At 71.8% G+C, this 115,343-nt stretch carries 84 protein-coding genes and 4 tRNA genes (1 of these 88 running past the window's edge); 55 read left to right on the forward strand and 33 right to left on the reverse strand.

Going from position 1 to position 115,343, the window contains the following annotated elements; translation table 11 throughout:
* Positions 1-146: 146 nt before the first annotated feature.
* A complete protein-coding gene (locus D581_RS0126100) occupies positions 147-578 on the forward strand; it encodes a hypothetical protein (RefSeq protein ID WP_018960134.1) in 432 nt (143 codons plus the stop codon).
* Here D581_RS0126100 and D581_RS1000000141715 read toward each other — a convergent pair.
* The gene (locus D581_RS1000000141715) at positions 575-712 is read right to left on the reverse strand and encodes a hypothetical protein (protein WP_018960135.1); all 138 of its coding nucleotides are present in this window, start codon (positions 710-712) and stop codon (positions 575-577) included. The genes D581_RS0126100 and D581_RS1000000141715 overlap by 4 nt on opposite strands.
* A 188-nt stretch (positions 713-900) precedes the next feature.
* Here D581_RS1000000141715 and D581_RS0126110 point away from each other — a divergent pair, with 188 nt between their 5' ends.
* Positions 901-2,010: a hypothetical protein gene (locus D581_RS0126110; RefSeq protein WP_018960136.1), complete on the forward strand. Its 1,110-nt coding sequence runs from the start codon at positions 901-903 to the stop codon at positions 2,008-2,010.
* A 26-nt stretch (positions 2,011-2,036) separates the two neighbouring features.
* On the opposite strand, the gene D581_RS0126115 is transcribed toward D581_RS0126110, so the two are convergent.
* The gene (locus tag D581_RS0126115; protein WP_018960137.1) at positions 2,037-2,492 is read right to left on the reverse strand and encodes a VOC family protein; all 456 of its coding nucleotides are present in this window, start codon (positions 2,490-2,492) and stop codon (positions 2,037-2,039) included.
* A gap of 127 nt (positions 2,493-2,619) precedes the next feature.
* Here D581_RS0126115 and D581_RS0126120 point away from each other — a divergent pair, with 127 nt between their 5' ends.
* Positions 2,620-3,243 (forward strand): ABATE domain-containing protein, encoded by a 624-nt coding sequence (locus D581_RS0126120; RefSeq protein WP_018960138.1) that lies wholly within the window; start codon positions 2,620-2,622, stop codon positions 3,241-3,243.
* Positions 3,244-3,860: 617 nt separating this feature from the next.
* Complete coding sequence (locus D581_RS0126125; protein ID WP_018960139.1) at positions 3,861-4,199, forward strand: MerR family transcriptional regulator; 339 nt, start codon at positions 3,861-3,863, stop codon at positions 4,197-4,199.
* 265 nt (positions 4,200-4,464) lie between these two features.
* Here the strand turns inward: D581_RS0126125 and D581_RS0126130 are convergent, their stop codons facing one another.
* The 5 genes from D581_RS0126130 to D581_RS0126150 all read right to left on the reverse strand — a co-directional run bounded on the left by D581_RS0126130 (position 4,465) and on the right by D581_RS0126150 (position 9,260).
* Positions 4,465-4,824 carry a hypothetical protein gene (locus D581_RS0126130; protein ID WP_018960140.1) on the reverse strand — a complete coding sequence of 120 codons (360 nt, stop codon included), beginning with the start codon at positions 4,822-4,824 and terminating at the stop codon, positions 4,465-4,467.
* A gap of 71 nt (positions 4,825-4,895) precedes the next feature.
* Positions 4,896-5,426: a hypothetical protein gene (locus tag D581_RS0126135; RefSeq protein ID WP_032753081.1), complete on the reverse strand. Its 531-nt coding sequence runs from the start codon at positions 5,424-5,426 to the stop codon at positions 4,896-4,898.
* Between the two features lie 19 nt (positions 5,427-5,445).
* Complete coding sequence (locus tag D581_RS0126140; protein WP_018960142.1) at positions 5,446-7,146, reverse strand: FAD-dependent monooxygenase; 1,701 nt, start codon at positions 7,144-7,146, stop codon at positions 5,446-5,448.
* A gap of 65 nt (positions 7,147-7,211) precedes the next feature.
* Entirely contained in the window at positions 7,212-8,249 is a 1,038-nt protein-coding gene (gene rarD, locus D581_RS0126145; RefSeq protein WP_018960143.1) for an EamA family transporter RarD, read from the reverse strand.
* Between the two features lie 150 nt (positions 8,250-8,399).
* Positions 8,400-9,260 (reverse strand): NmrA family NAD(P)-binding protein, encoded by an 861-nt coding sequence (locus tag D581_RS0126150; RefSeq protein WP_018960144.1) that lies wholly within the window; start codon positions 9,258-9,260, stop codon positions 8,400-8,402.
* Positions 9,261-9,521: 261 nt separating this feature from the next.
* On the opposite strand from D581_RS0126150, the gene D581_RS0126155 reads away from it, so the two are divergent.
* On the forward strand, positions 9,522-9,857 hold the full coding sequence (locus tag D581_RS0126155) for a winged helix-turn-helix transcriptional regulator (RefSeq protein ID WP_018960145.1): 336 nt from the start codon (positions 9,522-9,524) through the stop codon (positions 9,855-9,857).
* Positions 9,858-9,914: 57 nt separating this feature from the next.
* Here D581_RS0126155 and D581_RS0126160 read toward each other — a convergent pair whose 3' ends face one another.
* The 5 genes from D581_RS0126160 to D581_RS0126180 all read right to left on the reverse strand — a co-directional run bounded on the left by D581_RS0126160 (position 9,915) and on the right by D581_RS0126180 (position 17,411).
* Positions 9,915-10,988, reverse strand: a complete 1,074-nt coding sequence (locus D581_RS0126160; protein ID WP_018960146.1) for a 2-oxoacid:ferredoxin oxidoreductase subunit beta — start codon at positions 10,986-10,988, stop codon at positions 9,915-9,917.
* The gene (locus D581_RS0126165) at positions 10,981-12,945 is read right to left on the reverse strand and encodes a 2-oxoacid:acceptor oxidoreductase subunit alpha (RefSeq protein ID WP_018960147.1); all 1,965 of its coding nucleotides are present in this window, start codon (positions 12,943-12,945) and stop codon (positions 10,981-10,983) included. The genes D581_RS0126160 and D581_RS0126165 overlap by 8 nt, the downstream gene beginning before the upstream one ends.
* Before the next feature lie 487 nt (positions 12,946-13,432).
* Positions 13,433-14,092 (reverse strand): LuxR C-terminal-related transcriptional regulator, encoded by a 660-nt coding sequence (locus D581_RS0126170; protein WP_026290922.1) that lies wholly within the window; start codon positions 14,090-14,092, stop codon positions 13,433-13,435.
* Positions 14,093-14,609: 517 nt separating this feature from the next.
* Complete coding sequence (locus D581_RS0126175; protein WP_018960149.1) at positions 14,610-15,983, reverse strand: sensor histidine kinase; 1,374 nt, start codon at positions 15,981-15,983, stop codon at positions 14,610-14,612.
* Positions 15,984-16,223: 240 nt separating this feature from the next.
* On the reverse strand, positions 16,224-17,411 hold the full coding sequence (locus D581_RS0126180) for a sensor histidine kinase (RefSeq protein WP_026290923.1): 1,188 nt from the start codon (positions 17,409-17,411) through the stop codon (positions 16,224-16,226).
* Between the two features lie 337 nt (positions 17,412-17,748).
* On the opposite strand from D581_RS0126180, the gene D581_RS0126185 reads away from it, so the two are divergent.
* The 14 genes from D581_RS0126185 (at position 17,749) to D581_RS0126250 (ending at position 30,774) form a co-directional block, all read left to right on the forward strand.
* The gene (locus D581_RS0126185; protein ID WP_018960151.1) at positions 17,749-18,150 is read left to right on the forward strand and encodes an NADH-quinone oxidoreductase subunit A; all 402 of its coding nucleotides are present in this window, start codon (positions 17,749-17,751) and stop codon (positions 18,148-18,150) included.
* Positions 18,141-18,827, forward strand: a complete 687-nt coding sequence (locus D581_RS0126190; protein WP_018960152.1) for an NADH-quinone oxidoreductase subunit B — start codon at positions 18,141-18,143, stop codon at positions 18,825-18,827. Before D581_RS0126185 ends, D581_RS0126190 begins: the two co-directional genes overlap by 10 nt.
* Positions 18,824-20,134: an NADH-quinone oxidoreductase subunit C gene (locus tag D581_RS0126195; RefSeq protein WP_018960153.1), complete on the forward strand. Its 1,311-nt coding sequence runs from the start codon at positions 18,824-18,826 to the stop codon at positions 20,132-20,134. Before D581_RS0126190 ends, D581_RS0126195 begins: the two co-directional genes overlap by 4 nt.
* Positions 20,131-21,099: a complex I subunit 1/NuoH family protein gene (locus D581_RS0126200; RefSeq protein WP_018960154.1), complete on the forward strand. Its 969-nt coding sequence runs from the start codon at positions 20,131-20,133 to the stop codon at positions 21,097-21,099. The genes D581_RS0126195 and D581_RS0126200 overlap by 4 nt, the downstream gene beginning before the upstream one ends.
* Positions 21,099-21,707, forward strand: a complete 609-nt coding sequence (locus tag D581_RS0126205) for a NuoI/complex I 23 kDa subunit family protein (protein WP_018960155.1) — start codon at positions 21,099-21,101, stop codon at positions 21,705-21,707. Before D581_RS0126200 ends, D581_RS0126205 begins: the two co-directional genes overlap by 1 nt.
* Complete coding sequence (locus D581_RS0126210) at positions 21,707-22,417, forward strand: NADH-quinone oxidoreductase subunit J family protein (protein ID WP_018960156.1); 711 nt, start codon at positions 21,707-21,709, stop codon at positions 22,415-22,417. Before D581_RS0126205 ends, D581_RS0126210 begins: the two co-directional genes overlap by 1 nt.
* Positions 22,417-22,869 carry an NADH-quinone oxidoreductase subunit NuoK gene (nuoK, locus tag D581_RS0126215; RefSeq protein ID WP_018960157.1) on the forward strand — a complete coding sequence of 151 codons (453 nt, stop codon included), beginning with the start codon at positions 22,417-22,419 and terminating at the stop codon, positions 22,867-22,869. The genes D581_RS0126210 and nuoK overlap by 1 nt, the downstream gene beginning before the upstream one ends.
* A complete protein-coding gene (locus D581_RS0126220) occupies positions 22,866-24,866 on the forward strand; it encodes an NADH-quinone oxidoreductase subunit L (protein ID WP_018960158.1) in 2,001 nt (666 codons plus the stop codon). The genes nuoK and D581_RS0126220 overlap by 4 nt, the downstream gene beginning before the upstream one ends.
* On the forward strand, positions 24,863-26,551 hold the full coding sequence (locus D581_RS0126225) for an NADH-quinone oxidoreductase subunit M (protein WP_026290926.1): 1,689 nt from the start codon (positions 24,863-24,865) through the stop codon (positions 26,549-26,551). The genes D581_RS0126220 and D581_RS0126225 overlap by 4 nt, the downstream gene beginning before the upstream one ends.
* Complete coding sequence (locus D581_RS0126230; RefSeq protein ID WP_018960160.1) at positions 26,548-28,152, forward strand: proton-conducting transporter transmembrane domain-containing protein; 1,605 nt, start codon at positions 26,548-26,550, stop codon at positions 28,150-28,152. Before D581_RS0126225 ends, D581_RS0126230 begins: the two co-directional genes overlap by 4 nt.
* A gap of 117 nt (positions 28,153-28,269) precedes the next feature.
* Positions 28,270-28,737, forward strand: coding sequence for a large conductance mechanosensitive channel protein MscL (gene mscL, locus D581_RS0126235; protein WP_018960161.1), 468 nt, complete (start codon positions 28,270-28,272; stop codon positions 28,735-28,737).
* Between the two features lie 400 nt (positions 28,738-29,137).
* On the forward strand, positions 29,138-30,001 hold the full coding sequence (gene htpX, locus D581_RS0126240; RefSeq protein ID WP_018960162.1) for a zinc metalloprotease HtpX: 864 nt from the start codon (positions 29,138-29,140) through the stop codon (positions 29,999-30,001).
* Complete coding sequence (locus D581_RS0126245; protein ID WP_018960163.1) at positions 29,998-30,390, forward strand: YccF domain-containing protein; 393 nt, start codon at positions 29,998-30,000, stop codon at positions 30,388-30,390. Before htpX ends, D581_RS0126245 begins: the two co-directional genes overlap by 4 nt.
* Before the next feature lie 111 nt (positions 30,391-30,501).
* The gene (locus tag D581_RS0126250) at positions 30,502-30,774 is read left to right on the forward strand and encodes a GlsB/YeaQ/YmgE family stress response membrane protein (RefSeq protein ID WP_018960164.1); all 273 of its coding nucleotides are present in this window, start codon (positions 30,502-30,504) and stop codon (positions 30,772-30,774) included.
* Between the two features lie 45 nt (positions 30,775-30,819).
* On the opposite strand, the gene D581_RS0126255 is transcribed toward D581_RS0126250, so the two are convergent.
* From D581_RS0126255 to D581_RS0126265, 3 genes are all read right to left on the reverse strand, one after another.
* Entirely contained in the window at positions 30,820-31,461 is a 642-nt protein-coding gene (locus D581_RS0126255; protein ID WP_018960165.1) for an alpha-ketoglutarate-dependent dioxygenase AlkB family protein, read from the reverse strand.
* 57 nt (positions 31,462-31,518) lie between these two features.
* Positions 31,519-32,079 carry a methylated-DNA--[protein]-cysteine S-methyltransferase gene (locus tag D581_RS0126260; RefSeq protein ID WP_018960166.1) on the reverse strand — a complete coding sequence of 187 codons (561 nt, stop codon included), beginning with the start codon at positions 32,077-32,079 and terminating at the stop codon, positions 31,519-31,521.
* A 228-nt stretch (positions 32,080-32,307) separates the two neighbouring features.
* Positions 32,308-32,796: a YajQ family cyclic di-GMP-binding protein gene (locus D581_RS0126265; protein WP_018960167.1), complete on the reverse strand. Its 489-nt coding sequence runs from the start codon at positions 32,794-32,796 to the stop codon at positions 32,308-32,310.
* A gap of 162 nt (positions 32,797-32,958) precedes the next feature.
* On the opposite strand from D581_RS0126265, the gene D581_RS0126270 reads away from it, so the two are divergent.
* Positions 32,959-33,040: transfer RNA gene (locus tag D581_RS0126270), tRNA-Tyr, on the forward strand.
* A gap of 87 nt (positions 33,041-33,127) precedes the next feature.
* Here D581_RS0126270 and D581_RS0126275 read toward each other — a convergent pair.
* Both D581_RS0126275 and D581_RS0126280 read right to left on the reverse strand, forming a co-directional pair.
* Complete coding sequence (locus D581_RS0126275; RefSeq protein WP_018960168.1) at positions 33,128-33,784, reverse strand: SDR family oxidoreductase; 657 nt, start codon at positions 33,782-33,784, stop codon at positions 33,128-33,130.
* 34 nt (positions 33,785-33,818) lie between these two features.
* Positions 33,819-35,114 carry an amidohydrolase family protein gene (locus tag D581_RS0126280; protein ID WP_018960169.1) on the reverse strand — a complete coding sequence of 432 codons (1,296 nt, stop codon included), beginning with the start codon at positions 35,112-35,114 and terminating at the stop codon, positions 33,819-33,821.
* A 255-nt stretch (positions 35,115-35,369) separates the two neighbouring features.
* Here D581_RS0126280 and D581_RS0126285 point away from each other — a divergent pair.
* The 6 genes from D581_RS0126285 to D581_RS0126310 all read left to right on the forward strand — a co-directional run bounded on the left by D581_RS0126285 (position 35,370) and on the right by D581_RS0126310 (position 38,040).
* Positions 35,370-35,442, forward strand: a tRNA-Thr gene (locus tag D581_RS0126285).
* A gap of 44 nt (positions 35,443-35,486) precedes the next feature.
* A tRNA-Met gene (locus tag D581_RS0126290) sits at positions 35,487-35,559 on the forward strand.
* An 88-nt stretch (positions 35,560-35,647) separates the two neighbouring features.
* Positions 35,648-35,812, forward strand: coding sequence for a 50S ribosomal protein L33 (rpmG, locus tag D581_RS0126295; RefSeq protein WP_003956487.1), 165 nt, complete (start codon positions 35,648-35,650; stop codon positions 35,810-35,812).
* Positions 35,813-35,934: 122 nt separating this feature from the next.
* Positions 35,935-36,387, forward strand: a complete 453-nt coding sequence (locus D581_RS0126300) for an FAS1-like dehydratase domain-containing protein (protein ID WP_018960170.1) — start codon at positions 35,935-35,937, stop codon at positions 36,385-36,387.
* Entirely contained in the window at positions 36,387-36,815 is a 429-nt protein-coding gene (locus tag D581_RS0126305; protein WP_018960171.1) for a MaoC family dehydratase, read from the forward strand. The genes D581_RS0126300 and D581_RS0126305 overlap by 1 nt, the downstream gene beginning before the upstream one ends.
* 169 nt (positions 36,816-36,984) lie before the next feature.
* Complete coding sequence (locus D581_RS0126310) at positions 36,985-38,040, forward strand: UDP-N-acetylmuramate dehydrogenase (protein WP_018960172.1); 1,056 nt, start codon at positions 36,985-36,987, stop codon at positions 38,038-38,040.
* Positions 38,041-38,090: 50 nt separating this feature from the next.
* On the opposite strand, the gene D581_RS0126315 is transcribed toward D581_RS0126310, so the two are convergent.
* Complete coding sequence (locus tag D581_RS0126315; protein WP_026290928.1) at positions 38,091-38,726, reverse strand: NAD(P)-dependent oxidoreductase; 636 nt, start codon at positions 38,724-38,726, stop codon at positions 38,091-38,093.
* Between the two features lie 97 nt (positions 38,727-38,823).
* Here D581_RS0126315 and D581_RS0126320 point away from each other — a divergent pair, with 97 nt between their 5' ends.
* Entirely contained in the window at positions 38,824-39,438 is a 615-nt protein-coding gene (locus D581_RS0126320; protein WP_018960174.1) for a TetR/AcrR family transcriptional regulator, read from the forward strand.
* On the opposite strand, the gene D581_RS0126325 is transcribed toward D581_RS0126320, so the two are convergent.
* Entirely contained in the window at positions 39,431-40,444 is a 1,014-nt protein-coding gene (locus D581_RS0126325) for an adenosine deaminase (RefSeq protein ID WP_018960175.1), read from the reverse strand. The two genes, D581_RS0126320 and D581_RS0126325, sit on opposite strands and share 8 nt — an antisense overlap.
* Positions 40,445-40,585: 141 nt before the next feature.
* Positions 40,586-41,812, reverse strand: a complete 1,227-nt coding sequence (locus tag D581_RS0126330) for a pyridoxal phosphate-dependent aminotransferase (RefSeq protein WP_018960176.1) — start codon at positions 41,810-41,812, stop codon at positions 40,586-40,588.
* Positions 41,813-42,024: 212 nt separating this feature from the next.
* Between D581_RS0126330 and D581_RS0126335 the strand changes: the two genes are divergently transcribed.
* The 10 genes from D581_RS0126335 (at position 42,025) to D581_RS0126380 (ending at position 55,372) form a co-directional block, all read left to right on the forward strand.
* Positions 42,025-42,097 (forward strand) — tRNA-Trp (locus tag D581_RS0126335).
* Positions 42,098-42,203: 106 nt separating this feature from the next.
* Positions 42,204-42,491, forward strand: coding sequence for a preprotein translocase subunit SecE (secE, locus tag D581_RS0126340; RefSeq protein ID WP_018960177.1), 288 nt, complete (start codon positions 42,204-42,206; stop codon positions 42,489-42,491).
* Positions 42,492-42,564: 73 nt separating this feature from the next.
* Positions 42,565-43,464 carry a transcription termination/antitermination protein NusG gene (gene nusG, locus D581_RS0126345; protein ID WP_018960178.1) on the forward strand — a complete coding sequence of 300 codons (900 nt, stop codon included), beginning with the start codon at positions 42,565-42,567 and terminating at the stop codon, positions 43,462-43,464.
* A 176-nt stretch (positions 43,465-43,640) separates the two neighbouring features.
* Positions 43,641-44,075, forward strand: coding sequence for a 50S ribosomal protein L11 (rplK, locus tag D581_RS0126350; RefSeq protein ID WP_007445924.1), 435 nt, complete (start codon positions 43,641-43,643; stop codon positions 44,073-44,075).
* Between the two features lie 80 nt (positions 44,076-44,155).
* The gene (gene rplA, locus D581_RS0126355) at positions 44,156-44,878 is read left to right on the forward strand and encodes a 50S ribosomal protein L1 (protein WP_018960179.1); all 723 of its coding nucleotides are present in this window, start codon (positions 44,156-44,158) and stop codon (positions 44,876-44,878) included.
* 170 nt (positions 44,879-45,048) lie between these two features.
* Entirely contained in the window at positions 45,049-45,966 is a 918-nt protein-coding gene (locus D581_RS0126360) for an SCO4651 family lipoprotein (RefSeq protein WP_026290929.1), read from the forward strand.
* 273 nt (positions 45,967-46,239) lie between these two features.
* Positions 46,240-46,797 carry a 50S ribosomal protein L10 gene (gene rplJ / locus D581_RS0126365; RefSeq protein ID WP_018960181.1) on the forward strand — a complete coding sequence of 186 codons (558 nt, stop codon included), beginning with the start codon at positions 46,240-46,242 and terminating at the stop codon, positions 46,795-46,797.
* Positions 46,798-46,881: 84 nt separating this feature from the next.
* Positions 46,882-47,265: a 50S ribosomal protein L7/L12 gene (gene rplL, locus D581_RS0126370; RefSeq protein ID WP_018960182.1), complete on the forward strand. Its 384-nt coding sequence runs from the start codon at positions 46,882-46,884 to the stop codon at positions 47,263-47,265.
* 624 nt (positions 47,266-47,889) lie between these two features.
* On the forward strand, positions 47,890-51,375 hold the full coding sequence (gene rpoB / locus D581_RS0126375; RefSeq protein WP_018960183.1) for a DNA-directed RNA polymerase subunit beta: 3,486 nt from the start codon (positions 47,890-47,892) through the stop codon (positions 51,373-51,375).
* Positions 51,376-51,472: 97 nt separating this feature from the next.
* Positions 51,473-55,372 carry a DNA-directed RNA polymerase subunit beta' gene (locus D581_RS0126380; RefSeq protein ID WP_018960184.1) on the forward strand — a complete coding sequence of 1,300 codons (3,900 nt, stop codon included), beginning with the start codon at positions 51,473-51,475 and terminating at the stop codon, positions 55,370-55,372.
* 73 nt (positions 55,373-55,445) lie between these two features.
* On the opposite strand, the gene D581_RS0126385 is transcribed toward D581_RS0126380, so the two are convergent.
* Genes D581_RS0126385 through D581_RS01000000137770 form a run of 9 tightly spaced genes read right to left on the reverse strand, consistent with a single transcriptional unit; the run spans position 55,446 to position 85,061 of the window.
* Positions 55,446-56,765, reverse strand: coding sequence for an aminotransferase-like domain-containing protein (locus tag D581_RS0126385; RefSeq protein ID WP_018960185.1), 1,320 nt, complete (start codon positions 56,763-56,765; stop codon positions 55,446-55,448).
* Positions 56,765-57,868 (reverse strand): alpha-hydroxy acid oxidase, encoded by a 1,104-nt coding sequence (locus D581_RS0126390; RefSeq protein WP_018960186.1) that lies wholly within the window; start codon positions 57,866-57,868, stop codon positions 56,765-56,767. Before D581_RS0126390 ends, D581_RS0126385 begins: the two co-directional genes overlap by 1 nt.
* Positions 57,865-58,947 (reverse strand): 4-hydroxyphenylpyruvate dioxygenase, encoded by a 1,083-nt coding sequence (gene hppD, locus D581_RS0126395; RefSeq protein WP_018960187.1) that lies wholly within the window; start codon positions 58,945-58,947, stop codon positions 57,865-57,867. The genes D581_RS0126390 and hppD overlap by 4 nt, the downstream gene beginning before the upstream one ends.
* Positions 58,948-58,982: 35 nt before the next feature.
* On the reverse strand, positions 58,983-60,017 hold the full coding sequence (locus D581_RS0126400) for a methyltransferase (RefSeq protein WP_018960188.1): 1,035 nt from the start codon (positions 60,015-60,017) through the stop codon (positions 58,983-58,985).
* Positions 60,014-60,232 (reverse strand): MbtH family protein, encoded by a 219-nt coding sequence (locus tag D581_RS0126405; RefSeq protein WP_018960189.1) that lies wholly within the window; start codon positions 60,230-60,232, stop codon positions 60,014-60,016. The genes D581_RS0126400 and D581_RS0126405 overlap by 4 nt, the downstream gene beginning before the upstream one ends.
* Positions 60,233-60,272: 40 nt before the next feature.
* The gene (locus D581_RS0126410) at positions 60,273-64,268 is read right to left on the reverse strand and encodes a non-ribosomal peptide synthetase (RefSeq protein ID WP_018960190.1); all 3,996 of its coding nucleotides are present in this window, start codon (positions 64,266-64,268) and stop codon (positions 60,273-60,275) included.
* Positions 64,265-76,447, reverse strand: coding sequence for a non-ribosomal peptide synthetase (locus tag D581_RS01000000137760; protein WP_051114643.1), 12,183 nt, complete (start codon positions 76,445-76,447; stop codon positions 64,265-64,267). Before D581_RS01000000137760 ends, D581_RS0126410 begins: the two co-directional genes overlap by 4 nt.
* The gene (locus D581_RS1000000141375) at positions 76,444-81,108 is read right to left on the reverse strand and encodes a non-ribosomal peptide synthetase (RefSeq protein WP_018960192.1); all 4,665 of its coding nucleotides are present in this window, start codon (positions 81,106-81,108) and stop codon (positions 76,444-76,446) included. The genes D581_RS01000000137760 and D581_RS1000000141375 overlap by 4 nt, the downstream gene beginning before the upstream one ends.
* Positions 81,105-85,061, reverse strand: coding sequence for a non-ribosomal peptide synthetase (locus tag D581_RS01000000137770; RefSeq protein WP_018960193.1), 3,957 nt, complete (start codon positions 85,059-85,061; stop codon positions 81,105-81,107). The genes D581_RS1000000141375 and D581_RS01000000137770 overlap by 4 nt, the downstream gene beginning before the upstream one ends.
* Before the next feature lie 356 nt (positions 85,062-85,417).
* On the opposite strand from D581_RS01000000137770, the gene D581_RS0126435 reads away from it, so the two are divergent.
* Genes D581_RS0126435 through D581_RS0126445 form a run of 3 tightly spaced genes read left to right on the forward strand, consistent with a single transcriptional unit; the run spans position 85,418 to position 87,817 of the window.
* Positions 85,418-86,626, forward strand: coding sequence for a cytochrome P450 (locus D581_RS0126435; RefSeq protein WP_018960194.1), 1,209 nt, complete (start codon positions 85,418-85,420; stop codon positions 86,624-86,626).
* Complete coding sequence (locus D581_RS0126440; protein ID WP_018960195.1) at positions 86,620-87,564, forward strand: beta-ketoacyl-ACP synthase 3; 945 nt, start codon at positions 86,620-86,622, stop codon at positions 87,562-87,564. Before D581_RS0126435 ends, D581_RS0126440 begins: the two co-directional genes overlap by 7 nt.
* A gap of 10 nt (positions 87,565-87,574) precedes the next feature.
* Entirely contained in the window at positions 87,575-87,817 is a 243-nt protein-coding gene (locus D581_RS0126445; RefSeq protein WP_026290930.1) for an acyl carrier protein, read from the forward strand.
* Between the two features lie 66 nt (positions 87,818-87,883).
* Here the strand turns inward: D581_RS0126445 and D581_RS0126450 are convergent, their stop codons facing one another.
* Positions 87,884-90,601: an ATP-binding protein gene (locus D581_RS0126450; protein WP_018960197.1), complete on the reverse strand. Its 2,718-nt coding sequence runs from the start codon at positions 90,599-90,601 to the stop codon at positions 87,884-87,886.
* A 75-nt stretch (positions 90,602-90,676) separates the two neighbouring features.
* Complete coding sequence (locus D581_RS1000000139055; protein WP_051114644.1) at positions 90,677-100,990, reverse strand: hybrid non-ribosomal peptide synthetase/type I polyketide synthase; 10,314 nt, start codon at positions 100,988-100,990, stop codon at positions 90,677-90,679.
* A 758-nt stretch (positions 100,991-101,748) separates the two neighbouring features.
* On the opposite strand from D581_RS1000000139055, the gene rpsL reads away from it, so the two are divergent.
* The 6 genes from rpsL to D581_RS0126485 all read left to right on the forward strand — a co-directional run bounded on the left by rpsL (position 101,749) and on the right by D581_RS0126485 (position 107,166).
* On the forward strand, positions 101,749-102,120 hold the full coding sequence (gene rpsL, locus D581_RS0126460) for a 30S ribosomal protein S12 (protein WP_003948652.1): 372 nt from the start codon (positions 101,749-101,751) through the stop codon (positions 102,118-102,120).
* 2 nt (positions 102,121-102,122) lie between these two features.
* On the forward strand, positions 102,123-102,593 hold the full coding sequence (gene rpsG, locus D581_RS0126465; RefSeq protein ID WP_007445917.1) for a 30S ribosomal protein S7: 471 nt from the start codon (positions 102,123-102,125) through the stop codon (positions 102,591-102,593).
* 38 nt (positions 102,594-102,631) lie between these two features.
* A complete protein-coding gene (fusA, locus tag D581_RS0126470; protein ID WP_018960198.1) occupies positions 102,632-104,761 on the forward strand; it encodes an elongation factor G in 2,130 nt (709 codons plus the stop codon).
* Positions 104,762-104,918: 157 nt separating this feature from the next.
* Complete coding sequence (gene tuf, locus D581_RS0126475) at positions 104,919-106,112, forward strand: elongation factor Tu (protein ID WP_018960199.1); 1,194 nt, start codon at positions 104,919-104,921, stop codon at positions 106,110-106,112.
* Positions 106,113-106,334: 222 nt separating this feature from the next.
* The gene (locus D581_RS0126480) at positions 106,335-106,760 is read left to right on the forward strand and encodes a hypothetical protein (RefSeq protein ID WP_158688640.1); all 426 of its coding nucleotides are present in this window, start codon (positions 106,335-106,337) and stop codon (positions 106,758-106,760) included.
* A gap of 139 nt (positions 106,761-106,899) precedes the next feature.
* Positions 106,900-107,166 (forward strand): LuxR C-terminal-related transcriptional regulator, encoded by a 267-nt coding sequence (locus D581_RS0126485; RefSeq protein WP_018960201.1) that lies wholly within the window; start codon positions 106,900-106,902, stop codon positions 107,164-107,166.
* Between the two features lie 94 nt (positions 107,167-107,260).
* Here the strand turns inward: D581_RS0126485 and D581_RS0126490 are convergent, their stop codons facing one another.
* Both D581_RS0126490 and D581_RS0126495 read right to left on the reverse strand, forming a co-directional pair.
* Positions 107,261-107,986 carry a S1 family peptidase gene (locus tag D581_RS0126490; RefSeq protein WP_026290931.1) on the reverse strand — a complete coding sequence of 242 codons (726 nt, stop codon included), beginning with the start codon at positions 107,984-107,986 and terminating at the stop codon, positions 107,261-107,263.
* 148 nt (positions 107,987-108,134) lie between these two features.
* Complete coding sequence (locus D581_RS0126495) at positions 108,135-110,156, reverse strand: PIG-L family deacetylase (RefSeq protein ID WP_026290932.1); 2,022 nt, start codon at positions 110,154-110,156, stop codon at positions 108,135-108,137.
* Positions 110,157-110,825: 669 nt separating this feature from the next.
* On the opposite strand from D581_RS0126495, the gene rpsJ reads away from it, so the two are divergent.
* The 9 genes in view from rpsJ to rplP are tightly spaced (at most 42 nt apart) and all read left to right on the forward strand, a layout consistent with a single transcriptional unit that may run on beyond the window.
* Entirely contained in the window at positions 110,826-111,134 is a 309-nt protein-coding gene (gene rpsJ / locus D581_RS0126500) for a 30S ribosomal protein S10 (RefSeq protein WP_003948644.1), read from the forward strand.
* A gap of 14 nt (positions 111,135-111,148) precedes the next feature.
* Positions 111,149-111,793, forward strand: coding sequence for a 50S ribosomal protein L3 (rplC, locus tag D581_RS0126505; RefSeq protein WP_003966960.1), 645 nt, complete (start codon positions 111,149-111,151; stop codon positions 111,791-111,793).
* A gap of 4 nt (positions 111,794-111,797) precedes the next feature.
* The gene (rplD, locus tag D581_RS0126510) at positions 111,798-112,448 is read left to right on the forward strand and encodes a 50S ribosomal protein L4 (RefSeq protein WP_003966959.1); all 651 of its coding nucleotides are present in this window, start codon (positions 111,798-111,800) and stop codon (positions 112,446-112,448) included.
* Positions 112,448-112,771: a 50S ribosomal protein L23 gene (rplW, locus tag D581_RS0126515; protein ID WP_007446738.1), complete on the forward strand. Its 324-nt coding sequence runs from the start codon at positions 112,448-112,450 to the stop codon at positions 112,769-112,771. The genes rplD and rplW overlap by 1 nt, the downstream gene beginning before the upstream one ends.
* A 39-nt stretch (positions 112,772-112,810) precedes the next feature.
* The gene (gene rplB, locus D581_RS0126520) at positions 112,811-113,647 is read left to right on the forward strand and encodes a 50S ribosomal protein L2 (RefSeq protein WP_018510594.1); all 837 of its coding nucleotides are present in this window, start codon (positions 112,811-112,813) and stop codon (positions 113,645-113,647) included.
* A gap of 12 nt (positions 113,648-113,659) precedes the next feature.
* Positions 113,660-113,941 carry a 30S ribosomal protein S19 gene (gene rpsS, locus D581_RS0126525; RefSeq protein WP_003966956.1) on the forward strand — a complete coding sequence of 94 codons (282 nt, stop codon included), beginning with the start codon at positions 113,660-113,662 and terminating at the stop codon, positions 113,939-113,941.
* Positions 113,942-113,983: 42 nt separating this feature from the next.
* A complete protein-coding gene (gene rplV, locus D581_RS0126530) occupies positions 113,984-114,331 on the forward strand; it encodes a 50S ribosomal protein L22 (RefSeq protein WP_026290933.1) in 348 nt (115 codons plus the stop codon).
* On the forward strand, positions 114,331-115,170 hold the full coding sequence (gene rpsC, locus D581_RS0126535) for a 30S ribosomal protein S3 (protein WP_018510593.1): 840 nt from the start codon (positions 114,331-114,333) through the stop codon (positions 115,168-115,170). Before rplV ends, rpsC begins: the two co-directional genes overlap by 1 nt.
* Before the next feature lie 5 nt (positions 115,171-115,175).
* On the forward strand, positions 115,176-115,343 hold the 5' portion of the coding sequence (gene rplP / locus D581_RS0126540) for a 50S ribosomal protein L16 (protein ID WP_003966953.1). 252 nt of this gene lie beyond the right edge of the window; the window shows 168 of its 420 coding nt (coding positions 1-168); it begins with the start codon at positions 115,176-115,178; its stop codon lies off the right edge, out of view.

Genomic DNA, 115,343 nt, shown 5'->3' on the forward strand with positions numbered 1-115,343 from the left:
GCGCTGGGGCGGCTCGCGGAGGGGCTGCCGTACGAGTTCGTCGCCCGGGACACCGCGTCCTGGTACGGGCTCGTCATGCGCCCCCTGGCCCCCGCCCCCGCCCGTGCCTCTGTCCCTCTCTCTTCTCTCCGGCAAGGATGAGCGTCATGTTGCAGTGCACCGCCTTCAGTGAACTCCCCGAGATGGGTGCGCGGGTCGCGCTCATGGGCCTGGCGGACGGCCCCGGCCAGGCGTCGGACGCGCCCGACCTGGACGACTGCCTGCTCTGTGAACTCGGCGAGCACGACGAGGGGGTCGAGCACGCGGCCCAGCTCTGGTCGGCCTCGGCTCCGGCCGGGCGGGATCTGTGGATGTTCTGGACCGATGGCGACGGGCGCCGGAAGTTCCGCTTCGCGGAACTGCTGCCGTGCCCGGCCGCCATCCACCGCCTGTCCGTCAAGGACGGAGACGCCTGCGTGCTGTACGACCGGCACCCCGCCGCGCACTCCTGGGACGTGAGAGACCCGCTCGCCGACCTTATGGCGGAGCGCATCCGGGAGGACGTACGCCGCGACCGCGACGGAGACGACAGGGCCTAGCGGCGCTTGCGGCCGAAGGCGTTCCGCAGGCCGCCGGTCAGCGTGCCGACACCGGTGCGCAGGGCGATGTAGTCGAGGGCGCCGCCCACACCGCGAGCAGCCCACCTGAACGCTCTCACCAGCTGTTCGTCCATCGCGTCTTTCTCTCACTCGGCCGTACGTCGTCTTCCTGTATGACGCATCTACGGTAAGAGGGGTTGCCCCGACCGGGTTCGTCGCAGACATCTGCCGAACGGCAGATGTGCGGGGCCGCCCCGCACGGAAGCCTTGGTTCCCGACAGCAGACGCCGTTCCGCGTGCGAGCGGAGACCAGGGGGCCACCATGCCGAACACCGTCACCGAAACGCCGCCCAGCGGGGAGACCTCCCCGCGGACCGCCGGGGACCGCCGCCGACGCTGGTGGTCCGGCTGGCCGCAGTGGTCCGGGTACCTGGCGATCGTGTGGTCGGCGCTCTACGGGGCGGCGGCGCTCTACTGGGCGCTCGGCGGGGCCGGTTACCCCTTCGAGCGGGTCCACGAGGACCGATCCTCCGGATCGATCCTGGAGCCGAGCCGGGCCGAGGCGGTCGCCCCGGTGCTGGCGGTGTTCTGCGCCCTCGGTGTGGTCGCCGGTCTTCTGATGCTGAAGAACCTCGGGTCCGGCCGGGTCCGCAAGGCCCTGCTCGCCTACGGGTGGGTGGCCGGTATCGCCCTGACGCTCCTGATACCCGACTACTCGCTGCTCGGCCTGCTGGCGTTCTCGCCGGTGCTGCTCGTGTTCGTCTTCACCGGGGTGCCCGGGCCGCAGGACATGGGCGACATCCTGTACTGGCACCGCGGGAACCTGATGATCGTCTTCATCGGCGGGCTGCTGTGGGTCGCCGCGACACTCGCGTACCAGCGGCGCACCAACGGGCAGTGCGTGTACTGCGGCCGGGCCCCGCACGGCCCGGGTTCCTGGGCCGACCCCGTCAGGCTGCGCACGTGGGGCCGCCGGGCGGTCTGGCTGGCCGTGCTCTCGACCCTCCCGTACGACATCACCCGCATCGCCTGGTACTTCGGCCTGCCGCTCGGCATCACCGACCATTTCCTGAAGGAGATGCAGGACACGCCCCACATGCTGGAGATAGGACTCGCGCTGGGAGTGGTGTCGACCTTGGGCAGCCTGCTGATGCACGGGCTGGTCGCCAGGTGGGGTGAGGTGTGGCCGCGCTGGGTGTGGTGGAAGAAGGGCCGGACGATCCATCCGGCGACCGCCGTCATACCGGCCGGGTTCGTCGCGGTCGCGCTCGTTCCGGGTGGCCTGATGGCGGTGCGTGGCTTCGAGTCGGCCTCGTGGGGGATCACCGGTCCCGCGATCCTGTGGGTGGTCTGGGGCGCGGCGCTGGGCGTTGCCACCTACCTGTACCAACTGCGCCGCCGCGGTGCCTGCCGCAGCTGCGGGCAGGGCTGACGGGCAGTCGGTACACGGGCCCCGGGTCAGTTGAGGCAGAACTCGTTGTCCTCGGGGTCCGCCATGAGGACCCAGCTCCCGCCCTGCTCCTCGTACGTGCGCAGCGCCCGCGCACCCAGCCCCACCAGCCGTTCCTCCTCCGCGTCCCGCTGCCCCGGCGCGGAGTGCACATCGATGTGGAGCCGGTTCTTCACCGTCTTCGGCTCCGGTACCCGCTGGAACAGCAGCCGCCGCCCCTGCCCCGTACCGCTGACCTCGTCGTACGGGTCGTCGGGATGCCGGGCCGCCGCTAGGTCGCGCCAGGCGCGGCGGCCGTGGGCGTGGGCCGTGATGGCCTCCGGTACGGCTCCGGCGGCGAGCAGTCGCTCGACCAGCGGGCTGTTGTCCTCGACGAGATAGCCCAAGGCCGCCGCCCAGAATCCGGCCTGTGCGTGCGGGTCGGCGCTGTCGATCACGAGCTTCCAGGACAGTGTCTGTGTCATGGAAACCGTTTATAGTGGTTACATGAGTGAAAGGGCAACGGACGCGCCGGAACAGTCCGAACGGCCGGGGCCGCCCGAAGGGCCTCAACGGTCCGTGCGGGCGGGGCGGCAGGAGCCTTCTGGGCTGTTGCTGCGGCATCCGGACGGCAGTTCGTTCCGGTTCGATCCGGGCGCGCTCTGTCTGGAGCTTCTGCCGACCGGGGGCCCGGGCGCGTTGGCGTACTTCGAGGTGCTGCGCGAGCCGGCCGACCTGGTGCGCTGGGCGGAGGAGAGCCGGCTGCCGGACGGGCTCGGTACGGCCGCCGGGCCCGGCCCGGGGCCGAGTTCGGGCCCGACGCTCGTCGTGAGCGCGGGGGAGGTGGCGGACGCGCGTGCTCTGCGCGATGCGCTGTGGCGGCTGGCGGAGAGGCATGTGGACGGAGGGCCGCCCGGCCCGGACGACCTCGCCACCCTCAACGGCGCGGCGGCGCACCCGCCCCTGGCGGCCCGGCTCACCCCGGGCGGGAACCGCGAGTGGGCTCCCGGGGGCGCCGGGACCGGGTTGCTGTCCACCGTCGCCCGCGACGCGGTCGAGCTGTTCACCGGGGCGTTCGCCCACCGGATCCGTCCGTGCGGTGCGCACGGCTGCCGCCTGCTGTTCGTCGATACCTCCCGGCCCGGCAGGCGCCGCTGGTGCTCCATGGAGCGCTGCGGCAACCGTCACAAGGTCAGGGCCCACCGCGCCCGGCTCGCCACCGCCGCCGACGGGTGAAGAGCGCACCGCGTCCACCCGGGGGCGATGCCCACTCTCTCTGGGCAGTCGACTGTCTCTGTGCATGAGACACGAAAATCTATGGTCGCCAGAGTAGACATTGGGCGGTGCCGTGGTTATGGTTTCTCTTGTAGCCCACAGAGACAGCAGGGCTCGGCAGAGACGAACTGCCGGGCAGCAGTACAGCAGTTGCCGTTCGAAGGACGGTGCGGTGGCGGAGTTTCGAAGCCAGGGTTGTTGCAGGACGGCGACGGGACTGGCGACCGCACCGGGTGGCCCGCAGTGATCAGGGGCCGCCGCCGGCAGTACCGCGATTCTCGCGGGAGCAGTACCAGCAGTGGGCAAGTGATGCATTCCAGAGGAAGAACGGAGGGGCGAGGCGCCATCGGGATCGCCCGGGCGGAGTGATGAGCCCGGGTACCGCAGGACATCGATAGTGAGGTGGTCTCCGGTCAAGCAACCGCGATCCCCGCGACCCCGGCGACTTTCGGACCGGGTCAGCGGAAACAGAAGGCCGGCGCAGTGATCAGGGCCGGCGGATGGTGTTAGCAGTTCCTTCGGGGCCCGAGTGCCGTACGGCACTCGGGCCCCTCCACGCGTTCCACAGAGAGGTGCAAATGACAGCAGGCGACTCGTTCGGACGTCTCGATGACGACGACTTCCCCGCCTACACGATGGGCCGGGCCGCCGAGATGCTCGGTACCACGCAGGGCTTTCTCCGAGCCATCGGAGAAGCCCGCCTCATCACCCCGCTGCGCTCCGAGGGCGGGCACCGCCGCTACTCCCGCTACCAGCTGCGCATTGCCGCACGCGCCCGGGAGCTTGTCGACCAGGGCACCCCCATCGAGGCCGCCTGCCGCATCGTCATCCTTGAGGACCAGCTCGAAGAAGCCCAGCGCATCAACGCCGAATACCGCAAGGCCGCCACATCGGAGAACCCGACGAGCGCAGGCTGAGGCGGCGTCGCCCCTGCCCAGCCCGTGCCAGCCCTGCCCAGCCCTGCCCTGCCAGGCCCTGCCCTGGTCAGTGGCGGGGCGGGCCGCAGGAGGCGTGGACCGGTACCGGCCTGCCGCCCGAGAGGTACCGGCGGGCCGGCTCCCTCAGGAACCCGGCCCGCCGGGCCTCGGTCGGCACCGTGTCGCCCGAAACGACGAGCAGGCCGCCGGTCGGGCCCTCACCGCGAGGCAGAGCTTCCTCGGCGCGCAGCGGTGTGTTCTCCGGCTAGTGGTCGGAGTAGCTGAAGTCGCCCATGGTCCAGGCGCTGACGTCCTCGATCGCCACGCGGTACATCCCGCCCGTGTCCGGGATGCCCACCGTTCCCTGCAGGATCCGCGCCACATGGAAGTGCAGATGCGTGGGCGCCTTCTCCATGGGCGTCGGGGCGGTGAAGACGGCGGAAAATTCGCTCAGGCGGGCCGAGTCGGCCAGGACCTCCGACACCCGCTGCCTCCAGACCGCTTCAGGAGCCAGCCGCCCCGTGATGACAGCACCACCGGCGACCACGGTCAGAGTCATCTGATTGCTGTGCCCGGACTCCACCAGGGCAGCGATATCAACCAGCAGTTCGTCAGGCTTCGACATGGGGCCAATTCTATGCAACGCCGTCCGGCCGGTTCGAGAGGTGTGCCCTCACCGGCTTCGACAGTGACGGGTCAGCGCACCCGGGCCTCGCGCGGAGGGAGACCGGCGCAGGCGGGGCAGGTGTGCCGGTCGATCGCGGCCAGCAGGCGGGCGGCAGCCGCGCGCACGGTCCGCGCCGGGGAAGAGCCCCCGGCGTCGGGCACGCCGGGCGGGCTGGGCGCGCCGGGCGGGCTGGGCGCGGAGCCCAGCAGGGCGGCCGTGGAGCGGCCCGCCGCCACCGCGTCGTGCGCGGCGCGGGTCCATGCGGGGTGCTCGGGGTTCCCGGCCGCCAGGATCGTGGCGAGCAGCTCCAGGACGCCCGCCCGGTCCCTGACCGTGTCCGTCGCCGCCAGCTCCCAGAGGAACGGCACCGCCGCCGCCGTCGAGTCGAAGACGGGCGGGGTGCCGATCCAGCGCTCCAGATCGCTCAGCGCCTCGTCCGAGGTGGGCGCGTCACCCCAGGCGATCCGCGACAGCACCCCGGGAACCTGGGACGCGGAGCCGTACGCGTGTTGCAGCTCGTGCCACCGCACGTTCCTCATGGCCCCCAGGACAGTCCCCATCCGGGCACTCAATCAGCCTTTACCGCACGGCGTCCACCATGCCGGGGAACCGTTCCGCGGACCGGCCCGTTCCGTGGAGCCGACGCAGATACTCCCGTACGGAGCGGGCGTCGTCCGCCGGGGCGACCAGGCCCACGTGGTGGTCGGGGCGGACGACCACGACGGTGCCCGTGCCGGTACGACCGGAGGCTTCCGGTCCGTACGCGGCGGCCGCGTGGCCCGCGTCGTCGACCACCGCTCCCGGCTCCGCCCCCGCCCGGTCCTCGTGCGCCGCGTACACCCGGCAGACCCGCACCTCGGCGTCGCCGTACGCGTCCGCCGTCCCGCGCAGGACCGCCGCGCTCCTGGGGCCGAAACCGAGGACCGTGGTGCGGGGGCCCGCGAAGACGCGGTGCAGCCGGGTCCGTACCCCGGTCGTGGCGTCGGCACAGGGGGCGTCCGGGGCGCGGTCCCCGGCGCGCGGGCCGGGCGTCCCGGCCTCCGGCTCCCGGCCCCCGGCGGCCAGCGAGCTCCAGCGGTAGCCGACGTCCAGGCCGGTGGTGTCGGGGGTGATCGCCGCGTCCAGGCCGCCGCCGGGGCGACGGATCGCCTCCAGCGTGGCCCGCAGCCGTTCCGATGTGAGGTCCAGGGTGCGGGCGGCCACCGGGAGCCGCTCCTCCTCGTAGGTGTCCAGCAGCTGAGCGTCCGCGTGACCGGCGAGCACCAGCCCCAGCTTCCAGCCCAGGTTGAACGCGTCCTGGATGCCGGTGTTCATCCCGAGGCCGCCCGCGATGGCGTGCACGTGCGCCGCGTCGCCCGCGAGGAGGACCCGCCCGGCGCGGAACCGGTCCGCCATCCGTACGTTGACCCGGTACGTCGACAGCAGCTCCGCCCGCGTCAGGGCCGGGCCGGGCAGGGCGGTGTGGTGGGCGAGCAGCCGCCTGAACCCGTCGGCGGTGGGCGCGAGCGGCTCTCCCAGGCCGTCCCGCTCCGGCCCGGCCTGGAACCACCAGCCCGTCCGCGTGCCGGGGATCGGGCAGAGCATCACCGCGCCGTCCTCGTCGAACCACTGGTGCCAGCGGGTGCGGTCCAGGGCGCTCTCGGCCAGGTCGACATCGCCGCAGACCATCACCTGGTCCTCGTCGGTGGTCCCCTCGAACCCGATCCCGAGCAGCTTCCGTACGGAGCTGTGGGCGCCGTCGCAGCCGACGACGTAGCGGGCCCGCCCGGCCGGCCCATCGGCGTACGTGACGTCGACATGGCCCCCGTCGCCCCTGTCGCCCCTGCCGTCCCCGTCGCCCTCGTCGCCACGGCCGTCATCGTGACGTGCCTGCGTCAGCCCCACGACCTCGCGGCCCGGCTCGACGCGGACGCCGTACCCGGCCAGCCGGTCGCGGAGGATTCCCTCCAGCCGCCACTGGGCGATCAGCCACCCCCGGTCGTAGGGCGCGTCGGGCGACGGCGCGGAGTCCGCCCACGGATCGGCCTCCGCCACCGGGAGACGGTCGCGGTACTTGAGCATCGGCAGCGGGGCCGAACCGGCGGCGAGCACCTCCTCGACCACTCCCAGATCGTCCAGGATCTCCAGCGACCGGGGGTTGGGGCCCTTGGCGCGCGAGGTGCGCGGCGGGGCGGGGGACCGGTCCACGATCCGTACGGCCGCGCCGCGCCGGGCCAGGTCGCAGGCCAGCACCAGCCCGGTGGGTCCCGCTCCCACGATGAGTACGTCGGTCATGCCCATGCTTCTCCTTCGGTCACGCTCCGGTCTACCCAGGACAGGAAAACGTAACCGAGTAAGAAAAGCAACTAGGTAACCTTTTGTTGGGTGGGGCTGCCCTGCGGTGTGGGCGTGGCGTCCGGGGGCGGGGCCACGGGGTCCTGGGCCGTGGTCGCGGGGTCCGGGGGCATGGTGGCGGGTGCGGCGGCCGCCGTCGCCAGCAGCTTCAGGGCGAGCGCCCGGTTGCGTCGGGCGGTCCGCAGCGCGTCCCAGGTCAGCAGCGACAGGGCCAGCCAGACCAGGGCGAACCCGGCCCACCGCTCGGGCGGCATCGACTCGTTGAAGTACAGGACGCCCAGCCCGAACTGGAAGACCGGGGCCAGGTACTGGAGCAGCCCCAGCGTGGACAGCGGCACCCGGACCGCCGCCGCACCGAAGCAGATCAGCGGCACCGCCGTGACGATGCCCGTCGCGGCGAGCAGGAACCCGTGCCCCGCGCCCCCGGTCGTGAACGTCGACCCGCCGGTGGCGGCGAGCCAGAGCAGGAAGCCGAGCGCGGGCACGAAGAGCACGGCGGTCTCGGCGGCCAGCGACTCCAGGCCGCCCATGTTGACCTTCTTCTTCACCAGGCCGTACGTGGCGAACGAGAACGCCAGCACCAGCGAGACCCAGGGCGGCTTGCCGTAACCGATCGCCAGGACGAGGACGGCGACCAGCCCTGTGGCGACCGCGGCCCACTGGACCGGCCGCAGCCGTTCGCCCAGCAGCAGGACGCCCATGGCGATGGTGACCAGTGGATTGATGAAGTAGCCGAGCGAGGCCTCGACGACCTGGCCGTTGTTCACGGCCCAGATGTAGAGACCCCAGTTGACGGTGATGGTCGCCGCGGCGACCGATATCAGGCCCAGCTTGCGCCGGTCGCGGACCAGTTCGCCGATCCAGGCCCAGCGGCGTACGACCAGCAGGGCGACGGCGACGACGCCGAGCGACCAGACCATCCGGTGCGCGAGGATCTCGATCGCCCCGGACGGCTTGAGCAGCGGCCAGAACAGCGGGACCAGGCCCCACATCCCGTACGCGCCGATTCCGTACAGCAGGCCTGCCCGCTGTTCGTTCTTCCCCTCCACGTGCCCTCCCGGCCCGGCCGCGTCGGCGGATCCGCCGACGGCACGACGGTAGCGCCGGGAGAGCTTCGTGTCATAGCCGTCTCACGGAAACACTCATGACAGGGCCCTGTGTGACGAGGTGGGGCGGGTGGCGCGGGGGCACGTCGGAGCTCAGGCGGCGGGCAGGGCGGCGCGCACGGTCTCGGCGAGGGGCGTCGTCGGGCGGCCGATGAGCCGGGCGAGGTCGCCGCTCGTCCCCGCGAGCCGCCCCCGTCCGATCGCCTCGTCCACGTCCACGAGGATCGCGGCGAAGGCCTCGGGCAGTCCGGCGCCGACCAGGACCTCCTGGTGCGCGGCGGCCGGCATGTTCTCGTACGTGATCTCCTCGCCGGTCAGCTCGGACAGCAGCGCGGCGTACGAGGCGAGCGACCAGGCGGTGTCGCCGCTCAGCTCGTAGGCGGTGTTCAGGTGGCCGTCGCCGGTCAGCACGGCGGCCGCCGCGGCGGCGTAGTCGGCCCGGGAGGCGGAGGCGACACGGCCCTCGCCCGCGTTGGCGAGCACCGCGCGGTGCTCCAGGACCGGGGCCAGGTTGGCGGTGTAGTTCTCGGTGTACCAGCCGTTGCGCAGGAACGTGTACGGCAGCCCGGAGTCGAGGATCAGCTGCTCGGTGGCCTTGTGCTCGTCGGCCAGTGTGAAGTCCGCGTCCGGCCCGCCGAGCACGCCGGTGTAGGCGAGCTGGGCGACGCCCGCCGCCTTCGCCGCGTCGACGACCGCGGCGTGCTGCGGCACCCGCTTGCCCACCTCGCTGCCGGAGATCAGCAGTACCCGGTCGCCGGACCGGAAGACTCCGGCGAGGGACTCGGGGCGGTCGTAGTCCGCGATGCGCAGCTCCACGCCCCGGGCGGCGAGCGCGGCGGCCTTCTCCTTGTCGCGCACGACCGCGACGACCTCGCCGGCCGGGACCTCGGCCAGCAGGGCGTCGACGACGAGGCGGCCGAGCGCGCCAGTGGCTCCGGTGACAACGATGCTCATGAGGGTCTCCGATTCGGTGGTTCGACGATGCGGTTTCGGTGGTTCGGTCCGTTTCCGCGCTTCGGTTACGACCCTACGGGTAGCGCTAACTGTAAGAAAGTACCCACTTTGAAGTAAGGTACCGGCATGACAGAGAGTGCGGAGATTCCACATCCGGGGCGTCCGGGGCGTTCGGGGCGTCCAGGTCCTCCGGGTCCTCCGGGTAAAGGCCGTGGCGCGGCGGCCCTGCCCTCTCTCCTGGCCTGGGACGTCAACCAGCCCATGTGCCCGTCCCGGCTGATCCTGGAACACGTCACGAGCCGCTGGGGCGTCCTCGTGCTGGCGGCGCTGCTGGAGCGTTCGTACCGCTTCAGTGAACTGCGCCGCACGGTGGGCGGGGTCAGCGAGAAGATGCTGGCCCAGACCCTCCGGACGCTGGAGCGCGACGGCTTCGTGCACCGGGACGCGAAGCCGGTGATCCCGCCGCGGGTCGACTACACGCTCACCCCGCTCGGCATCGAGGCCGCCGAGCAGGTCTGGGCGCTCGCCCGCTGGACCGAACGCCAGGTGGGCGCGGTGGAGGCGGCACGCGAGGCATACGACGGGGCCCGGGCCTGACCCCGTGGGGGATCGGGCCCGGGCCCCGGGCGGTACGCGTACGGTCCTCGCCCGGCCTCAGCCGACGACGGTCCAGGTGTCGTTGCCGGCGAGGAGCGAGCCGAGGTCGCCCTTGCCGTTCTGCTCGACGGCGGCGTCGAGCTGGTCGGACATCAGCGTGTCGTAGACGGGCCGCTCCACGCTGCGCAGCACCCCGATGGGGGTGTGGTGCAGGGTGTCCGCGTCGGCGATCCGGGACAGCGCGAACGCTGTCGTCGGCGATTTTGCGTGGGCGTCGTGGACGAGGACCTGGGAGCGGTTCTCCTCCGTGACGGCCACCACCTTCAGATCGCCGGTGGCCGGATCGCGCACGACGCCCTTGGGCTCCTGGGAGCCGAAGAGGATCGGCTGACCGTGTTCGAGGCGGATGACGGCCTCGGCGGCCTGTTCCTTGTCCTTGAGGACCTCGAAAGCGCCGTCGTTGAAGATGTTGCAGTTCTGGTAGATCTCCACCAGCGCCGTGCCCGAGTGCTCCGCGGCCGCGCGCAGCACGCTGGTGAGGTGCTTGCGGTCGGAGTCGACCGTGCGCGCCACGAACGTCGCCTCCGCGCCGAGGGCGAGGGACACCGGGTTGAACGGTGCGTCGAGCGACCCCATCGGCGTCGATTTGGTGATCTTGCCGAGCTCGGAGGTGGGGCTGTACTGGCCCTTCGTGAGCCCGTAGATCCGGTTGTTGAAGAGCAGGATCTTGAGGTTGACGTTGCGGCGCAGGGCGTGGATGAGGTGGTTGCCGCCGATGGAGAGGGCGTCGCCGTCACCGGTGACGACCCAGACCGACAGGTCGCGGCGGGAGGTGGCGAGCCCGGTGGCGATGGAGGGGGCGCGGCCGTGGATGGAGTGCATCCCGTAGGTGTTCATGTAGTACGGGAAGCGGGAGGAGCAGCCGATGCCGGAGACGAAGGTGATGTTCTCCTTCGCGAGGCCCAGCTCCGGCATGAACCCCTGGACGGCGGCGAGCACCGCGTAGTCGCCGCAGCCGGGGCACCAGCGGACCTCCTGGTCGGACTTGAAGTCCTTCATGGACTGCTTCGCCTCGGCCTTGGGCACCAGCTGCAGCAGGTCGTTGTGGTGCAGTTCCTCGGTGTCAGGCATCGATGGCCTCCTTGAGGGCCGTGGCGAGCTGCTCGGCCTTGAACGGCATTCCGTTGACCTGGTTGTAACTGTGGGCGTCCACCAGATACTTCGCCCTGAGCAGCATGGCGAGCTGGCCGAGGTTCATCTCCGGGACGACGACCTTGTCGTAGCGCTTCAGCACCTCGCCGAGGTTCTTCGGGAAGGGGTTGAGATGGCGGAGGTGGGCCTGGGCGATGGGTTCCCCCGCGGCCCGCAGCCGACGCACCGCCGCGGTGATCGGCCCGTACGTCGATCCCCAGCCGAGCACCAGGGTGCGGGCCCCGGCGGGGTCGTCGACCTGGAGGTCGGGGACCTCGATGCCGTCGATCCTGGCCTGGCGGGTGCGGACCATGAAGTCGTGGTTGGCCGGGTCGTAGGAGATGTTGCCCGTGCCGTCCTGCTTCTCGATCCCGCCGATACGGTGCTCCAGGCCGGCCGTCCCGGGGACCGCCCACGGACGGGCCAGGGTCCCGGGGTCGCGCTTGTAGGGCCAGAACACCTCCGTCCCGTCCGCCAGCGTGTGGTTCGGTCCGGTGGCGAAGGGGGTCTTCAGATCGGGCAGGGCCGACGTCTCCGGGATCCGCCACGGCTCGGAGCCGTTGGCGAGATAGCCGTCGGAGAGCAGGAAGACCGGGGTGCGGTAGACCAGGGCGATCCGGGCCGCTTCGATCGCGGCGTCGAAGCAGTCGGCCGGAGTCCGCGGAGCCACGATCGGAACCGGGGCCTCACCGTTCCTGCCGAACATCGCCTGCAACAGATCGGCCTGCTCGGTCTTGGTCGGCAGCCCGGTCGACGGCCCGCCCCGCTGGATGTCGACGATCAGCAGCGGCAGCTCCAGGGAGACCGCGAGACCGATCGTCTCCGACTTCAGCGCCACCCCCGGGCCGGACGTCGTCGTGACGCCCAGCGCCCCGCCGAAGGCCGCGCCCAGCGCCGCACCGATCCCGGCGATCTCGTCCTCCGCCTGGAACGTCCGCACACCGAAGTTCTTGTGCCGCGACAGCTCATGCAGGATGTCCGAGGCCGGAGTGATCGGATACGAGCCCAGATACAACGGCAGCTCCGCCAGCTGCCCGGCCGCGATCAGCCCGTAGGACAGGGCGAGGTTCCCCGAGATGTTGCGGTAGGTGCCGGTGGGGAAGGCCTGCGAGGCCGGGGCCACCTCGTAGGAGACCGCGAAGTCCTCGGTCGTCTCACCGAAATTCCACCCCGCCCGGAAGGCCGCCACGTTCGCCTCGGCGATCTGCGGCTTCTTCGCGAACTTCTGCCGCAGGAACGTCTCCGTCCCCTCGGTCGGCCGGTGATACATCCACGACAGCAGGCCCAGCGCGAACATGTTCTTCGACCGCTCCGCCTCCTTACGAGGCAGCCCGAATTCCTTCAACGCCTCCAGCGTCAACGTCGTCAACGGCACCGGATGAACGTTGTAGGCCTCCAGCGAACCGTCCTCCAGCGGATTGGTCGCGTACCCCACCTTCGCCATCGGCCGCTTCGTGAACTCATCGGTGTTCACAATGATCTCCGCACCGCGCGGAACGTCGTCGATGTTCGCCTTCAACGCGGCCGGGTTCATCGCGACCAGGACGTTGGGGGCGTCGCCCGGGGTCAGAATGTCATGATCGGCAAAGTGCAGCTGGAACGAAGAAACCCCCGGCAGGGTGCCTGCGGGGGCCCGGATCTCGGCCGGGAAGTTCGGCAGCGTGGAGAGATCGTTGCCGAAGGAAGCGGTCTCCGAGGTGAACCGGTCACCCGTGAGCTGCATACCGTCACCCGAGTCGCCCGCGAAACGGATGATCACCCGGTCCAGGCGACGGATCTCCTTCCCGTCGCCGCCCGTGGTTCCCGTCGTACCTGACAGGGGGGCTCGCTGACCCCCGAGGACGGCGTCGTTGGCCTCTTCGGCCTTCTCTGCCGCGCTACTGACCTGGCTCGTCACTGAACTGGACCTCCCTTGGGCGGCGGTTCGGAACCGTCCGGCCAGCCGGCGATCCCAGAGGCCACCCTACGTCCGCGTAGGTGACCTCCCAGGGACCGATCATATGGTGGACGCTCTTTTGAGACACCCTTTGAATAAGGTTTGTCACGTTTTGCAACCCCCCTGATCGCGAGATGAAGACGGCCGCTCCCTGGGCCTTTTGTCCTAGGCCTCCCTCCTGCCTCCCAGAGTCCCCTCGGCCGCTCGGGCCCCCGTCGACCCCTTCTTGATCAGAGGTGCCCGCCCGGCACCCACCGGACACCCTCGGACCCGCGTGATGCCCGCAATGCGCCCGGGGCGCTCTCGGGGTGCTCCCGGGGCGCTCCGGGCGCGCCCCGGGAGGAGCCTCGGAGTATCGGCCGGTGTGAGGCTGCCTGCGGCTCGCGTTCTGTCCGGCAATACCTGACAGGGCGTCAGGTATTTGGGGTGTCACGAGGGTGTCAGATGTCTAGGAATTCAGGTAGGTCAGCACAGCGAGGACGCGCCGGTGGTCTCCGTCGCTGGGCGAGAGCCCCAGCTTCTGGAAGATGTTGCTGACGTGCTTCTCGACCGCCCCGTCGCTCACCACGAGCTGGCGGGCGACCGCGGAGTTCGTCCGGCCCTCGGCCATCAGCCCCAGGACCTCCCGCTCGCGCGGCGTCAGCCCGGCCAGCACGTCCTGCTTGCGGCTGCGGCCCAGCAGCTGCGCCACCACTTCCGGGTCCAGTGCCGTCCCGCCCTGCGCCACCCGGACGACGGCGTCCACGAACTCGCGGACCTCGGCCACCCGGTCCTTCAGCAGATACCCCACCCCGCGGCTGCTGCCCGCCAGCAGCTCGGTGGCGTACTGCTCCTCCACGTACTGGGAGAGGACCAGCACCCCGATGTCCGGGTAATCCTTCCGCAGCCGCACCGCCGCGCGCACGCCCTCATCGGTGTGCGTCGGCGGCATCCGGACATCGGCGACCACCACATCGGGCAGCGCCCGCTGAGCGTCGAGGTCCGCCACGGTCTTGAGCAGCGCCTCCGCATCCCCGACCCCCGCCACCACGTCGTGCCCGAGATCGGTGAGCAGACGGGTGAGCCCCTCCCGGAGCAGGACCGAATCCTCGGCGATGACCACGCGCACCCTGTTCTCCACGTTCTCCACGACTGCGAGTCCCCCACTGTTCCGAATATGCCGCGCTCCCCGCGACCCCGCACGACCACGCCCGACCACCGCGCACCGCGCCCCGACCGCACAAGCATCCCAGGACCCGGACACGGATGGGGCCCCTGTGGATAACCGGAGGACCAGCAGCACGGCCCCGCACGCCCTGGGCACGGCCCCGCACGCCCTCCTGGGCACGGACGGCCGCATGCCTCGGGCGGTCCCGGCTGTGCGTGCCTGGCGATCAAGGTCATAGCCCTGGCGGTCGCGGGCGTACGCCCCGTCGCCGGACCGGGAGGCTGGGCGACGGGGCGTACGCCCGCGGGGAGGGGGCGAGGGGGGAGGCGAGGGGGCCCGTGGTGGCGGAGCAAGGAGGGGCAGGGAGGTGGCGGAGCAGGGAGGAGCGGGGAGGGGTCGGGAGGAGCGGGGAGGAGCGGGGAGGAGTAGGGAGTGGTGCGGGAGACCGGGGGAGAGGCGCGAGACGCCGCGCTCGGGGTCAGCCGCGCCAGGGCAGCTCGGCCGTGACCGTCGTCGGGCCGCCGGCCGGGGAGTCGACCACGAGGACCCCGTCCACGGCGTCCAGCCGCTCCGTCAGCCCCGCCAGACCGCCGCCCGAGGCCGGTGACGCCCCGCCCCGGCCGTTGTCGGTGACCTGGAGCATCAGCCGGTCGGCCGCCCGCCACACGTCGACCGTGGCCCGGGTCGCACGGGCGTGCTTGCTGATGTTCTGGAGCAGCTCGGAGACGGTGAAGTACGCGATGCCCTCGATCGCCTGCGCGGGCCGCGAGTCCAGGTCCACCTCGACCGTCACGGGCACGGTGCAGCGCGAGGCTATCGCGGAGAGGGCGGCGTCCAGGCCCCGGTCGGTGAGGACGGCGGGGTGGATCCCCCGGGCCAGATCGCGCAGCTCCTGAAGGGCCACCTTCACCTCGCCGTGGGCCTCGTCGACCATGCGGGCCGCGGCCTCGGGGTCGTCGGTGAGCTTCTCCTTCGCCAGACCCAGATCCATGGCGAGGGCGACCAGGCGGGCCTGGGCGCCGTCGTGCAGGTCCCGCTCGATGCGGCGGAGGTCTGCGGCGGCGGTGTCCACGACCACGCCCCGGTCCGACTCCAGCTCGGACACCCGGGTGGCCAGCCGGGACGGCCCCAGCAGGCCGGTGACCATCAGCCGGTCCACCGACAGCAGCCCCCGCACGATCCACGGCGCGGCCAGTACGAGCGCCAGCCCCACCGCCCCGGTCACCGCCAGCTCGCCCGGCGAGTCCAGATACTCCTGGTGGGTGCGGTCCCCGTACAGCTGGAGACCGTCCTGCCCCCCGAACACCGGGAAGAGCCAGAACCACAGCGGGTACGTCAGCGCCGCCAGGCCGTAGGTCCAGAACGTGATCGCGACGACGAAGGTGAACGTCGCCCACGGGAAGTGGAGCAGCGTGTACAGCAGGTGCCGCCAGGACACCCCGCTCTTGAGGACCGCGCCCATCCAGGACAACGGGCCACCGGTCTTCCCCCGCACCCGTTCCGGATCCGCGACCTCCACCCGCAGCAGCCCGCGCGCCCGGTGCCGCTCCAGTGCACCGAAGCCCCGGCAGACGGCGAGACCGGCGGCGAGGACCGGTATCCCGATGAAGGTGACCAGCAGGCCCGCGCTCAGCGACGTCATGGTGACCGCGAAGACGAACGCGGTCGTGGCGAGCGGGAAGCTCAGCAGCGCGTAGAGCAGCTCGCGCCAGGCACGGGCCTCCAGCGGCGCACGCAGCGGCGCCGGGAGGAAAAGCTTCGCCGGGGACTTCGGTGGGGTCTTCGCCCCGAAGCCGGGGCCGGAACCCTGATGCTGCCGGTCCCGCGTGTCCGGTCCGTATGCCGTGGCCATGAGTCCCGTCCGTTCCGTCTCTGTCTGAAGTCTCTCAGTGGGCTGTGCGTGGGGCGGCGCGCTTGTCCGTGGGGCCTGCGCCGTGATGGTGCCGGAGGCGGCCCGTCACCCCGGACCGTTCTCCCTCAAGGGTCCTGGCCGGCGGCCTTCCCCGCCATGAGGTCCCTCTCCGTATCCACCCGGGGGTTTTCCCCACCCCCGGCCGCCCGGGAGTGGGGAAAACCCCGAGCGGCCGGGCTGTCAGGCGGCCGGCCGCGCTGCGGCCCGGTCGCGCCAGGGCAGCTCGGCGGTGACGGTCGTCGGCCCGCCCTCCGGCGAGTCCAGGACGAACACCCCGTCGACGGCGTCGAGCCGCTCGGCGAGCCCCGCGAGACCCGTACCGCCGCCCATCCGGGCCCCGCCACCGCCGTCGTCCGTGACCTGGAGCATCAGCCGGTCCGCCGAACGCCACACGTCGACGGTGGCCGACCGCGCACCGCTGTGCTTGCTGACGTTCTGCAGCAGCTCCGAGACGGTGAAATACGCGATGCCCTCGATCGCCTCCGCCGGCCGCCCCCGTAGCCCCACCGACACCTTGACCGGAACCGTGCACCGGGAAGCGATGGCGGAGAGCGCGGCGTCCAGGCCCCGGTCGGTGAGGACGGCGGGGTGGATCCCGCGAGCCAGGTCGCGCAGCTCCTGGAGGGCGACCTTGATCTCGCCGTGGGCCTCGTCGACCATGCGGGCCGCGGCCTCGGGGTCGTCGGTGAGCTTCTCCTTCGCCAGCCCGAGCCCCATGGCGAGGGCGACCAGGCGGGCCTGGGCGCCGTCGTGCAGGTCGCGCTCGATGCGGCGGAGGTCGGCGGCGGCGGTGTCCACGACCACGCCCCGGTCCGACTCCAGCTCGGCGATGCGCCGCTCCAGCTCGTCCGAGGGCGACAGCAGCCCGCGTGCCATCGCCCGGTCCACCGTCGTCAACCCCCGCGTGATGAACGGCAGCACCGGCCACAGGACGAACAGGCTCGCCAGTGTCACCGCGAAGGTCAGCACCCCCCAGGGCAGTCGGATGAACCCGTACAACAACGCCCGCCAGCCCACCGGGTCCTTGAGCCCCGCCCACAGCCGGACGAAGAATCCCTGCCCCTGGTGGCCGCGCGCCAGCGGACTCGGCTCCTCGACCCGTACGCCGAGCATCCGCCGCGCCCGCCACCGCTCCATCCGGCCCAGCAGGCGCGCCCCCTGGAGCCCGCCGGCCAGCAGTGGCAGCCCGATCACGGTGACGGAGAGCCCGGCGCCGACAGCGATCACGACCACCGTGTAGACGAACCCGACGACGGCCAACGGCAGATTGGCGAGCAGATACGCGACCTCCCGCCAGGTCCACCGGTCGAGGGCGAAGCGGGCGGGCGGCAGCCGGTCGGGATCCGGCACGGAAGGGCTCATGGTCATACACACAGCCTGCCGGGCCGCACCCGCGCACACCATGGGGCTCATGGGTGGGGTGAAGTAGGGATAACCCCACCTGATGCCCGACGCGGCTGCTTACGCTCCGTTTATCAGGCCCTAGACTCCCGTGCGTACAGAACAGAACAGGTACACGGGACAGATGCGGACGACGAGGGAACGAGGGGCGGACGTGACCGACGTTACGGACGTGACCGGCGTGGCGGACGCGGTGGGCATGACCAGCGCGGCTGGGGTATCCGGGGGGCCCGGCGCGTCCGGGGTGCCCGGGGTGTCCGAGGTATCCGGGGTATCCGGGGTATCCGGGGTATCCGGAGTTCCGGTGGACGGACCCGCCGGAACCACCGCACTCGCCTCGGAGTACTTCCAGAGCTATTCGGTCATCGGCCTGCTCGCCCTGGTCGGCGTACTGTTCGTCGCCGTGGCCTTCGGGGCCGGACGGTTGCTGCGCCCCGTCGTCCCCACCCCGGAGAAGCTCCTCACCTACGAATGCGGCGTCGACCCCGTCGGCGAGGGCTGGGCGCACACCCAGGTCCGCTACTACGTCTACGCGTTCCTGTACGTGATCTTCGCCGTCGACTCCATCTTCCTGTTCCCGTGGGCCACGGTGTTCGCGGCGCCCGGATACGGCGCGACGACCCTGGTCGAAATGTTCATCTTCCTCGGCTTCCTGGCCGTGGGACTGCTCTACGCATGGAAGAAGGGCGTCCTCGCATGGGCCTGACGAGCCGGCCGACCCCCGCGTCGCAGCAGCCCGCGCCCCCGACCTCGTCCGACCCGGTCCTCCTCCCCGAGCCGAAGCGCCTCGGCGTGCTCTCCCGGCTCGCACCGGAGCCGATGAAGGTCGTCCTCAACTGGGGCCGCCGCTACAGCCTCTGGGTCTTCAACTTCGGACTCGCCTGCTGCGCCATCGAGTTCATCGCCGCGTCCATGGCGCGCCACGACTTCATCCGGCTCGGCGTGATCCCGTTCGCCCCGGGCCCCCGCCAGGCCGACCTCATGATCGTGTCCGGCACGGTGACGGACAAGATGGCCCCAGCCGTGAAGCGGCTCTACGAGCAGATGCCCGAACCGAAGTACGTCATCTCCTTCGGCGCCTGCTCCAACTGCGGCGGCCCCTACTGGGACTCGTACTCCGTGACCAAGGGCGTCGACCAGATCATCCCCGTCGATGTGTACGTACCTGGCTGCCCGCCCCGGCCAGAGGCGCTGCTCCAGGGCATTCTCAAGCTCCAGGAGAAGATCGCGCGCGAATCCCTCGCCGAGCGGTACGCCACCGGGGCCGCCGGGACCGAGGGCGGGGGGCCGTCCACCGATGCCCTGCGCAGCGGCCTGGTGGCCGCGCCGACGGCACCGGCCCCGACGGCACCGGCCTCGACACAGGAAGAGGAGCGGCGATGAGCGAAAGCGACCAGCACACGGGATCCGCGGCCGACGCCTACGACCGGCTGCCGGACGCGGTCACCGACCTGTTCGGCGACGAGGCCACGGCGGAGTCCGCGTACGACCTGCTGACCGTCGACGTCCCCGCCGCCGCCTGGCTCACCGCGCTGCGGACGGCCCGTGACGAGCTCGGGTGCAGCTACTTCGACTGGCTCAGCGCCGTGGACGAGCCGGGTACGGGCTTCCGTGTCTGCGCCCATGTCGCGGCCCTGGGCACGGGTACGGTGCGGCGGCTGATGGTCCGCACGACCGTGCCGCACGACGCGGCGGCCCTGCCCAGCGCCATCGACGTCTACGCGGGCGCCGCGTGGCACGAGCGCGAGACGCACGAGATGTTCGGCGTCGCGTTCGACGGTCACCCCCACCTCGTACCGCTGCTCCTGCCGGAAGGCTTCGAGGGCCACCCGCTGCGCAAGGACTTCGTCCTGGCCGCGCGCGTCGCCAAGGCATGGCCCGGGGCGAAGGAACCGGGGGAGCCGGCGGAGGGCCACACCGGGCCCAAGCGCCGCGCGATGCTTCCGCCCGGGGTGCCCGACCCGAACGAATGGGGCCCCCTGAAGGGCCAACTCCCCCCGGCCGCCGCCCGCCCGGGCCGAGCGGCCCGCCCCGCGACCGACCGTCCGCCCCGCCGCACCCGCACCGCGGGCGAGGGCTCGGCGGCACAACGCTCCACGGCGAGCGGCCCGGAGGCACCCGCGGTGACTCCCACGGCAACCGGGGCGGAGACTCCCGCGACGCCGGATGCGTCCGCGCCCCCGAAGACGCCCTCGGAGACACCTCCGACGACCCCGCAACCGACGGCGGGCACGCCCCCGCAGGCGCCCCCGACGACCCGCCCGCGCCGCTCCCGGTCGGCGTCCGAGGGCTCGGCAAGCCAGCAACCGCCCCCGGCCGCGCCCGGGGAGGCCCCAGAGCCGCCGCCCCGGGTGCGCAGCACGGACGCACCATGGCACGACGCCCAACCGGCCTTCGGTGAACCGGAGGGCGCGGAGTCCGAGACTCCGGACGCGTCTTCCCAGCCTCTCCGGCGTTTGAGGAGCGGGGGTACGGGGGCGGAGCCCCCGGTTCGGGAAGGGGCGGGCAGGGGAGAAGCCCCGCGCAGCGGCCCCACCGCCGGCGAAACCTCCCCCGGTGAGCCCGCCGAGTCCGCGGGCGAACCCGCACCCGCGGGCGAACCCGCACCCGACGAACGCACCCCCGACAAGCCGGCCCCCGCCCCTGAGCGGCCCGCCCCAGACCACCCCGCCGGAGGCGATCCCGAGTGAACGACGTGTCCGACGTCGCCCTCCGTCTGGCCATCGTCTTCGTCGTGTTCCTGGTCGCCCCCCTCCTCGTGGGCCAGACGGAACACAAGGTGATGGCCCACATGCAGGGCCGGCTGGGCCCCATGTACGCAGGCGGCTTCCACGGCTGGGCCCAGCTCGTCGCGGACGGTGTGAAGTTCGCGCAGAAGGAGGACGTGGTCCCGGCCGCCGCCGACCGCCGTGTCTTCCAGCTCGCCCCCGCCGTCGCCCTCCTCCCGTACCTCCTCGTCCTCGTGGTCATCCCCGTCGGACCCGGCGACGGCGCGGTCGGCCAGGCCGTCGACGCGGGCATCTTCTTCGTGCTCGCCGTGATGGGCATCGGCGTCCTCGGCTCGCTCATGGCGGGCTGGGCCTCCGCCAACAAGTTCTCCCTCCTCGGCGGCCTCCGTACCGCCGCGCAGCTCCTCTCCTACGAGCTGCCGATGCTCCTGACCGCCGCCTCCGTGGCCATGGCGGCCGGGACGGTCTCGCTCACCGGCATCCTCGACGCCTTCGAGTGGTGGTGGCTGCCCTGGCAGATCGTCGGCGCGCTGGTCTTCTTCGTGGCCGGTCTCGCCGAACTCCAGCGCCCGCCGTTCGACATGCCGGTGGCCGACTCCGAGATCATCTTCGGCGCGTACACCGAGTACACCGGTCTGCGCTTCGCCCTGTTCCTCCTCGCCGAGTACGCGGGCATCGTCGTCCTGTGCGCGCTGACCACCGTCCTGTTCCTCGGCGGCTGGCACGGCCCGTTCGGCGCCGACGGATTCGGCTGGATCTGGACCATCCTCAAGACCGCCCTTCTCGCGTTCGTCGTCATCTGGCTGCGCGTCAGCTACCCGCGTCTGCGTGAGGACCAGTTGCAGAAGCTCGCCTGGACGACCCTCGTCCCGCTCGCTCTCGCGCAGATCGCGCTCACCGGCATCGTGAAGGTGGCGATCAACTGATGCCCCCGATCCCCGGATCCGGCCTGGCCAAGGGCCTTGCCGTCACCCTGCGCACGATGACGAGGAAGACCGTCACCGCGCAGTACCCGGACACCCAGCCCGAACTCCCTCCCCGCTCCCGCGGAGTCATCGGGCTGTTCGAGGAGAACTGCACGGTCTGCATGCTCTGCGCCCGTGAGTGCCCCGACTGGTGCATCTACATCGACTCCCACAAAGAGACGTCGCCTCCCGCCGCTCCCGGCGGCCGTGAGCGCAGCCGGAACGTCCTCGACCGCTTCGCCATCGACTTCTCCCTCTGCATGTACTGCGGTATCTGCATCGAGGTGTGTCCCTTCGACGCACTGTTCTGGTCGCCCGAGTTCGAGTACGCGGAGACGGACATCCACGAACTCACCCACGAGCGCGACAAGCTCCGCGAGTGGATGTGGACCGTGCCGGAGCCGCCCGCGCTCGACCCCGGGGCCGAGGAACCGAAGGAGATCGCCGCAGCCCGCAAGGGAGCGGACAAGCTCGCCGCCCAACGCGCACAGGAGCAGCGGGAACAGCAGGACCAGCAGGAGCAGCGGAGCCGGCAGGAACGGGCAGACGAGACGGGAGGAACCCCGTGATGCTGCTCAACGCCACGGCCACCGCCACCGTGGGCACCACCGCCACCACCGCCGGCGACCACCCCGGCTTCCTCTCCCCGTCCGGCGTCGAGATCGCGTTCCTCCTCGTCGGCCTCGCCACCCTCGGCGCCGCCGTCATCACCGTCACGACCAAGCAGTTGGTGCACGCCGCGCTCTGGCTCGTCGTGGCGCTCGGCGGACTGGCCGTCGAATACCTCCTGCTCACCGCAGAGTTCATCGCCTGGGTCCAGGTGCTGATCTACGTCGGTTCCGTCGTCGTCCTCCTCCTCTTCGGCCTGATGCTCACCCGGGCTCCCATCGGCCGCTCCCCGGACGCCGATTCGGGCAATCGGTGGGTCGCCCTCGGGGTGGCCGCCGCGGCGGCGGCGGCCCTCGTCTGGGTGGTGGCCGACGCCTTCCGCACCACCTGGATCGACCTCGACGGGCCGGCCCAGGGCTCCACCGAGGTCACCGGCGCCTTCCTGTTCCGGAACTGGGTGCTGCCCTTCGAGGCGCTCTCCGTCCTGCTGCTCGCCGCCCTCGTCGGCGCGATCGTCCTGTCCCGCAAACGCGACACGGACACCACCGTCCGACCCGGCACCAACGGGACGGCCAAGCCCAGAACCGTGAGGCCGAGCCCACCCACCTCACCCACCTCACCCGGCTCACCCACCTCACCCGGCTCACCCGGCCACGAGGAGCAGAGCTGATGCACCTCGCCTATCCCGCCGTGCTCGCCGCCCTCCTCTTCTGCGTCGGCCTCTACGGCGTCCTCGCCCGCCGCAACGCGATCCTGGTCCTGATGTCCGTCGAGCTGATGCTCAACGCTGTCAACCTCAACCTCGTCGCCTTCGACGTCTGGCTCCGCGACACCCTCCACTCCGGCCAGGCGCTCACGCTCTTCACCATCGCCATCGCCGCCGCCGAGATCGGCATCGGCCTCGCGATCGTCCTGGCCGTCTACCGCAACCGGGGCACCTCCGACATCGACCGGCTCCGCGACACCGCCGAGACGGACGCCGCCGAGACGCTCCCCGACACCGCTGAGGCCGACAGCGCCGAAAACACCGACACCGACACCGATACCGACGGCGCCGAACCGACCTCCGGCCGGGCCGACGGGGGAACAGGGAAGACGAAGAAGGCAGAGGCCACCACGTGACCACCACGACCCTCGCCGCCCTCGTTCCCCTCCTCCCGTTCCTCGGGGCTGTCGCAGGGCTCGCCGTCGGCCGCACCGCCCCCGGATTCGTCCGCCCGCTGGCGATCCTCCCGACCCTCACCGCGGCCGTGCTCGCCGTGCTCGTCGCCGTCCGCCAGGGCGGCGGCCGGGCCATCGACGCCGCGACCCAGCTCACGCCCACCGGCTCGGTCCCGATCGACCTGGCACTGCACCTCGACGGCTTCGCCGTTCTGGTCGCCGTCCTCGTCACCGTCGTCGCCACCTGCGTACAGCTCTACTCCACCGCCTACCTCCGCGACGACGCGCGCTACCCCTCCTACGCGGCCCTTGTCTCCCTCTTCACCTCCGCGATGCTCCTGGTCGTCTACTCCGGCGACCTGATGGTGCTCCTGGTCGGCTGGGAGATCATGGGCATCTGCTCGTACTTCCTCGTCGGCCACTACTGGGAGACCCCCGAGGCCCGAGCCGCCTCCCTCAAGGCCTTCCTGGTCACCAAGCTCGGCGACGTCCCCTTCCTGATCGGTCTGTTCGCGCTCGCCGCCGACACCGGCAGCTTCCGGATCACCAAGATCCTCGCCGCCGTCGGCAACGGCGGACTCGATCACCCCACCGTCATCGCCCTGCTGCTCCTCGCGGGCGTCGCCGGCAAGTCGGCCCAATTCCCCCTGCACACCTGGCTGCCCGACGCGATGGCCGGCCCCACCCCCGTCTCCGCGCTCATCCACGCCGCGACGATGGTCGCGGCCGGCATCTACTTCGTGGCCCGTCTGCTGCCCGTTTTCGCGGCCTCCGGCGCGGCGCTCGTCGTGCTCGCCGTGATGGCCGCCGTCACGATGATCGGGTCCGGGCTCGCCGCCCTCGCCCAGGACGACATCAAACGCGTCCTCGCCTACTCGACCATCGGCCAGCTCGGCTACATGTCGGGCGCCCTGGCCGTCGGCGACCGGGGCGCGGCCGTCTTCCACCTGATCTCGCACGGTGCGTTCAAGGCGGTCCTCTTCCTCGCCGCGGGCGTCGTCATCCACGCCGCGGGCACCAACTCGCTTGCCGCCATGTCCCGGATGGGAGGCCTCGCCCGCCGCATCCCGGACGCCTTCTGGACGATGTCCGTCGCGCTCCTCGCACTGGCCGCCATCCCGCCGTTCGCCGGCTTCTTCTCCAAGGAAGCCGTGCTCGTCGCCGCCGAGCACACCGCCCTCGGGGACCGGAGCGTCGCCCCGGCCGCCGCCGGCTGGACGATCCTGGTCGCCGGGCTCCTCGCCGCCGTCCTCACCGCCGCCTACGCCGTACGCCTCTGGCTCCTCGCCTTCCGCGGGCGCGGCGCGGAACTCCCCGACCACGGCAAGCAGCCCGCCGCCATGACCTCCGTCCTGTGGATCCTGGCCGTACCCACCATCGCCTTCGGCCTCACGGTCGGCATGATCGACGACTGGTTCGACGGGCACGGCCTCACGCCGTCCCTCACCACCGCCGTCCTCTCCACCGGCGTCACGCTCATCGGCGGTCTCGTCACCTATGGCGCGTGGCGACACACCGCCGCCCTCGCCGCCCGTACCCCCATCGGCGCCGTCGCCGCCCACCCCGGTGTCGAACCCGCCCTCGTCGAAGCCGAGGCCATGACGTCCCACACCGCTGTCTACGGCACCATCGCGGACGCCCCCGACCCGGCCGACCCCGGCAGGCTTCTCCTCGGGCGGCTGCACCGCCACGCGGCCACCGGCTTCCACCTCGACGCCCTGTACGCGGTGCTGTTCGTCCGGCCCGTCCAGGGCGCCGCCCGCCTCGTCCGCTTCCTGGACCGCGAGGTCGTCGACACCTACGTCAACGGATCGGGCGCCGTCACGCGCCTCCTCGGCACCGCCGTCCGCCGGGCCCAGACCGGCAACGTGCAGACCTACGCCGGCGCCCTGCTCGCCGGGTCCCTCGTCCTGGCGATCGCCGCCGTCGTCTTCGCCAACGTCAACGCGGGGTCGTGACCGTGATCGATATGAGTGCGTCCGTGATGCAGTTCCTCCTGGCGTTCGTCGTCGTCGCCCCGCTCCTCGGCGCCGTCGCGGCCCTGCTCCCCGCCCCGCCCGGACTCAAGGGGAAGAACCCCGACCAGGCCGTGCTCCGCCATGGCGTGACCATCACCGGCGCCGTCCTCATCGCCGCGATCGTCCTGGCCGTCGGCTTCGACCACGACCACCCCGCCACGATGCAGGCGACCACCGACATCAGCTGGATCCCGGCGCTCGACGTCCGCATCCACCTCGGCATCGACGGCATCTCGCTCCCCCTCCTGCTCCTGACCGCGCTGCTGACCTTCCTCTGCGCGCTGTACAGCTACTTCAAGCTGCCCGCGGGCCCCTCACCGAAGGCCTTCGTCGCCCTCGTCCTCGTCCTGGAGTCCGGCACTCTCGCCACCTTCGCCGTCCTCGACCTGCTGCTCTTCTTCCTCGCCTTCGAGATGGTCCTCATCCCGATGTACTTCCTCATCGCCCGCTGGGGCGGTGGCCAACGGCAGGCGGCCGCCTGGAAGTTCATCCTCTACACCCTGCTCGGCTCGGTCGTCATGCTGCTGGGCATCCTCCTCATCGGGTTGAAGAGCGGCACCTTCGACATGGTGGCACTCGCCACTGACAACGGCCGGGGCCTCACCACATCAGTGCAGGTCATCGCCGTACTCGCGATCGGCCTCGGCCTCGCAGTGAAGACCCCGATGTGGCCCCTGCACAGCTGGCTCCCCGACGCCCACACGGCCGCCCCCACCGCCGGGTCGGTGCTCCTCGCGGGCGTGATGCTGAAGATGGGAACGTACGGATTCGTCCGGATCCTGCTCCCCATCACGCCCGACGGCATGCGGACCTTCGCGCCCTACCTCGCCGCGTTCGCCGTCGTCGGCATCGTCTACGGCTCCCTCGCCTGCCTGGCCCTGGCCCGTACCGGCGCCAAGGGCGACCTCAAGCGGCTCATCGCCTACTCGTCCGTCGGCCACATGGGCTTCGTCCTGCTCGGCATCGCCACCATGACCCCCACCGGAGTCAACGGCGCGCTCTTCGCCAACATCGCCCACGGCCTCATCACCGGCCTGCTGTTCTTCCTGGTCGGCGCCGTCAAGGACCGCTACGGCACCGCCGACCTCGACACCCTCGCCGGAGCGACCGGGGCCGCCCTCTACGGCCGGGCGCCCCGCCTCGGCGCCCTGCTCGCCTTCGCCGCCGTCGCCTCGCTCGGCCTCCCCGGACTGGCCGGATTCTGGGGCGAGATGCTCACCCTGTTCGGCGCGTACAGCCCCGCCGAAGGCCTCAGCCGCCCCGCGTTCCGCACCTTCATGGCCATCGGTGCGTTCGGGACCCTGCTCACCGCGGCGTACATGCTCATCGTCGTCCGCCGCGTCTGCATGGGCGAGCACCCGCCCCACCCCCGACCGTCACCCGACGACCGGGCCCCTCAGGCGGCGGACAGCCCACGAGCCACGGACGGCCCTCGCCCGGCCGAGGCCGCCGGCACCGGGCCCGCAGAATCCACCACCCCGCAGCTCGCCGACATCCAGACGTACGAAGCCGCCACCTGGACCCCGCTCGCCGCGCTCACCGTCCTCGCCGGCCTCTGGCCCGCCGTCCTCCTCGGCCTCACCGACCCGGCCGTGCAGCAGCTCCTCGCAGGAGGCAAGTCGTGACCGCGGCCCTCAGCACCACCCCCGGCCAGACCCCCGGCACGGGCGACGCCGCCGGTATCCTCGTCGCGGCTGATGCCCCCAGCCTCGTCCAGTCCATCGACTGGCTCGCCATCGCGCCCCCCACCCTCACCGCGCTGGCCGCCCTGGTCGTCCTGGTCGCCGACCTGTTCCTGCCCGCACACCGCAAGCGGCTCCTCGGCTACGGCGTCCTCACCGCCCTCGCCGCCGCCCTGGCGCTCCTGATCCCCCTGCGCGCGGGGGACCGGGCCACCTTCTGCGTCACCACCGGCATCCAGGCCTGCAGCTACACCGCCGACCACTTCACCCTCGTCATCCAGGCCCTCGTCCTCGGCGGTGCGTTCCTCACCGTCCTGCTCTCGCTCGACGACACCCGGAAACTGCCGGCGGGGGAGTACTGGTTCCTGCTCCTGGCGTCCGCCGCCGGGGCCGCCCTGCTGCCCGCCTCGCGCGACCTCGCCACGCTCGTCGTCGCCCTCGAAGTCGCCTCGCTGCCCGCGTTCGCCCTCGTCGGCATCGTGCGCGGCGACCGGCGCTCCTCCGAGGCGGCGCTGAAGTTCTTCCTCTCCTCCGTCGTCGCCACCGCCGTCATGCTGCTCGGCGTCAGCTTCGTGTACGCGGCCACCGGCACCCTGCACCTCACCGAGATCGCCACCCGCCTCGACGACGTGCCCCCGGTGCTCGACACCCTCGCCAAGACCGGCGTCGCCCTCACTCTCGTCGGCTTCGCCTTCAAGACCGCCGCCGCGCCCTTCCACTTCTGGGTCCCCGACACCTATGTCGGCGCGCCCCTCCCGATCGCCGCGTATCTCTCCGTCGTGGGGAAGGCCGTCGGGTTCTCGGGGCTCATTCTGGTCACCGTCGTCGCGTTCCCCTCCTACGCCGACGTCTGGGGGCCCGCACTCGCCGTCCTCGCCGCCCTCACCATGACCGTCGGCAACGTCGCGGCCCTCCGTCAGAACGCCGCCCGCGCCCGCAGTGCCGTCCGCCTCCTCGCCTGGTCCTCGGTCGCCCAGGCCGGCTACCTCCTGGTCCCGATCGCCGCCGCCGCGTACTCCAGCGACGACCAGATCGGCTCCACCGTGGCGTACGCCCTCATGTACGCCGTCGTGAACCTGGGCGCGTTCGCGGTCGCCGCCGTCGTCGCCCGTACTCACCCCGGCAACAGGCTCTCCGACTACCGGGGGCTGTACGCCACCCGTCCGCTCGCGGCCCTGGCCCTCGGGTTCTTCCTGCTCTGCCTGGCCGGACTGCCGCCCGGCATCATCGGGCTCTTCGCGAAGGTCACCGTCTTCTCCGCGGCCGTCGACGCGGGCCTCGGCTGGCTCGCCGTCGTCATGGCCGTCAACGTGGTGATCGCTCTCTACTACTACCTTCAGTGGACCGCGATCCTCTTCCGGGATCCCGAGGGCGCCCCGGCAACCACCGGGACCGCCACCGGATCCACGGCCTCCGTTCCGCCTCGCCGCCACCGGACCCCCGCCCCGCTCACCACGGCGATCCTGCTCACCGCCACCGCCGGAATCCTGCTCTCCGGGGTCCCGCAGGCCGTCCTGCGCTTCGCCTCCGTCAGCCTCTTCTGAAGCCCCCCTGCCCCGGAAGATCGGTTTGCCCACGGAACCCGCCGCAGGGCATGGTCTTGGCTGCATACGTCACGTAATCGGCGTGGACGTGTCGGGAGCAAGAGGAAAGAGAGAGCAGTGCTGAACGGGTTCAAGGACTTCATCCTGCGCGGGAACGTCATCTCGATGGCGATCGGTCTCGCTGTCGGGGCCGCCTTCACCGCCGTCGTCACGGGCTTCAGCAACGCCTTCATCACGCCGCTGATCGGCCTCGCCACGCGCGGCACGGGAGACTTCAGCAAGGCCTCCTACGAAATCGACGGCGTCGTGTTCCCGTACGGCCTCTTCATCGCCGCCGCGATCGCCTTCCTGATCACCGCCGCGGTGCTGTACTTCTGCGTCGTGGTCCCCATGGCCAAGGTGCAGAACCGCTTCACCAAGGAAGAAGAGGAGGAGGCCGTCAACATCAAGGCCGCCCTCCGCGACTGCCCGCGCTGCTTCAGCGAGATCCCCGCCGTCGCCTCCCGCTGCGGGCACTGCACCAGCGAGGTCGAGCCCGACCCCGAGGCGCTCTCCCTCGCCAAGCTCCCCGCACAGCAGCACTGACCCGCGCAGCGACAACGACCGCACGGCGATCACCGACCGCACCACGGCGCCGACCTCCGCGCGGCACCGCCGACCGCACGGCGGCCACCGACCGCGCAACGGCGCCGACCTCCCCGCGGCACCACCGACCGCACGGAGGCCACCGACCGCACCACGGTGCACGAACACCCGTAGGACCGTCGCCCCACGAGGGACCCCGCCACCCGTACGGCCCAGCGCCACTCCGTACGGGGCCGGGCGCCCGACCGGCGCGAACACGCGGCGCAGCCCCGCCCTCCGGCCGCACGCACAAGGGAACTAGCTCCTCTCGCCTGGCGTTGACCAGTACAGGAGGCTCCACTGGGGAGTGGAGCACCACCATGCAAAGGGTTCCCCTGCTGCACCACTTGGAGGGCGTACCGTGCACCGCCGGCACAACGGGCTGAAGACCGCCGTACTCCTCGGGGGACTGTCCGCACTCATCATCGTCATCGGCAGTTTCTTCGGACGTACGGGCCTCGTCGTCGCGCTCCTGGTAGCCGTCGGCACCAACGCCTACGCGTACTGGAACAGCGACAAGCTCGCCCTGCGGGCCATGCGCTCCCGACCCGTCAGCGAGTTCGAGGCGCCGCAGCTCTACCGCATCGTCCGCGAGCTCTCCACGGCGGCCCGTCAGCCCATGCCGCGCCTCTACATCTCCCCGACGCAGGCGCCCAACGCGTTCGCCACCGGCCGCAACCCGCGCAACGCCGCCGTCTGCTGCACCGAGGGCATCCTCCAGATCCTTGACGAACGCGAGCTGCGCGGCGTCCTCGGCCACGAGCTGAGCCATGTCTACAACCGGGACATCCTCATCTCGTCCGTCGCCGGAGCCCTCGCCTCCGTCGTGATGTTCCTGGTCAACTTCGCCTGGCTCATCCCGGTGGGCCGCTCCAACGACGACGAGGGGCCCGGTCTCCTCGGCATGCTCCTGATCATGATCCTGGGACCGCTCGCCGCCTCCGTCATCCAGCTCGCCGTCAGCCGCTCCCGGGAGTACGAGGCCGACGCCTCCGGGGCCCAGCTCACCGGCGACCCCCTGGCCCTCGCCAGTGCCCTGCGCAAGCTCGACGCGGGGACGAAACAGCTCCCGCTGCCGCCCGAGCCCAGGATCGAGACCGCGAGCCACATGATGATCGCGAACCCGTTCCGTCCCGGCCAGGGAATGGCGAAGATGTTCTCCACCCACCCGCCGATGGCGGAGCGAATCGCCCGACTAGAACAGATGGCAGGTCATCGCCCGTGAAAACCATCCTGAACGTCATCTGGCTGATCCTCTGCGGATTCTGGATGTTCCTCGGCTACCTGCTCGCGGGCCTCCTGCTCTGCATCACCATCATCGGCATCCCCTTCGGGCTCGCCGCCTTCAGGATCGGCGTCTACGCCCTCTGGCCGTTCGGCTACACCGTCGTCGACCGCCGGGACGCGGGCTCGCCCTCCTGCGTGGGGAACGTTCTCTGGGTGATCCTCGCCGGATGGTGGCTCGCCCTCGGCCACATCGCCACCGGCATCGCTCTGTGCATCACGATCATCGGCATCCCCCTGGGTATCGCCAACTTCAAGCTGATCCCCGTCTCCCTCATGCCCTTCGGCAAGGAGATCGTCCGCACGGACCAGCCCTTCGCCGCCCGGTAGCCCGGCGAGACCCCGGCCGGACCGGCCCGGACCCGGTCGGCCCCGGGGCAACCGAACACCTGCCCGCGGCGTCTTGGATTCCAGGACGAAGCAAGGGGTAGGTGCGGCGACATGGGCATCATCAGTTGGATCATTCTCGGGCTGCTCGCCGGAGTCATAGCGAAAATCCTCCTCCCGGGACGCGACCCGGGCGGCATCATCGGCACCACCCTGATCGGCATCGCCGGGGCCTTCGTCGGAGGCTGGCTCTCCAGCAAGTTCCTCGACCGCCCCATCAGCAACGACTTCTACGACACCGCGACCTGGATCGCCGCCGTCGCCGGCTCGCTGGTCCTGCTCATCGCCTACCGGCTGCTGTTCGGCAACTCCCGCGAACGCCGCTGACCCGGGCCGGACACGGGGACCCGTGAACGGCAGGCGCACCGCGCCCTACCGCACGTCCCGTGACGTCATCCCCGTCTCCCGCAACGTCAGGTTCAACCGGCCGGCCCGCAGCCCCGCTGCCGGGTCGGCCGGTCCCGCGTACACCCTGGGCACCCCGTGGAACGCGAAACGCGACGGCCCGCCGAAGACGAACAGATCCCCGGACGCCAACTCCACATCCGTGTAGGGCTGCCCGCGCCCCTCCGTGTTCCCGAAGCGGAACACACACCTCGCCCCGATACTCAACGACACCACAGGAGCGCTCGACCGCTCCTCCTTGTCCTGATGCATCCCCATCCGCGCGGTGTCGTCGTAGAAGTTGATCAGCGCGGTATCCGGTGCGAACGCCTCCGCCGCATCCTCGTCCCCGTACGCCTCGGCCACCGCCGCCCGCCCCAGGTCGCCCAACCAGTCCGGGAACGCGGCCACCCGGGCGCCGTTCACGTCGTCAGCCGTACGCGCGTACCGGTACGGCTGCCAGTGCCACCCCAGGCACACCGTCCGCACCGACATCACCCCACCGCCCGGCAGCACCGTGTGCCGCAACGGGACCGGCCCCGACGCCCACTGACGGCACGCCGCGACCAGCTCCGCCCGCCGCTCCACCGACAGCCACTCCGGAACATGGACGGCCCCCGGCGCGACCACCCTCCGCTCCCGCCGGAACAGGCCGTCCGAGGACGGCGGAAGCCCTGGCGCCACGGCTCAGCCCGCCCCGCCCTCGATCCCCAGCAGCAGCTTCTTCCGCTCCAGCCCGCCCGCGTACCCCCGCAGCGCCCCGTCCGCCCCGATCACCCGGTGACACGGCCGCACGACCAGCAACGGATTGCGTCCGATCGCCGTGCCCACCGCCCGCACCCCCGCACCCGATGCCCCGACCAGCGCCGCGACCTCCCCGTAAGACACCGTGTTCCCGTACGGGATCGACTCCAGCGCCGACCAGACCCGCCGCTGGAACTCCGTGCCCGTTCCCTCCGCCAGCGGTACGTCGAACCGCGTCGAGCGCCCCGCGAAGTACGCCTCCAACTGCCGGGCGACCTCAGCGAACGCCTCGGGAGCGTGGAGCCAGCCGTCCTGGACGACCGTGCCGCCCTTCTGACCGGGCATCGACAACGAGCGCAGCCGGGCACCGGCCACACCGGCCACCTCCGCCACACCGGCCACCTCGGCTGCCCCAGCCGCATCCGGTCCGTCCGCCACCGTCTCGCCGACCAGCAGCAGCTCGCCCAGCGGGCTCTCCACCCGCGTGTACACCGTCGTCGTCATGTCTTCTCACTTCCCCGGTCGGTACGGCCAGTCTGCGCCCGCTCACCGCACCTCCACCGGCGGTATTCGGACATGGCACCCGCACCCCGGGGCCCGGCACACGAAGAGGCACGCCGTCGAGGTCGGCCTCGGCGGTGTGCCCCCGTTGTGCTCAGCTCAGCTCAGTTCGGCTCAAGCGATCCGGCACCGCCCGTACGGATCGACGCGGTTGCGGATCGAAGCGGTTGATCACCGGTAGTTCACGAACTGCACCGCGAAGTCGAAGTCCTGCCCCTTCAACAGCGCCTGCACGGCCTGGAGGTCGTCCCGGCTCTTCGAGCTGACCCGCAGCTCGTCACCCTGGACCTGCGCCTTGACGCCCTTCGGGCCTTCGTCGCGGATGATCTTCGCCACCTTCTTGGCGTTGTCCTGGGAGATGCCCTCCTCGATCGTGGCGAAGATCTTGTATTCCTTGCCGGAGAGCTGCGGCTCACCGGCGTCCAGCGACTTCAGCGAGATACCGCGCTTGATCAGCTTGGACTGGAAGATGTCGAGGATGGCCTTGACGCGCTCCTCGCCGTTCGCCTCCATCAGAATCTTCTCGTTCGACCACGAGATCGAGGCGCCCGTGCCCTTGAAGTCGTAACGCTGGGAGATCTCCTTGGCGGCCTGGTTGAGGGCGTTGTCGACCTCCTGCCGCTCGACCTTCGAGACGATGTCGAAACTGGAGTCGGCCATGACGTGTGGCTCCTTGCGTCGAATGCTGTGGATACAGCGCAAGCCTAGCCACCGCCGTCCCCTCCGGCCGCTGATCAATCAGGTGGCGGAGCACCCCTGACCATCAGGTATCGTTTACGTCGTCGCCAAGGAACTCACTACGAGATCCAACGCGTCGTTCGAGGCGGTGTGCCCGAGTGGCCAAAGGGAGCAGACTGTAAATCTGCCGGCTCAGCCTACCCAGGTTCGAACCCTGGCGCCGCCACGCGAACGAAGCCCCCGACCGGTTCTTCCGGTCGGGGGCTTTCTCGTTGTCCGGGCGCGGAGTTCCCGCCAGGAGTCCCGCCGCTGATCAGTTGCCCGCGACGTCCTTCACGGCCACCGTCACCGGCACGTTCCCGGAGATCGCTTCGAGGGTGAGGCCCGCCGTCGCCGGGGTGTCCAGCAGCTCCAGCAGCGTCGCCGCCACGTCGTCGCGAGGGATCGGGCCGCGGCCCGTCGAGGCGGCCAGGACGACCTGCCCGGTGCCCGCGTCGTTGGTCAGCATGCCGGGGCGCAGAATCGTCCAGTCCAGTGCGGTGCGGGAGCGTACGTCGGCGTCGGCGGCGCCCTTGGCCCGCAGATACACGTCGAACACCTCGTCGCCGGGGTGGTCCGGGTCGGCGCCCATCGAGGAGACGACGAGATAGCGGCGGACGCCCGCCGCCTCGGCCGCGTCGGCGAACAGCACGGCCGCGTCGCGGTCGACGGTGTCCTTCCGGGCGACACCGCTGTTCGGCCCCGCGCCCGCGGCGAAGACGGCCGCGTCCGCGCCGCGCAGCACCTCCGCGGTCTGCTCCACGGTGGCCGATTCGAGGTCCAGCACGGCGGGTTGGGCGCCGGCTTCGGTCAGGTCCTGACTCTGTTGGGGGTTGCGGATGATCCCTACGGCTTCATCCCCGCGTGCGGCGAGCAGCCGCTCCAGCCGCAGTGCGATCTGTCCGTGTCCACCTGCGATGACAATGCGCATACCACCGACCGTACGCCCGGGGGCCGGGTGGCGCTCAGTTCCTCGGCCCCGTGCCGGAGTCGGGCCTGCCCTGGCGCGGGAGCCCGCCGAGACCCGTGGCGGCGTCCCCGTCGGAGTCGCAGTACTCGCGCACGGCGCTGGTGCGGGCGACGACCCGGCCGCCGTGGACGACGATGCGGCTGTAGGCGAGGGAGAGCACCGCGGAGAGCCGTTCGCCGCGTACGGCGAGGAGTTCGGCGGGGAAGCCCGCCTCGACGCGCACGTCGGGCAGGCCGAGGGCCGCGCGGGCGGCCGTGGAGACGAGGGCGTACGCCTGTTCGGCGCGGAGCCCCGCCTGGGAGGCGAGGAGGTAGGCGGCTTCGAGCGGATCGCCGCGACCGACGGGGTTGGCCGTGTCCCGCAGCGCACCGCTGCCCGCCGCGACGCGCACGCCGGCGGAGCGCAGCAGGCGTACGGGGGCGGTCGTGCGGCGCTCCGCGCCGGCGCAGCCGCCCTGGGGCAGGCAGACCACGGTGATCCCGGCGGCGGCGAGCTGGTCGGCGGCCCGGGCCGCGGCGTCCAGGGGCAGGTGGGCCAGGCCGCCGCAGGGGCCGAGGGTGACGCCGGGGCGCAGGCCGGCGGCCATCGCGGCGAGCCGGGCCAGGCGGGCGGGGTCGTCGCCGTCGGTGTGCAGGTCCACGGGGCAGCCGTGCTCTGCCGCGATCTCCAGGACGGCCTCGGTGTAGCCCGTGGGGTCCGGGTCGAGGTCGGGGCAGCCGCCGACGACGGCCGCGCCCATCTTCACCGCGTCCCGGAGCATCGCCAGGCTGTCCGCCCCGGCGATGCCGGTGAGGAGCCGGGGGACCGCGACGGGCATGACGTCGGCGAGGCCGCGCAGGGCGCGCCGGGTCCCCAGGACGGCTTCGAGCGGGGCGAGGCCCTGGACGTCGCCGACGCGGACGTGGGTGCGCAGGGCGGTGGCGCCGTGGCCGAGCTGGAGGAGGGCGGCCTCGGTGGCGCGGCGCTGGATGTCCTCGGCGCGGTGGGAGGCCGGGCCGGGGCTGTCGGGGCCCGCGACGGCGGCGGTCAGGGCGGTGTCGCTGTGGGTGTGGGGTTCGGCGGGGGCGGGGAGCAGGAGGTAGCCGCGGAGGTCGATGCGGGGGCCGCGGGCGGTGAGGCTGCCCGCGGTGCCGACGGCCTCGATCCGGCTGCCGCTCAGGCGTACGTCGACGGTTCGGCCATCGGCGAGACGGGCGCCGCCGAGGACGAGGGCGGGGCTGTCGGCGGTGGTGGCCGCGTCGACGCTGTCGGGCGCGTTGTCGTCGGGCCGCCGTGGCTGGCTGTCAGGCATCGCGCTCCTGGGAGGGGTGCAAGATCGCACGGAGTGACCACACCCTAGGGGCGTGCGGGGGCGGCGTCCGGGAGGAGCGGAATAGTCGTACCGGTGCGCCTGCGTCGGCCGTCGGCCGGGCCCGTTCCCGAGGTGGACGCGGCCTGGATCAAGGCCTGATCAGGGGGTGTGGGCGGCCCCGGACGGAGGGCCGGAGAAGGCGGCGCAAACGGATTTGGGCAACCGGCGGGGGAGCGTGTAATGTCTTCCTCGCTCGCCCCAATAGCTCAGTCGGTAGAGCGTCTCCATGGTAAGGAGAAGGTCTGCGGTTCGATTCCGCATTGGGGCTCTGGTGATCGGGAACCTCCGCTTCGGCGGAGGACTCATCATCAAAGCGGTGTAGCTCAGTCGGTAGAGCAAGCGGCTCATAATCGCTGTGTCACCGGTTCAAGTCCGGTCACCGCTACTAACGGTAGCCGATTGCTGGGTCGGTCCTTCGATCGGCTACCCTTTTATGCGTTCATCCGTCCACCGTCCGTCCAAGGAGCACTCACGTGGCTGCCACCGACGTCCGCCCGAAGATCACGCTGGCCTGCGTGGAGTGCAAGGAGCGGAACTACATCACCAAGAAGAACCGGCGTAACAACCCGGACCGTCTTGAGATGAAGAAGCACTGCCCGCGCTGCAACTCGCACACCGCGCACCGCGAAACGCGCTGAATCAGGCTCGTATACGAGGCCGTCCCCTCTGGGGGCGGCCTCGTGTCGTTGTAGGGGGTCGTTCCCGCAGGGGGCGTGCCCTTATTCGTCTTTCACCAGGTTTCTCAGGAGGTAGCGAGCTCATGGCGCTCGACCAGTCCTTCGTGGGGCGGACCTATCCGCCCACTCCGGCGTACGAGGTCGGCCGGGAGAAGATCCGCGAGTTCGCCGAAGCGGTGGGTGACCCCCATCCGGCGTACGTCGACGCGGAGGCCGCCCGTGCGCTCGGTCACGCCGATGTGATCGCGCCGCCCACGTTCGTCTTCTCGATCACCTACCGGGCCGCCGGAGAGGTGGTGCGGGACCCGCAGCTGGGCCTGGACTACAGCCGGGTCGTCCACGGCGACCAGAAGTTCCGTTACGTGCGTCCGGTACGGGCGGGGGACCGGCTGACGGTCACGTCCACGATCGAGGCCATCAAGTCCCTCGCGGGCAACGACATTGTGGACATTCGCGGGGATGTGCACGACGAGGCCGGCGAGCTGGTGGTCACGGCGCTCACGAAGCTGGTGGCACGCGCCGCCGAGGAGGCGTGATGACGGCGAAGGTCTCTTACGGGTCGGTCGAGGTCGGTACGGAGCTGCCGGCGCGGTCGTTCCCGGTGACGCGGGCCACGCTCGTGCAGTACGCGGGCGCCTCGGGCGACTTCAACCCGATCCACTGGAACGAGAAGTTCGCGCGCGAGGTCGGGCTGCCGGACGTGATCGCGCACGGCATGTTCACGATGGCCGAGGCGATCCGGGTGGTCACGGACTGGGCCGGCGACCCGGGCGCGGTCGTCGACTACGGGGTGCGTTTCACGAAGCCGGTCGTCGTGCCCAACGACGACAAGGGCGCGCTGATCGAGGTCAGCGGCAAGGTCGCGGCGAAGCTGGACGACAACCTGGTCCGGGTGGACCTGGTCGCCCTGTGCGACGGCAAGAAGGTGCTGGGGATGTCCCGGGCCGTGGTCCGGCTCGCCTGAGACGTACCGGCGCGGTGGCCGGAGGTGAGGGGCGTTCCTCCTGGGCGGTTTCCAGGGGGCGTCCCTCACTCGTGCTCGTCGAGCCGGTGGCGCCTGACCCGCCCCGGCCCCCGGGTACGGTCCACGGCCCCGCACGAGCGGTGGGGGCGCGGACCGTACTCTTGTCCCCGTGCAGGAACTCCACGACGCCCCCCTCGCCCCCCTGACCACCTTCCGGCTCGGCGGCCCCGCCGCCCGGTTGCTGACCGCCACGACCGACGCCGAGGTGATCGCCGCGGTGCGCGAGGCCGACGCGAGCGACACCCCGCTGCTGGTGATCGGCGGCGGCTCCAACCTGGTCATCGGGGACAAGGGCTTCGACGGCACCGCTCTGCGGATCGCCACCAAGGGCTTCGCGCTGTCGGGTACGTCCCTGGAGCTGGCGGCCGGAGAGGTGTGGACCGACGCCGTCGCCCGGACCGTCGAGGCGGGCCTCGCGGGCGTCGAGTGCCTGGCCGGCATCCCCGGATCCGCGGGCGCGACGCCCATCCAGAACGTCGGCGCGTACGGACAGGAGGTGTCCACCACCATCACGGAGGTCGTCGCCTACGACCGGCGCACCGAGGAGACGGTGACGATTCCGAACGCGGAGTGCGCGTTCTCGTACCGTCACAGCCGCTTCAAGGCCGAACCCGACCGCTTCGTGGTGCTGCGTGTCCGATTCGAGCTGGAAGAGGCGGCTGGGCTCTCCGCGCCCCTGAAGTACCCCGAAACGGCCAGGGCCATGGGCGTCGAGCAGGGCGAACGCGTCCCGCTGACGGCCGCCCGCGAGACGGTGCTGCGGCTGCGCGCCGGCAAGGGCATGGTGCTGGACCCGGAGGACCACGACACCTGGTCGGCGGGGTCCTTCTTCACCAACCCGATCCTCGGACCGGCCGCGTTCCAGGACTTCCTCACCCGGGTCGGCGAGCGCCTCGGCCCGGACGTGGCACCCCCGGCCTTCCCCGCCGAGGACGGACGCACCAAGACCTCGGCGGCCTGGCTGATCGACCGGGCCGGATTCACCAAGGGCTACGGCACCGGCCCCGCCCGGATCTCCACCAAGCACACCCTCGCCCTCACCAACCGGGGCGCGGCCACCACCGAGGACCTGCTCGCCCTGGCCCGCGAGGTCGTCGCCGGGGTGCACGCGGCCTTCGGCGTCACCCTGGTCAACGAGCCGGTGACGGTCGGCGTCAGCCTGTAGGAGACGCCGGCCGTAGGAGGGAGGCGTCGGCCCACGGGAAACGTACGGGGTCAGTACGCGATGCCCACGCCCTGCTTCACGGCTGCCGGGTCCTCGGCCAACGCGAGCATCGCGTGTGCCACATCGGCCCGGGAGATGGACCGGCTGCTGCGCGGCGTACCGCCCACGACCTGCCGGTAGACGCCCGTGAGCGGCCCGTCTGTCAGCTTCGGCGGCCGTACCGCGGTCCAGTCCGTCGCACTGCGGGCCAACGCCGCCTCCATCCGGGTGAGATCGGCGTACAGCTCCGCCAGGACCGCGCTGATCGCCTTGCGCGTCAGCCGGTCCACCAGGGGATCGCCCTCCGGCTCCGGCCCGACGGGCACCGCGCTCACCACCAGTAGCCGCCGCACCTGCTCGGCCTCCATCGCCGTCAGAATCTGCCCGGTCAGCCGTTCGGCGACGCCGTTCGCCTTCCGGCCGCGCGAGCCCAGCCCCGACAGGACCGCGTCCCGCCCCGCCACCGCCGTCCGCACCGCCGCCGGATCGTCCAGCCGGACGACGGCGTGCGGCGCCGCGCGGACCAGCGGTTCCGGGAGCCGGTCCGGGTCGCGGACCACGACCGTCACCTCGTGGCCCGCCGCGCGTGCCTGCCCGACGATCTCCTGACCGACGCCGCCGGTCGCCCCGAACACGGTGATTCTCATGGTGCCCCCTGAGTGGGTAAGTGTTCACTAACCTCTAGGGTGGGTGGCTCCCCACCCGGACGTCAAGATCTCCGGGTCACGGCCTGTTGGAGCACGCATGGACCAGAAGCCCGCGCGCGTCCGGATCGTCGACGCGGCGCACGAGCTGATGCTCTCCATCGGCCTCGCCAGGACCACCACCAAGGAGATCGCCCGGGCGGCCGGCTGCTCGGAGGCGGCGCTCTACAAGTACTTCTCCGGAAAGGAGGAGCTGTTCGTCACCGTGCTCGCGGAGCGGCTGCCCCGGCTCGGGAACCTCCTCGGGGACCTGCGCGCGGGCGAGAACAGCGTCGAGGGCAACCTCACCGAGATCGCCCGGGTGGCCGCGCTGTTCTACGAGCAGACCTTCCCCATGGCCGCGTCCCTGTACGCCGAACCTCAGCTCAAGCGCCGTCACGAGGAGGGCGTGGGAGGGCTCGAAGCCGGGGCCCACCTGCCGATCCAGCAGCTCGACGCCTATCTGCGCGCCGAACAGGGCGCGGGCCGGGTCCGGGCCGACGCGGACACCTACGCCGCCGCCTCGCTGCTGCTGGGCGCCTGCGCCCAGCGGGCCTTCGCCTACACCGGGCTCCCCGGCGGCACGCCCCCGCCGCCCCTGGACGAGTTCGCCGCCTCCCTGGCCCGCACGCTGCTGGGCGGGATCGGCCCCCAGAGCCTGCCCGGGGTCAGCTAGCCAGCCAGTCGTCGATCCCGGAGAGGAGCTTCTCCCGTACGTCCATGGGGGCCGCCGATCCGCGCACCGACTGGCGGGCCAGCTCGGCCAGCTCCTCGTCGGTGAAGCCGTGGTGGCGGCGCACCAGCTCGTACTGGGCGGCCAGCCGGGAGCCGAACAGCAGCGGGTCGTCCGCCCCCAGCGCCATCGGCACGCCCGCGTCGAACAGAGTGCGCAGGGGGACGTCGGCGGGCTTCTCGTAGACGCCGAGCGCCACATTGGACGACGGGCAGACCTCGCAGGTGACCCCGCGCTCGGCGAGCTTGCGCAGCAGCCGGGGGTCCTCGGCGGCCCGGACCCCGTGTCCGATGCGCGAGGCGTCCAGGTCGTCGAGGCAGTCGCGCACGCTGGAGGGCCCGGCGAGCTCCCCGCCGTGCGGAGCCGCCAGCAGGCCTCCGTCGCGGGCGATCGCGAAGGCCCGGTCGAAGTCGCGGGCCATTCCGCGCCGCTCGTCGTTGGAGAGCCCGAAGCCGACGACACCCCGATCCGCGTAACGGACGGCGAGCCGGGCCAGGGTACGGGCGTCCAGCGGGTGCTTCATCCGGTTGGCGGCGATCACCACGCGCATGCCCAGACCGGTGTCCCGGGCGGCGCTGTCCACGGCGTCGAGGATGATCTCGATGGCCGGGATCAGCCCGCCGAGCAGCGGGGCGTACGAGGTGGGGTCGACCTGGATCTCCAGCCAGCCGGAGCCGTCCGCGACATCCTCCTGGGCGCTCTCGCGCACCAGGCGGTGAATGTCCTCAGGGGACCGCAGACACGACCGGGCGATGTCGTAGAGCCGCTGGAAACGGAACCAGCCGCGCTCGTCGGTCGCCCGCAGCTTGGGCGGCTCGCCGCCGGTCAGGGCGTCGGGGAGATGGACCCCGTACTTGTCGGCGAGTTCGAGCAGGGTGGTTGGCCGCATCGACCCGGTGAAGTGCAGGTGCAGGTGGGCCTTGGGCAACAGTCGTACATCACGCTCCATTGGGAGATCCTGCCGCACGGGCGGGCCGGAGCGGTAGCCGCTTTCCCTTCTAGGGGGGCCGCTCGAACAAAAAGCGCCCCCGGCCGGTGGAGGATTCCAGCGGCCCGGGGCGCTTTCCGTTTCGAGCGGTTACGTGACCGGTCAGGCCTTGGCCTCGCCCAGCAGCTTCTGGATCCGCGAGACGCCCTCGATCAGGTCCTCGTCGCCCAGGGCGTAGGACAGGCGCAGGTAGCCCGGGGTGCCGAAGGCCTCGCCGGGCACGACGGCGACCTCGGCCTCGTCCAGGATGAGCGCGGCCAGCTCGACGGTGGTGGCCGGACGCTTGCCGCGGATCTCCTTGCCGAGCAGGTCCTTCACCGCCGGGTAGGCGTAGAAGGCGCCCTCGGGCTCCGGGCAGAACACCCCGTCGATCTCGTTGAGCATCCGTACGACGATCCCCCGGCGGCGGTCGAAGGCGGTGCGCATCTCGGCGACGGCGTCCAGCGGGCCGGAGACGGCCGCGAGCGCGGCGACCTGGGCGACGTTGGAGACGTTGGAGGTGGCGTGTGACTGGAGGTTGGTCGCGGCCTTCACCACGTCCCGCGGGCCGATGATCCAGCCCACCCGCCAGCCGGTCATCGCGTACGTCTTGGCGACGCCGTTGACGACGATGCACTTGTCGCGGAGCTCGGGGACGATCGCCGGCAGCGAGGTGAAGGTGGCGTCGCCGTAGACAAGGTGCTCGTAGATCTCGTCGGTCATGACCCACAGACCGTGCTCGACGGCCCAACGGCCGATGGCCTCGGCGTCGGCCTCGCTGTAGACGGCGCCGGTCGGGTTGGACGGCGAGACGAACAGGACGACCTTGGTCTTCTCGGTGCGCGCGGCCTCCAACTGCTCGACGGAGACCCGGTAGCCCGTGGTCTCGTCGGCGACGACCTCGACCGGGACACCGCCGGCGAGCCGGATCGACTCGGGGTAGGTGGTCCAGTACGGGGCGGGGACGATGACCTCGTCGCCCGGGTCGAGGATCGCGGCGAAGGCCTCGTAGATGGCCTGCTTGCCACCGTTGGTCACCAGGATCTGGCTGGCGTCGACCTCGTAGCCGGAGTCGCGCAGGGTCTTCTCCGCGATGGCGGCCTTGAGCTCGGGGAGCCCGCCGGCCGGGGTGTAGCGGTGGTACTTCGGGTTGCGGCAGGCCTCGACCGCCGCGTCGACGATGTAGTCGGGCGTCGGGAAGTCGGGCTCGCCGGCCCCGAAGCCGATCACCGGACGCCCGGCGGCCTTGAGGGCCTTGGCCTTGGCGTCGACGGCGAGGGTCGCGGACTCGGAGATCGCACCGATGCGGGCCGAAACCCGGCGCTCGGACGGTGAAGTTGCAGCGCTCATGGCCCCATGCTCCCAGACCGCGAAAGCCGTCGGCACAGGGGTTTCAGGGACCGGACAGGACCCGGACACCATGCGGACAGGACCGGTCGGTCGCTGTCTGTTCGACGCGGCGGCCCTGAACACGTACACTCACCTGTCGTTGGCCTTCACCAGCCGCACCGTTCCTGCACCCGGTCACCGGGAAAGATGCGGTAGGTTGGTGGAAACCACAAAGGGTCGTAGCTCAATTGGTAGAGCACTGGTCTCCAAAACCAGCGGTTGGGGGTTCAAGTCCCTCCGGCCCTGCTACACACTCCTTCGCCAGGATGTGTGCGCATGTACGTACTTCATTGCACAGCCGTGCGGCTCCACCGGGCGCGGCACGGCCACGACCCGGAATCAGGTGAGTAGCGTGACGGACGCCGTGGGCTCCATCGACATGCCTGATGCTGAGGATGAAGCTCCCGAGTCGAAGAAGAAGACTCGGAAGGGCGGCAAGCGCGGCAAGAAAGGCCCTCTGGGTCGGCTCGCGCTGTTCTACCGCCAGATCGTCGCGGAACTCCGTAAGGTTGTCTGGCCGACCCGTAGCCAGCTGACGACGTACACCTCCGTGGTGATCGTGTTCGTCGTCGTCATGATCGGTCTTGTTACCGTTCTCGACATGGGCTTCGCCCGGGTCATCAAGTACGTCTTCGGCTGATCTCGCGGAAGGCGTCCGACCCGGCGCCCCTTTCGCACGTTCCACCCTTTGTATCCAGGAAGAAGCAGCCATCGTGTCTGACCCGAACCTGAACGACGCCGTCGAGCCCGAGGCTGGCGCCTTCGAGTCCGCCAAGGACGAGCTCGACATCGTTGAGGCTGCTGACTCCGTGGACCCGGACCAGGCCGAGGCCGCCGACCTCGCCGCGGGCGAGCCCGCCGAGCAGGCCGCCGTGAACGTGGAAGCGCAGGAGTCCGACGAGGACGACGCCGCCGAGACGGTCGAGGGCGAGGCCGCTGAGGACGAGGCCGACGACGAGAGCGCCGACGAGGAAGAGGCCGAACCGGCCGCCCCCGTCGACCCCGTCGCCGCCCTGCGCGAAGAGCTCCGCACGCTTCCCGGCGAGTGGTACGTCATCCACACGTACGCCGGTTACGAGAAGCGCGTGAAGGCCAACCTGGAGCAGCGCGCCGTCTCGCTGAACGTGGAGGAGTTCGTCTATCAGGCCGAGGTGCCCGAAGAGGAAATCGTCCAGATCAAGAACGGCGAGCGCAAGAACGTCCGGCAGAACAAGCTCCCCGGCTACGTGCTGGTGCGCATGGACCTGACGAACGAGTCCTGGGGCGTCGTGCGGAACACGCCGGGCGTCACCGGCTTCGTGGGCAACGCCTACGACCCGTACCCGCTGACCCTGGACGAGATCGTCAAGATGCTCGCCCCGGAGGCCGAGGAGAAGGCCGCCCGCGAGGCCGCCGAGGCCGAGGGCAAGCCGGCCCCGTCCCGCAAGGTCGAGGTCCAGGTGCTGGACTTCGAGGTCGGCGACTCGGTCACCGTCACGGACGGTCCGTTCGCCACGCTGCAGGCCACGATCAACGAGATCAACGCCGACTCGAAGAAGGTCAAGGGCCTCGTCGAGATCTTCGGCCGCGAGACCCCGGTCGAGCTCAGCTTCGACCAGATCCAGAAGAACTAGCACTTCCCGCCGGTTTCTGGACACATGCCTACCCAGCAGGTCAGAGGGGCTTTACAGCCGCTCTGACCTGCTGGGTTTTTGGTCGCGCAGCTATACCCGTTATCGTTGCGCGGTATGCCTCCATCCGGATGACCGGAATCGGCGGCGAAACACTCTCATAGGACCCGGAGAGAGCAATGCCTCCCAAGAAGAAGAAGATCACGGGGCTTATCAAGCTTCAGATCAACGCCGGTGCGGCGAACCCGGCCCCGCCGGTCGGCCCCGCGCTCGGTCAGCACGGCGTCAACATCATGGAGTTCTGCAAGGCCTACAACGCCGCGACCGAGTCGCAGCGTGGCATGGTCGTGCCGGTGGAGATCACGGTCTACGAGGACCGTTCCTTCACCTTCATCACGAAGACTCCGCCGGCCGCCAAGCTGATCCTCAAGGCCGCGGGTGTGGACAAGGGCTCCGGCGAGCCGCACAAGACCAAGGTCGCCAAGCTGACGGCCGCCCAGGTCCGCGAGATCGCCACGACGAAGCTCCCCGACCTGAACGCCAATGACCTCGACGCCGCGTCGAAGATCATTGCCGGCACGGCCCGTTCCATGGGCATCACGGTCGAAGGCTGATTCAGCCCCGTAACCCCCAGTGGTAGGACCAAGCGCTGGTCCGCACCACGACTCCACACTCTGAAACCCCAGGAGTAGAAGTGAAGCGCAGCAAGAACCTCCGCGCTGCGGACGCCAAGATCGACCGGGAGCGCAACTACGCCCCGCTCGAGGCCGTCCGTCTCGCCAAGGAAACGTCCACCACGAAGTTCGACGGCACCGTCGAGGTCGCCTTTGCCCTGGGTGTCGACCCGCGCAAGGCCGACCAGATGGTCCGCGGCACCGTGAACCTCCCGCACGGCACCGGCAAGACCGCCCGGGTCCTGGTCTTCGCGACCGGTGACCGTGCTGCGGCCGCGGAAGCCGCCGGAGCCGACATCGTCGGCGCCGACGAGCTCATCGACGAGGTGGCGAAGGGCCGTCTGGACTTCGACGCCGTCGTCGCTACCCCGGACCTCATGGGCAAGGTCGGCCGCCTGGGCCGCGTGCTCGGTCCGCGTGGTCTGATGCCGAACCCGAAGACCGGCACCGTCACCCCCGATGTCGTGAAGGCTGTCAACGACATCAAGGGCGGCAAGATCGAGTTCCGCGTCGACAAGCACTCGAACCTGCACTTCATCATCGGCAAGACCTCGTTCGACGAGACCAAGCTGGTGGAGAACTACGCAGCGGCGCTGGACGAGATCCTCCGTCTGAAGCCGTCCGCCGCCAAGGGCCGCTACATCAAGAAGGCCACCCTGGCCACCACGATGGGCCCCGGCATCCCGCTGGACGCCAACCGCACCCGCAACCTCCTCGTCGAGGAGGACCCGGCCGCCGTCTGAGCTTCCACGCTCACCCGGTAGCCGCGGCGTACGCGTGCACTGTGTGAACGGGCCCCGCAACCTTTCGAGGTGCGGGGCCCGTCCTCGTATCCGTAAGGAGTCATGTCTGTCAGTGCCCTGTGCCACTGTTGTGCGGGGAACGACAGACGATACGAGGGGTGGACGGGTACATGAGGACGAGCACGGCACGACGCGTGGGCACGGCTCTGGCCGCCGCGGCGGCACTGACGTCGATAGCCGCCTGTAGTGGCTCCGACGGCTCGAAGGGCTCAGGCGGGGCCGGAGAGGGCAAGGCGGGCGCCGTCTCCAAGGCGAGCCCCGTGGCCGCGCTGAAGCAGGTGCAGCAGAAGACCGGAGGCGCCCAGTCGGCGAAGGTCGAGGGCACCACCGAGATGGGCACCGCCATGTCCATGAAGCAGTCCGGGTCCATCGGCTGGGCCGACGGCCTCTCGGGCGCGCTGACCATCACGTACACCGGCGGCACCATGGGCGACGCCCTGAAGCAGGCCGGCGGCGACGGATCGGTCGAGGCGCGCTATTTCAAGGACGAGTACTACGCCAACATGGGCGACGCCATGGCGGCCAACACCGGCGGGAAGCACTGGATCCGCTATTCCTACAAGGACCTCGCCGAGCTGGGCGGCGCCTCCGGCGACGTCATGAAGGACCAGATCCAGAACAGCACGCCCGAGCAGGGCGTGAAGGCGCTCCTGGCCTCCGGCGACGTGAAGAAGGTCGGCCAGGAGGACGTCCGCGGGGTCTCCGCGACGCACTACTCCGGCACGGTCGACGTGGCCGACCTGACCGCGAAGAACAGCAACCTGGACGCGAAGCAGCTGGCCGCGTTCAAGGAGCAGCTCGCTCTGGCAGGGGTGACCACCCAGACCGTCGACATCTGGGTCGACAAGAACGACCTGCTGGTGAAGAAGACCGAGCGCGGCGAGATGAAGACCGGCACGTTCAACTCGACGCTCTTCTACAGCGACTACGGCACCGAGGTCCCCTCCGAGAGGCCGTCGGCCTCGGACACCGTGGACTTCAAGGAGATGCTGAAGCAGCCCGGCGCTACCCCGGGCGGCACCGCCTGACACCTCCCGCAAGGGACGAACGAGGACGGATTTGCTCGTCCCGCATCCGGTCGCGTACTCTCACCAAGAAGCCAAAGACCGCTGGTCGTCGCTGTGCCTCGTCAGAGGGACGGTGACCGAAGGTTCCGCTAGATCGGACGACCTGCGCAGGTGACTGTGGAACGCTCCCGGACTCTGTTCGGTCGAGCCGCGCCCTGGCACTTGTGCTGGGGCGTTTCGTCTTTCCCGGCCCCTTCTGAGCGGTCCTCATCACCCGGAAGGAGGCCGACGCTCATGGCAAGGCCCGACAAGGCTGCCGCGGTAGCCGAGCTGACGGACCAGTTCCGCAGCTCGAACGCCGCCGTGCTGACCGAGTACCGGGGTCTCACCGTGGCACAGCTCAAGGAGCTGCGCCGTTCGCTCGGTGAGAACGCCCAGTACGCCGTGGTGAAGAACACGCTGACCAAGATTGCGGCCAACGAGGCCGGGATCGACACGCTGGACGACCTGTTCTCGGGTCCGACGGCGGTTGCCTTCGTCACCGGTGACCCGGTGGAGTCGGCGAAGGGTCTTCGTGACTTCGCCAAGGACAACCCCAACCTCATCATCAAGGGCGGTGTCCTTGACGGTAAGGCGCTGTCCGCCGATGAGTTCAAGAAGCTCGCGGACCTCGAGTCCCGCGAGGTTCTGCTCTCCAAGCTGGCCGGTGCCTTCAAGGGCAAGCAGACTCAGGCTGCGCAGCTCTTCCAGGCACTGCCGTCGAAGTTCGTCCGCACCGCGGAAGCGCTTCGCGCCAAGAAGGAAGAGCAGGGCGGTGCCGGTACTCCGGCTCCCGCCGAGGCCGCCGAGTAATTTCGCTCAGCGGTCCAGCGGGCTCCACGTACGCCCGCCGACACATACATCCGGCACCTGCCGAATAGTGGAAGGACGCCTATCATGGCGAAGCTGTCCCAGGACGACCTGCTCGCGCAGTTCGAAGACATGACCCTCATCGAGCTCTCCGCCTTCGTGAAGGCCTTCGAGGAGAAGTTCGACGTCACCGCCGCCGCGGCCGTCGCCGTTGCCGGTCCGGCCGGCCCGGGCGCCGTCGCCGAGGCCGCCGAGGAGCAGGACGAGTTCGACGTCATCCTCACCGGTGCCGGCGAGAAGAAGATCCAGGTCATCAAGACCGTCCGTGAGCTGACCTCGCTCGGTCTCAAGGAGGCCAAGGACCTCGTCGACGGCACCCCGAAGCCGGTCCTCGAGAAGGTCGCCAAGGACGTCGCGGAGAAGGCTGCCGAGTCCCTCAAGGCCGCCGGCGCTTCCGTCGAGGTCAAGTAACACCTCGGGAGTCCTCCGGACTCCCTGGGCGCCTCAGGTGCCCGCGCCAAGGGCGATCACCCATCCGGGTGGTCGCCCTTCGGCGTGCCCGTGGCGGGTGCCTTGCTCTTCCGCCGACGACGAGTAGGGTGATCTTCGCCGTGCGCCTCTCGCGGGCCCCTCAGGGGCGTCCTGTGGGCATCCCGGGGGTGGCCGGTGAAGGCTCCCGGAGGTCCGATCGGACCGGCGGGCCTTGACGAACCGGACGCGGCGCGCAATTCTCAGGACGCGTCATCACTTCGATCCGTATCCGAGGCATGGATCGAGAGTGAAGAGGGCAGTAAAGAAGAGTGCACCCCGCGCGAGGGCTAGGGCTAGACATAGGTGTTGAGAACAGCTGTTGAGAGCAACGTGGGTCTCTGAGAACCCCGACTGGACATCAGTGTGCCGCTTGGCTACACTGACCCTTTGCGCTGCCTGTTAGCTGCCTCCTGCCCGTCACCAGGGGCATGCCCACGCTGAAGCACCGATGGCCGACCCCCTCCGACCTGGTCGTTTTGCGACCGATTCGGAACGGTCTGTCTTTGTGTCCAGGGTGGGACCGGTACGCGCGTAGTGAGTCCGAGCCCTCGGAAGGACCCCCTCTTGGCCGCCTCGCGCAACGCCTCGACCGCGAATACGAACAACGATGCCAGCACCGCCCCGCTGCGTATCTCCTTTGCAAAGATCAAGGAGCCCCTCGAGGTTCCGAACCTCCTCGCGCTGCAGACCGAGAGCTTTGACTGGCTCCTGGGCAACAGCGCCTGGAAGGCTCGCGTCGAGGCTGCTCTGGACAGTGGGCAAGACGTCCCCACCAAGTCCGGCCTGGAGGAGATCTTCGAGGAGATCTCACCGATCGAGGACTTCTCCGGGTCGATGTCGCTTACGTTCCGCGACCACCGCTTCGAGCCCCCGAAGAACTCGATCGACGAGTGCAAGGAGCGCGACTTCACGTTCGCCGCGCCGCTCTTCGTCACGGCCGAGTTCACCAACAACGAGACCGGCGAGATCAAGTCCCAGACGGTCTTCATGGGCGACTTCCCGCTCATGACCAACAAGGGCACCTTCGTCATCAACGGCACCGAGCGTGTCGTCGTGTCGCAGCTGGTCCGCTCGCCGGGTGTCTACTTCGACTCCTCCATCGACAAGACGTCCGACAAGGACATCTTCTCCGCCAAGATCATCCCCTCCCGGGGCGCCTGGCTGGAGATGGAGATCGACAAGCGCGACATGGTCGGTGTCCGCATCGACCGCAAGCGCAAGCAGTCCGTCACCGTCCTCCTGAAGGCGCTCGGCTGGAGCACCGAGCAGATCCTGGAGGAGTTCGGCGAGTACGAGTCGATGCGCGCCACCCTGGAGAAGGACCACACCCAGGGCCAGGACGACGCACTGCTCGACATCTACCGCAAGCTGCGTCCGGGCGAGCCGCCGACGCGCGAGGCCGCTCAGACGCTGCTCGAGAACCTCTACTTCAACCCGAAGCGCTACGACCTCGCGAAGGTCGGCCGCTACAAGGTGAACAAGAAGCTCGGCGCCGATGAGCCGCTGGACGCCGGGGTGCTCACCTCGGACGACGTCATCGCGACCATCAAGTACCTGGTCAAGCTGCACGCCGGTGAGACCGAGACGACCGGTGAGTCCGGCCGGGAGATCGTCGTCGAGACCGACGACATCGACCACTTCGGCAACCGTCGTCTGCGCAACGTCGGCGAGCTCATCCAGAACCAGGTCCGTACGGGCCTGGCGCGGATGGAGCGCGTCGTGCGTGAGCGCATGACCACCCAGGACGTCGAGGCGATCACGCCGCAGACCCTGATCAACATCCGGCCGGTCGTCGCCTCCATCAAGGAGTTCTTCGGCACCAGCCAGCTGTCGCAGTTCATGGACCAGAACAACCCGCTGTCGGGTCTCACCCACAAGCGCCGTCTGTCGGCTCTTGGCCCGGGTGGTCTCTCCCGTGAGCGGGCCGGCTTCGAGGTCCGAGACGTGCACCCGTCCCACTACGGACGCATGTGCCCGATCGAGACTCCCGAAGGCCCGAACATCGGTCTGATCGGTTCGCTCGCGTCGTTCGGCCGCGTCAACGCGTTCGGCTTCATCGAGACGCCGTACCGCAAGGTCGTCGACGGCCAGGTCACCGACGACGTCGACTACATCACGGCCGACGAGGAGGACCGCTTCGTCATCGCCCAGGCGAACGCCGTGCTCTCCGACGAGCTGCGCTTCACCGAGCCCCGCGTCCTGGTCCGCCGTCGTGGCGGGGAGGTCGACTACGTGCCCGGCACGGAGGTCGACTACATGGACGTCTCGCCGCGCCAGATGGTGTCCGTCGCCACCGCGATGATCCCCTTCCTGGAGCACGACGACGCCAACCGTGCCCTCATGGGCGCGAACATGATGCGTCAGGCGGTGCCGCTCATCAAGTCGGAGGCGCCGCTGGTCGGCACCGGCATGGAGTACCGCTGCGCCACCGACGCCGGCGACGTCCTCAAGGCCGAGAAGGACGGTGTGGTCCAGGAGGTCTCCGCGGACTACATCACCGTCACGAACGACGACGGCACGTACACCACGTACCGCATCGCCAAGTTCATGCGCTCCAACCAGGGCACCTCGGTCAACCAGAAGGTCGTCGTCTCCGAGGGCGACCGGATCGTGGCCGACCAGGTGCTCGCCGACGGACCGGCCACCGAGAACGGTGAGATGGCCCTCGGCAAGAACCTGCTCGTGGCGTTCATGCCGTGGGAGGGTCACAACTACGAGGACGCGATCATCCTGTCGCAGCGCCTCGTGCAGGACGACGTCCTCTCCTCGATCCACATCGAGGAGCACGAGGTCGACGCCCGTGACACCAAGCTCGGCCCGGAGGAGATCACCCGGGACATCCCGAACGTCTCCGAAGAGGTCCTCGCCGACCTCGACGAGCGCGGCATCATCCGGATCGGCGCCGAGGTCGTCGCCGGCGACATCCTCGTCGGCAAGGTCACGCCCAAGGGCGAGACCGAGCTGACCCCCGAGGAGCGCCTGCTCCGCGCGATCTTCGGTGAGAAGGCGCGGGAGGTGCGCGACACCTCGCTGAAGGTGCCGCACGGTGAGATCGGCAAGGTCATCGGCGTCCGCGTCTTCGACCGCGAAGAGGGCGACGAGCTGCCGCCGGGCGTGAACCAGCTGGTCCGCGTCTACGTCGCGCAGAAGCGCAAGATCACCGATGGTGACAAGCTCGCCGGCCGTCACGGCAACAAGGGCGTCATCTCCAAGATCCTGCCGATCGAGGACATGCCGTTCCTGGAGGACGGCACCCCGGTCGACATCATCCTCAACCCGCTGGGTGTCCCGTCCCGAATGAACCCGGGACAGGTCCTGGAGATCCACCTCGGCTGGCTCGCCAGCCGCGGCTGGGACGTCTCCGGCCTCGGTGACGAGTGGGCCCAGCGCCTGCAGGTCATCGGCGCCGACCAGGTCCCGCCCGGCACCAACGTCGCCACGCCCGTCTTCGACGGTGCGCGCGAGGACGAGATCACCGGCCTCTTCAAGGCCACGATCCCCAACCGCGACGGCGACCGGCTGGTCCAGCCCTCCGGCAAGGCCCAGCTCTACGACGGCCGCTCCGGCGAGCCGTTCCCGGACCCGGTCTCGGTCGGGTTCATGTACATCCTCAAGCTGCACCACCTGGTCGACGACAAGCTCCACGCGCGGTCGACCGGCCCGTACTCCATGATCACCCAGCAGCCGCTGGGTGGTAAGGCACAGTTCGGTGGTCAGCGCTTCGGTGAGATGGAGGTGTGGGCCCTTGAGGCCTACGGCGCCGCGTACGCCCTCCAGGAGCTCCTGACGATCAAGTCCGACGACGTGACCGGCCGCGTGAAGGTCTACGAGGCCATCGTCAAGGGCGAGAACATCCCCGAGCCCGGCATTCCCGAGTCCTTCAAGGTGCTCATCAAGGAAATGCAGTCGCTCTGCCTCAACGTGGAGGTGCTGTCCTCGGACGGCATGTCCATCGAGATGCGCGACACGGACGAGGACGTCTTCCGTGCGGCGGAGGAACTCGGTATCGACCTGTCCCGGCGCGAGCCGAGCAGCGTCGAAGAGGTCTGACGGGCCGGCCGGCCGCCTCATCCCGAGGCGGCCGGCCCTCCCCGGACCCGTTCAGACCATTGATTTGACGAGACCCCGAAAGAGGGATTGACGACAAGTGCTCGACGTCAACTTCTTCGACGAGCTGCGGATCGGCCTTGCCACCGCGGACGACATCCGGACCTGGTCGCACGGCGAAGTGAAGAAGCCGGAGACCATCAACTACCGCACGCTCAAGCCCGAGAAGGACGGACTCTTCTGCGAGAAGATCTTCGGTCCGACCCGGGACTGGGAGTGCTACTGCGGCAAGTACAAGCGTGTCCGCTTCAAGGGCATCATCTGCGAGCGCTGCGGCGTCGAGGTCACTCGCGCCAAGGTGCGTCGTGAGCGGATGGGCCACATCGAGCTTGCCGCTCCCGTCACCCACATCTGGTACTTCAAGGGCGTTCCCTCGCGCCTCGGGTACCTGCTGGACCTCGCGCCGAAGGACCTCGAGAAGGTCATCTACTTCGCCGCGTACATGATCACGTTCGTGGACGAGGAGCGTCGTACCCGCGACCTGCCGTCCCTGGAGGCCCACGTCTCCGTCGAGCGCCAGCAGACCGAGAACCGCCGCGACTCCGACCTGGAGGCCCGCGCCAAGAAGCTCGAGACCGACCTGGCCGAGCTGGAGGCCGAGGGCGCCAAGGCGGACGTGCGCCGCAAGGTGCGCGAAGGCGCCGAGCGTGAGATGAAGCAGCTGCGCGACCGTGCGCAGCGCGAGATCGACCGCCTCGACGAGGTGTGGAGCCGCTTCAAGAACCTCAAGGTCCAGGACCTGGAGGGCGACGAGCTGCTCTACCGCGAGCTGCGTGACCGCTTCGGCACGTACTTCGACGGCTGCATGGGCGCCGCGGCGCTCCAGAAGCGCCTGGAGTCCTTCGACCTCGACGAGGAGGCCGAGCGCCTCCGCGAGATCATCCGCACCGGCAAGGGCCAGAAGAAGACCCGTGCTCTCAAGCGCCTCAAGGTCGTCTCCGCGTTCCTGCAGACCAGCAACAAGCCCAAGGGCATGGTGCTCGACTGCGTGCCGGTCATCCCGCCGGACCTGCGTCCGATGGTGCAGCTGGACGGTGGCCGCTTCGCGACCTCCGACCTGAACGACCTGTACCGCCGTGTGATCAACCGCAACAACCGCCTCAAGCGTCTCCTCGACCTCGGCGCCCCCGAGATCATCGTGAACAACGAGAAGCGGATGCTGCAGGAGGCCGTCGACGCGCTGTTCGACAACGGTCGCCGCGGTCGCCCGGTCACCGGTCCCGGTAACCGTCCCCTGAAGTCCCTGAGCGACATGCTCAAGGGCAAGCAGGGTCGTTTCCGTCAGAACCTCCTCGGCAAGCGCGTGGACTACTCCGCGCGTTCCGTGATCGTCGTCGGTCCGCAGCTCAAGCTGCACCAGTGCGGTCTGCCGAAGGCGATGGCGCTGGAGCTCTTCAAGCCGTTCGTGATGAAGCGCCTGGTGGACCTGAACCACGCGCAGAACATCAAGTCGGCCAAGCGCATGGTCGAGCGTGGCCGCACCGTCGTGTACGACGTCCTCGAAGAGGTCATCGCCGAGCACCCGGTGCTGCTGAACCGTGCGCCCACCCTGCACCGCCTGGGCATCCAGGCCTTCGAGCCGCAGCTGGTCGAGGGCAAGGCCATCCAGATCCACCCGCTCGTCTGCACCGCGTTCAACGCGGACTTCGACGGTGACCAGATGGCCGTGCACCTGCCGCTCTCCGCGGAGGCGCAGGCCGAGGCCCGCATCCTGATGCTGTCCTCGAACAACATCCTGAAGCCGGCCGACGGTCGTCCCGTCACCATGCCGACCCAGGACATGGTGCTGGGCCTCTACTTCCTCACCACGGACGACGAGGGCCGCAACGTCACGGGCGCGGGCCGCGCGTTCGGCTCCACGGCGGAGGCCACCATGGCCTTCGACGCCCGCGAGCTGTCGCTCCAGGCGAAGGTCGACATCCGCTTCCCGGTCGGCACCATGCCGCCGCGGGGCTGGGTGCCGCCGGTCGCCGAGGAGGGCGAGCCGGAGTACCAGCCCGGCGACACCTTCCGGCTGCGGACCAGCCTGGGCCGCGCGCTCTTCAACGAGCTGCTGCCCGAGGACTACCCGTTCGTCGACTACTCGGTGGGCAAGAAGCAGCTCTCCGAGATCGTCAACGACCTGGCCGAGCGCTACCCCAAGGTCATCGTGGCGGCGACGCTCGACAACCTGAAGGCGGCGGGCTTCCACTGGGCGACCCGTTCCGGCGTCACCGTGGCCTTCTCGGACATTCTCGGTCCGCCGGAGAAGCCGCAGATCCTGGAGCGGTACGAGGGTGATGCGCTCAAGGTCCAGAACCAGTTCGAGCGCGGTCTGATCACCAAGGACGAGCGCACGCAGGAAATGGTCGTCATCTGGAACAAGGCCACCAACGAGGTGTCCGAGGCCATGCAGCGGAACTTCCCGCGGACCAACTCGATCTTCGTCATGATCGAGTCCGGTGCGCGAGGAAACATGATGCAGATGCGTCAGATCGCCGGTATGCGTGGTCTGGTGGCCAACGCCAAGAACGAGACCATCCCGCGTCCGATCAAGGCGTCGTACCGTGACGGTCTGACCGTCCTCGAGTACTTCATCGCCACCCACGGCGCCCGTAAGGGTCTGGCGGACACCGCCCTGCGTACCGCCGACTCGGGTTACCTGACCCGTCGTCTGGTGGACGTCTCGCAGGACGTGATCATTCGCGAGGAGGACTGCGGCACCGACCGCGGCCTCAAGCTGAAGATCGCGGTCAAGGGCGCCGACGGCGTGCTCCGCAAGACGGAGGACGTCGAGACCTCGGTCTACGCCCGCATGCTCGCCGAGGACGTCGTGGTGGACGGCAAGGTCATCGCGCCTGCCAACGTCGACCTCGGTGACGTCCTGATCGACGCCCTGGTGGGCGCCGGAGTCGAGGAGGTCAAGACCCGCTCGGTCCTGACCTGTGAGTCCGCCGTCGGCACCTGTGCCTTCTGCTACGGACGCTCGCTCGCCACCGGCAAGCTGGTCGACATCGGTGAGGCGGTCGGCATCATCGCCGCCCAGTCCATCGGTGAGCCCGGCACCCAGCTGACGATGCGTACCTTCCACACCGGTGGTGTGGCCGGTGACGACATCACCCAGGGTCTGCCCCGAGTCGTCGAGCTCTTCGAAGCCCGTACGCCGAAGGGTGTCGCCCCGATCTCCGAGGCCAAGGGCCGGGTGCGGATCGAGGAGACCGAGAAGACCAAGAAGCTCGTCGTCACCCCGGACGACGGCAGCGACGAGACGGCGTTCCCGATCTCGAAGCGTGCCCGTCTGCTCGTGGGCGAGGGCGACCCGGTCGAGGTGGGCCAGAAGCTCACCGTCGGTGCGACCAACCCGCACGACGTGCTGCGCGTGCTCGGCCAGCGTGCGGTCCAGGTCCACCTGGTCGGCGAAGTCCAGAAGGTCTACAACTCGCAGGGCGTGTCGATCCACGACAAGCACATCGAGATCATCATCCGGCAGATGCTCCGCCGCGTGACGATCATCGAGTCCGGCGACGCGGAGCTGCTTCCGGGCGAGCTGGTCGAGCGGTCGAAGTTCGAGACCGAGAACCGTCGTGTGGTCACCGAGGGCGGTCACCCCGCCTCTGGCCGTCCGCAGCTGATGGGTATCACCAAGGCCTCGCTCGCCACCGAGTCGTGGCTGTCGGCGGCGTCCTTCCAGGAGACGACCAGGGTTCTCACCGACGCGGCGATCAACGCCAAGTCGGACTCCCTGATCGGCCTCAAGGAGAACGTCATCATCGGTAAGCTCATCCCGGCCGGTACGGGTCTGTCCCGCTACCGCAACATCCGGGTCGAGCCGACCGAGGAGGCCAAGGCCGCGATGTACTCGGCCGTCGGCTACGACGACATCGACTACTCGCCGTTCGGCACCGGCTCCGGCCAGGCCGTTCCGCTGGAGGACTACGACTACGGTCCGTACAACCAGTAAGCGGTAGTGCCGAAGGGCGGTCACCCCACTGGGGTGGCCGCCCTTCGGGCTTCTCGGGTCGCTGTCCGGACGCTCAGCCGGTGGCCAGGCGTTCGGACACCATCGCGCGTAGCCGATCGAGCCCGGTCTCCAGGGACTCCAGGGGCAGTGAGCTGAACGACAGGCGCAGCCGGTTGCGGGCCTCCGGCCGGGCGTCGAAGTGGCTCATCGGGGCCCACAGCACCCCGTGCCGCCGCGCGGAGTGCTCCAGGAGGGCGTCGTCCGCCGGGAACGGCACGTCGAGGACGACGAAGAAGCCGCCCGAGGGCCGGTTCCAGCGCACCCCGGTGGCGGGCGGAAAGCGGAGGGTGAGCCCGGTCAGCAGCCGGGACAGATTGTTCTGGTAGATCTCGCGCTCGACCTTGTTCGCCGCCACCAGACTGCAGTCGTTCTCCAGCAGCTTGCCGCCGATGACGGCCTGGGCCACCGGCGAGGTGTTCACCGTGACCATGCCCTTGATCTTGGCCAGCTCGTCGGCCAGCAGCCCCACCGAGCCGTCCGCGCCCGTCACCTCCTGGTCGGCCACCACATATCCGACGCGGGCCCCCGGCAGACCGGTCTTCGCGAAGGAGCCCAGGTAGACGACGCGCCGCTCGGTGTCCAGTGCCTTCAGGGTCGGCAGCCGGGCGCCGTTGTGGAAGAGGCCGTACGGATTGTCCTCCAGCAGCAGCAGTTCGTGCTCCCGGGCGGCGTCCAGCAGTGCGCGTCGGGTCGCCAGGTTCATCCGGACGCCGGAGGGGTTGGCGAAGTCCGGGATGACGTAGAGGGCACGGGGCCGGCGCCCCGCGTCGCGCAACTCCCCGACCGTACGGGCGAGGTCGTCGAGGTCCACGCCGAGCGGGCCGTCCGCCACCGGGACGGTCGGCAGCTCGGCCGTGCGGGCCGCGCCGACCACGCCCACGTACGTCGGTGCGACGGTCAGCAGGACGTCCCGCTCGTCCACCCGCAGCGCCCGCGCGACGAGGAACATGGCCTCCTGGCAGCCGACGGTGATGACCAACGACTCCAGGTCGTCGAGGTGGATGTCCTCGTCCACGGCGAGCGCGCGGGCGACCAGCTCCGGGATGATCCCCTTGGTCCGGCCGTACTGGAACAGGGTCCGGTCGATCTGCTCGTCCGACAGCCCGCGCTCGGTCGCCAGATAGGCGCGGTAGCGCTCCAGGTAGCGGGTCAGAGCAGCGGAGTCGAACAGTCCCTCGTACGGGCGGCCGGGTGCGAAGGACACGGCGTCCGGGTAGCGGCCGGCGATCTCGTTGAGGAAGTTCATCGAGTCCATCAGCGGTTCCGTCAGGGAGCCGTGCAGTTGTTCGGCGCGCAGACGCACCCGGTCCACCGCCATCGTCGCTTCGGTCATCACAGTCCTTCCGTGGCACGGCGGGCCAGGCCCGGGGCGTGGGCGGGTGTCGGGCAGCCCGCCAGCAGCATGGCGTGTTCGAGTTCGTCCCTGACCTGGTCCAGCACCGTGCGGACGCCCGCCTCGCCGTCCGCTGCCAGACCCCACAGCACGGGGCGTCCCAGCAGGACCCCGGAGGCGCCCAGAGCCAGAGCGCGCAGCACGTCCGTACCGTCGCGCACCCCGCTGTCCAGCAGCACCGGGAGCCTGCCCGCGACGGCGGCGGTGACGGCGGGCAGCGCGTCGGCGCTGCTGATCGCCCCGTCCAGCTGTCGACCGCCGTGGTTGGAGACCACCAGCAGGTCGACGCCCGCGTCGGCAGCGCGCCTGGCGTCGTCGGGGGAGAGGACTCCCTTGAGCGCCAGCGGCAGCGAGGTGATCCCGCGCAGCCACGCGATGTCCTGCCAGCCGAGTCCCGGGTCGAAGACGGCGCTGGTGTGCCGGGCGACCGCGGAGCCGGTCCCGTCCGGGGTGTGGGCGGTGGCGGAGTCCGGGCCGTCGCCCAGCAGTGCCGCTGTGACGGAGCCGGGCAGCGCGAAGCCGTTGCGGGCGTCGCGCAGTCGCCGTCCCATCACCGGGACGTCGACCGTGAGTACGAGCGCCCGGCAGCCCGCCTGTTCGGCCCGGTGGACCAGGTCGGCGGTGCGGGCGCGCTCGCGGAGCCAGTAGAGCTGGAACCAGGTGCGGGCGCCGGTCGCCGTGATCCGGTCGAGCGGGGTGCTGCTCATGGTGCTGATCACGTATGTCACCCCGGTGGCCGCCGCCGCGCGGGCCGCGGCCACCTCGCCCTCGGGGTGCAGCAGTCGCTGGTAGGCCATCGGGGCCACGGCGGCGGGCATCGGCCAGGGCTCGCCGAGGACCGTGCAGCCGGGGGAGGCGGCCGTGCAGCCGGTGAGCGCGCGGGGCACCAGGGCGATCCGGTCCAGGGCGGTCCGGTTGGCCGCCAGGGTGAGTTCGCCGCCGCTGCCGCCCGCCACGAAGTCCCAGACGTCCGGGGACAGGGCCTCGCGGGCCGCACGTTCGACATCCGCCAGGCTCCCTGGGGCGGCCCCGGAGCCGGTCAACGGGGCCGGTCCGCTGACTGTCCCGTCTCCACGGCCTCGTACAGGGCCTTGATGTTGCCGCTGCCGAAGGTGGTGGCGCCGCAGCGCTCGACCACCTCGTAGAAGAGGGTGTTGTGCGGGTGGGTGGAGCGGGTGAAGATCTGGAACAGCTGGCCGCCGTGGTCCTCGTCGGCCAGGACGTGGGCGGCGCGCAGCTCGGCGAGGCCGTGCCGCTCCAGGGTGATGCGCTCGGTCAGCCGGTCGTAGTAGGCCCCGGGGGTGCTGAGGAACTCCACGCCCCGCTCGCGGAGCACGGCGGTGGCCCGGACGATGTCCTCGGTGGCGAAGGCGACGTGCTGGATGCCGGAACCGTCGTTGTCCTTGAGGAAGCGGTCGATCTGGCCGGGGGCGGCGGTGATGTCCGGTTCGAGAAGGGTCAGGGTCACGTCCCGGGCGGTGTTCTGCACGACGTGGGAGTCCATGGCCTGGGAGCCGACGACGATGCGCTCGGAGAAGGTCCGCTCGAAGCCGAGGGCGGTGCGGTAGAAGCGGACCACTTCGTCCAGGGAACCGGCGTCCAGGCAGACGGCGAAGTGGTCGGCGCCGGTGAGGCCGGTGGTGGAGCCGGGGGAGGAGGGCAGGGAGCCGAAGCCGGGGACCCAGTGGCCCTCGGTACCGGGCGGCGGGGTCACGAAGGTGTGCCGGACGTCCCCGAAGACCTGGATGGTGGCGCGTATCGCCCCGTTCTCCTCGACGGGTGCGCCCCGGTCGCGCGCCCCGTGGGCGAGGGCGGAGGCATGCGCCTCGCGCACTCGGTCGGTGCGCAGCGCGAGATCGGCCACGCCGTCGCCGCGGGCGCGGACGAAGAGGGAGGCGGGGTGGTCGGCGGAGAGGCCCTGGGTGAGGACCAGGACGGTCCGGCCGATGCCGAGGGCGGTGGAGCGGTGGGCGCCGTCGGCGGACTCGTGGTCGGCCAGGTGGTGGCCGCCGTACTGGTCGGCGAAGGCGGTGCGGGCGGTGGCGAGGTCGGTGACGTACAGCTCGACGTGGTTGAGCGTCAGCTCGTCGAAGCGGGAGGGTGTCTGGGGGCTTTCGAACACGGGTGAGCCTCTTTCTGCGCTCTCTCGGCAGGTGATTACTTCGCTTCCAGCACGGAGAAGGGGGAGTCTGGTACGGCGGTGGCCGACGCCTCGGAGAAGCCGGCCTGTCGCAGCAGGGCGGTGAACTCCTCCGCCGTGCGCTCGCGGCCCCCGGTGAGCACCATCATGCCGATGTCGCTCCAGGCGCCGGGGTGCCAGCGGTCGTCCTTTGGGACGAGCATCTCGACGATGAGAAGACGGCCGCCGGGACGCAGGGCCGCGCGGCTGTTGCGCAGGATGCGCACCGTCTGTTCGTCGGTCCAGTCGTGCAGGACGCTGCACATGAGGTGGGTGTCCGCGTCCGCCGGAATCCGGTCGAAGAAGTCGCCCTCGGCGACCCGGCAGCGTTCGCCCAGGGCCCGAAGCCGCGGGGAGCCGCCGACCGCCGCGACGGTGGCGGGCCGTTCGAAGAGGATGCCGGTCAGATGGGGGGCGGCGCGCAGCACCCGGTCGAGGACGTAGCCGTTGCCGCCGCCGATGTCCATGACCACCGAGGAGTCCGACCAGTCGGGAACGGCGGCGAGGTTCGGGTAGAGGCGTCCGGCGCGTTCCTCCATGCGGCGCAGGAAGGCGGTGTTGGCCTCCGCGTCGTCGTTCTTGTGGTCGAAGAACGCGCCGCCGAGGGCGCTGTCGAAGACCGACAGGCCGGTACGGAGTGTGTCGGCGCCGCGCAGCCAGGCTCGCTGGGAGTCGGTGTTGAGCAGCGAGGCGCGCACGCTGCCGGGGGCGTCGGCGCGCAGCCGGGCGCCGGTCACGGTGAGCCGGAAGCGCTGTCCGGGCTCACGGGCGACGACGCCGACCGTGGCGAGGGCGCGCAGCAGCCGGTGCAGGGCGTCGGGGTCGGTGCCCGCTTCCTTCGAGAGGTCGGCGGCGGTGCGGACGTCGTCCCCCAGGAGGTCCGCGATGCCCAGTTCGGCGGTGATGCGCAGGACATGGGGGAGGACGGCGACGCAGCTGTCGTCGGCCAGACTCAGATAGTCGTCGAGGAGCATCGCGGGGAGGCTCCGGGGGGAGGTGGAGTCGTGCGTCATGAGTCGGCGTTCTCCATGGCGGCGATCAGGCCGGCGGGGCGCATGTCCGTCCAGTTGGCCTCGATGTGGTTGAGGCAGGCTTCACGCGTGTCCTCGCCGTGGACGGTCCGCCAGCCTGCGGGGACATCGATGAAGGAGGGCCACAGGGAGTGCTGGTTCTCATCGTTGACGAGCACCAGGAAGCGGCCGTCGGCATCCTCGAAGGGGTTGGTCATGACGGGTTCCTCTCGTGTTTCTCGGACGGGGTGCGGGGGGTCAGCGGGTACGGGCGGTTCGGCGGGCCGCGGTCTCGCGGAGCCGGTCCGCGATCGCCCGGCCGATGACCGCGAGCGGTTCGGGCCGGGACATCGCCCCGTGGTCGCAGGCGACGTCGACGGCGGTAATCCGGCCGCCGGTGTACGGACGCCAGTCGTGGACGGTGGGCCAGCCGGGGCCGCGGCCCTCGGTAGCGGTGAAGAACAGGAGGTCGCCGCCGAACGTGCGGGGGGTCAGGGCGTGCTGGATACGGGTGTTGTTCTGGAAGACGCGGACGATCGCGGTCAGCCGTTCGCGGTCGAGCCGGCCGAGCGCCGACTCGGCGTCGCGCAGGGCGGACAGGGTCCGGTCCAGGTCCGGCGGCCCCTCGCCCAGGTCCTCGGGGCGCAGTCCGGCGTGGGCGAGGAGCCCGGTGAGGACGTCGGCGAGGCCCGGGGCGTGGCCCTCGGCGCCCTCGAAGCGCGGGTAGGCGTCCATGACGGCGAGCAGGGCGACCTCCTCGCCCCGCTCCTCCAGCAGGCCGGCCATGGTGTGGGCGATCAGCCCGCCGAAGGACCAGCCGAGCAGGTGGTAGGGGCCGTGCGGCTGGACGGACCGGACGCGTTCCACGTACTCCTCGGCCATCTCCCGGGCGGTGCCGGGCAGCGGTTCACCGGAGGTGAGACCGCGTGCCTGGAGCGCGTGGACCGGGTACTCGCGGCCGAGGTGGGCGAGGAGGCCAGCGTAGGGCCAGCCGAGCCCGGCGGCCGGGTGGACGCAGAACAGCGGCGGGCGCTTCCCGGTGGCGCGCAGCGGCAGGAGCGGGCCGAGTCCGTCGTCGGCGCTGCGGGCGGCGCCGAGGTGTTCGGCCAGCAGGGCCGGGGTCGGGGCGCGGAACAGTGCCTGGACGCTGGTGTCGGTGCCCAGCACCTCCCGGATGCGGCCGGTCAGGCGGGTGGCGAGCAGGGAGTGCCCGCCGTGTTCGAAGAAGTCGTCGTCGATGCCCGTCCGCGCCACGCCCAGCACTTCCGCGAACAGGGCGCACAGCACTTCCTCGTGGGGGGAGCGAGCGGCACGTCCGGGCCCGGAGGCGGGGCGGGCGGGCGCGGGCAGCGCGGCCCGGTCCAGCTTTCCGTTGGGGGTCAGCGGAAGGGCGACGAGGCCGACGACGGCGGACGGACGCTGCGGCTCGGGCAGGTGGGCGGCGCAGTGCGCGGCCAGGGCCTCCTGATCGGGGGGGCCGCCGTCCGCGGTGACGGTGTAGGCGACCAGCCTGGGGCCCCCGGGCCCCTCGTCGCGGACGACGACGGCGGCGCGGGCGACGGAGGGGTGGGCCGCGAGGACGGCGGCGGTCTCCCCGGGCTCGACGCGCCGGCCGCGCAGCTTCACCTGGTCGTCCACGCGGCCCACGAACTCAAGGGCCCCGTCCGGCCTGCGGCGAGCGAGGTCGCCTGTGCGGTAGAGCCGGTCGCCGGGCTCGCCGTAGGGGTCGGCCACGAAGCGCTCCGCGGTCTGGCCGGGGCGGTGCAGATAGCCGCGGGCCAGCTGGACCCCGCCGAGGTACAGCTCTCCGGTCGCGCCGGTGGCGGCAGGGCGCAGAGCCGAGTCCAGGACGAGCGCCCGGGTGTTCCACACCGGCCGCCCGATCGGCACGGGCCCGGTGCCGATGCCGGGCGGGCAGGGCCAGGCCGTCACGTCGATGGACGCCTCGGTGGGGCCGTAGAGGTTGTGCAGGGGGACGCCGAGCGTGCGGCTGGTGCGGTTGACCAGATCGCGGGGCAGTTCCTCGCCGCTGGCGACGATCCGGAGCAGCACGGCGGCGCAGGCGGCGGCGCGGGCGGGGGGTTCCCCGTCGGGGCCCGGGGTCTCCAGGGCGTCGAGGAAGGCGTCGAGCATGGACGGCACGAAGTGGGCGGTGGTCACGCCGGCGCGTTCGATGAGCTCGGCGAGGTAGTGCGGGTCGCGGTGTCCGTCCGGGGCGGCCAGCACGAGTTGCGCCCCCTCGGCGAGCGGCCACAGGAACTCCCACACCGATACGTCGAACCCCGCCGGGGTCTTCTGGAGGACCCGGTCGTCCGCGGTGAGGCCGTAGGCGTACTGCATCCAGCGGAGCCGGTTGACGATGCCCCGGTGCGGCACGAGGACGCCCTTCGGACGGCCGGTCGATCCGGAGGTGTAGAGGAGGTAGGCGGGGTGGTCGGGGTGCAGCCCCGCGGCGCGCCAGGGGGCGGGGCCGTCCGACGGGCCTCCGCTCGCGTCGGCCGGGATGTGGGCGAGGCCCGGGGGCAGGGCGGCGGCCGGGCCGCCGGACGGGGTGACGACGGCGACCGGGCGGGCCTCCGCCAGCAGCAGGCTCAGGCGGCCGGGAGCGCCGTCGGGGTCCACCGGCAGAAACGCGGCACCGGTCTTCAGGACCGCGAGCAGGGCGACGACCAGCTCGACGGAGCGGGGCACGGCGAGGGCGACGATCCGTTCGGGTCCGGCACCCGCCGCCGCCAGCGCCCGGGCGAGCCGGTCGGCGCGCTCGTGCAGGGTGGCGTAGGTCAGGGTGCGGCCCTCGAATCGGACGGCGACCGCGTCGGGGGTGCGGGCCGCCTGCCGCTCCAGGATCTCCGGCAGCGTCTCGGCGGGCAGGGCGCGCCGGGGGCCCGTGCCGCTGGACAGCTCCCGGGCGAGCTGCGCGGCCCCGCCGGGATGGACGGCGGCCAGCGGGGCGTCGGCCGCCGCCGGGAGCGCGGTCAGCAGCGCGGTGAGCCGTCGCAGCACCGAGCGGGCCGCGTCGGCGGTGAACAGGTCGGTGCGGTGACTGAGGTTGAGCACCAGGCTGCGGCCGGGCAGCACCACCAGGGTCAGCGGGTAGTGGGTCGCGTCCTTGACGTCGATGCCCTGGACGGCGGCCCGGTCGCTCTCGGCGCGTAGCGCCGAGGCGTCCAGTGGGTAGCTCTCGAACACCATGAGGGTGTCGAAGAGGGTGCGCAGACCGGTGGTGCCGACGACCTCGCTCAGCGGCAGGTGCTGGTGGCCGGTGAGGGACGCCTGCTCGGACTGGAGCCGCTCCAGCAGCCCGGCGATGGATTCGGCCGGCCGTAGCCGCACCCGTACCGGCACGGCGTTGATGAACAGCCCGATCATGCCGTCCACTCCGGCCACCTCCGGCGGCCTGCCGGAGGTGATGGCGCCGAAGACCACGTCGTCCTGGCCGGTGAGGTGGCCGAGCAGCACTCCCCAGGCGGCCTGCACCAGAGTGTTGAGGGTGAGCCCGCGCGAACGGCACAGGGCGGTCAGGGCGGTCGTCTCCTCCTCGGACAGCCCGGTGCTCACGGTGCCGGGCAGCGCCCGCTGCTCCGGAAGGCCGGCGGGGGCGATCAGAGTCGCGGAGTCCAGGCCGTCCAGGGCCTGGCGCCACGCCTTGCGAGCGGTCTCCCGGTCGGTGCCGGCGAGCCACTGGAGATAGCCGCGGTACGGGACGGGGGCGGGCAGCCCCGTGTCCGCCCCGCCCGCCGCGTACAGCGCGAGGAGTTCACGTACCAGCAGCGACACCGACCAGCCGTCGAGGAGCATGTGGTGGTACGTGAGGACGAAGCGGGCCCTGTCCTTTGCCATCCGGACGAAGCGGCAGCGCAGCAGCGGAGCGCGTGCCGGATCGAAGCGGCGTACCCGGTCCGCGTCCGCGAGGGCGCGCACCCGCTGCTCCCGCTCGTCCGGCGGCGTCCCGGTCAGGTCCGTCTCCGTCCAGGGGACGGTGACGGCGCGCGGCACGACCAGCACCGGCCGCCCGGACCCGCTGAGCCGGAACGCCCCGCGCAGCTGGGAGTGGCGGCGCAGCAGGGCGGTCATGGCCGCGCGGAGGGCGACGGGGTCGGCGGGGCCGTCCAGGCTGAGGGTGAGCTGGACGTTGTAGACGTCGGTGGGGGTGTCGTCGGAGCCGCCGTCCTCCTCGGCGTAGAGGGCGTGGAAGAGCAGGCCCTCCTGGAGGGGGGACAGGGGCAGGACATCCTCGACCCGGGACTGGCTCATGGGCTGGGCTCCTCGTCGTGGGGTCCGGCATCGGGCCCGTCCTCGGACAGGTCGAACTCGTCCTCGAACAGGTCGATGTCGTCCTGGCTCAGCGAGACCAGGGGCAGGTCGGCGGGGGTGGCGACGGCTCCGCCCCGGCGGGCACGGGCCAGCAGCCCTTCCAGGGCCGTGAACCAGCGCCGGGACAGGTCCTGGACGTCCGCCTCGGAGAGCAGCGCGCCGGGCCAGGCCATCCCGACGTTCAGGACCGGGCCCCGGGGCCCGTCCTGCACCAGAGCGGTGATCTCCAGGGCGTGCGCGGCGGGCTGCTCCGGGTCGGCGCCGCCGCCGAGCGCGTCGGCGTCGTCGGTGAGCTGCCAGGGAGCGGGCGCGCCGGCGTCGGTGGCGGCCGCGGTGAACCGGCCGAGGTAGTTGAACCCCACCTGGGCGGCGGGGAACCGGGCCAGTTCCGCGCCCGGCCCGGGGGCCAGGTACCGCAGCACGCCGTAGCCGATCCCGCTGTCCGGGACGGCACGCAGCTGCTCCTTGACCCGGTCCAGCGCCCGGCCGAGGGTGAACCCGCCGGTCGCGACGTCGGCCGGGTCGAGGTCGCCCACGTCCAGCCGGACGGGGTAGATGCTGGTGAACCAGCCCACCGTCCGTGACAGGTCGGCGCCGGTGTCACCCTCCTCGCGGCCGTGCCCCTCCAGGTCCACCAGGACACCGCCGGCCGGCCGGCCGGCGGGCCCGGCTCGCCAGCCGGTGAGGGCGACGGCCAGCGCGGTGAGAAGGACATCGTTGACGCGCGCGCGGAAGGCGTCCGGGACGGTGGCGAGCAGCGGTCCGGTCACCTCGGCGGGCAGCTGGGCCGCCCACCGCAGGGTGGTGGCGGAGGTGTCGCGCCCGGGGTCGAGCGCGCGCCGGGTCAGCAGCGGGTCGCCGCCCGACACCTGGGCCCGCCAGTACGGCAGTTCCGCCAGCAGCGAGGGGTCCTCGGCGCGCCGCTCCAGCAGCTGCGCCCACTGTCGCACCGGGGTGCCGACGGGCAGGGGCCGCGGGGCGCGGCCGGCTGCCAGGTCCGCCCAGGCGGCCTCCAGGTCGGGCAGCAGGATGCGCCAGGACACGGCGTCGACGACCAGATGGTGGAGGACCAGGGCGAGCCTGCCCGGCCGCTCCGGCCCCGCGTCGAACCACACGGCCTGCGCCATCACGCGCTCCCGGGGCGCCAGACGTCCGACGGCCGCCTCGACGTGCTCGCGGATCACGGCAGCCGCGGCCCCCTCCGGGACCGCCACCTGCCGCACCAGGTCCTCCGGGGCCACGCTGCCGGGCTCCGCGATGTCCAGCTGCCAGGCGCCGTCCTCGGTGCGCAGCCGGGTGCGCAGCGCGTCGTGCTGGTCCAGCAGGGAGCCGAGCATCGTGGTGAGCCGCGCCAGGTCCAGGCCGGGCGGGGTGTGCACGACGGCGTACTGGCTGAACCGGTCGACCGGGCCGCCGCGTTCGGCCAGCCAGCGCACCACGGGCGTCGCCGGGAGCGGCCCCGCGGCCGGGACGGCGGGGAGGGCGCGGGCCCCGGTTGCGGAGGCGTCCGCGACCCGGGCCAGCCGGGCGATCGTCGGGTGTTCGAAGACATCGCGCACGCGCAGGGCGAGCCCCGCGCGGCGGGCCGCGCCCACCAGCTGGATGGAGCTGATGCTGTCCCCGCCCAGCTCGAAGAAGTTCGCCTCGGTCCCGGCCGCCGCCGCACCGAGGACGTCCGCGAACACCTGGGCCAGGATCTCCTCGGCGGGGGTACGGGGGGCTGTCCCCGCCCCGGCCGCCTCCGCGACCGGGGCGGGGAGGGCACGCCGGTCCAGCTTGCCGTTCGCGTTCAGCGGCAGGTTCTCCAGGACGACCACGGCGGCGGGGAGCATGTAGTCCGGCAGCTGTTCCGCGAGCCGGGCCCGCACCGCGGCGGGGGCGGGCTCGGCGCGGTGGCGCGGTACGACGTACGCCACGAGCTTCCCCTCGCGGACCAGGACCGCAGCGCGGTCCAGCTCCGGGTCGCGGCCGAGGGCGGCCTCGATCTCCCCCAGCTCGATCCGGAAGCCCCGGATCTTGACCTGCTGGTCGGCGCGGCCCAGGTGCTCCAGCGTGCCGTCGCCGCGCCAGCGGCCCAGGTCCCCGGAGCGGTACATGCGGGTGCCCGGGGCGCCATGGGGGTCGGCGGTGAAGCGCTCGGCGGTGAGCGCGGACCGGTGCAGGTAGCCGCGGGCGAGGCCCGCACCGGAGACGTAGATCTCCCCGGCCACCCCGGGTGCGGCGGGTCGCAGCCGCTCGTCCAGGACGTACAGTCCGAGGTCGGCCAGCGGATGCCCGACCGGGCTGCCGACCGCGGCGGGCGGGTCCTCCCGGCCCATCCGCAGGGCGGTGACGTGCACGGTGGTCTCGGTGATCCCGTACATGTTGATCAGGACCGGCGCGTCGTCGGGGTGCCGGGCGTACCAGTCTCGTAGACCGCGTGGATCCAGGGCCTCCCCGCCGAAGACGATGTACCGCAGCGCGAGGCGGCGGCCGGTGGCCGGGTCCTCCCGGTCCGCCCCCGAGAGCAGGTGGAACGCCGAGGGGGTCTGGCTGAGCACGGTGACCCGCTCGTCGGCCAGCAGCCGCAGGAAGTCCTCGGGCGAGCGGGTGACCTCCCCGGGGACGACGACGAGCCGGCCGCCGTGCAGCAGGGCTCCCCACAGCTCCCAGACGGAGAAGTCGAAGGAGCAGGAGTGGAAGAGCGTCCACACGTCGGAGGGGCCGAAGTCCATCTCCCGGCGGGCGGCGGTGAACAGGCGCACGGCGTTGGCGTGGGTGACCACCACGCCCTTGGGGCGGCCGGTGGATCCCGAGGTGTAGATCACGTACGCCGCGTGGTCCGGGCGCAGTGGCGAACGGCGGTCGGCGTCGGTGACAGGGGCGTCCGGCCACGCCGCCGGGTCCGTCAGCTCCTCCACCAGGCGGACGTCCGCCCCGGGCGGCAGCACCGGCCGGGTCGCCGCGTCGGTGAGGACCAGCACGGGGGCGCTGTCCGCCAGGGCGGAGGCCAGCCGCTCCGCGGGGGCCGTCGGGGACAGCGGGAGGTAGGCGCTGCCGGACTTGAGGATGGCGAGGATCGCGACGACCAGGGCGGTCGACGGGGGCAGCGCGAGGGCGACGATCCGCTCGGGCCCGGCACCGTGGGCGATCAGGGCCCGTGCCAGCCGGTCGGAGCGGGTGGCCAGCTCGCGGTAGCTGATCCGGTCCGTGCCCAGGGACACGGCCTCGGCGTCCGGGGTGCGGGCCGCCTGCTCGTCGAACCGGGAGGCGAGGGTGGCGGCGTCGGGTGCGGCAGCCGGGCGGGCCGCACCGCCCCACTGGTCCAGGACGAGCGCCCGGTCGGTGCCGTCCAGCACCTCCAGGGCCCCGATGGGCTGGTCCGGACGGGCCACGGCCGCCGCCAGCAGCCGGACCAAGGTGGCCGCGACCCGGTGGGCGGTGGCCGGGTCGAACAGCTCGGTGCTGTACTCGACGCTGCCCTCGATGCCACGCGCCTCGCCGTCCGGGCCCCGGGTCTCGTGCAGATGGATGGTCAGGTCGAACCGCGCCACCTCCACCGGAACCGGCTCGGCGTCGATCTCCAGACCGGGCAGCTCCAAGGCCGCGCCGGGGGTGTTCTGGAGTGCCAGCATCACCTGGAACAGCGGCTGCCGGGCCAGCGAGCGGCCGGGGTTGACCGCGTCCACCACCCGCTCGAAGGGCACGTCCTGGTGGGCGTAGGCGGCCAGGTCGGCTTCCCGGACCCGGGCCAGGAGCCGGGCGAACGACGGGTCGCCGGAGGTGTCGGTGCGCAGCGCCAGCGTGTTGACGAAGAAGCCGACGAGATCGTCCAGCCCCTCGTCGTTGCGGCCCGCGACCGGGGTGCCCAGCGGGATGTCGGTGCCGGCGCCGAGCCGGGTCAGGGTGGCCGCCAGCGCGGCGTGCATCACCATGAACAGCGTTGCCCCGTGCTGCCGGGCCAGGGCGGACAGACCGCGATGCAGCTCGGCGTCGATGTGCAGCGGAGCCCGTGCGCCGCTGCCCCCGGCCACCGCCGGACGGGCCCGGTCCACCGGCAGGGGGATCTCCTCGGGCAGCTCAGCGAGGGTGCGCCGCCAGAAGGCGAGCTGCTCGCCCGCCGGGCTCCCCGGGTCCTCGGCGTCGCCCAGGAACTCCCGTTGCCACAGGGCGTAGTCGGTGTACTGGACCGGGAGCGGCCGCCACGCCGGAGCGCGGCCGTCCTGCCGGGCGGCGTAGGCGTGTGCCAGGTCCCGGGCGAGCGGGGCCAGGGACCAGCCGTCCCCCGCGATGTGGTGCAGCAGCAGGACCAGGACGTGCTCGTCCCGGGCCACCGTGTGGAGCACCGCGCGCAGAGGCGGCTCGACGGCCAGGTCGAACGGGTGGCGGACCAGATCCGCCAGCAGCCCGGGAAGCTCCGCTTCGGTGGTGTCGACGGTCGTGAACGACGGCCGGACGTCCAGGAGGATCCGCTGTGCGGGCGTTCCGTCGGCCTGCCGTGGAAAGACCGTGCGCAGCGTTTCGTGGCGGTCCGCCAGATCGCCGATGGCCGCGCGCAGCGCCTCGGGCCGCACCGGTCCGCGCAGTCGCAGCGCCAGCGGGAAGTTGTACTCCGCGCTGGAGCCGGTCAGCTCCGCCAGGAACCACAGCCGCTGCTGGGCGAAGGAGAGCGGCAGGGTCGCGGGCCGGTCCATCGGGACCAGCGGTGCCCGGCCGCTGCGCGACCGGTCCGCCAGCCGGGCCAGGGCGGCCACGGTCGGCGCCTCGAACAGGTCGCGCACCTGGAGTTCGACGTCCAGGGCGGTGCGCACCCGGCTCAGGAGCCGTACCGCGAGCAGGGAGTGCCCGCCGAGGTGGAAGAACCCGTCGTCGATGCCGACCGAGGGCAGCCCGAGGACCTCCGCGAACAGCTCGCAGAGGATCTCCTCGCGCGGGGTGCGCGGGGCGCGGTGGGTCAGCAGGGCCGCGAGGTCGGGCTCCGGCAGCGCCGCGCGGTCGATCTTGCCGTTGGCCGTGAGGGGCAGGGTGTCCAGCACGACGAAGGCCGTGGGCACCAGGTGGGCGGGCAGCCTGGTCCGCAGCCGGGTGCGCAGGGTCTCCGTCAGCGATCCGGTGTCGCGGGACCGGGCGGGCGAGTTGACGAGCGGCTCGCCGACGCGGCCCGGCTCGTAACGGCCGTACGCGGGGCCCTCGGTGTCCAGGACCAGGTCCAGGCCGCCGTCGGAGCCCGTGCCCGACCAGGTGAGCGCGGTGGCGTAGCCGTACCGGGCACCCAGCTCCCACAGCTGCTCCGGGTCGGGTGCGGCCGGGGAGCCGGCGTACGTGTGCAGCAGGGCGTGGGCCTCGGCCGGTGCGCTGTCCGCCTCCAGCAGCCCGCGGGCGGCGTTCTCGCCCAGCAGGCGGGCGTTGGGGATGCCGGTGACGCGGAGCCGTGGCGGACGGTCGTTCTCCAGCAAGCGTTCGAGCGCCGGGAGTCCGTCGAGTCCGTCGAGGCCGTCGCCCCAGCCGAGCCGCTGCTCGGGGGCGGTCGTGGCCGGCGCCGGCGGGGGAGCGGTGTGCAGGACGACGTCGTAGCGGTGGCGGCTCAGCTCGTTGTGGCGGGTGGCCCGCTTGATCTGGAGGTCGACATGGCCGAACGGCTGCCCGTCGCCGCAGAGCCCGGCGAAGAAGTCCGGGTCGACGAGGAGTTCCTTCTCCGCCAGCACGCTCTGGTCGGCGAACCGGCGGACCCGGGCGGCGTCCCCGGCGTCGGTGAACCGCGTCAGCGCCACGGCGGTCCGCAGGGTGCGCAGGGTCCGCAGGTTGCGGACGTCGCCCAGGAACAGCTTGCCCCCCGGGGCGAGCAGGCCGGCGGCCCGGGTCAGCACGGTGCGGAGATACCCGGCGTCGGGGAAGTACTGGGCGACCGAGTTGACGACGACGGTGTCGAACAGCCCGGAGGGCAGGCCGTCGGTGACGTCGGCGGCCTGGGCGCGCAGGGTCACTTTCGCGGCGGTCTCCGGATCGGCGGCCAGCCGCTCGCGCAGCGCCGCGACGGCGGTGGGCGACAGATCGGTGCCCCAGTAGCCCGCGCAGCCGGGCGCCACCTCGGACAGGATCAGCCCGCTGCCGACGCCGATCTCCAGCACATGGCGGGGGCGCAGGGCGCGAACGCGGTCGGCGGTGGCCCGCTGCCACTCACGCATGTCGTCCAGTGCGATGGGCGCGTCGTCGTAGCTGCTGTTCCACCCGGCGAAGTCGCCGGCGTCGGCGGCCCCGGAGTACTGGGTCTCGAACGCCGTGCGCCAGTCGTCCAGTTGGCGGCGCGCGCTGTCGGCACCCGTCTCCTCGTCCGCACGCACCACATAGGCCACCACCCGCTCGGCGCGCGGTACCACGACGGCCCGGTCCACTTCCGGCAGCTCGGTCAGCGCGGCCTCGATCTCGCCGGGCTCGACGCGGAAGCCGTTCACCTTCATCTGGTGGTCGACGCGGCCCAGGAACTCCAGGGCGCCGTCCGCTCGCCAGGCCGCGAGGTCACCGGTGCGGTACATGCGGGTGCCGGGCGGGCCGTAGGGGTCGGCCACGAAGCGGTCGGCGGTCTGCCCCGGGCGGCCCAGGTAGCCGCGCGCGAGTCCGGACCCGGTGAGGTACAGCTCGCCCGCCACTCCGGGCGGGACGGGAGCGAGCCGGTGGTCGAGGACCCGGACGCCCGCACCGGCGACCGGGGTGCCCATCGGCGGGACCACGGCTCCGGAGAGCGGCCCGGTCGCGGTGGCGCAGACCGTGGCCTCGGTCGGGCCGTAGGCGTTCACCATGAGGTGGTCCGCGGACCAGGTGGCGGCCAGATCCGGCGGGCACGCCTCACCGGCCACCACGAGCGTGCTGCCCGCGGGCAGCGAACCGGGCTCCAGCACGGCCAGCGCCGAGGGCGGCAGGGTCACATGGGTGATAGCCCGCTCCGTGAGGAGCGCCGCCAACGGGGGGCCCGGCAGCAGCCGTTCGGCGGAGGCGAGCACCAGGGTGGCACCGGACAGCAGCCCCATGCACACCTCCCAGAACGCCGCGTCGAAGCTGGGGGACGCGAACTGGAGGACCCGGCTGCCGGGGCCGGCGCCCAGCCGCTCCCGCTGGGTGGTGAGCAGGCTGTGCACGCCCCGGTGGGTGACCAGCACGCCCTTGGGGCGGCCGGTGGAGCCGGAGGTGTAGATGGCGTACGCGGTCCGGTCCGGCACGGCCGGGACACCGGCCGGGGTGTCCGGGAAGCCGTCCAGGTCCGGCGGCAGCTCGTCCAGGACGACGGCCGGGCGGGCGTCCTCGATCATGTACGCGATGCGGTCCCGCGGGTAGCCGGGGTCCACCGGCAGATAGGCGGCGCCTGCCTTCCAGGCTCCGATGATGCCGACGACCAGGTCCACCGAGCGCGGCATCCGCAGCGCCACCAGCGACTCCGGTCCCACCCCCCGCCCGGCCAGCCAGTGCGACAGCCGGTTCGCGGCGGTGTCCAGCTGCCGGTAGGTCAGGGTCCGGTCCTCGTGGATGAGGGCCACCGCCTCCGGTGTCCGGGCGACCTGCTCCTCGAACAGCTCGTCGGCGGTGCGCGCCGGGGCCGCGGCCGGGCCCACGGCCCGGCCACCGGTCAGCAGCGCGGTCCGCTCGGTGGCGGACAGGAGGTCGACGGAGCCGATCGTCAGCTCCGGATCGGCGGCCACCGCGGTGAGCAACCGCACCAGCCGCTCCACCAAGGTGTCGACCGTCGCCCGGTCGAACAGGGCGGTGCTGTACTCGACCACCCCGTCGATCCCGGCGGGCCTCCCCTCGGCGTCGCGGTGCTCCATCAGGCTCAGCGCCAGGTCGAACTTGGCGACCTTGGCGCCGGGCGCGTCCAGCGCCACCTCGACGCCCGGCAGCCGCAGCTCCTCCAACGGCACGTTCTGGAGCGCCAGCAGGACCTGGAACAGCGGCTGCCGCGACAGCGAGCGCTCCGGGTTGACGACCTCCACGAGCCGTTCGAAGGGGATGTCCTGGTGGGCGTAGGCCGCCAGGTCGGCTTCCCGGACCCGGTCCAGCAGATCGCCGAAGGCGGGGTCGCCCGAGGTGTCGGTGCGCAGCACCAGCGTGTTGACGAAGAAGCCGACGAGGTCGTCCAGGGCTTCGTCGGTGCGGCCCGCGATCGGGCTGCCGATCGGCAGGTCGGTGCCCGAGCCGAGCCGGGTCAGCAGGGCCGCGAGCCCGGCCTGGAGCACCATGAAGAGACTGGCCCGCTTCTCCTGGGCCAGCGCCGCGAGTCCGCCGTGCAGCGCGGCGGGGATGCGGACCGGCGCCTCGTCGCCGGCGAAGGACGCCTCGGCCGGGCGGCTGCGGTCGGCGGGCAGCGCGATCTGCTCCGGCATCCCTGACAGCGCGGTCCGCCAGAAGTCGATCTGCCGGGCCGCGACGGACTCCGGATCGTCCTCGGAGCCCAGCAGCGTGCGCTGCCACAGCGTGTAGTCGGCGTACTGGACGGGCAGCGCCTCCCAGGCGGGCGCGCGACCCGCGGTGCGCGCGGTGTAGGCGGTGGCCAGGTCGCGGTTGAGCGGGCCCATGGACCAGCCGTCACCGGCGATGTGGTGCAGCAGCAGCATCAGCACGTGCTCCCGTGCGCCGAGCCGGAACAGCGTGGCGCGCAGCGGGGTGTCCGAAGCCAGATCGAAGGCGTGGCGCGCGGTCCGCGCGACGGCCTCCTCCAAGTCGTCGGCGGACAGCGCCACGACGTCCAGCGGCGGCGCGCCCTCGGCCGGGGCGAGAACGCGTTGCTCGGGCACGCCCGCCCGCTGCGGGAACACCGTCCGCAGCGCCTCGTGCCGGGCCACCACGTCGGCCAGAGCGGCCCGCAGGGCCTCCTCGTCGACGGACCCGGTCAGCTGGACGCTGCGCACGATGTTGTACGTCGGACTCGGCCCTTCCAGCTGGTGCAGGAACCACAGCCGGTTCTGGGCGAAGGAAAGCGGCACCGGCTCCGGGCGCGGCAGGGGGACCAGGGGCGCGCGGGCGGCGTCGGCGGCCCCCTCCTCTTCCGTCAGGGCGGCGAGCGCGGCGGGGGTGCGGGCCTCGAACAGATCGGCGATGGTCAGCTCGGTGCCGTGGGCGGTCCGCATCCGGCTCACCAGACGGGTCGCCAGAAGGGAGTGCCCGCCCAGCGCGAAGAAGTCGTCGTCCGGGCCGGCCGACGGCAGGCCCAGCACCTCCGCGAAGGCGGTGCAGAACCACTCCTCCGGCCCGGAGCGCGGAGCGCGCGCGGATGCGGTGACCGTCTCCGGGGCGGGCAGCGCCCGCCGGTCCACCTTGCCGTTGCCGGTCAGCGGCAGCCGGTCCAGCACCAGGACCGCCGCCGGGACCATGTAGCCGGGCAGCCGCTCGGCCAGGGCGGTGCGCAGGTGCTCCGGGTCGAGGGCGGCGCCGGGGGCCGGGACGGCGTACCCGACGAGCTGCTTGTCGCGGGGGCGCGGCTCGTGCACCACGACGCAGGAGCGGGCCACCCCGGCCAGCCGGGACAGGGCGTGCTCGACCTCCGCCGGTTCGATGCGGAAGCCCCGGATCTTGACCTGCTGGTCGGCACGGCCGACGAACTCCAGGACGCCGTCGGGGCGGCGGCGGGCCAGGTCCCCGGTGCGGTACATGCGCGAGCCGGGCGGGCCGAACGGGTCGGCGGTGAACCGCTCGGCGGTCTGCGCCCGGCGGCCCGGATAGCCGCGGGCCAGCCCCGCCCCCGCGAGGTACAGCTCCCCGGTCACCCCGTCCGGTACGGGCAGCAGCCCGGCACCCAGGACATGGGCCCGGCCGCCCTCCAGCGGACGGCCGACAGGCAGCGGGGACGGCACCGGGACCGCCGGGTCGACCGCGTGCCAGGTGGCGCCGAGCGTGGTCTCGGTGGGGCCGTAGAGGTGGCGCAGGGCGGTGTCCGGGCAGCGCTGCCGGACCCGCTCCAGGGCCGCGGAGGAGACCAGGTCACCACCGGTCCACACCTCGCGCAGCGCGGCGAACGCCTCGGGAGCCTCGTCGGCCAGCAGCCCGAACAGGCCGGCCGTCACCATGAAGCAGGTGACACCGCGCTCGGTGAGCAGGCCGCGGTAGGTGTGCACGTCCAGCTCGCCGGGGGGCGCGACGACGATCCGGCCGCCGGTCAGCAGCGGAGTCCACAGCTCGTAGGTGGAGATGTCGAAGGCGTACGGGGAGTGCAGCAGCACGCTCTCCCCGGGGCCCGCACGCCAGCAGCCGTCGAGTGCCAGGGCCAGCACATCCTCGTGGGTGATCCCGATCGGCTTCGGCTCCCCGGTCGAACCCGAGGTGTGCATGATGTACGCCAACTGGCTCCCGTGGCCCGGAGCGGCGGCGGAGCAGGCCCCCTCCGGCCACTCCTCCGCGGGGCCGTCCGCCAGGAGCTCGGCCCCGTCGTGCGCCGGCGCGAAGCGTGCGCGCGTCGCCCGGTCCGTCAGCAGCACCGCGGCGCCGCTCTCCTTGCAGATCAGCTCCATCCGCTCGACCGGGAAGCCGGTGTGCAGCGGTACGTAGACGCCTCCGGCCTTCAGCACGGCCAGCGTCGACACCACCAGTTCCGCCGAGCGCTCCTGGAGGACCGCCACCGGGGTCTCCGGGCCCACGCCCAGCGCGGTCAGCCCGCGGGCCAGCCGCTCCGCGCGGGCGTCCAGCTCGGCATAGGTGAGGTGCTGCCCCTCCTGGCTGACGGCGACGGCACCGGGAGTGGCGGCCACCTGCCGGGCGAAGGCGTCCTGCACGGTTCCGACGGGCGGGTGGCCGGAGCGGGCGGGGGCGGCCGACCCCGCGACGAGCCGCGCCGACTCCTGCGGCGTCAGCAGGTTCAGCCGGGACGCCGGGCGGCGCGGATCGCGGCCCGCCTCCTCCAGCAGCCCGCGCAGCCACCCCATGAGGTCCGCAGCCAGGTCCCGGCCGACCAGGTCCGTGCGGTACACCAGACGGAAGCCCAGTTCGTCGCCGGGGATCGCGGCCAGGGTGAGCGCGTAGTGCGTGGAGTCCCGGCTCCGCGCCCCGGAGATGCGCAGCCCCCCGGCGGCGGGCAGGCTCGCCCGGTCCAGCGGGTAGTTCTCGAAGACCAGCAGGGAGTCGAAGAGGTCCCCGACGCCCACCGCGCTCTGCACCTCGGCCAGGCTGACGTGCTGGTGCTCCATCAGCGTGGACTGCTCGGCCTGGAGCCGGGCCGACAGCTCCACCAGGCTCTCGCCGGGCCCGACGCGCAGCCGGACCGGCACGGTGTTGATGAAGAGGCCGACCATCGACTCGATGCCCGCGAGCTCCGGCGGGCGTCCCGACACCGTGGCGCCGAACACCACGTCGTCCCGGCCGGTGAGCCTGCTGAGCAGACTGCCCCAGACCCCCTGGACCAGAGAGTTGAGGGTCAGTCCATGACGCCGGGCCTGCTCCGAGAGCGCCCTGGTCGCCTCCGCCGACAGCTGGAACTCCACGCTCCGCGGCAGCTCCCGCACCGGCCCCTGGGCTCCCGTCGAGATCCGGGTCGGCTCGTCCACTCCCTCCAGCGCGGCCCGCCAAGCGGCCAGCGCCGCGCCCCGGTCCCGCCCTGCCAGCCAGGCCAGATAGGTGCGGTAGGGCACGGCGGGCGGCAGCGCCGCTCCCCGCGCGGCGTACAGCTCCATCAGCTCGTGCAGCAGCACCGACAACGACCATCCGTCCAGCAGGGCGTGATGGTGCGTCAGAACGAAGGTGTGGGAGTCGGGGCCACGCCTGGCGAGCGTCGCCCGCATCAGCGGTGGCACGGCGGGGTCGAAGCGCCGACCGTGGTCCTCACCGGCCAGCTCCGCCATCGCCCGCTCCTGCTCGTCGGCGGGCAGCGTGGCGAGGTCGGCCTCCCGCCAGGGCACCTCGACGGAGGCCGGGATCACCTGCACGGGGCGGCTCACCTCGCGCTGCCAGAACCCCGCGCCGAGGTTCGGATGACGGGCCACCACCGCGTGCAGCGCCCCGCGCAGGGCGTCCGCGTCCAGCGGCCCGTCCAGGTCGAACAGCAGCTGTACGTGGTAGGCGTCCGGGGCGTCCTCGTCGTACAGGGCGTGGAACAGCAGCCCTTCCTGGAGAGGGGTCAGCGGCAGGATGTCCGAGATCGCCGGGCGTTGCGATTGCGTCGTCATGGGGTCCTCCAAGCGGCCTCGAGGCGGTCGATCTCTTCCTGGCTGAGCGTCACCAGCTCCAGGTCGGACGGCGTACGGCCGCCCGCGTCAGCCGTTTCGGTGTGGCGCACCAGGGCGCCGAGCGCGGCGAACCACAGCTCGACGAGCTCGCGCGCGGCGTCCTCGCCGAACAGGTCGCCGGGCCAGGAGCAGGTGGCGAGCAGCCGGGGCCCGCCGGGTTCGTCGCGCGTCAGGCAGTTCACCTCCAGCGCGTGGGCGGCGGGCATGGCGGCGTCGGCGCCACCGGAGAACGCGTCCCCGTCCGCCGAAAGCGACCAGTCGGCGCCGGAGTCCGCGCCGAAGCGGCCCAGGTAGTTGAAACCGGTCTCCGGCCGGCCGAAGCCGCGCAGGGCGGCGGACCCGGCCGCGTCGACGTACCGCAGCAGGCCGTAGCCGATGCCGTGGCCGGGCACCCGGCGCAGCTGCTCCTTGACCGCCTTCAGGGCGACGCCGAGCGCCGGTCCCGCGGCGGTCACCTCGTTCCAGTCCACCGGGCCCGGGTCCAGGCGCACCGGGTAGACGCTGGTGAACCAGCCGACGGTGCGCGACAGGTCGGTGCCTTTGACGATGTCCTGCTCGCGTCCGTGCCCCTCCAGGTCGAGGGTGGTCGCACTGCCCGTGCCCCGGCCGTGCCGTCGGCGCCACTCGGCGACGGCCAGGCCGAACGCGGTGAGCAGGACGTCGTTGACCCCGGCGTGGAACGCGGCGGGAACCGTGGTCAGCAGCGGGGTGACCACCTCGCCGCCGAGGCTCAGGGTCAGGGAGCGCAGTGTGCCCTGGGTGTCCCGCGCCGGGTCCAGGCGGCGCCCGGCCAGCGGCGGGCCAGGCTCCGCCAGGACGGCCTTCCAGTACGGCAGTTCGGCGGCCCGGGCCGGACTGCCCGCCTCGTCGGCCAGCAGCCGGGCCCAGTGCCGGAAGGAGGTGGTGGGCGGTTGCGGGCGGGGCGGGTGGCCCGCGGACGTGTCCTGCCAGGCCTGCGCCAGGTCGGCCAGCAGGATGCGCCACGACACCCCGTCCACCACCAGGTGGTGGACGACCAGCAGCAGCCGCCCCTGGGACAGCGGTCCGCGGTCGAACCAGACCGCCTCCACCAGCCGCCCGGACCACGGGTCCAGTCGGGCCGGCGCCGCAGCCGTCCGCTCCGCCACCAGCTCGGCCAGCTCCTTCGGGCCCAGCCCGCGGGCGTCGGCGTACTCCAGCAGCCGCGCGGCCGGGACGGCCGGTTCACCGGCCACCTGCCAGTCCCAGCCGGATCCGGTGGCGGTGAGCCGGGAGCGCAGCACCGGGTGCTGGGTGAACAGCGAATCCAGCACGGTGACGAGCCGCCCGGCGTCTGCGCCGGCCGGTGCCGTCAGCAGCATCGACTGGTGGAACGCGTCGACGGGGCCGCCCTGTTCGCGCAGCCACGCCACGACCGGGGTCAGCGGCACCCGCCCCGTCGGCACATCGTCGGCCCGTACCGCGTCGGCCGCGCCGGTCCGTGCCACGGCGGCCAGGCCCTCCACCGTGCGGTGCCGGAAGACCTCGCGGGGGGTGATCCCCAGCCCGGCCCGCCGGGCCCGGCTGACCAGCTGGATCGACATGATGCTGTCGCCGCCCAGGTCGAAGAAGCCGACGTCCGCGCCGACCCGCTCCAGCCCCAGGACCTCGGCGAACAGCGAGCAGAGCAGCTCCTCGAGCGGGGTGCGAGGCGGCCGGCCCCCGGTGGCGGAGACCTCCTCGGGCGCCGGAAGCGCCCGCCGGTCGATCTTCCCGTTGGCGTTGAGCGGCAGCTCGGGCAGGACCAGCACGGCCGCGGGCACCATGTACTCCGGCAGCGTCTCCGCCAGCCTGCGGCGCAGTGCCGCCGGATCGAGCTCCGCCCCCACCGCGGCCGGCACCGCGTAGCCGGTGAGCGTCCGCACCCCGGGCCGGTCCTCGCGCAGCACCACCGTGGCGCGGGCGACGGCGGGATCCCGGACCAGTGCCGCCTCGATCTCGCCCAGCTCCACCCGGAAGCCGCGCAGTTTCAGCTGGCCGTCCGCCCGGCCCAGGAAGACCAGGGAGCCCGCGCCGTTCCAGTGGACCAGGTCGCCGGTGCGGTACATCCGGGCGCCGGGTTTCCCGTGCGGGTCGGGGACGAACCGCTCGGCGGAGAGGCCCGGCCGGTGCAGATAGCCGCGGGCCAGCCCCTCCCCGGCGAGGTACAGCTCGCCCGTCACCCCGGGCGGGACCGGCGCCAGCCGCTCGTCCAGGACGTAGGCGCGCATGCCATCGAGGGGGCGGCCGATCGGCACCGCGCCCTCGGGAGGCCCGCCGAGCGCGCGGAGCGGTTCGGCGGTCGCGAAAGTGGTGGTCTCGGTGGGCCCGTAGACATGGACGACCTCCGCCTCCGGGCAGGTCTCCAGCACTCGCCCGATGGCCGAGGCGGAGGCGAACTCGCCGCCCGTCCACACCTCCCGGACTCCGCGCAGCGCGTCCGGGCACTCCTCCGCCAGCACGTTGAACAGAGCGGTGGTCAGGAACACCGAGGTGATGCGCTGTTCGACCAGGAGGTCCCGGAGCACCTGAGCGTCCAGCTCGCCCGGGGGCGCGACGACGACCCGGCCGCCCTGGACCAGCGGCACCCACAGCTCGTACGTGAACGCGTCGAAGGCGTGCGGTGAGCGCAGCAGCACCCGCTGCTGGGCACCGCTCTGCCAGGCGTGATCGGCGGTCAGCTCCAGCACGTTGCGGTGGGTGACGGCGACGCCCTTGGGCACCCCCGTGGAGCCGGAGGTGTACATGACGTAGATGAGCTGGTCCGGGTGCACGGCCGGAACGGCGGACGGCCCGGCCGGCTCGTCCCCGGCCCCGGCCAGCGGCACACCCAGCGCCTCGGCCGCCGCGCGGCAGGCGTGGTCGGTCAGCACCAGCGCCGCCCCGCTCTCCGTGACGATCCCGCGCAGCCGCTCCGCCGGAGCGGTCTCCTGCAACGGCACACAGGTCCCACCGGACAGCGCGACGGCCAGGGTGGCGACGACCAGTTCCGTGGACCGCTCCATCAGCAGGGCGACCGGCGCCTCGGCTGTCACCCCGCGCTCCACCAGCACCCGGGCCAGCCGCCCCGCCCGGTCGGCCAGGGCGCGGTAGGTCAGGTCCGCGCCCCTGTCGGTGACCGCGACGGCGTCCGGGGTACGGGCCGCCTGCTCCAGGAAGCGGGCCACGGGTGTGGCGTCCGCCGCCCGGACCGGGGCGCCGCCCGTGCCCCAGCCGGACAGCAGCTTCTCGCGCTCGTCCGCCGCCAGGATCTCCAGCTCCGCCACCGGCCGGCCGGGCGCCGCGGTCGCCGCGTCCAGCAGCCGGGCCCACCGGTCGGTGAACGTCCGCACGGTCGGGGCGTCGAAAACGTCGGTGCTGAACTCCACGAGCCCGTCGAGCCCGGCGGGCCGCCGCTCCTCGTCGAACCGCTCGTACAGTGCCAGCGACAGGTCGAACTTGGAGCTGCCCGAACCGATCGGCAGCTCCGACGCCGTCAGCCCCGGCAGCTCCAGGGTCTGTTCCGGCATGTTCTGGAGGGCGAGCATCACCTGCACGTACGGCAGCCGGGACAGCGAACGTTCCGGTCCCGCCATGTCGATCAGCCGCTCGAAGGGGATGTCCTGGTGCTCGAAGGCGGCGAGGTCCGCCTCCCGCACCCGGCCCAGCAGCTCCGCGAAGGACGGTGCACCGGACACGTCGGTGCGCAGCACCAGGGTGTTGACGAAGAACCCGATCAGGTCCTCCAGCCCCTCCTCGGTACGCCCGGCCACCGCGGTGCCCACGGAGACGTCGGTACCTCCGCCGAGCCGCGACAGCAGGGCTGCCAGCCCCGCGTGCAGCACCATGAACGGGGTCACCCGGTGCGCGCGTGCGGTCTCGTCGATCCGCCGGTGCAGCGCGGCGTCGATGTGGAGGGACATCAGCTCGCCGCGGTGGCTCTGGGCCGCCGGACGCGGCCGATCGGTCGGCAGGTCCAGTTGTTCGGGCAGCCCGTCCAGGGTGCGTCGCCAGAAGTCCAGCTGCCGGTCGGCGGTGGCCCCGGGGCTCGAGTCGGCCAGCAGTTCACGCTGCCACAGCGCGTAGTCCGCGTACTGCACGGGGAGTTCCGCGAAGTCCGGCGCCCGGCCCGCGGCCCGCGCCGTGTAGGCGGTGCCCAGGTCCCGGGCGAGCGGCGCCAGCGACCAGCCGTCACTGGCGATGTGGTGCAGCAGCACCAGCAGCACGTGGTCCGTCTCGCCCAGCGTGAACAGGGCGGCGCGCACAGGTATCTCCGTCGCCAGGTCGAAGGGGTGGCGGGCGGCGGCGGTCAGCGCGCGGACCAGCTCCTCCTCGGTGGTCCGCTCCCGGTGCAGCTCCACCCGCGCCGCGTCCGCCGGCAGGACGTGCTGGTACGGCAGCCCGTCGGTGTCGGGGAACAGCGTGCGCAGGCTCTCGTGCCGGGCCACCAGGTCGTCCAGCGCCGCGCCGAGCGCCGCCCCGTCCAGCTCCCCGCGCAGCCGCAGGGCCCACGGGACGTTGTACGTCGCGCCGGGCCCGTCCAGCCGGGAGAGGAACCACAGGCGTTGCTGGGCGAAGGAGAGCGGCAGCCGCTCCTGCTCCGCCGGTTCGTTGCCGCCGGTCACCGGGTGCTCCCCTCGGACGCGCCGCCGGCAGCCCCGCCGCCGGGTGGGCGAAGCGCCGCCGCGACGACCTTCCCGACCGCCCCGAGAGGTTCCGGCTGGCTCATGTGCTCGTGCCTGCTGGCGATCTCGTGGACCTCGACGGGCCCCTTCATGTGGGCGAACCACAGCTCCTCGGCCGTACGCTCCAGCGGTTTGCCGTCCGCGCCCAGCGTCGGGCGGAAGAAGAGGGCCGGCCCGTGGAACGAGCGGGGCCGGTGCTCGATGAGCAGCTTGAGGTTGTTCTTGTAGATGTCTATGAGCGCCAGCAGGTTGTACTCGCCGAACAGGGCGAAGGGGCTGTTGCGTTCGCGCAGCACGGTGGCCACGAACTTCGCCTCCAGCGTTGTGCCTTCGAGCGTCGACATGTCGTAACCGGTCGACTCCACCGCCGCCGCGAAGAACTCCTGGTCGGTGGGGATCGGGTGGTCGGCCGTGTCGATCGGGTAGTCGCCCATCACCGCGAGCAGCGCGACCTCCTCGCCCTGCTCCTCCAGCAGGACGGCCATGGCCTGGGCGACCACACCGCCGAAGGACCAGCCCAGGAAGTGGTAGGGCCCCTTGGGCTGCACGGCCCGGATCTGCTCCAGGTAGTCCGCCGCCATCGCGTCGATCGTCGGGGGCATCTCCTCGGGGCGGGCCAGGTTGCGCGGCTGGAGGCCGTAGATCGGCCGGGACGCGTCCACGTGCTTCATCAGCCCGGAGTAGATCCAGCTCGGGCCGCCGATCGGGTGCAGGCAGAACAGCGGGTCGCCCGTGCCGCGCGAGCGCAGCGGGATCAGCACGTCGAACGCGGACTCGGAGGTGTCGACCCCGGTGCGCTGGGTGATCTCCGCGACCGTGGGGTGGTCCACCAAGGCGCGGAACGACAGCTCGATGCCGAGCGTCTCGCGGGCCCGCACGATCAGCTGGTTGGCCAGCAGCGAGTGGCCCCCCAGGTCGAAGAAGCCGTCGTCGATGCCGACCGACGGCAGACCGATCAGTTCGGCGTACAGCTCGCAGAGGATCTCTTCCTGCGGGGTACGCGGACCCCGCCCGCGTACCACCGCCTCCGGCTCCGGCTCCGGCAGCGCCCGCCGGTCCACCTTGCCGTTCGCCGTCAGCGGCAGCTCCGTCAGGGTGACCAGAGTGGTGGGCACCATGTGGTCGGGGAGCACCGAGGCCAGCTCGCGGCGCACCGCGACCGGATCGATGGACTCCTCGCCGGCCGGGACGGCGTAGGCCACGAGCCGGTCGTCCCCGGCCGGCCCGCGCCGTACGGTGACGACGGCCGAGGCCACCGGGGCCAGCCGGGTCAGGGCTGCCTCGACCTCGCCCGGCTCCACCCGGAAGCCGCGCACCTTGACCTGGTCGTCCGCGCGCCCCAGGAACTCCAGCGTCCCGTCGGGGCGCCTGCGCACCAGGTCCCCCGTGCGGTACATCCGGCCGCCCGGCTGCCCGGAGCGGGCGCCGGAGACGTCGGCCACGAAACGGGCGGCGGTGGTGGCGGGGGCACCGTGGTAGCCCGATGCCACCCCACTGCCGCTGAGGTACAGCTCGCCCGCGAGGCCGTCCGGCACCGGGTGCAGCGCGGCGTCCAGCACCTGGGCGCGCGTGCCGGCCAGGGGCCTCCCGATCGCCGGGTTCCGCTCCTCGCCCGCCGGGACCTCGTGGGCGGTGGACCAGATCGTCGTCTCGGTGGGCCCGTAGACGTTCACCACGCGGCGGGCAGCCGCGGTGAGGCGTGCGGCCAGCGGGCCGGGGAGCGCTTCGCCGCCCGTCAGGACGGTCAGCCCGGCCAGGCAGCCGGGGTCCTCCGCCAGGACCTCCTGCCACAGGGTGGGCGTCGCCTGCATCACGGTGATCCCGGAGCCGCGGAGATCGCGTGCCAGCTCGGCGGGCCTACGGACCCGGTCCTCGGAGGCGATCACCGTGGCGGCCCCGGCGAGCAGCGGCAGGAACAGCTCCAGACCGCTGATGTCGAAGGCGACGGTGGTGACGGCGAGCAGCCGGTCCGCAGGTGCGAGGGGCACGTGCAGGGCCATCGCCGCCAGCAGACTGTCCAGGTTGGCCCGGGAGACGGTCACGCCCTTGGGCTTCCCGGTGGAGCCCGAGGTGTACAGCAGGTATGCGGGCGACGCCGGGTCGAACGGCGTCCCCTCCGGCGCGGTGGCCGGGGCGGCGGAGGCTCCCGCGACGGCCCCGGAGCCGTCCAGCAGCAGCCGCTGTCCGCCACCGGGAATCGCGCCCGCCACCCTGGAGACGGTGATCAGCAGCACGGGGTCGGCGTCGGCCAGCACATGCGCCGTCCGCTCGGCAGGGAACGCCGGATCGACCGGTAGGTAGGCCGCCCCGGTCCGCAGCACGGCCAGCAGTGCCACCGGCAGGCTCGTGCCGCGCGGCAGCGCCACCGCGACGGTCTGCCCGGGACGGGCGCCTCGCTCCCGCAGCACCCCGGCCAGCCGGTCCGCCCGTTCCGTCAGCTCCGCGTAGCTCAGCTCCCCGTCGTCGGCGACGACGGCCACCGCGTCCGGTGTGGCCGCGGCCTGCCGCGCGATCCCCTCGGACAGCGGTACAGGTGGGGCTTCGAGGGCGTCGGCACACCCGGCCCGCTCGGTGCGCTCCTCTTCCTCCGGGCTCAGCAGCCCGATCCCGCCGACCGGCCGGTCGGCACCGAGGCCCGCGAAGGCCTCCAGGAAGCGCCCGAAACGGCGGGCGTGCCCGGCGATCTCGTCCTGGGTGTACGCGTCGGCGTTCCCGTCCACCTCGATCTCGACGACCCCGGCCCGGCTGAACACGTTGACGGCCAGGTCTTCGACGGGGCCGTTGGACAGGTTCCTGGTCTCGGCGGTGCAGGGCCCCATCGTGAGGCCGCCGTCGAGTTCCTGGATGTTGACGACCGGGCCGAAGAAGCGGCGGTCCGTGCTCGTCAGCCCGAGGTCCCGGCGCAGTTCCTCGGCGCGGTACCGGTGGTGGCGCAGCACTGTCCGCATCTCGCGTGCGGTGGCCGCGACGAGGTCCCCCACCGAGGTGCCGGGCGTGGCCCGCAGCCGCAGCGGGACCATGTTGGTGAGCATCCCCGGGGTACGCCGTGAGACGCCGCTGGTGCGCCCGTGCACGGGCAGCGTGAGCAGCACCTCGGCCCGGCCCGCGCACCGCTGGACGTACGCGCCGGCCGCCGCGGCGACCACCTGCGCCCAGGAGGCGCCCAGCCGTGAGGCCGCGGCGTGCAGCAGCGCGGCGCGCTCGGCCCGCAAGGTCACGCCGCTGCGGTGGAAGGCGCGGACACCGCCGGCGGGGCGGGCGGCGAGCACGGTCGGGGTGAAGCCGTCGGAGAAGTACCCGGCCCAGAACTCCCGGGAGGCGGTCCGGGCGTCCGACGCCTGGTACTCCGCGTCCTCGGCCAGCAGCGGCTCCACGGCCAGCTCTTCCCGCTCCGCCTCCGCCGAGCCGGAGACCAGTGCGGTGTACTCCGCCGCGACCTGGCGGGCCATCAGCCATACGGCGAACCCGTCGAGGGCGATGTGGTGGTACAGGTGGCACCACAGATGGCGGTCGTCGGCGGTGCGCACCAGCGTGGAGCGCAGCAGCGGTTCGCCGGACGCGAGGTCGAAGGGGCGGGCCACCTCCGCGCGCAACAGGGCTTCGGCGGACGCCGCCGGATCGGCCTCGCCGCGCAGGTCGACCACGCGGGTCACGGGCTCCCCGGCCCGCACCGCGACCTCCTGGCGCGGTCCGTCCGCGGTCACCACCACGCGCGTCCGGGCTGCCTGCGCGGAGGCGACGGCACGGTCCACGGCCTGTCCGAACAGCGCGGTGTCCAGCGGCCCGTGAAGGTCGACGCAGTCGCCGGCGGTGTACGCCGGGCTGTCCACATCGAGCTGCTGGGCGAACCACACGCCTGCCTGGGCGGCCGAAAGAGGCAGGGACTTGGACATGCGACACCTCGGTCAGACGAATGGATGGGCGATGCGGCCCACCATAGGCAGCCATTTCTTTTCCGATAACCCCCTACAGTGCTGCGGTGAACAGCTGTATCCGCCCTGTGAGGGGCCCCATAGGGGGGTGGGGTGAGGGGGTCGGAAAAATCGGGAGCGGTAGGCGCGGCAGGTCGGGGAAAGCGGTGATCGGGCCGGGCGGGAAGGTCTTTTCGAGGCACGGAAAATGAAATCCGGCACCGCGCAGGGGGGTTGACCGGGAACGGCCGTCTTTGGCATAACGGCCTTTCCCGCCGACCTACTGAGCACGGCCCGGCCATTCGCCCGGGGTGCTTCGATGAAGGGGCTGTCCCGCCATGACCGAACCTGTAACCGACAGCGAGGCGCCGGCCTACCCGCTGTGCCCGATGGACCGGCTGGACGCCTATCCGGTCTACGACCGGCTGCGTGTCGAGGAACCGCTCGCCAAGGTGCGCCTGCCCTACGGCGAACCGACCTGGCTCGCCACCCGGCACGCGGACGTCAGAGCCCTCCTGATGGACCAGCGCTTCAGCCGTGAGGCGGGACTGGAGAAGGACGCACCGCGCTTCGCCCCGGGCCCGTACGCGTACAGCATCCCGTTCATGGACCAGCCCGTGCACACGAAGGCGCGCAAGCACGTCGCCCGGGCGTTCACCAAGAAGCGGATCGAGGCGCTGCGACCGCACGTCCAGCAGATCGCCGACGATCTCATCGACGCCTTGATCGCACGGGGCCGGGGCGCGGACATCGTCGACGTCATCGCCCGCCCGCTGCCGGTCGCCGTCAACTGCGTGCTCTACGACGTCCCCGAAGAGGACCGGGCCGACTTCCTCGCCTGGTCGGTGGGGCTGCTGTCCACCACCGACGCGCCGGTCGAGGAGTTCGTCGCCAACTTCACCAACCTGCTCGGCTACACCACCAAGCTGATCGCGGAGCGTCGCGAGAAGCCGGGCGAGGACCTGGTCAGCGCGCTGGTGAAGGTGTGGGACGCGCAGGACGACTTCCCGGCCGAGGAACTGCCCAACCATGTGGTGGCGCTGCTGCTGGGCGGTCACGAACCGGTCGCCGCCCACCTGGCCAACTCCCTCTACACCCTGCTCGAACGGCCCGAGGCCTACGCCCAGCTGCACGAGCGGCCGGAGATCATGCCGACCGCCGTCGAGGAGCTGCTGCGGTTCGTCTCCATCGGAGACGTCTTCGGCTTCGGCAGCTACGCCACGGAGGACGTCGAGCTGGAGGGCGGCACCGTGCGTGAAGGCGAGCCGATCCTCGCCCTCCTGGCCTCCGCCAACCGCGACGAGAAGGTCTTCGAGCGCCCGGACGAGCTGGACCTGACCCGCGAGGTCAACCCGCACGTCGCCTTCGGCCACGGCCCGCACTACTGCGTCGGTGCCTGGCTGGCCCGGCTCGAACTCCAGGTCGTTCTCGCCACGCTGGCCCGTCGGCTGCCCTCCCTGCGGCTCGCCGGGGGCGACCGCACCGACTGGTGGTACGACATCACCACCGTCATCCGCGGCCTGAAGAAGATCCCGGTCGAGTGGTGACGGCCGGCGCGCGGATCAGCGGCCTGGGCGGCTACCGGCCCGCCCGGTCCGTGACCAACGAGGAGATCGCGGCGAGCACATCGCTCACCGCCGACTGGATCACCGACCGGACCGGGCTGAGGACCCGGGGCCACGCCGGCGACGCCGAGACGATCGTGGCGATGGCCGTCGAGGCGGGCGCAGCCGCCCTGCGCGACGCCGGAGTCGCCCCGGAGAGTGTCGGCCTCGTGGTGCTGGCCACCCAGACCCCGGAGAACCTCATCCCGGCGGGGGCGCCGGAGATCGCGACGCTCCTCGGCTGCGCGGGGGCCGGCGCCTACGACCTCAACGCCGCCTGCGCGGGGTTCACCTACGCCCTGGCCGCCGCCGCCGACGCGGTCCGCCTCGGCCATGTGGAGCACGCCGTCGTCATCGGATCCGAGCGGCTCACCGATTGGACGACCCCCGCCATCGAGGACGTGTACGCCATGCTCGCGGACGGCGCCGGGGCGGTCGTGGTCTCCCGCGCCGCCGAGGACGGGATCGGCCCCCCGGTCTGGGGCAGCGACGGAGCCCGCAGGGACGTGCTGGCCGTGCCGGACGGGGAGCGTCACATCACCATGCGCGGCAAGCTCGTCTTCAAGTGGGCCATCGACTGCCTGCCGCCCGCCGCCCGGCTCGCCTGCGAACGGGCGGGCACCACCGTCGGGGACCTCGACTGGCTCGTCATGCACCAGGCCAACCGCAGGATCCTGGACGCCGTCGCCAAGGATCTCGGTATCGACCAGGACCGGGTGGCCCGCGACATCATCGACGCGGGAAACACCTCGGCGGCCTCCGTTCCCCTCGCCCTGCTCGCCCTGCGGGAATCCGGCGCGACCCGGCCAGGAGAAAGCGCGCTGTTCCTCGGATTCGGCGCCGGACTTACGTACGCAGGACAAGTCGTCACCATCCCCTGAAGGGAATTCCATGTCCGCAGACGAAATGCTCTACGGAATCGACGAACTCATTCGTCAGTTCTCCGCTCCCACCCGGGAGATCACCCCCGCCTCGAAATTCCGCGAGGACCTCGACATGGACTCGCTCACCACCATCGAACTCTTCACCGCGGCGGAACGGCGGTTCGGTGTGGTCATTCCGGACGAGGAGGTCGGCAGCATCAACACCGTCGGCGAACTCCGGGACTTCGTCGCCCGGGCGACCGCCTCCTGACGGCCCGCGCCGCCCGCTGGAGGAGCGGGCGGCGGCACCCGCCGGGGAGCGGGCGGCGTCGGCCCCTCAACGGGAGAACACCTCGGTCAGCTCCCCGCGCCGGGTCACCGCCAGCTTGCGGTAGACCCTCGTCAGGTGCTGCTCCACCGTGCTCGCCGTGACCCGCAGCTCCAAGGCGATCTCGCGGTTGGTGCGCCCCAGCGCGGCCAGCTTGGCGACCCGCTCCTCCGCGCCGGTGAGCGTCGCCCGCACCGCGCGGCCCGCGGGGAACACGGACGCCGCGGCCCGGCTCCCCGGCCGTCGGCGCAGGACCTCGCGCTCCCCGTCCAGGGCGGGTTCCCGCCCTGGGGCCGTGCCCGGCTCCGGGCGCTGCGGCTCACCCCGCCCCCCGCCCTCCGCGCGCAGCTCCGCCAGCGTCCGCGTCAGGGTGTCCCGTCCGCCGCCCGCCCCCGGCCCCTCCGGCAGCCGTCCGCGCCGCCCGCCCGGGGCGACCGCCGCCAGCATCCGCAGCGACGCCCCCCGGGTCGGCGAGAGCCCGGGACGCTCCATCGCGAGCTGTTCCTCGGCCAGCCACCGGGCCTCCGCCCGGTGGCCGAGCACCAGACACGCCTCGGCGGCATCGCCCCGCCACGGTGCCAGGGACGGCAGGTCGAAGCGGCCCTTGCGCATCAGCCGCCCGCAGGCCAGGAAGTCCTCCAGCGCCTTGTCCGGTCTCCCCGCCAGCAGTTCGAGGCGGCCCCGCGCGCGCAGATGGACCGGCCCGAGGAGGGTTTCCGACAGTGCCGGCGGCACCGGCCGGGCGGCCAGCTCCGCCGCCGTGCCGACATCGCCCGCCGCGACGGCGGCCCGCAGCGCCAGGATCAGCGGCATCGCCGCGCCCAGCGGCCAGTACTGTTCCGGGACCAGCCGCATCGCCTGCCGGGCGAGCCGCCCGGCGCTCGCCGGATTGTCCTGGCGCAGCGCGATCTCCGCCTTCACGAGGGTCAGCATGAGCCGCTGCCCGGCGAGCCCGCTCCCCTCCTCCGACCGCGCCAGGGTGTGGTGCCAGTCGGCGGCCCGGTCGGTACGGCCGGACAGGATCAGCGTGTACAGCGCCGTGCCCGTGGCCTCCAGCGCCGGGACGCCCGCGCTCAGTCCGGACAGCGCCGCGTCGGCCTCCGCGGCCGCGGTCTTCCGATCGCCCGAGGCCAGGAGCGAGCGGAGCGCGCCGACCGCCCGCAGCCGGGGGTCCGGGGGTGTCCCCGCGTCCGCCGCGACCTCCTCGCGGTACGCGGGGTACCAGGTGCCCAGCGACAGCCGGGAGAGCCGCAGGTGCAGTGCGGTGCGCGGGTCGGCCACCTCCAGCGCCGCGTCCAGCGCGGGCAGCACCGTCGCCATCTCGTCCAGCCGCCCCGACAGGAACAGATGCCGCAGGATCAGCGGCAGATGAGAGGGTGCGACCCGATCGTGCCGCAGGGGCCGGGTCAGCCGGTGCACGCGCCGTGCGGTCGCGAACGGGTTCACCCACTGCTCGTGGTGGGCCAGCCGCATCACCAGCTCGTCGCGGAGCCGCGGGTCCCTGCACGCCCGGGCGGCCAGGTCGAGGAAGGCCGCCGCGTGGTCGGGCCGGCCCAGCCCCGCCGCCTCCTCCGCGGCCTCGTCCAGCACCCGCTGCGCCCAGTCCTCCTGGGCGTACCCCGAGGACAGCAGGTGCAGGGCCACCGTCGTGGACGAGGCGCCGTCGTCGTCCAGAGCGCGGGCCGCCCGCAGCTGGAGGCCGGCACGCTCGCTCTGCGTCAGATCCGCCAGCACCGCTTCCCGCGCGGCCGGGTGCCGGAACCGAGGTCCGGTCATCAGCCCCGTGTGCTCCAGCGAGGAGAGCGCCCGCTCCACCGCGTCGTCGTCCCGGTCCAGGATCCGGGCGATCAGTTCCGGGTGCGCCGAGTCGCCCAGTACCGCTGCCACGCCGGCCACCTCCCGGCCGCCCGGCTGGTCGCGGTGGACGCAGTACAGCACCGCCTGCTGGTAGGCGGTTCCCACCGTGATGCCGTCCCCGGCGCCCGCCTCACGGGAGTCCTGCAACAGCGCCCGGGTGAGCAGCGGGTTGCCCCCGGTGACCGCGTGCACGGCCTCCGCCGCGGGCCGGGCGCCCCGGGGCGTGCCTCCCTCCGCCAGCAGCGCCTCGACCCCGGTCACCGACAGCGGCCCCACCGGCAGCTGCCGGTAGTGCGGCTGCCCCAGCAGCCCGGCCCGGAACAGCGGGTGCACGGTCTCCGCTCCGGCCCGTTCCGCCAGCACGATCATCAGCCGCGCCGATCGCGAGCGGTGCGCCAGGTGAAGCAGGAACTGGAGCGACGGCATATCCGCGAACTGCACGTCGTCCACCAGCATCAGGACCGGCGTCTTCGCCGCCAGCCCAAGCACCACCTCGCACAGTCCGTCCAGGGTCTGCCCCGCGATGTGGCCGACCGCCTCCGAGCACCGGTCGGAGGTGTGCGAGGCCGCCGTCCGGGCCTCCTCCAGCAGCCGGTCCGCCCGTGCGTTCCGGACCGGGGAGCCGACCTTGGCGAGCAGCTGCGAGAGCGCGTCGAGCGGGGCGGGCTCACTGGACCGCAGGCACTGCGCCTCCAGCACCACGGCACCCTCGCCTACCGCGAAGTCCGCCGTCTCGTAGATGAGTTCGGTCTTCCCCGAGGCCGGCGGGCCGGTGACCAGGACGAGCGCCCCGGCCCCGGCCAGGGAGCCGGTGAACAGCTCCCGCAGCTGACGCAGCTCGTCGTCCCGTTCGAAGAGATTCATGGTCATGCGTGTGAATTCCCCCGTAGAGCAAAGGACTGGTTCTGCGGGGTGGCGGCCGTACGGGCCGCCACCCCAGGCGCCTCAGCGGCGGTTGCGGGCACGCCTGTGCAACGCGGGCCGCCCCGCGGGGGCCGCTTCGCCGAGCCGCTCGGCCAGCGCTGCCACGGTCGGCGCCTCGAACACCGTGCGGATGCTGATGTCGGCGTCCAGGTCCGCGCGGACGCGGCTCACCAGCCGGGTGGCCAGCAGCGAGTGCCCGCCGAGGTCGAAGAACGCGTCGTCGATCCCGACGTTCTCCACCCTCAGCAGCTCCGCGAACAGACCGCACAGTCTGCGTTCCCGTTCGTTGCGCGGCTCCCGCCCGGCCACCGGCAGATAGTCCGGTGCGGGCAGCGCGCGGGTGTCGAGCTTGCCGTTGGTGGTCAGCGGCAGCCGCTCGATCACCACGACCGCCGAGGGGACCATGTACTCGGGCAGCCCCCCGCGCACCCCCTCGCGCAGGGCTGGGCCCTCCGGCCGGGTGCCCGCCGCGGGTATCACGTACCCCACGAGCCTGCGGTCGCCGGCCGTCTCCTCCCGGACGGTGACAACGGCCCGCGCGACCCCGGGAAGCGCGGCGAGCGCCGCCTCGATCTCACCCAGCTCGATCCGGAAGCCGCGGATCTTGACCTGCTGGTCGGCGCGGCCCACGAACTCCAGGCCGCCCGTCCGGTCCCGGCGCACCACATCGCCTGTCCGGTACATGCGACTGCCCGGTGCGCCGTAGGGGTCGGCCACGAAGCGGTGGGCGCTCAGGCCCGGCCGGTTCAGATACCCCCGGGCGACGCCCGCCCCGGCGACGTACAGCTCCCCGGGCACCCCGGGCGGCACCGGAGTGAGCCAGTCGTCCAGGACATAGCAGGCCAGGTCCGGAATGGGGACCCCGACCGGGCCCGCGTGCCCGGCCGCCGCGGCCGACTCGGGGTCCAGCCGCAGATGGCTCACGTGCACCGTGGTCTCGGTGGTGCCGTACATGTTCACCAGCTCCGGCGTCCGAGGATGCCGCTCGTACCAGCCCGCCAGCCGCGACGGGTCCAGGGCCTCCCCGCCGAACACCACCGTGCGCAGGGCCAGCCGGTCCCCGGCCGCCGGATGCTCCCGGTCCGCCTCGGCCAGCTGGTAGAAGGCCGAGGGCGTCTGGTTGAGCACCGTCACACCCTCGTCCGCCAGCAGCGCGAGGAACTGCTCCGGCGCCCGGCTCACCTCGTGCGGCACCACGACGACCCGGCCGCCCCACAACAGCGCCCCCCAGATCTCCCAGACCGAGAAGTCGAAGGCCGCCGAGTGGAACATCGTCCACACGTCGTCCGGGCCGAAGCCGAACCAGTGCTGTGTCGCGTCCAGCAGCCGCACCACATTGCGCTGTGGCACGGAGACGCCCTTGGGCGCCCCGGTCGAGCCGGAGGTGTAGATGACGTACGCGGGGTGGTCCGGCAGCAGCGGGCCGGTGCGGTCCGCGTCCACCGGACCGGTGGACGGGCAGCCGTCCCAGGGGCGTTCGCCGGGCCCGTCGACCAGCACCACCTCGGCCGTCGACCCGGCGGTGAGCGCGGTCGACTCCGTGCGTCCGGCCAGGAGCAGCGCGAACGCGGCGTCGGCGCTCATGTGCGCGATCCGGTCCGCCGGGTACGCGGGGTCGATCGGCACATAGACGCCCCCGGCCTTCACCACCGCCAGCATCGCGACGACGATCTCGGCCGTACGGGGCAGCAGCAGCCCCACCCGGACCTCGGGCCCCACCCCCCGGCCGATCAGCCAGTGGGCGAGCCGGTTGGCCCGTGCGTCCAGCTCCGCGTACGACAGCCGCTCGGCGCCGCTCACCACGGCGACGGCGTCCGGGGCCCGGCGCACCCGCTCGGCGAACCTCCCGGCGATCGTCGCCGCCGGGGCCGCGGGGCCCGGCGGCACCGCCAGCCGCCCGCGTTCGCCGGGCAGCAGCACGTCCGCCGCCCCGATCGGCCGGGCCGGGTCGGCCACCGCTTGCCGGAGGAACCGGATCCACCGGGCCACCAGCTCACCGACCGTCTCCGGGTCGTAGAGGTCGGTGGCGTATTCCGCCATCAGGGTCATGCCGTCCGGCCGCCCCTGCGCGTCGTGCTGCTCGGTGAAGGAGAACCACAGGTCGTAGCGGGCCCGGTCGGTGCCGCCGAACTCCGGGCGGGCTTCCAGGCCCGGCAGGTCCAGGACAGCCTGCGGGGCGTTCTGCCACGCCAGGCAGACCTGGAAGAGCGGATGGTGCGCGGCGGACCGCTGGGGGTTGAGCCGCTTCACCACGTGGTCGAACGGAACGTCCTGGTGGGCGAAGGCCGCCAGGCTGGTCTCCCGCACCCGGGCGACCAGCTCCACGAAGGACGGGTCGCCCGACGTGTCGGCGCGCAGCACCAGTGTGTTGACGAAGAGCCCGACCAGGTCCTCCAGCGCTTCGTCGCCCCGCCCCGCCACCGGCGCCCCGAGCGGGATGTCCGTCCCGGCACCGAGCCGGGTGAACAACGCGGCGGCGGCGGCCTGCACCACCATGAACACCGTCGCGTCCAACGACCTTGCCAGCTGCACCAGTTCACGGTGCAGCCCGCCGTCGAAGGCGAACCAGGCCGTACGCCCCGCGTGCGAGGCGGCGGCGGGCCGCGGCCGGTCGGCCGGCAGCGCCAGGCACTCCGGCAGACCGGCCAACTGCCGCTCCCAGTAGGCCAGCTGGCGGGCATGCAGACTCGATGGATCGCCCGCCTCGCCCAGTAGCGAACGCTGCCACAGCACGTAGTCGACGTACTGCGCGGGCATCTCCGGCCACGGTGGCGCACCGCCCGCCAGTCGCGCGGTGTAGGCCGTGGCCAGATCCCGCGACAACGGAGCGAACGACCAGCCGTCCCCGGCGGTGTGGTGCACCAGGATCAGCAGCACCCCACTCCGCGGCGACTCCGCCACCTCGAACAGCACCGCCCGCCAGGGCACTTCGGCCGTCAGGTCGAAGGCGTACGCCGACGCCCGGCCCACCTCGGCGGTCAGCTCGTCCGCCGTCACCCGCCGGATCTCCAGCGGCACCGGCACCGCACCGGCGGGCATGATCCGCTGACGCGCCTCGCCCCCGGTGGAGGAGAACACCGTGCGCAGCGACTCGTGGCGCGCGCCGACATCGTTCAGCGCCGCCTCCAGCGCCCCGGTGTCGAGCGTGCCGGTGAGCCGCAGCACCAGCGGCATGTTGTACGTCGAGGACGAGCCGTCCCGCTCGTGCAGGAACCACAGGGCCTGCTGGGCGTAGGACAGCGGCAGCACTTCCGGGCGTTCGGCGGGCGACATCCTGGGCCGCCCGCGCCCCGCGTCCGTCTCACCGGCGATCCGCCGGGCGAGACCTGCCGCGGTGGGCGCGTCGAACACCAGCCGGCCGGGCAGCTCCAGATCGAGCAGGGCCCGGAGCCTGCTGGTCAGCTTGCTCGCGGAGAGCGAGTGCCCACCGAGGTCGAAGAAGTCCTCCCCGGTCCCGACCCGGGCCAGCCCGAGCACCTCCGCGAACAGCCCGCACACGATCTCCTCGTACGCGCTGCCCGGCCGCTGCCGCCCCACCGGGCCCGGACCTCCGCCGGGCAGCCCCGCCCCCGCGTCCGGCGGCAGTGGCAGCGGCACCACCACGGACGGCGTGAGCGCGGCCGGCAGATCGCCCCCGGCCCCCGTACCGGCGCCCGCTCCGGCGCCCGGCGCGGGAACGACGTAGGCCACCACCCGCACCTCGCCCTCGCCCACCTGCCGGGGGACGACGAGCGCCTGCTCCACCGACGGGTCGGCGAGCAGCGCGCCCCGTACCCGGTCCAGGAGCTCCCGGACCCGGCCGTCCGCGCTCTCGGGCCCCAGGGGGTGGGCCCGGCCGGTGCCCGCGGCCACCGCGCCGACCGCCGCCGCGCGCCGGCGGACCGCCAGCGCACGTGTCACCGGCTGCGGCTCGCCCGCGGACAGCGCGCCGGTGTCCAGATGCGCCAGTACCGTCACCGGCAAGGGACAGTCCAGCGCCGCGTCGAACAGCTCCAGCGCCCCCGCCGGGGGCATCGGGGTCAGCCCGGCCCCGCGCAGCGCCGCGCGCTCGGCGGCGCCCAGGTGCCCGGTCATGCCGCTGTCGGTCTCCCACAGCCCCCAGGCGAAGGAGACGGCGGGCAGCCCCAGGGCCCGGCGCCGCTGGGTCAACCCGTCCAGAAACGCGTTGGCCGCCGCGTAGTTCGCCTGACCAGCGCCGACCAGCACACCCGCCACCGACGAGAACGACACGAACGCGGTGACCCCCAGGTCCCGGGTCAGCGAGTGCAGCAGCCACGCGGCGTCCACCTTGGGCCGGAAGACCCGCTCCAGACGGCCGGGCGTCAGCTCCGCCAGGACGGCGTCGTCCAGGACACCCGCCGCGTGGATCACGGTCCGCAGCGGCCGGTCGGCCGGGATCGCGGCCAGCAGTGCGGCCAGTGCGGTCCGGTCGGCCACATCGCAGGCGGCGACCGACACCCGCGCGCCCAGCGCGGTCAGTTCCGCGCACAGCTCGGTCGCCCCCGGGGCCGACCCACCGCGCCGCCCCGCCAGTACCAGGTCGCGCACCCCGTGCTCGACCACCAGGTGACGGGCCACGAGCCCGGCCACCACACCGGTGCCGCCGGTGATCAGCGCCGTGCCCGTCGGGTCGATCCCCGGCATCGGGGACGCCGTGTCACCGTCCCCGGCGACCGGACGCAGCCGCGGGACCAGGAGCCGGTCCCCGCGGACGGCGAGCAACGGCTGGTCCTGACGCAGGGCGACCGTCGCCGCGGCCGCGATCAGCTCACCGGCGGGCTCCGCCGGACCGGCCACATCGACCAGCGCGAACCGGTCCGGCTGCTCCATCTGCGCGGCCCGGAGGAAGCCCCAGCCCGCCGCCGCGGCGAGGTCCGCCACATCGTCCTCGGGCGCTGTGGCGACGGCCCCCCGGGTGAGGAAGACCCAGCGGGTGCGGGCCAGCCGGGGTTCGGCGGCCACCCCGTTCACCAGCGCCAGCAGCCGTCCTGTCAACTCGCGCGCCGTGAGCGCCTCGTCTGCCCGGTCACCGCCCCCGCCGGACGGCGTACCGGCCAGCGGGACGAGCACCGCCTCGGGCACCTCGGCGCCGCCGGTGACGGCCGCGCGCAGTGCGGCGGGATCGGCGTGACGCACGGCCCCGGGCGGCACGGGCGCATCACCCAGCACCGCCCAGCGCACATCGTCCGCCACCGGCGCCGGGGCCAGCGGCACCCAGCGCGTGTGGTGCAGGGGCCGCCCGCCGCCGGACACCCGCACCGGCCGGACCGCCCGCGTCACCACCCGGTCGACGCGCAGCACGAGGCCGCCCGCCGCGTCGGCGGCCACCACCTCGAAGGCGTCCGGACCGGCGGGGGAGACCCGCACCCGCAGCGTCGTCGCCCCGTCGGCGTAGAGGCCCACCCCCTCCATCCGGACCGCCTCCCGGCCCGCCGGGAGCAGCGCCAGCGCCCCGGCCAGCAGTGCCGGATGCAGCCCGAACCCGTCCTCCTCCGTCCCGGCGGCGAGCGCCAGCTCCGCGTACACCGCGTCGCCCGCCCGCCACCTCCCGGACACCACGACCGGCCCGCCCGCCGGGGCCTCCCGCGCGTCCTCCGGCCCCGCGACCGCCCCCGTCGGTGGCCACTCCTCCAGTCCCGCGGCCACGGTCCCGGCGGGCGGCTCCGCCAGCACCGCCCGCGCGTGCCGGACCCAGCCGATCGCCGGCGGCGCGCCCACCGGACGGGTGTGCACGCGCGCCCGCCCGTGGCCGTCGCTGTCCGGCGACACGGTGACCCGCAGGTCGACCGGGAAGCCGGGCGCCGGCATGGGCGCCTCCAGATCCAGCCGCGCCACATGCCCGGGAACAGCCGGGACACCGTGCTCGACAGCGGCCAGGACCAGCTCGACCAGGGCCGCCCGCTGCCCGGCCGCCCCGGGCAGCACGCCCGTGTCCAGCCTGCCGGTGAAGACCCAGCCCTCGCCGCCGGGCAGCTCCACCGCCGCGCCCAGCAGCGGATGCCCCGCCTCGCGCAGACCCAGGGCCGCCGCGTCAGGCGCGGCGGGCCGAGGTCGCAGCCAGTAGGACGACCGCTGGAAGGCATAGGTGGGCAGGGCCGTGCGGGCGGTGCCGCCGGACAGCTCTGCCCAGTCGACCCGCACCCCGTCGGCGAACAGCCGCGCCGCGTTCAGCAGCAGCTGCTGCCAGGCGTCCTGGTCGCGCCGCAGCGTCCCCACCACCGTGCCCGGCACCCGCGCCGCGGCCAGGGTGTCGCGCACCCCGCCGGAGACCACCGGATGCGGGCTCACCTCGACGAACGTGGTGGCGCCCGAAGCCGCCAACTCCCTCACGGTCTGCTCGAACAGCACCGGGCCCCGGAGATTCCCGTACCAGTAGGCGCCGTCCAGAACGGTCCCGTCGACGAGACCGCCCCGCACGCTCGAATGGAAAGGCACCTCCCCGGGGCGCGGAGCCACGTCCGTCAACGCCGTGAGCAACTCCTCGCGCAGCGGCTCCATGTGCGCGGAGTGCGAGGCGTAGTCGACGTCCACGCGGCGCGCCTCCACCCCGTCCGCGCGGCAGTCGGCCAGCGCGGCTTCGATCGCGTCCTCCGGGCCCGCGACCACGACCGTGCCCGGCCCGTTGTACGCCGCCATCGTCACCGCCCCGCCCAGCCGCTCCAGCCGGACGCGTACTTCCTCGGCGGGCAGCGGGACCGACGCCATGGCACCGGTCCCGGCCAGCCGGCCCAGTGCCCGGCACCGCAGCGCCACGACCTTCGCGGCGTCCTGGAGCGACAGCGCCCCGGCCACACAGGCCGCCGCGATCTCGCCCTGGGAGTGGCCCACCACCGCGTCCGGCTCGACCCCGCAGGACCGCCACACCTCGGCCAGGGCCACCATCACCGCCCACAGCGCCGGCTGCACCACATCCACCCGCTCCAGCGACGCCGACCCCGGGACGCCGCGCAGCACATCGGTCAAGGACCAGTCGGTGTACGGCGCCAGAGCCCGGGCGCACGCGTCGATGCGCTCCCGGAACACGGGTGACCCGTCCAGCAGCTGCCGGGCCATGCCCGCCCACTGCGCGCCCTGCCCGGGGAAGACGAACACCGTCCGCCCCGGCCGGCCGGCCCGCTCCGCGCCCGGCGTCACCACACCGGCCTGCCGGGTACCCGCGGCCAGCGCCTCCAGCGCCGCGCCGAGTCCGCCCCGCCCGGAGTCGACGACGACGGCCCGGGACGCGAAGACGGTACGGGTGGTGGCGAGCGAGTACGCCAGGTCGGCGGGGGCGGGCCCGGCCTCGGACAGCAGCGCGGACCGCAGCAGCCGCGCCTGCCCGGCGAGAGCCGCCGGGGTCTTCGCGGACAGCGCCAATGCCACCGGTGCGTCGGCGGCACCCGCGGCGGGCAGCCGGGTGCGGGCGGCGACCGGCGAAACGGGCTCGGCCTCCGGGGCCTCCTCGACGATCAGATGGGCGTTGGTGCCGCTGACCCCGAAGGACGACACCCCCGCGCGCCGGGGGACCTCCGACTCCGGCCACGCCGCCGGCTCGGAGAGCAGGGACACCGCTCCGGAGGTCCAGTCCACATGCCCGGTGGGCCGCTGGGCGTGCAGGGTGCGCGGCAGCACCCCGTGCCGCAGCGCCATCACCATCTTGATCACCCCGGCCACCCCCGCCGCGGCCTGGGTGTGCCCGATGTTCGACTTCACCGAGCCCAGCCGCAGCGGCCGGTCCGCAGGACGGTCCTGCCCGTAGGCGGCGAGCAGGGCCTGCGCCTCGATCGGGTCGCCCAGCCGGGTCCCGGTGCCGTGGGCCTCCACGGCGTCCACATCGCGTGCTGCGAGGCCCGCGTCCGCCAGGGCGTCCCGGATCACCCGCTCCTGGGACGGGCCACTGGGCGCGGTCAGCCCGTTGGAAGCGCCGTCCTGGTTGACCGCCGAGCCCCGGATCACCGCGAGCACCGGGTGGCCCTCGCGCCGGGCCCGGGAGAGCGGCATGAGCAACAGCAGGCCCACGCCCTCGGCCAGCCCGAAGCCGTCGGCCCCGTCCCCGAACGCCTTGCACCGGCCGTCGGGGGCGAGCCCGCCCAGTCTGCTGAACTCCTTGAACATGCCGAGGCTCGACATGACCGTCACTCCGCCCGCCAGGGCGAGGTCGCACTCGCCCCGCCGCAGAGACCGGACGGCGAGATGGAGCGCGACCAGGGAGGAGGAACACGCGGTGTCCACGGTCAGCGCGGGACCCTCCAGCCCGAGCGCGTAGGCGATCCGGCCGGACAGCACGCTCAGGGCGTTGCCGGTGAGCACCTGCCCCTCGTGCGCGGAGCCGCTGTCAAGCCCCGGGCCGTAATCCATGGCCATGGCACCGACAAATACACCGGCCCGCTTGCCGGCCCACGCGGAGGGCAGGATGCCGCATTCCTCGAAGGCTTGCCAAGCAGTTTCCAGAAGAAGCCGTTGCTGCGGATCCATTGACTCGGCTTCGCGTGGGCTGATACCGAAGAAATCGGCGTCGAATTGCCCCGCATCCTTCAGCAGACCGGCCCCGCGCTGATAGTAGCTATCAGACTCCGAAGGGTCCACGGAATATTTACCGGCGACATCCCAGTACCGGTCGGCGGGGAAAGCGGCAATCGCGTCCCCGCCCCCCGCGACCAGCTGCCAGAGATCCTCCGCGCTTTCCACGTTCCCGTCCGTGCCGGGGTAGCGACAGGCCATGGAGACGATCGCGACCGGCTCGTCCGCGGCACCCGGCACGCTCGCCCCGGCGGGCGTCGTTTCCGGCTTCGACGCGTCCCGCGCGCCAGCCTCCCGGCGCGCCCCGGACAGCCGCTCGGCGAGGTGCTCGGCCAGCCGCGACGGCGTCGGATGGTCGAACACCACTGTCACCGGGAGCCGGACGGACAGCGCCCGCGCCAGCCGGCCGCGCAGGGACACCGCGGCCACCGAGTCGAAACCCAGCTCCCGGAACGGCCTGTCCGCGTCCAGCCCCCCGGTGCCCGGCAGCCCCGCCGCCGCTGCCGTCTCCCGCAGCACCGCTTCCTCCAGAGCCGCCCGCAGCTCCGCACCGGACAGGCCGGCCGTCACGCCCGTCCGGCCCGGCCCGTCCCCCGGCCCCGCGCCGGCCCCGTCGTCCGCCACGTCCACCGGCCCGGGCAGTTCGAGCGCCGCCCCGTGCCCCGGGTGCGGCAGCTCCGGGCGGGGCTCCACCCCGTCCACGTACAGCTCGGACAGCGACCGGCGGAACTGTCCGAACCCGTCCGGGCCGCGCCGGACGGTGGAGCGCACCACCGCGTCCGCGCCCGCCTTCTCCACCGTGTCCTGCATGGCCGCGGTGAGCACCGGATGCGGGCTGATCTCCAGCAGCACCTCATGACCCGCGTCGAGGGCGGCCCGTACGGTCTCCTCGAAGCGGACGGTGCCGCGCAGATTGGTGCACCAGTACTCCGCGTCCGGCCGGGCGTCGGCCCACTCCCGGGCGTAAACGGTCGAGTAGAAGGCCGTCGTGGGCGTCGCGGGCCGCAGTTCTGCCAGGTCGGACCGCATCCGGGGCGTGATCTCGTCGATCTGCCCGGAGTGCGCGGCCAGGCCCACGTCGATGACCCGTGCCCGCACTCCCTCACCGCCCAGGGCGGCCACCAGGTCCCGCGCGTCCCGCGGCGGGCCGGAGACGATCACGGAGGACGGGCCGTTCACGGCGGCGACGACCAGACGTCCGTCCCACCGGGCCAGCCGGTCGCGGACCGCTTCCTCGGAGGCCAGCACGGACACCATGTCGCCCCGGCCCACCAGCGTCGCCTGCGCCTGGCTCCAGCGCGCGGCCACTCGCGCCGCGTCCTCCAGGGGCAGCGCCCCGCTCACCGCCGCCGCCGCGACCTCGCCCAGGCTGTGCCCGATGACGGCGGCGGGCTCCACGCCGTGCGCCCGCCACACCTCGGCCAGCGCCACCATGACCGCCCACAGCGCGGGCTGCACCACATCCACCCGGTCCAGCCCCGGAGCGCCGGGGCGCTCCCGCAGTACGTCCTGGAGCGACCAGTCGACGAACGGGTTCAGCGCCCGCTCACACGCCTCGATCCACCTGCGGAAGACCTCCGAGGACTCCAGCAGATCCGCGGTCATCCCCGGCCACTGCGCGCCCTGCCCGGGGAAGACGAACACCGCCCGGCGCCCTGCCCGCCCGGTCCCGCGTACGAGCCCGGACGCCTCCCGGCCCCCGGCCAGGTCCCGTAACAGGGCCAGCAGCTCCGCGCCCTCCCCGGCGGTCAGGGCCGCCCGGTGCGCACCTCCGGAGGGGAGCCGCGCCAGCGCACGGCCCACGTCCGCCGGCTTCCAGCCGGGCAGCTCCGTCAAGTGGGCGGCGAGAGCACCGGCGTGCGCCTCCAGTGCGGCGGAACTGGTCCCGGATATGAGCCATAAGTGGAAAGAGCTGGAAGTCCTGGTCATAACCATCCCGCATTCTCGCTCTGTCAAAAGGGCGTAAAGAATCGATTCGACCCGCAGAGGGCACCGGCATGCAAGGGGTGGTGCGAAGGAAGCTCAGGGCCGTGTAATTGCGGCGATTCCCTGTCCGAAATTTCCCCAAACGCCCGTTTCTTTCTCCGGTGAGTTCGTCGAGCACCGCAGTGACGGTATCAGGCACATGCCAGATGCATGGGTGTGAGCAAGGTAATGTTTAGCGCCGCCATAACTTCGACAATGGGCATCCGCACGTCCTGTTCGGCGGCTCTCTCGGGGCGTCGAAGCCGAATCTCCGTCGCGGGCGCCGGTGTACGCCTCGTGGCTCCGCGGTGACCGGGTGGCGGAGGAGGAGTGGACGCGTGGCGTCCCCGAGCTCCCCGCGGCGGGGCCGGGGGCGCCCCCGCGCGGTCACGTGTTTCATTTGTTTTGACCCAGCTCCGTGAGGTAGGTACGCTCAAGCCTTGTGCCTGGGGTGTGCCTGGGCTCGGGTGCGTGTCCTCAACCGCATCGCGAGTCCGTCAGTAGCCACCGCAATCTGTGCCGACCGACGCCCTTGGGGCGGAAGTCCGCAGTATTCGACACACCCGACCGCGTGGGTCGGCGATGTTCCAGGTTAGTTTCACGAACGGCACACAGAAACCGGAGAAGTAGTGCCTACGATCCAGCAGCTGGTCCGGAAGGGCCGGCAGGACAAGGTCGAGAAGAACAAGACGCCCGCGCTCGAGGGCTCGCCCCAGCGGCGTGGCGTCTGCACGCGTGTGTTCACGACCACCCCGAAGAAGCCGAACTCGGCACTCCGTAAGGTCGCGCGTGTGCGTCTGACCTCCGGCATCGAGGTCACGGCCTACATCCCGGGTGAGGGACACAACCTGCAGGAGCACTCCATCGTGCTCGTGCGTGGTGGCCGTGTGAAGGACCTGCCGGGTGTTCGTTACAAGATCATCCGCGGCTCCCTTGACACCCAGGGTGTCAAGAACCGCAAGCAGGCCCGCAGCCGCTACGGCGCCAAGAAGGAGAAGTAAGAATGCCTCGTAAGGGCCCCGCCCCGAAGCGCCCGGTCATCATCGACCCGGTCTACAGCTCTCCTCTTGTCACCTCGCTGATCAACAAGATCCTCCTCGACGGCAAGCGTTCCACCGCCGAGCGGATCGTGTACGGCGCCATGGAAGGCCTCCGCGAGAAGACCGGCAACGACCCGGTCATCACGCTGAAGCGCGCGCTTGAGAACGTCAAGCCCTCGCTCGAGGTCAAGTCCCGCCGTGTCGGTGGCGCCACCTACCAGGTGCCGATCGAGGTCAAGCCCGGTCGCGCCTCCACCCTCGCTCTGCGCTGGCTCGTCGGTTACTCCCGCGCCCGCCGCGAGAAGACCATGACCGAACGCCTCATGAACGAGCTGCTCGACGCCTCCAACGGCCTCGGCGCTGCGGTCAAGAAGCGTGAGGACACCCACAAGATGGCCGAGTCCAACAAGGCCTTCGCGCACTACCGCTGGTAGTCGCTACCCCCATCGAGACCGAGAGAAGATTGAGCCTTATGGCCACCACTTCGCTTGACCTGGCCAAGGTCCGCAACATTGGGATCATGGCCCACATCGACGCGGGGAAGACGACCACCACTGAGCGGATCCTCTTCTACACCGGTGTGAGCTACAAGATCGGTGAAGTCCACGACGGCGCTGCCACGATGGACTGGATGGAGCAGGAGCAGGAGCGCGGCATCACGATCACGTCCGCCGCGACGACCTGCCACTGGCCGCTCAACGATGTTGACCACACCATCAACATCATCGACACCCCGGGTCACGTCGACTTCACCGTCGAGGTGGAGCGTTCGCTCCGCGTCCTCGACGGCGCCGTCACCGTGTTCGACGGTGTGGCCGGCGTCGAGCCGCAGTCCGAGACCGTCTGGCGTCAGGCGGACCGCTACGGCGTGCCGCGTATCTGCTTCGTCAACAAGCTCGACCGCACCGGTGCCGACTTCTTCCGTTGCGTCCAGATGATCATCGACCGCCTCGGCGCGACCCCGATCGTCATGCAGCTCCCCATTGGCGCCGAAGCGGACTTCACCGGCGTCGTCGACCTCGTGTCGATGAAGGCCTTCGTGTACCCCGAAGAGGCCGCCAAGGGCGAGATGTACAACACCGTCGAGATCCCGGACAACCTCAAGGAGTCGGCCGCCGAGTGGCGCGGCAAGCTTCTGGAGGCCGTGGCCGAGAACGACGACGACATGATGGAGCTGTACCTGGAGGGCACCGAGCCCACCGAGGAGCAGCTGCACGAGGCGATCCGTCGCATCACGCTGGCGTCGAAGGGCAGTGCCGACTCCGTCACCGTCACCCCGGTGTTCTGTGGCACCGCGTTCAAGAACAAGGGCGTCCAGCCCCTGCTCGACGCGGTCGTGCGCTACCTGCCTTCCCCCCTGGACGTCGAGGCCATCGAGGGCCACGACGTGAAGGACCCGGAGAAGGTCATCCAGCGCAAGCCCTCGGACGACGAGCCGTTCTCCGGCCTGGCGTTCAAGATCGCGAGCGACCCGCACCTGGGCAAGCTCACCTTCGTCCGGATCTACTCCGGTCGCCTGGAGGCCGGCACCGCGGTGCTGAACTCCGTCAAGGGCAAGAAGGAGCGCATCGGCAAGATCTACCGCATGCACGCGAACAAGCGTGAGGAGATCGCATCGGTGGGTGCCGGCGACATCATCGCCGTCATGGGTCTCAAGCAGACCACCACCGGTGAGACGCTGTGCGACGACAAGAACCCGGTCATCCTGGAGTCCATGGACTTCCCGGCGCCGGTCATTCAGGTCGCCATCGAGCCGAAGTCCAAGGGTGACCAGGAGAAGCTGGGTGTCGCCATCCAGCGCCTCTCGGAGGAGGACCCCTCCTTCCAGGTGCATTCCGACGAGGAGACCGGCCAGACCATCATCGGTGGTATGGGCGAGCTTCACCTCGAGGTGCTCGTCGACCGCATGAAGCGCGAGTTCCGCGTCGAGGCGAACGTCGGCAAGCCCCAGGTCGCGTACCGCGAGACGATCCGCAAGGCCGTCGAGCGCATCGACTTCACGCACAAGAAGCAGACTGGTGGTACCGGCCAGTTCGCGAAGGTGCAGATCGCCCTTGAGCCCATCGAGGGTGGCGACGCGTCGTACGAGTTCGTCAACAAGGTCACCGGTGGCCGCATCCCCCGTGAGTACATTCCCTCGGTGGACGCGGGTGCTCAGGAAGCCATGCAGTTCGGCATCCTGGCCGGTTACGAGATGGTCGGCGTCCGCGTCACCCTTCTCGACGGTGGTTACCACGAGGTCGACTCCTCGGAGCTCGCCTTCAAGATCGCCGGTTCGCAGGCGTTCAAGGAGGGTGCCCGCAAGGCCTCTCCCGTGCTCCTGGAGCCGATGATGGCCGTCGAGGTCACCACGCCCGAGGACTACATGGGCGATGTCATCGGCGACCTCAACTCCCGCCGTGGCCAGATCCAGGCCATGGAGGAGCGCAGCGGCGCTCGCGTCGTGAAGGGCCTCGTGCCCCTCTCGGAGATGTTCGGCTACGTCGGAGACCTCCGCAGCAAGACCTCGGGTCGCGCAAGCTACTCGATGCAGTTCGACTCCTACGCCGAGGTTCCGCGGAACGTCGCCGAGGAGATCATCGCGAAGGCCAAGGGCGAGTAACTCTCCCGAGCTCACGCTTTAGGCTTGTCACCGGAGCCGGGCGGGCATTGCGCACAGCGCGTCAGCACTGTGCGGAATGCCCCCGGCGCCGGCACCCCAGCAAAGATCACCTGGCGCCGATGAAGCAAGGCGTACAGAACCACTCAGGAGGACCCCAGTGGCGAAGGCAAAGTTCGAGCGGACTAAGCCGCACGTCAACATCGGCACCATCGGTCACATCGACCACGGTAAGACGACCCTCACGGCCGCCATTACCAAGGTGCTGCACGACGCGTACCCGGACCTGAACGAGGCCTCGGCCTTTGACCAGATCGACAAGGCTCCCGAAGAGCGCCAGCGCGGTATCACCATCTCCATCGCGCACGTCGAGTACCAGACGGAGTCGCGTCACTACGCGCACGTCGACTGCCCCGGTCACGCGGACTACATCAAGAACATGATCACGGGTGCGGCGCAGATGGACGGCGCCATCCTCGTGGTCGCGGCCACCGACGGCCCGATGCCGCAGACGAAGGAGCACGTCCTCCTGGCCCGCCAGGTCGGCGTCCCCTACATCGTCGTCGCCCTGAACAAGGCCGACATGGTGGACGACGAGGAGATCCTGGAGCTCGTCGAGCTCGAGGTCCGTGAGCTCCTCTCCGAGTACGAGTTCCCGGGCGACGACCTTCCGGTCGTCAAGGTCTCGGCGCTCAAGGCCCTTGAGGGCGACAAGGAGTGGGGCCAGACCGTCCTCGACCTGATGAAGGCCGTCGACGAGTCCATCCCGCAGCCCGAGCGTGACGTCGAGAAGCCGTTCCTCATGCCGATCGAGGACGTCTTCACGATCACCGGTCGCGGTACGGTCGTCACCGGCCGCATCGAGCGTGGTGTCCTGAAGGTCAACGAGACCGTCGACATCGTCGGTATCAAGACCGAGAAGACCACCACCACGGTCACCGGCATCGAGATGTTCCGCAAGCTGCTCGACGAGGGCCAGGCCGGTGAGAACGTCGGTCTGCTCCTCCGTGGCATCAAGCGCGAGGACGTCGAGCGCGGCCAGGTCATCATCAAGCCCGGCTCGGTCACGCCGCACACCGAGTTCCAGGCGCAGTCCTACATCCTGTCGAAGGACGAGGGTGGCCGTCACACCCCGTTCTTCAATAACTACCGCCCGCAGTTCTACTTCCGTACCACGGACGTGACGGGCGTTGTGACCCTTCCCGAGGGCACCGAGATGGTCATGCCGGGTGACAACACCCTCATGGACGTCGCGCTGATCCAGCCGGTCGCCATGGAAGAGGGCCTGAAGTTCGCCATCCGTGAGGGTGGCCGGACCGTGGGCGCCGGCCAGGTCACCAAGATCATCAAGTAGTTTCTGCTTGGTCCTTGGACCTGGTGGCTCACTGAGTCGCAAGAAGGGCCCCGCACCTCGAAAGAGGTGCGGGGCCCTTCGCCGTGTGCCGCCATACGCGGAGCCGCCCGGGTCACGGGGCCGGGGCCCGGCCCGCCGTGCGCGACGGGTGGGCGTCCTGGAACAACAACAGGTTCTTCGGCCGGCGCAGAAGGCTCTTCGGAGGCGTGGGAGGTTCTTGGCATGGCACACGGGCACGGACGGAAGACGCTTGCGGTGGCCCTGGCCGAGGAGGCGCTGGCCTCCTGCGGCGCACGGAACACCGCGTTCGAGCAGCGCGAGGCCGGCCACGGCAGCTGGTTCGCGGACCGGGACGGCATGCTCGCCGGGTCCGATGTGTACATCGGCCTGATGGGAGGGGCGCCGGACGCGGAGTCGGTGCGGATCCTGCTGGACGACTGGACCTTCGACGGTGTGGCCGTCGGTGATGTCGGATCGTTCCTCTCCCGGGTCTTCTCCGGGAAGGCGACCCTCAGCAGGCGGAAGTTCCTTCTCTTCTCCTCCCACCGGCTGGAGGTCCGGGTCGGATCGTCCACCTACTCCGCCGGGCGGGATATGAGGCCGGACGACGAGCTCGCTCCGTGGGAGAGGGCTCTGCCCACCGTGTGACACGGGTGTGCCGCCGTTCCGAGGCCCGGAACCGCAGCACACCGGTCCGCACCGGTACATGAACGCCCGCCGCCCGGACCGTGCGTGCTGGTCTCCGAAGCCGCCCGGAGGACCCGGGTGGACTGCGACAACCAGGTCCGTGATCACGGTGCTGGTGGTCGACGACCATGAGACGGTGCGGTCAGGGCTGACGGCGCTCCTGACGGCCGAACTGGGCATCGAGGTGGTCGGCCAGGCCGAGGCCCTCCGGCCGGCCGCCGGCGGGGCGTACTGCCGGGAGATCGCCGCCGACCTGTCCCTCAGCGTGGGGACCGTCCGCAACAGGCTCTCGTCGGCGGTCGGGAAGCTCCATGCCCGCACCCTCGTCGACGCCGTGCGGATAGCGAAGGAGCAGGGATGGGTGTAGGGCCCCGGTACCTCAGGGCGGTGAGGTAGGGGGCCCTACGGTTCACGGGGCGATGGGTCCGTCAGGTGCCCGCCGCCCCGGGTGGTGGGGTCGGTCAGACGCCCGCGATCGACTGGATCCAGGACCGGTACGCGGTGACGTTCGTGTACGCGGTGGTGGTCTGCCGGTCGCTGGTGGAGGCGACGCCGACCTGGACGCCGTTCGCCGTCATCGGGCCGCCGGAGTCGCCGCCGGCGGTGATGCCGTTGCCGCGGCGGGCGCAGATCGCCGAGCCGCCGTACGCGTCACCGCAGCCGCCGGTGACCGTCACGTTGGCGACCTTCAGGTAGCGGGACTGGCAGTTGGCCTCGGAGCCGCACTGCGAGGTGGCGCCCCAGCCCCAGACCTGCACGCCCTGCCCGACCCGCACCGAGCCGGGCTGGCCGAGACGGGAGTAGGTGGCCTGCACCGAGCGGTCCAGCCGGACCAGGGCCAGGTCCGAGCTGTGGGTGTAGGTCTGGGCGCCGTTCGCGACCACACCGCCGCTGTGCTGGTCGAGGCTGCCGATGCGGAACGACAGGCCGCCGCCGGTGACGCAGTGCTTGGCGGTGAGGATCCAGGTCGGCGCGATGATCGTCGCCGAACAGGTCTCTCTGCCGTTCGAGAAGAGGCGGGCGGCCCAGGGCGCGTTCTGGGCGTAGCCGCCGCCGATGATCTGGGTGGTCGGGGGCGGGGCGTCCTGGAGCGGGGCCTCGGGAGCGGCCGAGGCGGACGGGGCGAAGAGGGCGAGGACACAGGCCGCTGCGGCGGCGGCAGCGGGCACGAGCCTGGATATACGCATGATTCCTCGTTTCGCGCGACACGCTGGGGTGTGCGTGTCCGTGGGGGATGGTGGGCAACAGGGTGCCGGAGCGCGACGAGGCCGGGGTACTAACGTTTGGGCATAACACCGCGTTATGGGGCGGGAGTTGGGCCGAAACTCTCCGCTGCTACGGACGCCACACCCAGGGCGCCGCGTCCGGCCCGAACCCCACGACGGCGGGCCGTCCGCCTGCCGCGCCGAGGTGGAGGGCGACGCCGTCCAGGGCGACCGGACCCCGGGACCGTACGGCGGTGCCCCCGGCGGTACGCAGCTGGATCCGGCCCGCCGCGGAACGGCCGAGCAGGACCGGGCCGCCCGGCGAGGCGGCGGCGGTCACCGGACCGTACCCGCCGAAGCGGGGCGCGGGTGCGCGGTCGGCCCGCACGGCGACGAGCCGCTCCCGCGCGGCCGGCCGGTAGAACAGCTCCACGGACCCGTCGGGCGCGGGGAGTGCGCCCGGCGCGTGCGCGGGGACGGGGGAGTCGGTGAGCTGGGTACGGGCGGTGACGTCCGTGCCCGGGGCGTCCTGGGTCCAGTGGTGCACGGCATGGTGCCCGGCCGCGTACACGTGGACGCGCCCGGCCGTGTCCACGACCGCCGTCAGCCCGTCCTGCACCTCGCCGCCGCCCATGTCGCGCCACCCGCTCCAGCGGCCGGTGTCCGCGTCCCGGACCCGGGTGCTCAGCCCCTTCTCCGCGTTCCGTACGAAGAGGTGGACGCGGCCGTCCGGGGCGGCGAGGGCGACGGGCACGCCGACGCGGCGTCCGTGGTCGCCGCCGGTGGCCGGGTTGCCGAGCCCCTGCCAGGCGCGGAAGGGGCCACCCGGCGAGCGCTGCTCCAGCAGCACGATCTCGCGGTCGTTGTCCGAGCCGTGCCCGGCGAGCGCGGCGAACCGCAGCCCGAACAACAGGTGCCGTCCGTCCGCCGTCGCCGCCGAACCCAGCACCGGGGCGAGCGGACCGCCGCCGAGATCGTCCGGCGCGTCCAGGACCCCGCTGCCGGGCGCGCTCTCCCGCCACCGGACGGCGCGCAGCCCCAGCACCCCGTAGACGGTGAGCCGCCCGTCCGCCCCGGAGGCGACCTGGGCCCGGGGGCCCGGGTAGCGGTGGTGGGTGGAGCGCACCCAGCCCTTGCGGCTGGCCAGTGGCCGGTCGCCGCCGATGTTGTAGTCGCCGCAGCCGGAGGGGTTGCCGCACTCCCAGTCGGGCGCGCCGCCGTACGGGACGAGGTGGGCGGCCTTGCGCTCCAGCACCTCCGGCGGCAGGTTCTTGGGCCAGTGGTGGTTGTAGTACCCCCGGAACGCCGCGACGGCGAACCCGGGCACCGGCTCCCCGCGCCCCGTCGCCGCCGCCACCCAGCGGATCAGGGCCGCCCAGGCGAAGCACCCGGCCGGGGTGTGGTCCGCGTGGTCGGAGTACCCGCGCTGCTCGCTGTCCCGGAGGCGTTCGTACTCACTGCTGTCCCGGAGGTCGGGGTCCGGGTCGAGGGTGTGCACGAGGGTCGGCCGGTACTGCTCCAGCAGCCCGACGAGGACGTCGATCAGGGACTCGTACGTATACGAACCGGCCTTCTGCAAGGGGGAGTCGTCGGCGACGACGGTACGCAGCACCAGCCGCCGGTCCTCCCAGAGGCCGGGCAGCCCGAGGCGGCCGCGCCCGGTGTGCATCGCGGCGTTCAGGAAGATCAGCTCGACCCGGCGGGCCCCGTCGGCCAGGACGTCCCGCTCGGCCCGGTGGCCGCCGCGCAGGGTGAGCACCGACCTCTGCCACGGGGTGAACCGGTCGAGCCCGAGCAGCTCGGCGTACGCCTGGCGCAGGCCCTGCTGCCGGGCGGAGACGTACGCGGCATGGTCGGGTTTCGGCCGCGGGGCTCCGGGAACCTTGTTGAGCCCGTCGGCGTCGCCCGCGGTGAGGTAGACGCAGACCAGGGGGGTCCCGGCGTCGAGGGCCTGCCGGGTGTCCGGGTTCATCAGGTACAAGTCGTCGTCGGGGTGGGCCAGCACCTGCATCAACAGCGCCCGCCGACCGCTCGCTATGGCCAGCCCCGGGGCCGGGTCCGGCACCGGACCGTGCCGCCGCGGCGCCGGTACGGCGCACCCGGCGGTGGCGGCGGTCGCGGTGGCCGCGAGGAGGAGGGTGCGCCGGGGCAGCCGTATCCGGGACGGCACAGTCCGATCCACCACGCCACGCACCCCGTCCGTCCCGCTTCCCCCGCAGCGGGCGAACGGCCGCCCTGTCCTGCGTACTCCCTGGATCTACGCGCGGGCCATCGGCCGGCCGGGCCGTGCCCGCGGGGGAGTAGACGGGGATCGGCGCGGAAGGGTTGCCCGGTCAGGGAGTGGGCTCGCGCACCGGGAGCACGCCGAGGGGCCCGTACGGGGAGTTCCGGCAGGTCCGTGGGGGCCCCGGCGCCGCCGGATGCGCGCCCGCGTTTGAGTAATCGCTCGCTCGGGGTAGGATTCCCGACTCGATTGGCCAGGCCCGCGCCCCGTATGGCACACTGACCAGGTTGCTCGGTTGAGTGTCAATGCTGCGCGCCTCCCGCCGGGAGGACCGGAAGCGAGTCCCACAGTACTCGTCGGCCCCCAGGGCCGGACGTACGGGAATCTTTCGGGAAGCAACGCAGGGCGCCGGCCAGGCACCCGGTGGGTGTTCCGCCCCCGGTTCCGCGGTCTCAGGGTCCGCACCCCCTTGGTTGGGATCTCCTTCGGGAGATTTTCGTAGAGGGGATGCGACACGCCCGACCGCGTGGGTCGGAGGAGGAGTCCAGAGAACCCCCGGGTTCCAGAGCGTTACGAGAGACAGGACTACTAGTAGCCATGGCGGGACAGAAGATCCGCATCCGGCTCAAGGCCTACGACCACGAGGTCATCGACTCCTCGGCGAAGAAGATCGTCGAGACGGTGACCCGCACTGGTGCGTCGGTCGCGGGCCCGGTGCCGCTGCCCACTGAGAAGAACGTGTACTGCGTCATCAAGTCGCCGCACAAGTACAAGGACTCTCGCGAGCACTTCGAGATGCGCACCCACAAGCGCCTCATCGACATCCTCGACCCCACGCCGAAGACGGTTGACTCGCTGATGCGCCTCGACCTGCCGGCGGGCGTCGACATCGAGATCAAGCTCTGAGGGGACGGGCCGAGATGAGCAAGAACATCAAGGGCGTCCTGGGCGAGAAGCTCGGCATGACCCAGGTCTGGGACGAGAACAACCGGGTCGTCCCGGTGACCGTCGTCAAGGCCGGGCCGTGCGTCGTGACGCAGGTTCGCACCAACGACAGCGACGGCTACGAAGCGGTCCAGATCGCCTTCGGCGAGATCGACCCGCGCAAGGTGAACAAGCCCCTCAAGGGTCACTTCGCCAAGGCCGACGTCACCCCGCGCCGCCACCTGGTGGAGCTCCGCACCCCTGACGCCAGCGAGTACACGCTGGGCCAGGAGGTCACTGCCGAGGTGTTCGAGTCCGGCGTCAAGGTCGACGTCACGGGCAAGAGCAAGGGCAAGGGCTTCGCCGGTGTCATGAAGCGTCACAACTTCAAGGGCCTCGGCGCCGGGCACGGCACCCAGCGCAAGCACCGTTCCCCCGGTTCCATCGGTGGCTGCGCCACCCCTGGGCGTGTCTTCAAGGGCATGCGCATGGCGGGCCGTATGGGTAACGAGCGCGTCACCACCCAGAACCTGACCATCCACGCGGTTGACGCGGAGAAGGGTCTGCTCCTCATCAAGGGCGCGGTCCCCGGTCCGAACGGCGGCCTCGTCCTGGTCCGTACCGCGGCCAAGGGGGCTTGAGGTAATGAGCACCATTGACATCCTTTCGCCGGCAGGCGACAAGGCCGGTACCGTCGACCTCCCCGCGGAGATCTTCGACGCCAAGACCAGCGTTCCGCTGATCCACCAGGTCGTTGTCGCTCAGCTGGCGGCTGCCCGTCAGGGCACGCACAAGACCAAGCGCCGCGGCGAAGTCCGCGGTGGTGGCAAGAAGCCTTACCGCCAGAAGGGCACCGGCCGCGCCCGTCAGGGTTCGACCCGCGCCCCGCAGTTCGCCGGTGGTGGCGTCGTCCACGGCCCGCAGCCGCGTGACTACTCGCAGCGGACCCCGAAGAAGATGAAGGCCGCCGCCCTGCGCGGTGCCCTCTCGGACCGGGCCCGTCACTCCCGTATCCACGTCGTCACCGGCGTGGTCGAGGGTGCCGCCTCCACGAAGGCCGCCAAGACGCTGCTCGGCAAGATCTCGGAGCGCCAGAACCTGCTCCTGGTCGTCGACCGCGCCGACGAGGCCGCGTGGCTGTCCGCGCGCAACCTGCCCCAGGTGCACATCCTGGAGCCGGGCCAGCTCAACACGTACGACGTGATCGTCTCTGACGACGTGGTCTTCACCCAGGCCGCTTTCGAGTCCTTCGTGTCTGGCCCCCAGACCGCTGAGACCGAAGGGAGCGACGCCTGATGAGCGAGGCGACCGTAACCAGCAAGACGTACTCGGACCCGCGTGACGTTCTCGTCAAGCCCGTGGTCTCCGAGAAGAGCTACGCGCTGCTCGACGAGAACAAGTACACGTTCATCGTCGCGCCCGGCTCCAACAAGACCCAGATCAAGCAGGCCGTGGAAGCGGTCTTCTCGGTCAAGGTCACCGGGGTCAACACGATCAACCGGCAGGGTAAGCGCAAGCGCACCAAGACCGGCTTCGGCAAGCGCTCCGACACGAAGCGCGCCATCGTGACCCTCGCCGAGGGCGACCGTATCGACATCTTCGGCGGCCCGACCTCCTGACGGAGGTCGAGTCGTCCGGAATCGGACGAGGACTGAGAAATGGGTATCCGCAAGTACAAGCCGACGACCCCGGGCCGTCGTGGCTCCAGCGTCGCCGACTTTGTCGAGATCACGCGGTCCACGCCGGAGAAGTCGCTGGTCCGCCCTCTGCACAGCAAGGGCGGCCGTAACAACGCCGGTCGTGTGACCGTTCGCCACCAGGGTGGTGGCCACAAGCGCGCCTACCGCGTGATCGACTTCCGTCGTCACGACAAGGACGGCGTGCCGGCCAAGGTCGCGCACATCGAGTACGACCCGAACCGCACCGCGCGCATCGCGCTGCTGCACTACGCGGACGGCGAGAAGCGTTACATCGTCGCTCCCCGTGGCCTGTCGCAGGGTGACCGTGTCGAGAACGGTCCGGGCGCCGACATCAAGCCCGGCAACAACCTGGCGCTGCGCAACATCCCGGTCGGTACGACCATCCACGCCATCGAGCTGCGGCCCGGCGGCGGCGCGAAGTTCGCCCGTTCCGCGGGTGCCTCCGTGCAGCTGCTGGCGAAGGAGGGCACCATGGCCCACCTTCGTATGCCGTCGGGTGAGATCCGCCTGGTCGACGCGCGCTGCCGCGCGACGATCGGTGAGGTCGGCAACGCCGAGCAGTCGAACATCAACTGGGGCAAGGCCGGCCGCATGCGCTGGAAGGGCGTTCGCCCGACCGTCCGCGGTGTCGCGATGAACCCGGTTGACCACCCGCACGGTGGTGGTGAAGGCAAGACCTCCGGTGGTCGTCACCCGGTCTCGCCGTGGGGTCAGAAGGAGGGTCGTACTCGTTCTCCCAAGAAGGCGAGCAACAAGTACATCGTCCGCCGCCGCAAGACGAACAAGAAGCGCTAGGAGCGGGTTTAGATGCCGCGCAGTCTCAAGAAGGGGCCCTTCGTCGACGGCCACCTCATCAAGAAGGTGGACGTACAGAACGAGGCAGGCACCAAGAACGTCATCAAGACCTGGTCCCGTCGCTCGATGATCGTCCCGGCCATGCTGGGTCACACCATCGCGGTGCACAACGGCAAGATCCACGTCCCGGTGTTCGTCACCGAGTCGATGGTCGGCCACAAGCTCGGCGAGTTCTCGCCGACTCGCACCTTCCGCGGCCACGTCAAGGACGACCGGAAGTCGAAGCGCCGCTAGCGCGGGGTGGAAACGACTATGACTCACACCGAAGGGACAACCATGGAAGCCAGGGCCCAGGCGCGGTACATCCGCGTCACGCCCATGAAGGCCCGCCGAGTGGTGGACCTCATCCGTGGCATGGATGCCACGGAGGCTCAGGCGGTCCTGCGTTTCGCCCCGCAGGCCGCGAGCGTGCCGGTTGGCAAGGTGCTGGACAGCGCCATCGCCAACGCTGCACACAACTACGACCACCCCGACGCCTCTTCGCTGGTCATCAGCGAGGCGTACGTGGACGAGGGCCCGACCCTGAAGCGGTTCCGTCCGCGTGCTCAGGGCCGTGCCTACCGGATCCGTAAGCGGACCAGCCACATCACCGTGGTCGTCAGCAGCAAGGAAGGAACCCGGTAATGGGCCAGAAGGTAAACCCGCACGGGTTCCGGCTCGGCATCACCACGGACTTCAAGTCCCGCTGGTACGCCGACAAGCTGTACAAGGACTACGTCAAGGAAGACGTCGCCATTCGTCGCATGATGACGAAGGGCATGGAGCGGGCCGGCATCTCGAAGGTCGAGATCGAGCGCACCCGCGACCGCGTCCGCGTTGACATCCACACCGCCCGTCCGGGCATCGTCATCGGTCGCCGTGGCGCCGAGGCCGATCGCATCCGCGGCGAGCTGGAGAAGCTGACCGGCAAGCAGGTCCAGCTGAACATCCTCGAGGTCAAGAACCCCGAGGTGGACGCTCAGCTGGTGGCCCAGGCCGTCGCCGAGCAGCTCTCCTCCCGCGTCTCCTTCCGTCGTGCCATGCGTAAGAGCATGCAGAGCTCGATGAAGGCCGGCGCCAAGGGCATCAAGATCCAGTGCGGCGGTCGCCTCGGCGGCGCCGAGATGTCCCGCTCGGAGTTCTACCGCGAGGGCCGTGTGCCTCTGCACACGCTTCGCGCGAACGTGGACTACGGCTTCTTCGAGGCCAAGACGACCTTCGGCCGCATCGGCGTGAAGGTCTGGATCTACAAGGGCGACGTCAAGAACATCGCCGAGGTTCGCGCCGAGAACGCCGCGGCCCGCGCCGGCAACCGTCCGGCTCGTGGCGGCACCGACCGCCCGGCCGGCCGTGGTGGCGGCCGTGGTGGCGAGCGTGGCGGTCGCGGCCGTAAGCCGCAGCAGTCGCCGGCAGCCGAGGCCCCCAAGGCCGACGCCCCCGCCGCCGCTGCTCCGGCTGCTGAGAGCACCGGAACGGAGGCCTGACCGAAATGCTGATCCCCCGTAGGGTCAAGCACCGCAAGCAGCACCACCCGAAGCGCAGCGGTATGTCCAAGGGTGGCACGCAGGTTGCGTTCGGCGAGTACGGCATCCAGGCGCTGACCCCGGCGTACGTGACGAACCGTCAGATCGAGTCCGCTCGTATCGCGATGACCCGT

It is taken from the genome of Streptomyces sp. CNB091 (assembly GCF_000377965.1).

Excerpts from the sequence above, each read along its gene's own strand:
- D581_RS0126100 (WP_018960134.1), top strand. The coding sequence starts at position 147 with ATGTTGCAGTGCACCGCCTTCAGTGAACTCCCCGAGATGGGTGCGCGG.
- D581_RS1000000141715 (WP_018960135.1), bottom strand. The coding sequence starts at position 712 with ATGGACGAACAGCTGGTGAGAGCGTTCAGGTGGGCTGCTCGCGGTGTG.
- D581_RS0126110 (WP_018960136.1), top strand. The coding sequence starts at position 901 with ATGCCGAACACCGTCACCGAAACGCCGCCCAGCGGGGAGACCTCCCCG.
- D581_RS0126115 (WP_018960137.1), bottom strand. The coding sequence starts at position 2,492 with ATGACACAGACACTGTCCTGGAAGCTCGTGATCGACAGCGCCGACCCG.
- D581_RS0126125 (WP_018960139.1), top strand. The coding sequence starts at position 3,861 with ATGACAGCAGGCGACTCGTTCGGACGTCTCGATGACGACGACTTCCCC.
- D581_RS0126130 (WP_018960140.1), bottom strand. The coding sequence starts at position 4,824 with ATGTCGAAGCCTGACGAACTGCTGGTTGATATCGCTGCCCTGGTGGAG.
- D581_RS0126135 (WP_032753081.1), bottom strand. The coding sequence starts at position 5,426 with ATGGGGACTGTCCTGGGGGCCATGAGGAACGTGCGGTGGCACGAGCTG.
- D581_RS0126140 (WP_018960142.1), bottom strand. The coding sequence starts at position 7,146 with ATGGGCATGACCGACGTACTCATCGTGGGAGCGGGACCCACCGGGCTG.
- D581_RS0126150 (WP_018960144.1), bottom strand. The coding sequence starts at position 9,260 with ATGAGCATCGTTGTCACCGGAGCCACTGGCGCGCTCGGCCGCCTCGTC.
- D581_RS0126155 (WP_018960145.1), top strand. The coding sequence starts at position 9,522 with ATGTGCCCGTCCCGGCTGATCCTGGAACACGTCACGAGCCGCTGGGGC.
- D581_RS0126160 (WP_018960146.1), bottom strand. The coding sequence starts at position 10,988 with ATGCCTGACACCGAGGAACTGCACCACAACGACCTGCTGCAGCTGGTG.
- D581_RS0126175 (WP_018960149.1), bottom strand. The coding sequence starts at position 15,983 with ATGGCCACGGCATACGGACCGGACACGCGGGACCGGCAGCATCAGGGT.
- D581_RS0126180 (WP_026290923.1), bottom strand. The coding sequence starts at position 17,411 with ATGACCATGAGCCCTTCCGTGCCGGATCCCGACCGGCTGCCGCCCGCC.
- D581_RS0126190 (WP_018960152.1), top strand. The coding sequence starts at position 18,141 with ATGGGCCTGACGAGCCGGCCGACCCCCGCGTCGCAGCAGCCCGCGCCC.
- D581_RS0126195 (WP_018960153.1), top strand. The coding sequence starts at position 18,824 with ATGAGCGAAAGCGACCAGCACACGGGATCCGCGGCCGACGCCTACGAC.
- D581_RS0126205 (WP_018960155.1), top strand. The coding sequence starts at position 21,099 with ATGCCCCCGATCCCCGGATCCGGCCTGGCCAAGGGCCTTGCCGTCACC.
- D581_RS0126210 (WP_018960156.1), top strand. The coding sequence starts at position 21,707 with ATGCTGCTCAACGCCACGGCCACCGCCACCGTGGGCACCACCGCCACC.
- nuoK (WP_018960157.1), top strand. The coding sequence starts at position 22,417 with ATGCACCTCGCCTATCCCGCCGTGCTCGCCGCCCTCCTCTTCTGCGTC.
- D581_RS0126250 (WP_018960164.1), top strand. The coding sequence starts at position 30,502 with ATGGGCATCATCAGTTGGATCATTCTCGGGCTGCTCGCCGGAGTCATA.
- D581_RS0126260 (WP_018960166.1), bottom strand. The coding sequence starts at position 32,079 with ATGACGACGACGGTGTACACGCGGGTGGAGAGCCCGCTGGGCGAGCTG.
- D581_RS0126265 (WP_018960167.1), bottom strand. The coding sequence starts at position 32,796 with ATGGCCGACTCCAGTTTCGACATCGTCTCGAAGGTCGAGCGGCAGGAG.
- D581_RS0126275 (WP_018960168.1), bottom strand. The coding sequence starts at position 33,784 with ATGCGCATTGTCATCGCAGGTGGACACGGACAGATCGCACTGCGGCTG.
- D581_RS0126280 (WP_018960169.1), bottom strand. The coding sequence starts at position 35,114 with ATGCCTGACAGCCAGCCACGGCGGCCCGACGACAACGCGCCCGACAGC.
- D581_RS0126300 (WP_018960170.1), top strand. The coding sequence starts at position 35,935 with ATGGCGCTCGACCAGTCCTTCGTGGGGCGGACCTATCCGCCCACTCCG.
- D581_RS0126305 (WP_018960171.1), top strand. The coding sequence starts at position 36,387 with ATGACGGCGAAGGTCTCTTACGGGTCGGTCGAGGTCGGTACGGAGCTG.
- D581_RS0126315 (WP_026290928.1), bottom strand. The coding sequence starts at position 38,726 with ATGAGAATCACCGTGTTCGGGGCGACCGGCGGCGTCGGTCAGGAGATC.
- D581_RS0126320 (WP_018960174.1), top strand. The coding sequence starts at position 38,824 with ATGGACCAGAAGCCCGCGCGCGTCCGGATCGTCGACGCGGCGCACGAG.
- D581_RS0126325 (WP_018960175.1), bottom strand. The coding sequence starts at position 40,444 with ATGGAGCGTGATGTACGACTGTTGCCCAAGGCCCACCTGCACCTGCAC.
- D581_RS0126330 (WP_018960176.1), bottom strand. The coding sequence starts at position 41,812 with ATGAGCGCTGCAACTTCACCGTCCGAGCGCCGGGTTTCGGCCCGCATC.
- rplK (WP_007445924.1), top strand. The coding sequence starts at position 43,641 with ATGCCTCCCAAGAAGAAGAAGATCACGGGGCTTATCAAGCTTCAGATC.
- D581_RS0126360 (WP_026290929.1), top strand. The coding sequence starts at position 45,049 with ATGAGGACGAGCACGGCACGACGCGTGGGCACGGCTCTGGCCGCCGCG.
- rplJ (WP_018960181.1), top strand. The coding sequence starts at position 46,240 with ATGGCAAGGCCCGACAAGGCTGCCGCGGTAGCCGAGCTGACGGACCAG.
- rplL (WP_018960182.1), top strand. The coding sequence starts at position 46,882 with ATGGCGAAGCTGTCCCAGGACGACCTGCTCGCGCAGTTCGAAGACATG.
- D581_RS0126385 (WP_018960185.1), bottom strand. The coding sequence starts at position 56,765 with ATGACCGAAGCGACGATGGCGGTGGACCGGGTGCGTCTGCGCGCCGAA.
- D581_RS0126400 (WP_018960188.1), bottom strand. The coding sequence starts at position 60,017 with ATGACGCACGACTCCACCTCCCCCCGGAGCCTCCCCGCGATGCTCCTC.
- D581_RS0126405 (WP_018960189.1), bottom strand. The coding sequence starts at position 60,232 with ATGACCAACCCCTTCGAGGATGCCGACGGCCGCTTCCTGGTGCTCGTC.
- D581_RS0126410 (WP_018960190.1), bottom strand. The coding sequence starts at position 64,268 with ATGAGCCAGTCCCGGGTCGAGGATGTCCTGCCCCTGTCCCCCCTCCAG.
- D581_RS01000000137760 (WP_051114643.1), bottom strand. The coding sequence starts at position 76,447 with ATGACGACGCAATCGCAACGCCCGGCGATCTCGGACATCCTGCCGCTG.
- D581_RS01000000137770 (WP_018960193.1), bottom strand. The coding sequence starts at position 85,061 with ATGTCCAAGTCCCTGCCTCTTTCGGCCGCCCAGGCAGGCGTGTGGTTC.
- D581_RS0126435 (WP_018960194.1), top strand. The coding sequence starts at position 85,418 with ATGACCGAACCTGTAACCGACAGCGAGGCGCCGGCCTACCCGCTGTGC.
- D581_RS0126445 (WP_026290930.1), top strand. The coding sequence starts at position 87,575 with ATGTCCGCAGACGAAATGCTCTACGGAATCGACGAACTCATTCGTCAG.
- D581_RS0126450 (WP_018960197.1), bottom strand. The coding sequence starts at position 90,601 with ATGACCATGAATCTCTTCGAACGGGACGACGAGCTGCGTCAGCTGCGG.
- rpsG (WP_007445917.1), top strand. The coding sequence starts at position 102,123 with ATGCCTCGTAAGGGCCCCGCCCCGAAGCGCCCGGTCATCATCGACCCG.
- fusA (WP_018960198.1), top strand. The coding sequence starts at position 102,632 with ATGGCCACCACTTCGCTTGACCTGGCCAAGGTCCGCAACATTGGGATC.
- D581_RS0126480 (WP_158688640.1), top strand. The coding sequence starts at position 106,335 with ATGGCACACGGGCACGGACGGAAGACGCTTGCGGTGGCCCTGGCCGAG.
- D581_RS0126490 (WP_026290931.1), bottom strand. The coding sequence starts at position 107,986 with ATGCGTATATCCAGGCTCGTGCCCGCTGCCGCCGCCGCAGCGGCCTGT.
- rpsJ (WP_003948644.1), top strand. The coding sequence starts at position 110,826 with ATGGCGGGACAGAAGATCCGCATCCGGCTCAAGGCCTACGACCACGAG.
- rplC (WP_003966960.1), top strand. The coding sequence starts at position 111,149 with ATGAGCAAGAACATCAAGGGCGTCCTGGGCGAGAAGCTCGGCATGACC.
- rplD (WP_003966959.1), top strand. The coding sequence starts at position 111,798 with ATGAGCACCATTGACATCCTTTCGCCGGCAGGCGACAAGGCCGGTACC.
- rplW (WP_007446738.1), top strand. The coding sequence starts at position 112,448 with ATGAGCGAGGCGACCGTAACCAGCAAGACGTACTCGGACCCGCGTGAC.
- rplB (WP_018510594.1), top strand. The coding sequence starts at position 112,811 with ATGGGTATCCGCAAGTACAAGCCGACGACCCCGGGCCGTCGTGGCTCC.
- rpsS (WP_003966956.1), top strand. The coding sequence starts at position 113,660 with ATGCCGCGCAGTCTCAAGAAGGGGCCCTTCGTCGACGGCCACCTCATC.
- rplV (WP_026290933.1), top strand. The coding sequence starts at position 113,984 with ATGGAAGCCAGGGCCCAGGCGCGGTACATCCGCGTCACGCCCATGAAG.
- rpsC (WP_018510593.1), top strand. The coding sequence starts at position 114,331 with ATGGGCCAGAAGGTAAACCCGCACGGGTTCCGGCTCGGCATCACCACG.